The sequence below is a fragment of the Rickettsiales bacterium Ac37b genome (assembly GCA_000746585.2).
GTDB lineage: Bacteria > Pseudomonadota > Alphaproteobacteria > Rickettsiales > Arcanibacteraceae > Ac37b.
The window spans coordinates 865,071-980,413 of record CP009217.2 but is presented as its reverse complement, the minus strand read 5'-3'; the positions used below and the strand labels follow the sequence as shown (position 1 = coordinate 980,413).

At 30.7% G+C, this 115,343-nt stretch carries 132 protein-coding genes, 4 tRNA genes and 2 pseudogenes (2 of these 138 cut by a window edge); 59 read left to right on the top strand and 79 right to left on the bottom strand.

Going from position 1 to position 115,343, the window contains the following annotated elements; translation table 11 throughout:
* Together NOVO_05005 and truA are read right to left on the bottom strand one after the other, a co-directional pair.
* Positions 1-741, bottom strand: the beginning of a protein-coding gene (locus NOVO_05005) for an Ankyrin repeat protein (GenBank protein ID AIL65375.1). Its footprint begins 990 nt before the window's first position; only the first 741 of its 1,731 coding nucleotides appear in the window; it begins with the start codon at positions 739-741; the stop codon falls past the left edge of the window.
* Between the two features lie 147 nt (positions 742-888).
* On the bottom strand, positions 889-1,635 hold the full coding sequence (gene truA, locus NOVO_05000) for a tRNA pseudouridine synthase A (protein AIL65374.1): 747 nt from the start codon (positions 1,633-1,635) through the stop codon (positions 889-891).
* Between the two features lie 248 nt (positions 1,636-1,883).
* On the opposite strand from truA, the gene NOVO_04995 reads away from it, so the two are divergent.
* Positions 1,884-2,252: an HIT-like protein gene (locus tag NOVO_04995; GenBank protein AIL65373.1), complete on the top strand. Its 369-nt coding sequence runs from the start codon at positions 1,884-1,886 to the stop codon at positions 2,250-2,252.
* 61 nt (positions 2,253-2,313) lie between these two features.
* On the opposite strand, the gene NOVO_04990 is transcribed toward NOVO_04995, so the two are convergent.
* From NOVO_04990 to ppa, 6 genes are all read right to left on the bottom strand, one after another.
* Positions 2,314-3,156, bottom strand: coding sequence for an Integrase core domain protein (locus NOVO_04990; GenBank protein ID AIL65372.1), 843 nt, complete (start codon positions 3,154-3,156; stop codon positions 2,314-2,316).
* A gap of 216 nt (positions 3,157-3,372) precedes the next feature.
* Positions 3,373-3,837: a Ribosomal protein L9 gene (rplI, locus tag NOVO_04985; protein ID AIL65371.1), complete on the bottom strand. Its 465-nt coding sequence runs from the start codon at positions 3,835-3,837 to the stop codon at positions 3,373-3,375.
* Between the two features lie 28 nt (positions 3,838-3,865).
* Positions 3,866-4,144 (bottom strand): Ribosomal protein S18, encoded by a 279-nt coding sequence (rpsR, locus tag NOVO_04980; protein ID AIL65370.1) that lies wholly within the window; start codon positions 4,142-4,144, stop codon positions 3,866-3,868.
* A gap of 15 nt (positions 4,145-4,159) precedes the next feature.
* A complete protein-coding gene (gene rpsF, locus NOVO_04975) occupies positions 4,160-4,525 on the bottom strand; it encodes a Ribosomal protein S6 (protein ID AIL65369.1) in 366 nt (121 codons plus the stop codon).
* 119 nt (positions 4,526-4,644) lie between these two features.
* Positions 4,645-5,301, bottom strand: a complete 657-nt coding sequence (tal, locus tag NOVO_04970) for a Transaldolase (GenBank protein AIL65368.1) — start codon at positions 5,299-5,301, stop codon at positions 4,645-4,647.
* A gap of 218 nt (positions 5,302-5,519) precedes the next feature.
* The gene (ppa, locus tag NOVO_04965; protein AIL65367.1) at positions 5,520-6,053 is read right to left on the bottom strand and encodes an Inorganic pyrophosphatase; all 534 of its coding nucleotides are present in this window, start codon (positions 6,051-6,053) and stop codon (positions 5,520-5,522) included.
* Positions 6,054-6,150: 97 nt separating this feature from the next.
* Between ppa and NOVO_04960 the strand changes: the two genes are divergently transcribed.
* The 3 genes from NOVO_04960 to prsE all read left to right on the top strand — a co-directional run bounded on the left by NOVO_04960 (position 6,151) and on the right by prsE (position 9,723).
* A tRNA-Ser gene (locus NOVO_04960) sits at positions 6,151-6,239 on the top strand.
* Positions 6,240-6,450: 211 nt separating this feature from the next.
* Complete coding sequence (gene prsD, locus NOVO_04955) at positions 6,451-8,205, top strand: Type I secretion system ATP-binding protein PrsD (protein ID AIL65366.1); 1,755 nt, start codon at positions 6,451-6,453, stop codon at positions 8,203-8,205.
* A gap of 12 nt (positions 8,206-8,217) precedes the next feature.
* Positions 8,218-9,723, top strand: coding sequence for a Type I secretion system membrane fusion protein PrsE (prsE, locus tag NOVO_04950; GenBank protein ID AIL65365.1), 1,506 nt, complete (start codon positions 8,218-8,220; stop codon positions 9,721-9,723).
* Between the two features lie 378 nt (positions 9,724-10,101).
* Here prsE and algC read toward each other — a convergent pair whose 3' ends face one another.
* From algC to NOVO_04935, 3 genes are all read right to left on the bottom strand, one after another.
* The gene (gene algC / locus NOVO_04945) at positions 10,102-11,499 is read right to left on the bottom strand and encodes a Phosphomannomutase/phosphoglucomutase (GenBank protein ID AIL65364.1); all 1,398 of its coding nucleotides are present in this window, start codon (positions 11,497-11,499) and stop codon (positions 10,102-10,104) included.
* Positions 11,492-12,925, bottom strand: a complete 1,434-nt coding sequence (gene algA, locus NOVO_04940) for an Alginate biosynthesis protein AlgA (protein ID AIL65363.1) — start codon at positions 12,923-12,925, stop codon at positions 11,492-11,494. Before algA ends, algC begins: the two co-directional genes overlap by 8 nt.
* Positions 12,926-13,045: 120 nt before the next feature.
* Positions 13,046-13,498 (bottom strand): hypothetical protein, encoded by a 453-nt coding sequence (locus tag NOVO_04935; protein ID AIL65362.1) that lies wholly within the window; start codon positions 13,496-13,498, stop codon positions 13,046-13,048.
* Positions 13,499-13,849: 351 nt separating this feature from the next.
* Here NOVO_04935 and NOVO_04930 point away from each other — a divergent pair, with 351 nt between their 5' ends.
* The 5 genes from NOVO_04930 (at position 13,850) to NOVO_04910 (ending at position 17,691) form a co-directional block, all read left to right on the top strand.
* Positions 13,850-14,251: a hypothetical protein gene (locus NOVO_04930; GenBank protein AIL65361.1), complete on the top strand. Its 402-nt coding sequence runs from the start codon at positions 13,850-13,852 to the stop codon at positions 14,249-14,251.
* A gap of 299 nt (positions 14,252-14,550) precedes the next feature.
* On the top strand, positions 14,551-16,506 hold the full coding sequence (gene ccmF / locus NOVO_04925; protein AIL65360.1) for a Cytochrome c-type biogenesis protein CcmF: 1,956 nt from the start codon (positions 14,551-14,553) through the stop codon (positions 16,504-16,506).
* Positions 16,507-16,513: 7 nt separating this feature from the next.
* Positions 16,514-17,047: a Cytochrome c biogenesis protein CcmG gene (gene dsbE / locus NOVO_04920; protein AIL65359.1), complete on the top strand. Its 534-nt coding sequence runs from the start codon at positions 16,514-16,516 to the stop codon at positions 17,045-17,047.
* Positions 17,048-17,053: 6 nt separating this feature from the next.
* Positions 17,054-17,404 (top strand): Cytochrome c-type biogenesis protein CcmH precursor, encoded by a 351-nt coding sequence (gene ccmH, locus NOVO_04915; GenBank protein ID AIL65358.1) that lies wholly within the window; start codon positions 17,054-17,056, stop codon positions 17,402-17,404.
* Positions 17,401-17,691 carry a Ferredoxin, 2Fe-2S gene (locus NOVO_04910; protein ID AIL65357.1) on the top strand — a complete coding sequence of 97 codons (291 nt, stop codon included), beginning with the start codon at positions 17,401-17,403 and terminating at the stop codon, positions 17,689-17,691. Before ccmH ends, NOVO_04910 begins: the two co-directional genes overlap by 4 nt.
* A gap of 32 nt (positions 17,692-17,723) precedes the next feature.
* Here the strand turns inward: NOVO_04910 and NOVO_04905 are convergent, their stop codons facing one another.
* From NOVO_04905 to arnC, 10 genes are all read right to left on the bottom strand, one after another.
* A complete protein-coding gene (locus NOVO_04905; GenBank protein AIL65356.1) occupies positions 17,724-18,521 on the bottom strand; it encodes a hypothetical protein in 798 nt (265 codons plus the stop codon).
* Positions 18,518-19,246 (bottom strand): uroporphyrinogen-III synthase, encoded by a 729-nt coding sequence (locus tag NOVO_04900; GenBank protein AIL65355.1) that lies wholly within the window; start codon positions 19,244-19,246, stop codon positions 18,518-18,520. Before NOVO_04900 ends, NOVO_04905 begins: the two co-directional genes overlap by 4 nt.
* Complete coding sequence (gene ubiA / locus NOVO_04895) at positions 19,227-20,111, bottom strand: 4-hydroxybenzoate octaprenyltransferase (GenBank protein AIL65354.1); 885 nt, start codon at positions 20,109-20,111, stop codon at positions 19,227-19,229. The genes NOVO_04900 and ubiA overlap by 20 nt, the downstream gene beginning before the upstream one ends.
* Before the next feature lie 103 nt (positions 20,112-20,214).
* Positions 20,215-20,964, bottom strand: coding sequence for a hypothetical protein (locus NOVO_04890; GenBank protein ID AIL65353.1), 750 nt, complete (start codon positions 20,962-20,964; stop codon positions 20,215-20,217).
* A 187-nt stretch (positions 20,965-21,151) separates the two neighbouring features.
* Positions 21,152-21,946, bottom strand: a complete 795-nt coding sequence (gene bdbD_1 / locus NOVO_04885; GenBank protein AIL65352.1) for a Thiol-disulfide oxidoreductase D — start codon at positions 21,944-21,946, stop codon at positions 21,152-21,154.
* Positions 21,947-22,045: 99 nt separating this feature from the next.
* On the bottom strand, positions 22,046-23,836 hold the full coding sequence (locus NOVO_04880) for a hypothetical protein (protein AIL65351.1): 1,791 nt from the start codon (positions 23,834-23,836) through the stop codon (positions 22,046-22,048).
* Between the two features lie 101 nt (positions 23,837-23,937).
* A complete protein-coding gene (locus NOVO_04875; GenBank protein ID AIL65350.1) occupies positions 23,938-24,501 on the bottom strand; it encodes a Fe-S cluster assembly protein NifU in 564 nt (187 codons plus the stop codon).
* Between the two features lie 164 nt (positions 24,502-24,665).
* Complete coding sequence (gene prfB / locus NOVO_04870) at positions 24,666-25,565, bottom strand: Peptide chain release factor 2 (protein AIL65349.1); 900 nt, start codon at positions 25,563-25,565, stop codon at positions 24,666-24,668.
* 210 nt (positions 25,566-25,775) lie between these two features.
* A complete protein-coding gene (locus NOVO_04865) occupies positions 25,776-26,633 on the bottom strand; it encodes a hypothetical protein (protein ID AIL65348.1) in 858 nt (285 codons plus the stop codon).
* A 25-nt stretch (positions 26,634-26,658) separates the two neighbouring features.
* Positions 26,659-27,585, bottom strand: a complete 927-nt coding sequence (gene arnC / locus NOVO_04860) for an Undecaprenyl-phosphate 4-deoxy-4-formamido-L-arabinose transferase (GenBank protein ID AIL65347.1) — start codon at positions 27,583-27,585, stop codon at positions 26,659-26,661.
* 13 nt (positions 27,586-27,598) lie between these two features.
* Between arnC and prmA the strand changes: the two genes are divergently transcribed.
* Positions 27,599-28,564, top strand: coding sequence for a Ribosomal protein L11 methyltransferase (gene prmA / locus NOVO_04855; protein AIL65346.1), 966 nt, complete (start codon positions 27,599-27,601; stop codon positions 28,562-28,564).
* Between the two features lie 117 nt (positions 28,565-28,681).
* Here the strand turns inward: prmA and NOVO_04850 are convergent, their stop codons facing one another.
* Positions 28,682-28,990 carry a hypothetical protein gene (locus tag NOVO_04850; GenBank protein AIL65345.1) on the bottom strand — a complete coding sequence of 103 codons (309 nt, stop codon included), beginning with the start codon at positions 28,988-28,990 and terminating at the stop codon, positions 28,682-28,684.
* A gap of 152 nt (positions 28,991-29,142) precedes the next feature.
* Positions 29,143-29,535 (bottom strand): Transposase, encoded by a 393-nt coding sequence (locus tag NOVO_04845; protein AIL65344.1) that lies wholly within the window; start codon positions 29,533-29,535, stop codon positions 29,143-29,145.
* Between the two features lie 76 nt (positions 29,536-29,611).
* On the opposite strand from NOVO_04845, the gene NOVO_04840 reads away from it, so the two are divergent.
* The 5 genes and pseudogenes from NOVO_04840 to NOVO_04815 all read left to right on the top strand — a co-directional run bounded on the left by NOVO_04840 (position 29,612) and on the right by NOVO_04815 (position 34,103).
* A complete protein-coding gene (locus NOVO_04840; protein AIL65343.1) occupies positions 29,612-30,442 on the top strand; it encodes a hypothetical protein in 831 nt (276 codons plus the stop codon).
* An 86-nt stretch (positions 30,443-30,528) separates the two neighbouring features.
* Positions 30,529-31,809 carry a LysM domain protein gene (locus tag NOVO_04835; protein ID AIL65342.1) on the top strand — a complete coding sequence of 427 codons (1,281 nt, stop codon included), beginning with the start codon at positions 30,529-30,531 and terminating at the stop codon, positions 31,807-31,809.
* Between the two features lie 140 nt (positions 31,810-31,949).
* The gene (locus NOVO_04830) at positions 31,950-32,612 is read left to right on the top strand and encodes a Chlamydia protein associating with death domains (protein ID AIL65341.1); all 663 of its coding nucleotides are present in this window, start codon (positions 31,950-31,952) and stop codon (positions 32,610-32,612) included.
* A gap of 17 nt (positions 32,613-32,629) precedes the next feature.
* A pseudogene (locus NOVO_04825) lies at positions 32,630-33,610 on the top strand (Beta-lactamase superfamily domain protein; disrupted).
* Between the two features lie 25 nt (positions 33,611-33,635).
* Positions 33,636-34,103, top strand: a complete 468-nt coding sequence (locus tag NOVO_04815; GenBank protein ID AIL65340.1) for a putative monovalent cation/H+ antiporter subunit E — start codon at positions 33,636-33,638, stop codon at positions 34,101-34,103.
* Positions 34,104-34,139: 36 nt separating this feature from the next.
* On the opposite strand, the gene NOVO_04810 is transcribed toward NOVO_04815, so the two are convergent.
* Complete coding sequence (locus tag NOVO_04810) at positions 34,140-34,433, bottom strand: hypothetical protein (protein AIL65339.1); 294 nt, start codon at positions 34,431-34,433, stop codon at positions 34,140-34,142.
* A gap of 151 nt (positions 34,434-34,584) precedes the next feature.
* Between NOVO_04810 and NOVO_04805 the strand changes: the two genes are divergently transcribed.
* Together NOVO_04805 and tyrS are read left to right on the top strand one after the other, a co-directional pair.
* The gene (locus NOVO_04805; GenBank protein ID AIL65338.1) at positions 34,585-34,824 is read left to right on the top strand and encodes an Exodeoxyribonuclease VII small subunit; all 240 of its coding nucleotides are present in this window, start codon (positions 34,585-34,587) and stop codon (positions 34,822-34,824) included.
* 100 nt (positions 34,825-34,924) lie between these two features.
* Positions 34,925-36,181, top strand: coding sequence for a Tyrosine--tRNA ligase (tyrS, locus tag NOVO_04800; GenBank protein AIL65337.1), 1,257 nt, complete (start codon positions 34,925-34,927; stop codon positions 36,179-36,181).
* Between the two features lie 17 nt (positions 36,182-36,198).
* Here the strand turns inward: tyrS and NOVO_04795 are convergent, their stop codons facing one another.
* From NOVO_04795 to bdhA, 6 genes are all read right to left on the bottom strand, one after another.
* Positions 36,199-37,845 (bottom strand): Ankyrin repeat protein, encoded by a 1,647-nt coding sequence (locus NOVO_04795; GenBank protein AIL65336.1) that lies wholly within the window; start codon positions 37,843-37,845, stop codon positions 36,199-36,201.
* Positions 37,846-38,000: 155 nt separating this feature from the next.
* Entirely contained in the window at positions 38,001-38,309 is a 309-nt protein-coding gene (locus NOVO_04790) for a hypothetical protein (protein AIL65335.1), read from the bottom strand.
* 152 nt (positions 38,310-38,461) lie between these two features.
* Positions 38,462-38,854: a Transposase gene (locus NOVO_04785; protein ID AIL65334.1), complete on the bottom strand. Its 393-nt coding sequence runs from the start codon at positions 38,852-38,854 to the stop codon at positions 38,462-38,464.
* Positions 38,855-38,923: 69 nt separating this feature from the next.
* Positions 38,924-39,364 (bottom strand): hypothetical protein, encoded by a 441-nt coding sequence (locus NOVO_04780; GenBank protein AIL65333.1) that lies wholly within the window; start codon positions 39,362-39,364, stop codon positions 38,924-38,926.
* A gap of 144 nt (positions 39,365-39,508) precedes the next feature.
* Positions 39,509-40,672 carry an S-adenosylmethionine synthase gene (gene metK / locus NOVO_04775; protein ID AIL65332.1) on the bottom strand — a complete coding sequence of 388 codons (1,164 nt, stop codon included), beginning with the start codon at positions 40,670-40,672 and terminating at the stop codon, positions 39,509-39,511.
* A gap of 212 nt (positions 40,673-40,884) precedes the next feature.
* Entirely contained in the window at positions 40,885-41,667 is a 783-nt protein-coding gene (gene bdhA, locus NOVO_04770) for a D-beta-hydroxybutyrate dehydrogenase (protein ID AIL65331.1), read from the bottom strand.
* An 85-nt stretch (positions 41,668-41,752) separates the two neighbouring features.
* On the opposite strand from bdhA, the gene NOVO_04765 reads away from it, so the two are divergent.
* Complete coding sequence (locus tag NOVO_04765) at positions 41,753-41,974, top strand: putative membrane protein (protein AIL65330.1); 222 nt, start codon at positions 41,753-41,755, stop codon at positions 41,972-41,974.
* A gap of 137 nt (positions 41,975-42,111) precedes the next feature.
* Here the strand turns inward: NOVO_04765 and NOVO_04760 are convergent, their stop codons facing one another.
* On the bottom strand, positions 42,112-43,089 hold the full coding sequence (locus NOVO_04760) for a hypothetical protein (GenBank protein AIL65329.1): 978 nt from the start codon (positions 43,087-43,089) through the stop codon (positions 42,112-42,114).
* Complete coding sequence (rlmE, locus tag NOVO_04755; GenBank protein AIL65328.1) at positions 43,086-43,781, bottom strand: Ribosomal RNA large subunit methyltransferase E; 696 nt, start codon at positions 43,779-43,781, stop codon at positions 43,086-43,088. The genes NOVO_04760 and rlmE overlap by 4 nt, the downstream gene beginning before the upstream one ends.
* A 124-nt stretch (positions 43,782-43,905) precedes the next feature.
* Here rlmE and ubiD point away from each other — a divergent pair, with 124 nt between their 5' ends.
* A complete protein-coding gene (gene ubiD / locus NOVO_04750; protein AIL65327.1) occupies positions 43,906-45,390 on the top strand; it encodes a 3-octaprenyl-4-hydroxybenzoate carboxy-lyase in 1,485 nt (494 codons plus the stop codon).
* 320 nt (positions 45,391-45,710) lie between these two features.
* On the opposite strand, the gene pgi is transcribed toward ubiD, so the two are convergent.
* A complete protein-coding gene (pgi, locus tag NOVO_04745; protein ID AIL65326.1) occupies positions 45,711-46,946 on the bottom strand; it encodes a Glucose-6-phosphate isomerase in 1,236 nt (411 codons plus the stop codon).
* A gap of 9 nt (positions 46,947-46,955) precedes the next feature.
* Positions 46,956-47,966, bottom strand: a complete 1,011-nt coding sequence (rffG, locus tag NOVO_04740) for a dTDP-glucose 4,6-dehydratase 2 (GenBank protein AIL65325.1) — start codon at positions 47,964-47,966, stop codon at positions 46,956-46,958.
* Between the two features lie 327 nt (positions 47,967-48,293).
* On the opposite strand from rffG, the gene NOVO_04735 reads away from it, so the two are divergent.
* Positions 48,294-48,680, top strand: coding sequence for a hypothetical protein (locus NOVO_04735; GenBank protein AIL65324.1), 387 nt, complete (start codon positions 48,294-48,296; stop codon positions 48,678-48,680).
* A gap of 2 nt (positions 48,681-48,682) precedes the next feature.
* Here NOVO_04735 and NOVO_04730 read toward each other — a convergent pair whose 3' ends face one another.
* The 3 genes from NOVO_04730 to NOVO_04720 all read right to left on the bottom strand — a co-directional run bounded on the left by NOVO_04730 (position 48,683) and on the right by NOVO_04720 (position 49,600).
* Positions 48,683-49,087, bottom strand: coding sequence for a Peptidase family M23 (locus NOVO_04730; GenBank protein ID AIL65323.1), 405 nt, complete (start codon positions 49,085-49,087; stop codon positions 48,683-48,685).
* Positions 49,038-49,349, bottom strand: a complete 312-nt coding sequence (locus NOVO_04725) for a hypothetical protein (GenBank protein AIL65322.1) — start codon at positions 49,347-49,349, stop codon at positions 49,038-49,040. The genes NOVO_04730 and NOVO_04725 overlap by 50 nt, the downstream gene beginning before the upstream one ends.
* 175 nt (positions 49,350-49,524) lie before the next feature.
* Positions 49,525-49,600: transfer RNA gene (locus NOVO_04720), tRNA-Ala, on the bottom strand.
* A gap of 331 nt (positions 49,601-49,931) precedes the next feature.
* Between NOVO_04720 and cydA the strand changes: the two genes are divergently transcribed.
* From cydA to NOVO_04685, 7 genes are all read left to right on the top strand, one after another.
* Positions 49,932-51,473 (top strand): Cytochrome d ubiquinol oxidase subunit 1, encoded by a 1,542-nt coding sequence (cydA, locus tag NOVO_04715; protein AIL65321.1) that lies wholly within the window; start codon positions 49,932-49,934, stop codon positions 51,471-51,473.
* 13 nt (positions 51,474-51,486) lie between these two features.
* Positions 51,487-52,629, top strand: coding sequence for a Cytochrome d ubiquinol oxidase subunit 2 (gene cydB / locus NOVO_04710; GenBank protein AIL65320.1), 1,143 nt, complete (start codon positions 51,487-51,489; stop codon positions 52,627-52,629).
* 9 nt (positions 52,630-52,638) lie between these two features.
* Positions 52,639-52,770, top strand: a complete 132-nt coding sequence (locus NOVO_04705) for a putative outer membrane lipoprotein (protein AIL65319.1) — start codon at positions 52,639-52,641, stop codon at positions 52,768-52,770.
* 148 nt (positions 52,771-52,918) lie between these two features.
* Positions 52,919-53,941 carry an integral membrane protein gene (locus tag NOVO_04700; GenBank protein AIL65318.1) on the top strand — a complete coding sequence of 341 codons (1,023 nt, stop codon included), beginning with the start codon at positions 52,919-52,921 and terminating at the stop codon, positions 53,939-53,941.
* Positions 53,942-54,200: 259 nt separating this feature from the next.
* Complete coding sequence (locus tag NOVO_04695; GenBank protein ID AIL65317.1) at positions 54,201-54,593, top strand: Transposase; 393 nt, start codon at positions 54,201-54,203, stop codon at positions 54,591-54,593.
* 152 nt (positions 54,594-54,745) lie between these two features.
* Positions 54,746-55,054: a hypothetical protein gene (locus NOVO_04690; GenBank protein AIL65316.1), complete on the top strand. Its 309-nt coding sequence runs from the start codon at positions 54,746-54,748 to the stop codon at positions 55,052-55,054.
* On the top strand, positions 55,055-55,441 hold the full coding sequence (locus NOVO_04685; protein AIL65315.1) for a hypothetical protein: 387 nt from the start codon (positions 55,055-55,057) through the stop codon (positions 55,439-55,441).
* A 75-nt stretch (positions 55,442-55,516) separates the two neighbouring features.
* Here NOVO_04685 and NOVO_04680 read toward each other — a convergent pair whose 3' ends face one another.
* The 6 genes from NOVO_04680 to NOVO_04655 form a co-directional block, all read right to left on the bottom strand.
* Positions 55,517-55,825: a hypothetical protein gene (locus NOVO_04680; GenBank protein ID AIL65314.1), complete on the bottom strand. Its 309-nt coding sequence runs from the start codon at positions 55,823-55,825 to the stop codon at positions 55,517-55,519.
* Between the two features lie 387 nt (positions 55,826-56,212).
* Positions 56,213-57,334: a Queuine tRNA-ribosyltransferase gene (gene tgt, locus NOVO_04675; protein AIL65313.1), complete on the bottom strand. Its 1,122-nt coding sequence runs from the start codon at positions 57,332-57,334 to the stop codon at positions 56,213-56,215.
* 302 nt (positions 57,335-57,636) lie between these two features.
* Complete coding sequence (locus NOVO_04670) at positions 57,637-57,915, bottom strand: hypothetical protein (GenBank protein AIL65312.1); 279 nt, start codon at positions 57,913-57,915, stop codon at positions 57,637-57,639.
* Positions 57,916-58,224, bottom strand: coding sequence for a hypothetical protein (locus NOVO_04665; GenBank protein AIL65311.1), 309 nt, complete (start codon positions 58,222-58,224; stop codon positions 57,916-57,918). It lies immediately after the preceding gene.
* A 152-nt stretch (positions 58,225-58,376) separates the two neighbouring features.
* Positions 58,377-58,769, bottom strand: coding sequence for a Transposase (locus tag NOVO_04660; GenBank protein ID AIL65310.1), 393 nt, complete (start codon positions 58,767-58,769; stop codon positions 58,377-58,379).
* 69 nt (positions 58,770-58,838) lie between these two features.
* Positions 58,839-59,258, bottom strand: a complete 420-nt coding sequence (locus NOVO_04655; protein ID AIL65309.1) for a hypothetical protein — start codon at positions 59,256-59,258, stop codon at positions 58,839-58,841.
* A gap of 241 nt (positions 59,259-59,499) precedes the next feature.
* Here NOVO_04655 and trpS point away from each other — a divergent pair, with 241 nt between their 5' ends.
* The 4 genes from trpS (at position 59,500) to mlaD (ending at position 61,907) form a co-directional block, all read left to right on the top strand.
* Positions 59,500-60,486, top strand: a complete 987-nt coding sequence (trpS, locus tag NOVO_04650; GenBank protein ID AIL65308.1) for a Tryptophan--tRNA ligase — start codon at positions 59,500-59,502, stop codon at positions 60,484-60,486.
* Complete coding sequence (gene rnhA, locus NOVO_04645) at positions 60,486-60,935, top strand: Ribonuclease HI (GenBank protein ID AIL65307.1); 450 nt, start codon at positions 60,486-60,488, stop codon at positions 60,933-60,935. Before trpS ends, rnhA begins: the two co-directional genes overlap by 1 nt.
* A 147-nt stretch (positions 60,936-61,082) precedes the next feature.
* Positions 61,083-61,433, top strand: a complete 351-nt coding sequence (locus tag NOVO_04640) for an NADH dehydrogenase (protein AIL65306.1) — start codon at positions 61,083-61,085, stop codon at positions 61,431-61,433.
* A gap of 15 nt (positions 61,434-61,448) precedes the next feature.
* Positions 61,449-61,907 (top strand): putative phospholipid ABC transporter-binding protein mlaD, encoded by a 459-nt coding sequence (gene mlaD / locus NOVO_04635; protein ID AIL65305.1) that lies wholly within the window; start codon positions 61,449-61,451, stop codon positions 61,905-61,907.
* Positions 61,908-62,564: 657 nt separating this feature from the next.
* On the opposite strand, the gene rpmE is transcribed toward mlaD, so the two are convergent.
* From rpmE to hemE, 12 genes are all read right to left on the bottom strand, one after another.
* Positions 62,565-62,819 carry a Ribosomal protein L31 gene (gene rpmE, locus NOVO_04630; protein ID AIL65304.1) on the bottom strand — a complete coding sequence of 85 codons (255 nt, stop codon included), beginning with the start codon at positions 62,817-62,819 and terminating at the stop codon, positions 62,565-62,567.
* 5 nt (positions 62,820-62,824) lie between these two features.
* Entirely contained in the window at positions 62,825-63,133 is a 309-nt protein-coding gene (rpmB, locus tag NOVO_04625) for a Ribosomal protein L28 (GenBank protein AIL65303.1), read from the bottom strand.
* A gap of 79 nt (positions 63,134-63,212) precedes the next feature.
* Positions 63,213-64,619, bottom strand: coding sequence for a Dihydrolipoyl dehydrogenase 3 (gene lpd3 / locus NOVO_04620; GenBank protein ID AIL65302.1), 1,407 nt, complete (start codon positions 64,617-64,619; stop codon positions 63,213-63,215).
* 35 nt (positions 64,620-64,654) lie between these two features.
* Positions 64,655-65,836, bottom strand: a complete 1,182-nt coding sequence (gene sucB, locus NOVO_04615; protein ID AIL65301.1) for a Dihydrolipoyllysine-residue succinyltransferase component of 2-oxoglutarate dehydrogenase complex — start codon at positions 65,834-65,836, stop codon at positions 64,655-64,657.
* A 19-nt stretch (positions 65,837-65,855) separates the two neighbouring features.
* Positions 65,856-68,669: a 2-oxoglutarate dehydrogenase E1 component gene (gene sucA / locus NOVO_04610; GenBank protein ID AIL65300.1), complete on the bottom strand. Its 2,814-nt coding sequence runs from the start codon at positions 68,667-68,669 to the stop codon at positions 65,856-65,858.
* Positions 68,670-68,688: 19 nt separating this feature from the next.
* A complete protein-coding gene (gene sucD, locus NOVO_04605) occupies positions 68,689-69,561 on the bottom strand; it encodes a Succinyl-CoA ligase [ADP-forming] subunit alpha (GenBank protein AIL65299.1) in 873 nt (290 codons plus the stop codon).
* A gap of 10 nt (positions 69,562-69,571) precedes the next feature.
* Positions 69,572-70,732, bottom strand: coding sequence for a Succinyl-CoA ligase [ADP-forming] subunit beta (gene sucC, locus NOVO_04600; protein ID AIL65298.1), 1,161 nt, complete (start codon positions 70,730-70,732; stop codon positions 69,572-69,574).
* Between the two features lie 23 nt (positions 70,733-70,755).
* Complete coding sequence (gene mdh_2 / locus NOVO_04595; protein AIL65297.1) at positions 70,756-71,703, bottom strand: Malate dehydrogenase; 948 nt, start codon at positions 71,701-71,703, stop codon at positions 70,756-70,758.
* A gap of 60 nt (positions 71,704-71,763) precedes the next feature.
* Positions 71,764-73,074 carry a Transcription termination factor Rho gene (rho, locus tag NOVO_04590; GenBank protein ID AIL65296.1) on the bottom strand — a complete coding sequence of 437 codons (1,311 nt, stop codon included), beginning with the start codon at positions 73,072-73,074 and terminating at the stop codon, positions 71,764-71,766.
* Positions 73,075-73,269: 195 nt separating this feature from the next.
* Entirely contained in the window at positions 73,270-73,710 is a 441-nt protein-coding gene (locus NOVO_04585) for a putative membrane protein (GenBank protein AIL65295.1), read from the bottom strand.
* Between the two features lie 22 nt (positions 73,711-73,732).
* Entirely contained in the window at positions 73,733-74,761 is a 1,029-nt protein-coding gene (gene hemH, locus NOVO_04580; GenBank protein ID AIL65294.1) for a Ferrochelatase, read from the bottom strand.
* Positions 74,749-75,777: a Uroporphyrinogen decarboxylase gene (hemE, locus tag NOVO_04575; GenBank protein AIL65293.1), complete on the bottom strand. Its 1,029-nt coding sequence runs from the start codon at positions 75,775-75,777 to the stop codon at positions 74,749-74,751. Before hemE ends, hemH begins: the two co-directional genes overlap by 13 nt.
* A gap of 402 nt (positions 75,778-76,179) precedes the next feature.
* Here hemE and yqfL point away from each other — a divergent pair, with 402 nt between their 5' ends.
* The 4 genes from yqfL to NOVO_04555 all read left to right on the top strand — a co-directional run bounded on the left by yqfL (position 76,180) and on the right by NOVO_04555 (position 78,406).
* Positions 76,180-76,992 (top strand): Putative phosphotransferase yqfL, encoded by an 813-nt coding sequence (gene yqfL / locus NOVO_04570; protein ID AIL65292.1) that lies wholly within the window; start codon positions 76,180-76,182, stop codon positions 76,990-76,992.
* A gap of 12 nt (positions 76,993-77,004) precedes the next feature.
* On the top strand, positions 77,005-77,595 hold the full coding sequence (gene coaE, locus NOVO_04565; GenBank protein ID AIL65291.1) for a Dephospho-CoA kinase: 591 nt from the start codon (positions 77,005-77,007) through the stop codon (positions 77,593-77,595).
* Positions 77,577-78,257 (top strand): DNA polymerase III subunit epsilon, encoded by a 681-nt coding sequence (dnaQ, locus tag NOVO_04560; protein ID AIL65290.1) that lies wholly within the window; start codon positions 77,577-77,579, stop codon positions 78,255-78,257. Before coaE ends, dnaQ begins: the two co-directional genes overlap by 19 nt.
* Positions 78,258-78,330: 73 nt before the next feature.
* Positions 78,331-78,406: transfer RNA gene (locus NOVO_04555), tRNA-Ala, on the top strand.
* Between the two features lie 2 nt (positions 78,407-78,408).
* Here NOVO_04555 and NOVO_04550 read toward each other — a convergent pair.
* Positions 78,409-79,065: a Helix-turn-helix domain protein gene (locus tag NOVO_04550; GenBank protein ID AIL65289.1), complete on the bottom strand. Its 657-nt coding sequence runs from the start codon at positions 79,063-79,065 to the stop codon at positions 78,409-78,411.
* Between the two features lie 208 nt (positions 79,066-79,273).
* On the opposite strand from NOVO_04550, the gene cheY_1 reads away from it, so the two are divergent.
* The 3 genes from cheY_1 to NOVO_04535 are packed head-to-tail and all read left to right on the top strand — an operon-like array spanning position 79,274 to position 80,658.
* Positions 79,274-79,762, top strand: coding sequence for a Chemotaxis protein CheY (gene cheY_1, locus NOVO_04545; protein ID AIL65288.1), 489 nt, complete (start codon positions 79,274-79,276; stop codon positions 79,760-79,762).
* A gap of 14 nt (positions 79,763-79,776) precedes the next feature.
* A complete protein-coding gene (grxC, locus tag NOVO_04540; GenBank protein ID AIL65287.1) occupies positions 79,777-80,034 on the top strand; it encodes a Glutaredoxin-3 in 258 nt (85 codons plus the stop codon).
* A 12-nt stretch (positions 80,035-80,046) separates the two neighbouring features.
* Positions 80,047-80,658: a putative aspartyl protease gene (locus NOVO_04535; protein ID AIL65286.1), complete on the top strand. Its 612-nt coding sequence runs from the start codon at positions 80,047-80,049 to the stop codon at positions 80,656-80,658.
* A 1-nt stretch (position 80,659) separates the two neighbouring features.
* Here NOVO_04535 and mltA read toward each other — a convergent pair whose 3' ends face one another.
* A complete protein-coding gene (gene mltA, locus NOVO_04530) occupies positions 80,660-81,739 on the bottom strand; it encodes a Membrane-bound lytic murein transglycosylase A precursor (protein AIL65285.1) in 1,080 nt (359 codons plus the stop codon).
* A gap of 9 nt (positions 81,740-81,748) precedes the next feature.
* The gene (locus NOVO_04525; GenBank protein ID AIL65284.1) at positions 81,749-82,390 is read right to left on the bottom strand and encodes a Tim44-like domain protein; all 642 of its coding nucleotides are present in this window, start codon (positions 82,388-82,390) and stop codon (positions 81,749-81,751) included.
* Positions 82,391-82,463: 73 nt separating this feature from the next.
* On the opposite strand from NOVO_04525, the gene secB reads away from it, so the two are divergent.
* The gene (gene secB, locus NOVO_04520; protein AIL65283.1) at positions 82,464-82,970 is read left to right on the top strand and encodes a Protein-export protein SecB; all 507 of its coding nucleotides are present in this window, start codon (positions 82,464-82,466) and stop codon (positions 82,968-82,970) included.
* Between the two features lie 48 nt (positions 82,971-83,018).
* On the opposite strand, the gene NOVO_04515 is transcribed toward secB, so the two are convergent.
* A complete protein-coding gene (locus NOVO_04515; GenBank protein ID AIL65282.1) occupies positions 83,019-83,360 on the bottom strand; it encodes a hypothetical protein in 342 nt (113 codons plus the stop codon).
* A gap of 26 nt (positions 83,361-83,386) precedes the next feature.
* Positions 83,387-84,088 carry a hypothetical protein gene (locus NOVO_04510; protein AIL65281.1) on the bottom strand — a complete coding sequence of 234 codons (702 nt, stop codon included), beginning with the start codon at positions 84,086-84,088 and terminating at the stop codon, positions 83,387-83,389.
* Between the two features lie 280 nt (positions 84,089-84,368).
* Between NOVO_04510 and aer the strand changes: the two genes are divergently transcribed.
* The 8 genes and pseudogenes from aer (at position 84,369) to sdhB (ending at position 91,899) form a co-directional block, all read left to right on the top strand.
* Positions 84,369-86,033, top strand: a complete 1,665-nt coding sequence (gene aer / locus NOVO_04505) for a Methyl-accepting chemotaxis protein (GenBank protein ID AIL65280.1) — start codon at positions 84,369-84,371, stop codon at positions 86,031-86,033.
* A 68-nt stretch (positions 86,034-86,101) separates the two neighbouring features.
* Positions 86,102-86,560, top strand: coding sequence for a hypothetical protein (locus NOVO_04500; protein AIL65279.1), 459 nt, complete (start codon positions 86,102-86,104; stop codon positions 86,558-86,560).
* A 10-nt stretch (positions 86,561-86,570) separates the two neighbouring features.
* Positions 86,571-87,508 (top strand): annotated as a pseudogene (locus NOVO_04490) (aminoglycoside phosphotransferase; disrupted).
* 110 nt (positions 87,509-87,618) lie between these two features.
* Complete coding sequence (locus tag NOVO_04485) at positions 87,619-88,386, top strand: Nucleotidyltransferase family protein (GenBank protein ID AIL65278.1); 768 nt, start codon at positions 87,619-87,621, stop codon at positions 88,384-88,386.
* A gap of 86 nt (positions 88,387-88,472) precedes the next feature.
* Entirely contained in the window at positions 88,473-88,874 is a 402-nt protein-coding gene (gene sdhC, locus NOVO_04480) for a Succinate dehydrogenase cytochrome b556 subunit (GenBank protein AIL65277.1), read from the top strand.
* A 17-nt stretch (positions 88,875-88,891) separates the two neighbouring features.
* Positions 88,892-89,284, top strand: coding sequence for a succinate dehydrogenase, hydrophobic membrane anchor protein (locus tag NOVO_04475; GenBank protein AIL65276.1), 393 nt, complete (start codon positions 88,892-88,894; stop codon positions 89,282-89,284).
* Between the two features lie 23 nt (positions 89,285-89,307).
* Positions 89,308-91,095, top strand: coding sequence for a Succinate dehydrogenase flavoprotein subunit (gene sdhA / locus NOVO_04470; protein AIL65275.1), 1,788 nt, complete (start codon positions 89,308-89,310; stop codon positions 91,093-91,095).
* Between the two features lie 18 nt (positions 91,096-91,113).
* On the top strand, positions 91,114-91,899 hold the full coding sequence (gene sdhB / locus NOVO_04465) for a Succinate dehydrogenase iron-sulfur subunit (GenBank protein AIL65274.1): 786 nt from the start codon (positions 91,114-91,116) through the stop codon (positions 91,897-91,899).
* A 74-nt stretch (positions 91,900-91,973) separates the two neighbouring features.
* Here the strand turns inward: sdhB and argO are convergent, their stop codons facing one another.
* Positions 91,974-92,579 carry an Arginine exporter protein ArgO gene (gene argO / locus NOVO_04460; GenBank protein ID AIL65273.1) on the bottom strand — a complete coding sequence of 202 codons (606 nt, stop codon included), beginning with the start codon at positions 92,577-92,579 and terminating at the stop codon, positions 91,974-91,976.
* A gap of 101 nt (positions 92,580-92,680) precedes the next feature.
* Here argO and ampG_2 point away from each other — a divergent pair, with 101 nt between their 5' ends.
* Genes ampG_2 through fmt form a run of 3 tightly spaced genes read left to right on the top strand, consistent with a single transcriptional unit; the run spans position 92,681 to position 95,443 of the window.
* Positions 92,681-93,961 carry an AmpG gene (gene ampG_2, locus NOVO_04455; protein AIL65272.1) on the top strand — a complete coding sequence of 427 codons (1,281 nt, stop codon included), beginning with the start codon at positions 92,681-92,683 and terminating at the stop codon, positions 93,959-93,961.
* Between the two features lie 10 nt (positions 93,962-93,971).
* Positions 93,972-94,502 (top strand): Peptide deformylase, encoded by a 531-nt coding sequence (gene def, locus NOVO_04450; protein AIL65271.1) that lies wholly within the window; start codon positions 93,972-93,974, stop codon positions 94,500-94,502.
* 29 nt (positions 94,503-94,531) lie between these two features.
* Positions 94,532-95,443, top strand: a complete 912-nt coding sequence (fmt, locus tag NOVO_04445) for a Methionyl-tRNA formyltransferase (GenBank protein AIL65270.1) — start codon at positions 94,532-94,534, stop codon at positions 95,441-95,443.
* Between the two features lie 6 nt (positions 95,444-95,449).
* On the opposite strand, the gene NOVO_04440 is transcribed toward fmt, so the two are convergent.
* Both NOVO_04440 and NOVO_04435 read right to left on the bottom strand, forming a co-directional pair.
* A tRNA-Val gene (locus NOVO_04440) sits at positions 95,450-95,526 on the bottom strand.
* A gap of 147 nt (positions 95,527-95,673) precedes the next feature.
* The gene (locus tag NOVO_04435; protein AIL65269.1) at positions 95,674-96,156 is read right to left on the bottom strand and encodes a Minor outer membrane protein Omp16; all 483 of its coding nucleotides are present in this window, start codon (positions 96,154-96,156) and stop codon (positions 95,674-95,676) included.
* A gap of 12 nt (positions 96,157-96,168) precedes the next feature.
* On the opposite strand from NOVO_04435, the gene NOVO_04430 reads away from it, so the two are divergent.
* The gene (locus tag NOVO_04430) at positions 96,169-96,348 is read left to right on the top strand and encodes a hypothetical protein (protein AIL65268.1); all 180 of its coding nucleotides are present in this window, start codon (positions 96,169-96,171) and stop codon (positions 96,346-96,348) included.
* On the opposite strand, the gene tolB is transcribed toward NOVO_04430, so the two are convergent.
* The gene (gene tolB / locus NOVO_04425; protein AIL65267.1) at positions 96,279-97,598 is read right to left on the bottom strand and encodes a translocation protein TolB; all 1,320 of its coding nucleotides are present in this window, start codon (positions 97,596-97,598) and stop codon (positions 96,279-96,281) included. The two genes, NOVO_04430 and tolB, sit on opposite strands and share 70 nt — an antisense overlap.
* A gap of 376 nt (positions 97,599-97,974) precedes the next feature.
* Here tolB and tolR point away from each other — a divergent pair, with 376 nt between their 5' ends.
* From tolR to NOVO_04410, 3 genes are read left to right on the top strand one after another with little or no spacing between them, the layout of a single operon-like run.
* Positions 97,975-98,823, top strand: a complete 849-nt coding sequence (tolR, locus tag NOVO_04420) for a Tol system periplasmic component TolR (protein AIL65266.1) — start codon at positions 97,975-97,977, stop codon at positions 98,821-98,823.
* A 53-nt stretch (positions 98,824-98,876) separates the two neighbouring features.
* Positions 98,877-99,533, top strand: a complete 657-nt coding sequence (gene lipB, locus NOVO_04415) for an Octanoyltransferase (GenBank protein AIL65265.1) — start codon at positions 98,877-98,879, stop codon at positions 99,531-99,533.
* A gap of 2 nt (positions 99,534-99,535) precedes the next feature.
* Complete coding sequence (locus tag NOVO_04410) at positions 99,536-100,147, top strand: hypothetical protein (GenBank protein ID AIL65264.1); 612 nt, start codon at positions 99,536-99,538, stop codon at positions 100,145-100,147.
* Positions 100,148-100,264: 117 nt separating this feature from the next.
* Here the strand turns inward: NOVO_04410 and NOVO_04405 are convergent, their stop codons facing one another.
* The 6 genes from NOVO_04405 to NOVO_04380 all read right to left on the bottom strand — a co-directional run bounded on the left by NOVO_04405 (position 100,265) and on the right by NOVO_04380 (position 105,583).
* Positions 100,265-100,702, bottom strand: coding sequence for a chemotaxis protein CheY (locus NOVO_04405; GenBank protein ID AIL65263.1), 438 nt, complete (start codon positions 100,700-100,702; stop codon positions 100,265-100,267).
* Complete coding sequence (locus NOVO_04400) at positions 100,615-102,069, bottom strand: Sensor histidine kinase (protein AIL65262.1); 1,455 nt, start codon at positions 102,067-102,069, stop codon at positions 100,615-100,617. The genes NOVO_04405 and NOVO_04400 overlap by 88 nt, the downstream gene beginning before the upstream one ends.
* Complete coding sequence (locus NOVO_04395; GenBank protein AIL65261.1) at positions 102,054-103,037, bottom strand: hypothetical protein; 984 nt, start codon at positions 103,035-103,037, stop codon at positions 102,054-102,056. Before NOVO_04395 ends, NOVO_04400 begins: the two co-directional genes overlap by 16 nt.
* Before the next feature lie 182 nt (positions 103,038-103,219).
* Positions 103,220-104,545 (bottom strand): ATP-dependent protease ATPase subunit HslU, encoded by a 1,326-nt coding sequence (gene hslU / locus NOVO_04390; GenBank protein ID AIL65260.1) that lies wholly within the window; start codon positions 104,543-104,545, stop codon positions 103,220-103,222.
* The gene (gene hslV / locus NOVO_04385) at positions 104,535-105,104 is read right to left on the bottom strand and encodes an ATP-dependent protease subunit HslV (GenBank protein ID AIL65259.1); all 570 of its coding nucleotides are present in this window, start codon (positions 105,102-105,104) and stop codon (positions 104,535-104,537) included. The genes hslU and hslV overlap by 11 nt, the downstream gene beginning before the upstream one ends.
* Positions 105,101-105,583, bottom strand: a complete 483-nt coding sequence (locus tag NOVO_04380) for a SmpA / OmlA family protein (protein ID AIL65258.1) — start codon at positions 105,581-105,583, stop codon at positions 105,101-105,103. The genes hslV and NOVO_04380 overlap by 4 nt, the downstream gene beginning before the upstream one ends.
* Before the next feature lie 110 nt (positions 105,584-105,693).
* Here NOVO_04380 and rpmF point away from each other — a divergent pair, with 110 nt between their 5' ends.
* From rpmF to folK, 5 genes are read left to right on the top strand one after another with little or no spacing between them, the layout of a single operon-like run.
* A complete protein-coding gene (rpmF, locus tag NOVO_04375) occupies positions 105,694-105,876 on the top strand; it encodes a Ribosomal protein L32 (protein AIL65257.1) in 183 nt (60 codons plus the stop codon).
* Positions 105,877-105,889: 13 nt separating this feature from the next.
* Positions 105,890-106,930 carry a Phosphate acyltransferase gene (plsX, locus tag NOVO_04370; GenBank protein ID AIL65256.1) on the top strand — a complete coding sequence of 347 codons (1,041 nt, stop codon included), beginning with the start codon at positions 105,890-105,892 and terminating at the stop codon, positions 106,928-106,930.
* Positions 106,931-106,935: 5 nt separating this feature from the next.
* A complete protein-coding gene (gene fabH / locus NOVO_04365; GenBank protein AIL65255.1) occupies positions 106,936-107,904 on the top strand; it encodes a 3-oxoacyl-[acyl-carrier-protein] synthase 3 in 969 nt (322 codons plus the stop codon).
* Positions 107,898-108,296 carry a Dihydroneopterin aldolase gene (locus tag NOVO_04360; protein ID AIL65254.1) on the top strand — a complete coding sequence of 133 codons (399 nt, stop codon included), beginning with the start codon at positions 107,898-107,900 and terminating at the stop codon, positions 108,294-108,296. The genes fabH and NOVO_04360 overlap by 7 nt, the downstream gene beginning before the upstream one ends.
* Positions 108,289-108,834: a 2-amino-4-hydroxy-6- hydroxymethyldihydropteridine pyrophosphokinase gene (gene folK, locus NOVO_04355; protein AIL65253.1), complete on the top strand. Its 546-nt coding sequence runs from the start codon at positions 108,289-108,291 to the stop codon at positions 108,832-108,834. Before NOVO_04360 ends, folK begins: the two co-directional genes overlap by 8 nt.
* 46 nt (positions 108,835-108,880) lie before the next feature.
* On the opposite strand, the gene NOVO_04350 is transcribed toward folK, so the two are convergent.
* The 9 genes from NOVO_04350 to NOVO_04310 form a co-directional block, all read right to left on the bottom strand.
* Positions 108,881-109,282 (bottom strand): hypothetical protein, encoded by a 402-nt coding sequence (locus NOVO_04350; protein AIL65252.1) that lies wholly within the window; start codon positions 109,280-109,282, stop codon positions 108,881-108,883.
* Positions 109,283-109,614: 332 nt separating this feature from the next.
* Entirely contained in the window at positions 109,615-109,725 is a 111-nt protein-coding gene (locus NOVO_04345) for a hypothetical protein (GenBank protein AIL65251.1), read from the bottom strand.
* Positions 109,709-110,014, bottom strand: coding sequence for a hypothetical protein (locus NOVO_04340; GenBank protein ID AIL65250.1), 306 nt, complete (start codon positions 110,012-110,014; stop codon positions 109,709-109,711). Before NOVO_04340 ends, NOVO_04345 begins: the two co-directional genes overlap by 17 nt.
* Before the next feature lie 358 nt (positions 110,015-110,372).
* Positions 110,373-111,575 (bottom strand): Anhydro-N-acetylmuramic acid kinase, encoded by a 1,203-nt coding sequence (gene anmK, locus NOVO_04335; GenBank protein ID AIL65249.1) that lies wholly within the window; start codon positions 111,573-111,575, stop codon positions 110,373-110,375.
* A gap of 2 nt (positions 111,576-111,577) precedes the next feature.
* Positions 111,578-112,924 (bottom strand): Putative Zn-dependent protease with TPR repeat, encoded by a 1,347-nt coding sequence (locus tag NOVO_04330; GenBank protein ID AIL65248.1) that lies wholly within the window; start codon positions 112,922-112,924, stop codon positions 111,578-111,580.
* Between the two features lie 2 nt (positions 112,925-112,926).
* Positions 112,927-113,262: a Ferredoxin II gene (gene fdxA, locus NOVO_04325; GenBank protein ID AIL65247.1), complete on the bottom strand. Its 336-nt coding sequence runs from the start codon at positions 113,260-113,262 to the stop codon at positions 112,927-112,929.
* Between the two features lie 179 nt (positions 113,263-113,441).
* Positions 113,442-114,164: a heme exporter protein CcmC gene (ccmC, locus tag NOVO_04320; GenBank protein AIL65246.1), complete on the bottom strand. Its 723-nt coding sequence runs from the start codon at positions 114,162-114,164 to the stop codon at positions 113,442-113,444.
* Between the two features lie 15 nt (positions 114,165-114,179).
* On the bottom strand, positions 114,180-114,944 hold the full coding sequence (gene yfiH, locus NOVO_04315; protein AIL65245.1) for a Laccase domain protein yfiH: 765 nt from the start codon (positions 114,942-114,944) through the stop codon (positions 114,180-114,182).
* A gap of 1 nt (position 114,945) precedes the next feature.
* Positions 114,946-115,343, bottom strand: the 3' portion of a protein-coding gene (locus tag NOVO_04310) for an acyl-CoA esterase (GenBank protein ID AIL65244.1). It continues 385 nt past the right edge of the window; only the last 398 of its 783 coding nucleotides appear in the window; its start codon lies off the right edge, out of view — the gene reads right to left on this strand; its stop codon occupies positions 114,946-114,948.

Sequence of the window (115,343 nt, the reverse complement as noted above, 5' to 3'; positions counted from 1 at the left end):
CTCAAAACTATTATCTTGCGTAGCTTTTTCTAATAATTCTTCCTTATTCGCTTTATTATGAATAAATTCTGCACATGATTTTATTATAGCAATATTATCATGTGTGATGGTATTAGGTATAATTTTAGGAACTAAATTATCATAGGCTTCTTGAGGCAATTGGGTTATTAAATATATAGCAATCTCATTAAAACCCGATTCAAGAGCTATATCTAAAGCACTACTACCATACTCCATTTCCCCCAAAAGGGATATATGATTGTCATCAAAAAATTTAGCTCCTTGCTCTATTAAATACTTTACTATTTCTAATTTATTGTTCTTTACTGCAACTTCTAAAATATTAGAAGGCGGCATATTATGAAAATATTGTTTATCTATATCAACGCCTTTATTTAATAAATACTTTAAAAAATCACGATTATTTTCTTTAATACTTTTTTCTAAAACAACAAAAAGATTTTTATGAAAATCGTCTATATAAATAGTAGCGAGTACACCCTGATTTTTCCACAATTTCTCTGTTGGCAATTTATTTAATGCTTCTTCTATTTCTTCTATTATCCTCTTTATTTCTTCAATATTAAATTCAGCAAACATTATATTTAAATCACGACTCTTTTGCTCATGAAAGAGTCTTTGGGATTGATTCATATGAGCAATAATAGGATGCTTAGGTAAGTTACCTAACATGAAATTAGAATTAGGATAATGATGGCTATACTGTATCTCTTTAGACATAATGTTACTCTTATAATTTAAAAAGTATAATTCTTTATAGATACTAAATAAAATCTTAAGTAATATATGTCAATATGTATTGATATGATAACCGATTGTAAAATAAATAACTAATAAATAAAATAAGATTTTAGAATTCTAAATTCATTAATAAATCACTTGTGTAAAATATAAGCCACAAGCAGGAGAAGTTGGACCTGCTTTCGCACGATCTCTTGCAAGTAAAACTTCATTTAAATTCTCTGGTAACCAAGCATGCTCTCCTACTAATTTAAGACTACCAACAATGTTACGCACCATATGATGTAAAAAAGAAGGAGCTGCTATATCAAAAAATATATATTCATTGATTTGTTCAATATTTATTTTGTCTATAGTTCTAATAGGTGTAGATGCTTGACAAGCCGCTGCTCGAAAACTACTAAAATCATGTTGACCAATCAAATATTGAACAGCTTTTTGCATAGCATTCAGATCCAATGAATGCTTAATATGCCACGCTCTATTTCGTTCTAAGGATAAAGGAGCCGCTCTGTTAATGATTATATATTTATATGCCCGTTTTAAGGCACTAAATCGAGCATGGAAATGCTTATCTACAATTTCACAATTTAAAATGCTTATATTTGTGCGTTGTAAATAAAAATTCAAAGCATTTTGTATAGTAATACAGTTAAATTTTTTATATAAATCAAAATGAGCTACTTGTCCGGTTGCATGTACACCTGCATCAGTGCGTCCTGCACCATATACTACAGCCACTTCTTGAGAAAATTTGCGTATAGCTTCTTCTATTCTTTGTTGTACAGAAACAGCATTTTGTTGTTTCTGCCACCCACAATAGTTAGTGCCATCATACTCTATAATAATTTTATACCTTGTATATAAGGCCATAATATATAAATTAAGAAAATAATAAAATATAGTAATTAAAATATTAGTAACATTCAGAACATTTTATACAACATACTATGTAAATAATGCTAAACAGTTATATACTCAAATTAATAATCTATACATATAATTGATAATTTCTATATTGCTATATAAAAATTAAAATTATTTGACCTATATGCATAGCTAAGGTAAAACTAAACTCTTAACATAATTTACTATAATGATTATAAATTAGGATTAATTAAATGCATAACAATACTTATGATAACAATAACGTATTTGCACGTATTATACGTGGAGAGTTAAATACTCAGAAAATATATGAAGATGAAAATGTTTTAGCTTTCAATGATATTTCTCCTTCTGCACCAGTACATATATTAGTTGTTCCTAAAAAAATTGGCTATATTTCTTTTCATGATTTTCTTGAAAAAGCTTCCAGCAAGGAAATTAGTATTTTCTTTAAAACTATACAAAAAATAGCTTCTTTAAAGGAACTAGATAAAAATGGTTATAGACTTGTTACTAATATAGGTTCTGATGCATTACAAGAAATCTTTCATTTTCACGTACATATTTTAGCAGGTAAATCTCTTGGTCCGATTTTAACCTAATTTACATGGTTTAAAAATATCTATAAATAAATTAATATATCAAAAGTAATTTGTTTGGTAACTAGGTGTATAGTTTCGAGGGTTGATGGTTAGGATTAATTCTAAAGTTTTTAGCATTCTGTTGATAACAAGTCAAGATCATTTTCCAAGGGGTTTTTCTAGCAATAGTAGAAAGCCTTTTAGCATAATTATAAGCCATAACAAAAGCTTGCAGATGATTATCTAACTCTTCTCTACTGCTATAATGATATTGTTTAGTGGTAGCTTCTTTGATAGTCCTATTCATTCTTTCTACTTGACCATTAGTACTTGGAGTATAAGGCCTTGTTGTACGATGCCTGATACCATAATTTTTGCATTTCAGATCAAATCTATGTCTTACTTTTGGGGCTCTGTACCTGGCTAAGCTATTATAAGCAAATTGAACACCATTATCAGTCAATATGGTATGTATCTTAAATGGACAGCTGCTTACCAAGTTATCAAGAAAATTACTTGTGGTATCTCCATTGCTATTATTATGCAGTTCAACATAAGCAAATTTACTCACTCTACATATTGCCACAAATATGTAGAATTTTCCTTCTCCAATTCTTACTTCTGTGATATCAAGATGCATAAATCCTATTTCATAAGTTTTAAATTTCTTCTTCTCTTTGATATTAACTTCTTTGGGTAAGCAAGATAAACCATAGCGTTTAAGACATCGGTAAAGATTAGAACGAGTTAAATAAGGTATTTCTTTAATAAGTGCATCAAAGCAATCATCCAAAGGTAATTGCGTAGACTTACGAAAAGCAATAATCAAAGCTTCATCTTCGGGCTTCAAAATAGTAGTTGCTTTTTTAGGAGCGTTAGAGCGATCTTCTATTCCTTCTTCTTTTCTTTGACGCCATTTTATCACAGTTTTAGACGTATTAGAATTTAATTTACTATACTTATATGGATAAAATAAAAATTAGATATACACGAAGAAGTATATCGCTTACTCAATATAATAAATCACTACACTAATTGTAACTACTTAAGAATATTTTTCTTATAATTATGCTATATAAAAAAGGGATACAAAAACTATAAAATTTATATCCCACAAACCTCAATAATAAAATAAAAAGTTTTAAATATTAGACCCATTCAACTCTGGGCGTTTAACATGCACATTAACAGAAATTTCTACTTCTGGATGAAGACCAATAACAATTGCATACGTACCTATAAATTTTATTGCAGTATTTATTATAACTTGATGCTTGGTTACTTCAACACCCTTTGCTTTAAAAGCAGCAGCAATATCTTTTGCACTTACAGAACCAAAAAGTTTACCATCATCACTAGCTTGTCTTAAAATTTCTAATTCAATATTTTGAATCTGTGATGCAATGTTTTCTGCGGCCTGTTTATGGGAAAGGTTTTTTTGTTCAATCTCAATTCTCTTCTGTTCGAACAACGCTTTATTTGCATCCGTAGCACGTAAAGCCTTATTACGTGGTAGTAAAAAGTTACGTGCATAACCACCCTTAACTTTTACTGTATCTCCTACTGAACCTAATCTACCAACTTTCTCTAATAAAATAACTTCCATTGACTTTTTCCTCAACTATATAATTACATTACTTTTGTGCATAAGGAAGCAAGGCTAATGAACGAGCACGTTTTATAGCTATTTTCAATTCACGCTGCTTTTTTGCCGAAACAGAAGTAATACGACTAGGTAAAATACGCCCTCTTTCCGAAATAAAACGTGATAACAATTTTACATTTTTATAATCAACTTTTGGACTTCCTTCTTCTGATAATGGACATCTTTTCTTTCTTTTAAAAAACACCTGAGTAGGTGATACCATTTTTATTTTATCTTGATCATTAGAGCCATGTCTTGTTTTACTCATTTTTTACTCCTGCATTTACTCATCTATTATAACATTACTTACACCATCTGTATCATCATCCTGAGATGCAATAATAGAAGAAGGACCTTCGCTAACTTCTTTTACTCTTATTGTAAGGTGACGCAATATATCTGGATTAAGTTTAATACGTCTTTCCATTTCTTCAACAGCAGTATGTAACGCATCAAGAACTAACATCACGTAATAACCCTTTTTACTTTTATTAATAATATAAGCTAAATTACGCAGTCCCCAGTGCTCGGTTTTTAACACTTTACCCCCGCTCTCAGAGATAACTTTAGAAAAAGTATCTACTAATCTGTTAATCTCTTGTTTAGATATATCAGGACGCACTATAAATGTAGATTCATAAAAAGCCATGGTTACCGTTCAATTTTATATTCCTAAAATAATAATAACATGCATTACGTTACTTTTAACGCAGCAGGGTATTACCATACATTTTTTTTTTTTATTTGCAAGTAAAGTTTTACAGCTATCTATAAAATCTTTTGATTAGTTTTATGCCAATCCTCTAAAAAGGTTTGTAACCCTTTATCAGTAAGGTGATGATAAACCAGTTGTTTTATTACAGATGGAGGTATAGTCGCTACATGAACCCCTAATTTAGCACTTTTTATTATGTGCAAAGGATTACGTACAGATGCAACTAGTACTTGTGTATTAAAATCTGGATATTTATTATAAATACTACAAATATCTTCAATAAGCTTAAAGCCATCTTGACCAATATCATCTAGTCTACCAACAAACGGGGATACAAAAGTAGCACCAACTTTAGCAGCAAGAATCGCCTGCGCTGCAGAAAAACATAAAGTGATGTTCACCATAATATCTTCATTTGTTAATATCTTACATGCTTTTAATCCATCTAAAGTAAGAGGCAACTTTACTACAACATTCCTGGCAATTTTGCTAAGTTTTTTTCCTTCTGCTACCATTTGCATATACTCAGTTGCAATAACTTCTGCGCTTACAGGACCATCTACTATATGACAAATCTCTTTTATTACTTCTAAAAATTGGCGGCCAGATTTAGCTATCAAGCTTGGATTGGTTGTAACACCATCAATTAACCCTGTATTAGCTAATTCTTTTATTTCATCAATATTAGCAGTATCTATAAAAAATTTCATTACTATATACCATATAACTGAATAAATACAGTTTATACAAGAGCTTACTTGCTTTATCCTGAAAATAACCAGCTTATTGTGAAAGTCAAGTTTTTTATACTAGCATTTATAAATATTTTCTTCTCTAAAAATCATGAAGCCTTTAATAAAAATTATTTACAAATCCTATTAATGAATAGAACAAAGCTCATAACTTTATTCTATTCATTACGGTAATACTATTTTGCTGATTTATGTCTAGAAATGGCATCTGTTATAAGTTTCATAGCCATTTCTACATCTTGCCACCCTGTAATCTTTACCCATTTCCCTACTTCAAGTTTTTTATAATACTCAAAAAAGTGATTAATACGTTGAATTGTAATTTGAGGTAAATCTTGATATGAATGTACATTATCATAATAAGTAGTAAGTTTCTGAGTAGGTACAGCCAGAATTTTTTCATCTTGTCCCGATTCATCTTCCATAATCAAGACTCCTATAGGACGTGCAGGCAATATACTACCAGGAATTACTGAAAATTCACTAACAACTAATACATCTATAGGATCTCCATCATCAGATAAAGTATGTGGTATAAAACCATAATTACATGGATAAAACATTGCTGTAGGTAAAAACCTATCTACCATAATAGCATTAGAATTTTTATCAACCTCATATTTAACAGGAGGGCCTCCCATGGGTATCTCAACTATAACATTAAATTCATGTGGCGGATTTTTACCTGTCGGAATTTTATCTAGATACATAATGACTACCTTTTTAAATAAATTATATCACTAAATTGACTTTTATCATAATATTATGTAGACATACAAGAAGAGTTTAAAATTTTCTTCAGGAATAGGAAGGATGGCCGAGTGGTTTAAGGCGCATGCCTGGAAAGTATGTTCACGCACAGCGTGTCCAGGGTTCGAATCCCTGTCCTTCCGCCATTAAACATTAAATTATAGTTTTTATCCAAAAACTATAATTCGATTATTAATAAGCTACCTGAAAAAAGCAATAAATTACTATACTATAAAAAATTATTAGGTTAATATAAATTTCTAATAATATTAATTTTTTATTATATTTAATTTAATAATTTATTTATATTATAATAATATTATATAATTAACTTATAAAATAAAAAGCAAGGATTGAATGGTTAAAAGTCAGATAAATTTTCATAATCCTCTAAAAGTTGCATTACAACATTGTAGAAAAGCTTTTATTATTACCTTTATTTTTGCCTTTGCTGTAAATGTATTAATGCTTTTAACCTCAGTATACTCCTTACAGGTTTTAGATAGGGTAATTTCAAGTCGTAACTTAGAAACTCTGTTAATGCTATCTTTAATTGTGGTAGCGGCTTATGTAGCTCTTACATTATTACAAATTACACGTTCCTTTGTTTTAATCAAGATCAGTGAATGGTTAGATACTCTTTTAACTCCTATATTATTTAGCCATAGTATTTCACTGTCAGTTTTACGCTCTTCAGTTGGTGCAAACCAAGCTTTAAGAGACTTAGATACAGTCAAAAATTTCTTAACTAGCGCTGGTATCAATACTTTATTTGATGCACCTTGGGCTATTGTGTATTTAGCAGTAATTTTTATATTACATCCTTATTTAGGCTACCTAACTTTAATTGGTGGTATATTATTACTAGGTTTTGCTATTTTAAATGCATATGCTACAAGTAATAAACTCAATGAGGCAAATGAGCATTATATGAAAAGTATGTATCAATCTGATATTGCTACACGTAATGCAGAAGTTATTGAAGCAATGGGGATGCTTCCAGCTATTAATAATAATTGGGTAAAATTTAATAACAAAAAACTTGAGGCACAGTCAGTAGCTAGCTATAGGAATGGTATTATTTCTAATATATCAAAATTCTTGCGTATGCTATTGCAAATGTTGGTTACTGCTATAGGTGCATATCTAGTATTAATGGTCCCACCTATAGGATTTACTACAGGTGGAATGATTGCCGCATCTATATTAGTAGGTAGAGCTTTAGCTCCTATTGATACTGCAATTGAAACTTGGAAACAAATCACTGGTGCACGCAAAGCTTACCAAAGATTGAATGCTACCTTAGATCGCCCTAGTTTACGTCCAGAAGCTATGGCATTACCTGCCCCTATAGGGCGTTTAATAGTAGAAAATGCTTTTTTTGCGCCTCCAAGTAATACGCCTCAAGCAAATAAATATACTTTAAAGGGAGTAAATTTTGCCATCGATGCTGGAGATATCTTAGCAGTGATTGGCCCTAGCGCTGCTGGTAAATCATCTTTAGCTAAATTAATAGTAGGTGTATGGAAACCGATAAGTGGAACAGTACGACTAGACGATGCAGATGTTTACTCATGGAAAAGAGATGATTTTGGAAAACATGTAGGATACTTGCCTCAGGATGTAGAATTATTCAATGGTACTATAAAAGATAACATAGCTCGTATGCAAGCTGATGTCGATCCTGCAAAAGTGGTAGAAGCAGCTCAAATAGCTGGTGCACACGAGATGATTTTACATTTACCAAATGGATATGATACAGATATTGGTATGGGTGGTTCCTCTTTATCTGGGGGACAACGTCAACGTATTGGCTTAGCTAGAGCATTTTTTGGAGATCCTAAACTTGTAGTACTGGACGAACCTAATGCAAATTTAGATGAGATAGGAGAACAAGCTCTAATGCGAGCTTTAAGCAGTGCTAGAACTAAGAAAATTACTACTATAGTAATTTCTCATCGTCCTTCTGTCCTTGCAAACGTTGATAAAATTCTAATATTACAAGAAGGTAGTATAGTAGCATTTGGACCACGTGACGAAGTTTTGGCAAGATTTGCAAAAACACCTTCTGCTAATAATACACCCCATTTACAAAAAAGTAATCCATCTTAGGTGAATAAATTTATGTTACAGAATAAAAATCAGCAAGACACAGAACAAGATTTAAAAATTCATAACCTAAGCTTTGTTAATAAACTTATTGTTAAAGCTGGAAATATCACAAAAAATGATAAAGTTAAACATTATCTGTTTGTTATACTACGCAATATAGATAAATCTATAGATTTCATTATTAGGGAACGGCCACACAAATATGAAAGAAGCGATATATTACAAAATGCACGTTCACCTATTGTTTTTGGTATATGGGTTCTTATTTTAACGTTTGGGGTATTTGGCTTATGGGCTACTCTTGCTCCACTTGACAGTGCTGTTATCGCACCTGGAAAAATAGTTGTAGATAGCAATCGGAAAACTATCCAACATCTAGAGGGAGGCATTATTGAAAAAATCTATGTTAAAGACGGAGACCATGTAAAAGCTGGAGATCCTCTAATTTTATTAAGTGCAGCACGTGCAAAATCAGAATTAGATTCTTTAATCAGTCAAGAGCGCGCTCTTAAAGCGCAGGAAGATAGATTAATTGCTGAACGAGATCAAACTGAAACCATAAAATTCTCTCCAGAATTATTATCACACCTTAACATACCAGAAATTAAAACTAATATAGAAGGCCAAACTAATATTTTTAATACTAGAAAAAAATTTATTAATGAAAAAATTGATATTATACACAAAAAAATTGAGCAACATAAAAATGAAATTAGCAGTTATCAATCTCAAAAAGAATCAGCTATGGCTCAATTAAAAATAAACGAAGAACAATTAAGAATTTTAGATCCTTTGGTTAAAAAAGGTACATATCAAAAATTTAAATTTCAAGACCTACAATCACGTGTTGCCGCCCTACGCGGCAATATGGGAGAATATACCGGACGTATTTCCCAAGCAGAACAACAAATTAATGGTTTGCAAATTGAAATGATAAATACTACTACAACTATTTTAAATGAGGTAGCAAAAGAACTACGAGATACCCAAGTGCAGCTTTCAACCATACATGAAAAAATTAAAGCTGCTACCGATATATTAGATAGAATAATGATCATAGCTCCTCAAGATGGTGTAGTACATGATTTAAAATTCCATACTCTAGGGGGCGTTATTCCACCTGGGGGTATCATTGTAGATATAGTACCAGAAAAAGACCAATTAGTTATAGAAGCACAAGTCAGGCCTCAGGATATTAGCCATATTCATGTAGGATTTATTGCACATGTAAGACTTGGCGCATATAAAAGTCGTAATACACCTTTGGTAGATGGAAAAGTAGTATACATCTCTCCTGATATATTGGTAGATAAACAACAAATGAATCCTCAACCTCATTATGTGGCACGTATTGAAATAGATAAATCACAATTTATAGACAATCCTAGATTAAAGGATATAGAGTTATTGCCTGGTATGCCTGCAGATGTATACGTAGTCACAGGAACACGTACTTTACTTAGGTATTTACTTGATCCTCTTACAGATAGTTTAAATAAATCGTTGCGTGAAGCCTAAGTAGTAAAAAGGGTATAAAAACAATTATTGTATTTTTTTAACCTAGATTTTAAGGGGTTTGAAGTACCATATGTTAGTAAAGAGCTTAAGAATAATATTGCTCGTACACGTAATATTTATTGAGTTGGTAAATACTCTAGAAGCGATAAGCGAAGCCTACCATTGGTCCTACTCTCAGACAAAAAATTGTAAAAGAGGTTATAATATCAGATATACTCTTTTTTGTCACTACCTGCGAAAGTGGTAATAGTAATGTTCCAGATAGTCGTTTTCACGGGTATGACATCATTCTTGCTCATTATTTACATTTATTGTCCGAGAGTAGAAGAGCTTTTATGAATAACTATGTATTAAGTTTAAATATTTTTCTATAAAATTTTAAGAAACAGCTAATATATTAGATCCATAGTTTTCTATAATGCTCTCTATGATGCTTTTATAGGAGTCTATAATTACCTTATCACCGCGTGTTTCTATATTTAATCTTACTAAGGGTTCTGTATTAGATCCACGAATATTGAAACGCCAATCATCAAATTCTAAGCTTAAACCATCTGTATAATCTATTTTAGGATTAAATTTTTCAAAATACTCTAAAATTTTTGCAAATAAGAAATTTTTATTATGTACAGTATAATTCATTTCACCACTACAAGGGTAATGGTTAATTTGTTCCGCTACTAGTTGAGCTAATGATATATTACGCATACTAATAAGTTCTGAAATCAATAACCATGGTATCATACCACTATCACAATACGCAAAATCTCGAAAATAATGATGAGCACTCATTTCCCCACCATAAATTGCATTTTCATTTCTCATACTAGCTTTGATAAAGGCATGACCAGTTTTACTTTGTATAGCTTGTCCTCCAAAGTTATTAGCAATATCAACTGTATTCCAATACAATCTTGGGTCATGTATAATTTTTTCTTTAGGAAATTTTTTTAAAAATACCTCTGCAAGTAATCCAACTATATAATATCCCTCAATAAATTCTCCTTTTTCATCAAATAAAAAACAACGATCAAAATCACCATCCCAAGCTACTCCTAGATCAGCTTTATGCAACTTTATAGCTTCTGAGGTTACAAGTCTATTTTCAGGCAATAAAGGGTTAGGAACCCCATTTGGAAAGTTACCATCTGGCTCATCATGTATATATATGAATTCAAAAGGCAAATAGCGTTGTAACAACTTTATCACTACCCCCGCTGAACTATTACCAGGATTTACTACTATTTTTAAAGGCTTAAGATTATTATAGTTTATATATGTTAATAGATGTTCTATATAGCTTGTTTTATTATAATCATTATTAAGATTATATGATTTATCAATGTCATGCCACGCCATAATTTGAGGAAATTTGCGTATATAGTCCAAAATATCAAATAAACCATCGTCTCCAGAAATAGGCTTACTCTGTTCACGTACCAATTTCATACCATTATAACCTTTAGGATTATGACTAGCAGTAATCATAATTCCCCCTCCTACACCTTCTGAATAACGGTTAAATGTATGAAAATATACCTCTTCTGTACCACATAACCCTATATTAATTACATTTGTATGCGCGTGATTTAAACCTTTTATAACCGCATTAGCAAGCGCATTACTTTCTAAGCGTACATCATAACCTACTACCACTGTTCTCGGTTGAAAAACTTTACTATACGCATATCCTACATTATAAGCTAACTCTTCATTTAGCTCTTCAGGCACACGTCCCCTAATATCGTATGCTTTAAAACATTTTACATCATACATTAGCAACTCTACCATAAATATCATCAAACCGTACTATATCATCTTCTCCTAAATAGTTACCTGTCTGAATTTCGATTATTACTAACTTCTCTTTAAATGACATGTTACTAAGTCTATGTTTAGCTCCTGCAGGAATATAGGTAGATTCATTAACATTAAGAATAATTTCCTGATCTCCATTAATAACTCGTGCTTGGCCATTTACTACTACCCAATGTTCTGATCTATATTTATGCAGCTGTAAACTTAAACTGGCATTAGGATTTATTTCTATTCTCTTTATCTTAAACTTACTAGATTCTTCTAATATTGTATATGTGCCCCAAGGTCTATGTACAGTTTTATGCAATTTATGTGCTTCATGTTGATTGTATTTTAGCTGAGCGTATACACTTTTCACATCTTGCGCACTATCTTTATTTGCTATTAATAATGCATCTGGGGTATCTATAACTAATAAATTATCTATACCAACTGCCCCTACAACTCTTGTACTGCTACTAATATAACAATTTGTAACATTATGTAATACAGTCTCGCCATTTATGATATTACCTAAATTATCACTATTTTCTAGTTCACTCATGGCATTCCATGTTCCTACATCTTTCCAACCAATATTACACGAAACTACCGCAAGATTAGAAGATTTCTCCATCACAGCATAATCTATAGATTCTTCTCTAACCTTAGAAAAACTTATTGCATCTATATTCAATTGATGCACTTTCTTACCTTTAAGAGTTCGTGAATTATTAATACAATATTTTACACTTTCTAAAATATCAGGACAATGTTGTACCATCTCTTGCAGCATTATCTTAGCTGAAAAGCAAAATATACCAGAATTCCAAAGAAAATTTCCAGAATTTAAATAAATTTCTGCCTGTTCTTGTGATGGTTTTTCTACAAACCTAGAAACTTGATAAGTATTTAAACTTTCTATATAACCATATCCAGTTTCAGGTTTATTAGGCTTTATACCAAATACTACAATTTTACCTTGTTTTGTTAAGGACTCAGCCTCTAAAATTGCTGTATTAAACGCCTGTTGATCTGATATAATATGGTCAGAGGGTAGTACTAATAAGGTCGAATTTTCCCCATAAAGCTCTACAATATACAAAGTAACAGCGGCAATTGCCGCTGCTGTGTTGCGGCCAAAAGGTTCTAATAAGTAGTTAATATCAAAATCTTTTTCTTGCTCATCAATAATTTCATTATATTCATCTTTTACTTTAAACAGAAACTGACTATTTGTAACATTAGTAATACTTTTTATAGTCTGTATATTCATACAACGTATAAGTACTTTTTGCAAAAAGCTCTGATTATCAGATAACCTAATAAAAGGCTTAGGATAAAGCTCGCGCGAGACAGGCCAAAGACGGCTGCCTACTCCACCTGACAAAATAATTGCATGCATAATCCACCTTCACAAAGTTATATTAGGTTATTTTATTAATAATCTCTGTACTGTCAATAGGAAATAAAATTGACAATATATTTTAAATTTCTTAATTTTATTACTGTAATTAAGACTTGTTTACTTATTTCTTGCTACTTTATATTCTAACAATATTCCGGCCATTATAGCAAGCATTCCTATATAAGGCAATTCGTATATTATGGTTATACCTATTCCAATTAACATACCACTCAAAAATTGATCATCAAAAAACGGTATAGCTACCACTGCTGCTATCAACCCTTTCAAAGAAAAGCCATATTTATTTGATATTTCTTTCGAAGAGGTATGCGTTACTTTTGAGACAGTATTTGTCGCTCCTTCTAATACTGAATCGCCAGGTTCTATTACTTTTGTAGCTAGTTGATTTAAAGAAGACTCAAAATATAGAGGAAATGTTATCCCTATTATAATACCTAATGGAAAATATATATTTATATCAGTATTTAATCTACTATTTAAAAGTGTAAATGCAGAAGAAATTACTTTACCTATTGTTCTATTAATAATATTATTACCAAATTCTACCATTTTATTTACCTATTATTAGGTTATTAATTTATAAAAACTTTATTTCAATTACTATACGGCTTTTAAAGAAGAAAAAATTGGGCACCTATTTGGTAAATATAATAAAAAAATGAAAAAATAATCAATTACTAAAATTTTTTTTACTTAAAATCTATTTAGGTATTGATTTCTGAAATTTAAATTATTACACTAAAGTTTATCCAGAGTTAAAGTAGTTATATTAAAAAAAGCTTAATTATTAACTCTAGGAGTTTATATATTAATAAATATACCACTAAGTTAATAATGTTGAATTTGTTTAATTTAACTAACTCTGGTTAAAAATTCTTCAATAATATTTAGGAGGTTATTATGCCAAAATTTAAAGAAGTTATAAGAGACGTTACCAGTGATAAAGAAGAAAGAGCTCAAGATGGCGCTAACTATTTATCAGAAAAAGGTATTAAACTTTATAATAAAGATACTGGTAAAGAGCTAGATCAAAATAACTTACCTGAAGGTATTGGTAGATATGACGGTGGAGATCAACTAGAAAGCTATCTAAATAGATTAGCAGAAAAAGGTTTTGTCCAATTTGATGCGTTAGATACTTCGGTTAAAGCCAAAGCTACCATTCAACAGCCTATTGATGTAATTAAAGAAAAAATTGAGGGAGCAAATGATGAAGCACCTACACCACCCACTCCACCTACTGACGAAGGGCCAGGTTTAGTTGGTACTTCTGAAACTACTGAACAGCATGATGAACTCTAAATAATCCGAGGGAAAGTAAAGGTGTTTTATATCACTCTTGGCTTTCCCTCCTATTTAAAATATAAAAAATTAATAAATTAACTGAATTTATCAAAAAATCGTATATATATAAAGTGCAATATGAATTAACAGATAAATAAGATATTTTAAACTTCTAAAAATGACAATAATAGGTATTATCATAAACACTTTATTAAAATAATCATATTATGCATTAGTTTTTACTTGTTATTTTTTTTAAGTGTTATACAACTCTATCAAATATAGAATATTCAAAATTAAAATAAATTATAAAAAATATGATCGCAGAATTGGGTGCATTCTCACTAATTATTGCTTGCATCTTAGCATGGGCGAGTGCTAGTATGCTGCTTCTAATACCTTTTAAAAGGGCAGAACATATCGCCCAGGTAACAACTCAAACTATCATACTACAGTGTATGTTTAGTATACTGGCATTTATAATATTAGTTTATTCTTTTATTATTTCTGACTTTTCTATAGCTCTTGTAGCCAAGCATTCTCATACTCTTAAACCTCTACTATATAAGATAACTGGTACATGGGGTAATCATGAAGGTTCGATGATGTTATGGGTATTAGAACTTTCGATAATTACTACTTTATTTGCTCTCACAAGTAATATCCCTCCTTTAGATAAAACTATTATCTTATCTATACAGTCGTTATTAATCGGAATATTTTTATTATTTTTAATTTATACTTCTAATCCATTTACACGTGTTTTTGGCATACAAGATGGTTTAGGTTTGAACCCTTTATTACAAGATATAGGCCTTGCAATTCATCCTCCCATTTTATACTTAGGCTATACCAGCTGTTCAATACCATTTTCTCTAGCGATACTTGCTTTGCTAAAAGCAGATTTAAAAATATATATAGCTTATATAATGCGTCCTTGGATTACTTTAGCATGGTTATCCCTTGGAGCTGGCATAGGGCTAGGAAGTTGGTGGGCTTATCGTGAATTAGGCTGGGGTGGTTTCTGGTTTTGGGATCCAGTCGAAAATGCATCTTTAATGCCTTGGCTCACCTCAACCGCATTACTTCATTCAATTATAGTATCTATCAAACAAAATGCCTTAAAAAATTGGTCAATTTTTCTTGCCATTATTACCCTAACTTTAAGCATACTTGGTACTTTCTTAGTGAGATCTGGTATTTTACTCTCGGTACATAGCTTTGCTAGCGACCCTACACGAGGTATATTTATATTAATCATTTTAGCCTTTATTACTATAGGATCTCTACTCATTTTTGCAGTTAAGTCTCATAGAATATTTTCTGTACCAGTTATATTAAACTCTAAGTCAGGATATATATTATTTGCTACTTTATTTCTTGTATATGGATGTTTTGTAGTGCTATGGGGAACTTTATATCCAATATTTTATTCACTCTTTACAGATCAACAAATTAGTGTAGCAGAACATTATTTTGGTATTACTTTTATTCCATTAATACCCATAATATTATTCCTTGCCTCACTTGCTCCTTACCTAAAATGGGTAAAACATTCCATTACAAAAATTACACTATATAAATTTATCTTTTCATTATTTAGTTCAATTCTAACTATCACTATTTTATATTATTACTTTAAAATTTATACTATTATATCCATGCTACTTTTATTTAGTAGTACTATCTTAATAGTAAATATGTGTATGTTATTTCTCACACGTATTAAGCTTTTTGAAGTTTCTGTATCAAATACTATCTATAATATTGTATTATTACCTCAATCTTTTTTAGCTATGATTATAGGACATATAGCATTTGCTATTATGGTCATAGCCATTACTTTAAATGCCAATTTACGGATAGATACTGAACAAGCTTTAACTGTAGGAGAAAAAATACAATTTGCTCATTATAATAGTACCTTAAAGAAAATAGATTATGGTTCTGATAATAATTATTTTTATAAACGAGCTAAGCTTTATATATCAGATAAATTAGGTAATGAAATCACTACCTTATATCCAGAAATCAGATTTTATCCTGTAGAACAAACTAAAACTACTGAAAGCGCAATTTATATGCATGGTCACTCTGATTTATATGCCATTTTAGGAGACAGCAATCATAATGAACTTAAAATACCAATACGCATATATTATCAACCTATGATTAATTGGTTGTGGGGCAGTATAATATTAATTACAATTAGCGGTATAGTAGCTATAATTGGACAAATTGCTAAAATTAAATTTATTAAATATAATAATTAGTTAATATATGCGTATTCTTTATCATTTACCTTTATATTTTTTTGCAGCTACTAGCATATTAATAGCCATAAAATTTTTTAATACCTCTTCCTATCAATCACCCTTAATTGGAACAAAAATTAAAGATTTTTCGTTAGTATCCAATCTACATCCTGAGCGCTCATTTACTTCTGGACAACTTAAACATCAATTATGTATAATTAACTTTTTTGCATCTTGGTGTAATTATTGCCGCAGTGAACATGGCTTTCTTTTTTCACTTAACTCCCATAGTAAAATACCAATTTATGGTATAGCTGTTCGTGATAATCCCGTAAATCTAAAAAAATTTTTAGACAATTATGGTAACCCATATCAAGATATAGGTAATGATTCACTCGGACATATTGCGATAGAGTTTGGTATCAAAGGTTTTCCAGAAACTATTTTGATCAATAAAGAAGGTATAATTATATATCATACAAGAGGTGCCTTAACCAGACAACTATATGAAAAAGAAATGGCACCACTGATTGAAAAAGAATTAAAAAAGGATATATAGATATATATGCGTTTATTATATATGATATTTATTATTACAATTTACACCAATATTACCTATGCTAGTAACTATGATACTGCAAAAGAAATGTTTAAATCTATACGTTGTATAGTATGCGCAAGCCAATCTATAGACGAATCTAATGCAGAATTTGCACAAAGCTTACGTACCCTTATTATAAATAAGCTAAATCAAGGCCAATCTCAAGAAGAAATTAAGGAGTATTTAGTCTCAAGATATGGAGAATTTATACTATTTGCTACCCCTTTTAACAAATATACTATGTTATTATGGATCACGCCTATGATATTTTTAATCATAGGTTTATATACCATTTTTATAAGGTTCAAGAAATGATAGAACAAAATTACTATAAAAAACATGCTTTTATTTGCACTAATCTTAAAGAAAATGGCCAATGCTGTGGTAAGCATGCTATATCTAAGGAACTTGCTCTGAAACTAAAAAATATTACCAAAGAACGTAATATTTCTGGCCATAATGCAGTACGCATCTCATTTTCTGGATGTCTTGGTAGGTGTAAGGAAGGACCTGTTGCAGTTTTATATCCTGAAGGCAGGTGGTTTAATTTGCTTTCTGAAGAAGACGTAAATAACCTTATTAATATGGTTTTGACAGTATAACTATAATTTTTTAATTTAAATTAGAGACTTCATTAATAACTGAAAATGATATGCTCATATATTTCTTCTGCTGTTTTATTCACAATTAAAAATCTTTCTGCATTTTCTACCCAATCATGTATAGTTATAACATAATTATTAGGTAGCTGCTTTAATATCTTTAATGCCTCTTCTAAATTACCTGCCATTACTACTGCTGAAACTGTATCTAGCAATTTTGTAACATGCTCAAGATTATTAACTTGTGCAGTCTTTTGTACTATTACCATTTGCTGCAAAAATGATAGAATTTTATTAGGCTTTGTTACTTCATCTTCAGTCGCTATATCATTAATACTATGCAATATCTGCTTAGAGAGTACTTTGAATGTATTTTGCAAATGCTCTAATGTATACACCCCGCGATCCGAATATTTGGTAAGAATATTCAACTTTTCTTTTAATATTGTATCATCAACTACTACACTCTTTAATACCGCTAATTCATTATAAAACTGTCCAGTTTTTACTGCTTTTAATAATTTATAGCTATCTATTATTAACTGTAATAACTTTTCACAGCCCGTATTATAACTTACATCTTGTTCTTTTTTTGTAGGTATAGGAGCTGTTTCTTGTGCTTCTAGCTTAGGAGATATTACATTTGCAATATTATTATCTTCTATTTTAGACTCATTTATCTGAGTAGATAATTCAGATAATTTTTGCTCTAGTGGACTAATCTTCTGTGTAAGCATAGCAGAAAAATATCTTACTCCTTCTACCCCAATAAAGGCGACTACACATATTAGTAATAGCAAATAAACAAGAAGACTATATTTATTTTTCATAATTTATCCTCAAGTAATTGTAATAGAGAGTTTTCAGTAGGCCTAGAAGAAGTATATATAGACTTCCATGGTAAACTTTCTAAAATCTTAGTAATATTAGCACTTAAACTAAAAGCTGTTATAGAATTAAACATTTGCCCTATATCTGCTTGCCTTACCAGAGATATAAAAATTCTAGCAGTTTCTGCAGAAAAAAACAATGCAGATGTAATATATCGAGAATTAATCATATCAATTAAATGATTAGATAAACATTTTACCGGTAAAGTATCATATACTACTCTATCTCGCACGTCAAAGCCATCTTTCTTTAATATCGCCATTATGTCTAGAGAAATAATTTTACCATGAGGATACAGCACCATACCTTTCGAAGGAATAAAATTTCTTCTTATATAATGTAGTAGCTCGGTTGCATCTTTATTAACTGTAATTACTTGCTTAAATCCTATTGTTTTAGCTTGTCTAGCCGTTGAACTACCAACAGTCAGTACTAAGATATCTCTGATGTTGCTCAATTCTGCAAAAGCTTTAATAGCATTAATGCTAGTAAAAATTATAAACTGTAATTTATTAGTACCTAATATATTATTTAGATCATTTATATCTACATGAATATGTACCACGGTAAATAAAGACTCTATGACACTGTAAATGTTCATACTATGCAGCTTTTGTTGCAATAATTCAGCCTCTGCTTTAGGTCTAGTAATAAGCGTAACCATATATTTTTCCACAAAGAATTGTAGTAAAAACTATTAAACCAAAGCCAATATTGGAAATAAATTTTAATCTACAATCATATGCATCATTAATATCTAAAGTTGCTATCTGCCAATATAAATGATAAATGATTGGTATAAATCCTATATAATAAATATAGTGCATATTAGATAAATAACCAACACTTACTAAACCCCCTGCCACACAAGAATAAAATAATGTAAGCCATTTTTTTGTATTCTCACCAAATCTTATAGCTGTTGATTTTATTCCTACTAATATATCATCTACCTTATCTTGATGGGCATAAATTGTATCATAACCCAAAGTCCAACATATACATGTTATATATAATATAAATGTATTGAAAGTAAACTGTTGTTGTACAGCTACCCACCCTACTAATACACCCCAATTGAAGGTTATTCCTAAAAAAGCTTGGGGCCAATAGGTAACTCTTTTCATAAAAGGATAGATTATCACAGGTATAATAGAAGAAATTGCTATCAAAATAGCGTATTTATTTAACGTCAATAAAATAAGAATAAAAGATAAGATCACTAAAATAATAAATGCACCAAACGCCTGCCATATAGATATTTCACCACAAGCAAGAGGACGCTTACATGTACGTGTAACTAAAGAATCAAAATCTCTATCCGCAATATCATTAAGAATACATCCAGCTGCACGCATTATAATACTGCCAACTATAAATACTATTAATAGCTTGATATCAGGTAAATGATTTGATGCAAAAGTTATGGCCCATATACCAGGCCAGAGTAGAGGAGCTATACCTGCAGGCTGATGTAGCCTAAATAGCCTGTAATATTTATCTATTTGCGCATTAATATTATTATACATCTACACTCAACATAATTATATTTATTTGCTGAGATTCTAAACATTTTTATATATTACGCCAAGTTAAAAATTATAATACTACTATTTAGGCTTAGAATGTTATTTATATATTCCATCCAGATAAAGAATTTTCTGCTCCAGCTATTACTACAGCAGCACTACTACCATCTAAAGAAATAATATTATCTTCTACATAACAATTATCATACTGGTCAATTGTGGTCATATCATTATGTTTTGTGTGTGTAGAATGTAACTTAGAGACAATATTTTTAGTTAGTTTATAACTAGTATTACTCACATTATATATAGTTTTACAAGTAACATTTGTTACTCCTAGCATAAAATATATACTTGCTTCCACGCCATGCCCTAGCGCACTAAACACTTTACCATAACATAAGTTACTAATACTTTGTCCAGTTTTTGTACATACTAGCTCTGTATATGTTGAGTTTTCATAATCAATAAATTCTCGATGACTAGGATACACTTTATCTATCATATGCCTTTTTAAGTCTTGATTAAATTCTGTTTGAGTTTTTAATTGACCCTTTGCATTATAATGAGAAACTGGCGATAATTCTTCACTATATATGTCGTTTGTAAATTGACTAAAAGAATATTTTCCTGAAAAAATGGTACCTACTTTATTACAAACTTTTTCTACTAAGCTAAGCTGAGCATTCTTTAACAAATCTGCATGCCCATCCTCAATAATACGTAAAAATGGCTTCGCTTCTTTTCTATATTCCTCCATAGATTTCACTTTCCCATTTTTATCTAAATGAGATATTGGATCCAAATTCCAATGGGTAGCTTGAATGTCCGCAAGTATATTTAATATATTCATTTAAACCTTCACTTTAATTTCTATTAATCTATCCTAAGGAAGAATACTTAACATATATTAATTATTTTATATAGTCAAGTCTGAATTATATTAATATTTATTAAGATCTTAAGCTAAAAATTTTATAATAAGATTAATAAAAAGAGAGTAGAGATTACATTTTTTATGTCATCTCTACTATTGATATTTATTTTTGAGCCTTTTTAGCACGTATATCAGCTATTTTTTGCTTTAATACATTTAAATCTATAGCTCCAGGTATTAATTCATCTTCAATTACAAATGCTGGGGTACCACGTATACCAATTTTAGCAGCTAATTCGCGTACTTTATTTAATTCATCTGCTACAGCAGTGCTTTTCATTGTTTCTTCTAGTTTAGCAGTATCAATAGACATATTTTGAGCAAGTTGTCTAATAGACTGATCATCATTATCATTATACATTAGAGCATTGTGAAATTCTAAAAATTTATTTGGATCTATAAAATGCACAGCTAAAGCAGCTTCAGCAACAGCCTGAGACTTAGGCCCAAGTACTGGCAATTCTTTAAATACTATCTTTACATTTTTATCACTTTCTAGCAATTGTTCTAAAACCTTATTTACACTCTTACAATATTTACAATTATAGTCAAAGAATTCAACAATTGTTATATCACCACTTGCATTACCTATATAAGGTGATGTAGAAGAATTTTGTAATTCACCCTTTTTACTTTGCATAGTTTCTTTAAACTGAGCTTCCATTTCTTTCATTTTCTTTTGTTGATAGCCTTCTAAAGAACTTATAATCATTTCAGGATTTTCTTGGAGTATTTCTTTTACTACTGAAGCTAGTTCTTCTTTAGTAGATTTACCTATAGACCCTATAGATAGTGTATCAGTTTTTACTGGAGACTTATAAAAGATATACAATCCAACTACTAATATCACCGCTACCAAAATAACTGGAGATAAAATAGATTTATTACTACGCGCCATATTTATTAACCTCATAAGATTTATTACTATAAAGTACTTATAGCCTCTTTCTTATATTTTGTAAACTAGTATAATACTATGAAACGCTATTGGTATATATTATAGACTCCTTCCAGTTTCTCGATTTTCTCTAACCGATTTTGATATAATTGGTTTAACTATAGGGCTTATTTCTTCTATACTCTTTTTGTGTGCTTCACTAGTTTGATTTATATTGTCTTTCATAAAATACTTATCTTCTATTTTAGGTTCTACATCATTAGATGCACGTGCAAAAATTTTACGTATTTTAGATAAAGCATTTGCTATTATATATATAAGTTGTTTAAATGCACTAACATGCTGAGCGTGTTCAAGCGGAATATTATTTTTAACTTCTATTTGACCATAAGGTTGAGCTTGATAATATATAATAGCTTTTAAGTTATTCATTCCTGGAGGCCTATTATATCCTACCTCTGTCTTGGATTTACCTTGATCACTAAAATCAATGACCGTCTTTAAATGAGCTATATTCTCTAGAGCATTTCCATGAAAATCTTTATAGCTTATTGTATCAGTATGTTTTAAAGTCTTAATACCATTATCATCACAAATTAATTTAGTAGTACCTATAGCATAGGAGGGGTTTGCTATAGGACTTTTTGTGTGTATATCAGCACGAAATATTTCAGGTAAAACACCCGATTGAATACCTGTAAGTAACCCTTGGTGATGAATATTAATAAAATTACTTATATCTTGATCTGGTAAATTATAATCTTCCTTTAATAATTTAATAAAAGCAATCAGCTCTACTTGCTGCAATTGATACTCTTGCATTATCTCTCCTTCTACCCGGTGTCTTAATTCTGCATCACTAAGAGATAAGTAAGTCTGTAAATGTTCTATAGAATCATCAACCCTAACGCTAGATTCTTGATTTTTATAATCAACAATTTCTTGTTTCAATAATTTATATTTTTCTTCCGCTGCTTGATAATTACTCATAACTGGCAAATTATACTTCTTACAATATTCTTGTATATCAGTTTTTGCCACTTGCTCAGCAAAAATAAGTTTTCCTAATTTTAGGCTACCATCACTGGTTTCTATCTCATATTCTTTTATACCCTCATTATTAATTTGTTCATTAATCACTTTAGGCCATTTGCCTAAATTACGCATCGCTTTATCAGGAGTCTCTATATCCAAACCTGATTTCTTGCATATATAATCTCTTAATACATAAGGGAGAGTTTCTATTTCACCATTGGTAGAAATCGTACTATTATCTCCCCTATGGGCAGCTAAAGGAGAGCTCTTAAAGGTAATTTGACCATTACTATCAATTTTTTTAAAACTTAAATCATGACGAGCAATTAATGAATTTTCTTGATTTTGCTGAATGATGATATTACTACCACGTTTTAAATCTAGAGCAAATTGACTAAAATTCATAGATACCGCTTGATCAAATATACGTCTATAGTTTACATTTTTTTGGGTATCATTCATTAAATTTTTAATTAATACTGCCATGCATTGCTTTATAGGATCAGAAGCCTGAATTTTACGCTCTACAAAAGCTGTAAATTTTTTTCCTCCATCAAAATAGGGAACTGTCAATTCACTATCTATCCTCATATAATATGTAGCAAATTCTTGATCTTTTAATTCATTAGAAGCCAGTACATTATATAATTCTTTGGCATAATGCTTTCTTTCTTCTTCAGATAATTGCTGCTTAGTTTCCAGTAAGTGATATAAATCATTAAGAGGTTTTATATGTAACATATCAAAAAAATCGCTTACTCTTGCCATACTGCCTAGAGTACCTATTTTACATTTTGATAATTTTTCAGATTTGAGCTTAAATCTTGTATATAAATTAGCATTAGCTTCAGGCATAATACCTCTTTCTCTATTTTTGTTAAATTACTATTAATATACACTTCTTAGATTAAAATAATATTAAACAGCCTATTTTGTTGTGCAATATCTTATACAAACTATACAGCTTCCACCGCTACTATCTCAGGAATATAGTGTTTTAACATATTTTCTATGCCATTTTTTAACGTAATAGTTGAACTAGGACATCCAGAACATGATCCATGTAATTCTAACTTTACTATTCCATCTTCAAAACCCTTAAATATAATATCTCCACCATCCATAGCTACTGCTGGACGAACACGTGTTTCAATTAATTCTTTTAATTCTTTTATTTCTTTAACTAATTCACTATCTTCATCATTTATTATGTTTTTAGTATTTACAGCTGAATTTGCGTTAAATATAGGACGTCCTGAATTCAAATATTCCATAATAGTAAGCAATATTTGAGGTTTTAATAATTCCCAGTCGCTTCCTTCAGTCTTAGTTATAGTAATAAAATCTGAACCAAAAAATACTCCTGTTACTTCTCCAATTTCAAAAAGATTTTGAGCAAGAGGAGAAGTTATAGCATCATCTTTCTTTACAAAACTCACAGGTGCATTTTCGGTTATTTGAACCCCAGGAATAAATTTTAAAGTCAAAGGGTTAGGAGTAAATTCCGTTTGTATGAACATAATAATTCCATTTTTGATATAAAAACTAATAAACCTTAAATATATACTTTAATAACATAGTATAACCTAGAAAAATCGTACCAATAAGTAATAAATTAAAGATAATAGTTAAATTTATTATTAATAAATTTATAATATATATCGAAGAATTAGTAAATAAAAATTTAATTATTTATTTTATTAGTGACAAGTAAAGCTAAACTTTTTTCAATAAAGCCATCTATTTCTCCATCCAATACCTTTTGCGTATCACTTGTTTCATAATCATGACGTAAATCCTTCACCATTTGGTACGGATGTAATACATAAGATCTTATCTGATGGCCCCAGCTATTATCCGTTTTAGTTGCATTCATAGCATCAACTTTTTCCTGCTGTTTACGCATTTCTATCTCATATAATCTGGCTTTAAGCATTGAAAATGCTTCTGCTCTGTTACGATGCTGCGATCGATCATTTTGTGACTGTACTACAATGCCTGTAGGCAAATGCGTTATACGTACAGCACTATCGGTTTTATTCACATGCTGTCCACCAGCACCTGAAGCCCTATAGGTATCGATTCTTAGATCTTTTTCATTAATTTCAATACTAACATTATCATCTATAAGAGGATATACCCATACACTGGCAAAACTTGTTTGCCTTTTACCAGCAGCATTAAATGGAGAAATACGCACTAATCTATGCACTCCTCCTTCAGTTTTAAGCCATCCATATGCATTATGTCCCATAATTTTTAAGGTTATAGACTTAATACCAGCCTCTTCACCATTGATTTCATCAATAATTTCGCTTTTAAAATTATGCCTTTCAACAAACCTACTATACATACGGAGTAGCATTTCAGCCCAGTCATGGCTTTCTGTTCCACCAGCTCCTGCGTGTATCTCTAAAAAGCAATCATTCGAATCAACTTCTCCTGAAAATAAACATTCCACTTCCAATTGCCGCGTTTGTTTTTCTAGTTTACTTAGAGTAGCTATAACTTCATTTATAACTTCTGTATCTTCTTCTAGCTCAGCTAATTCAAGCAATGCAACATGTTCCTCAAAAGAATTCACTAATCTACTATAGCTAGATAATGAATGCTCTAAATGACTTTGTTCCTTTAGCAGTTTTTGAGCGTCTGCCTGATTATCCCAAAGTTTTGGATCTTCACTAAGTCTCTTAAGTTCTTCTAATCTTAGGCTAGATTGATCAAAATCAAAGAGACCCCCTTAGCAATTCTAACGATTGCTTAATATTAGTGATCATTAATTCTATATCTCTGTTCATATCCTCTCCTTCATATTATAATCATTCATTGCATCCAGATTATGCATAAAAACTATACCGATAGTCGATAGTAGCAAATTAATACAAAAATAAACAAAAGCAAATATTACTCCTACATCAATATTTAATCCTAAATATTCACTCCCATAAATGAAAGTAAGTTCTCGAAGGCCTGCATTTCCTACAGAAATAGGAATAATTGATACAATTGATGATACCATAAAGATAATTAAATAACTTACCATTTGTGGATCTTTATAACTTATTGACTGTAAACTTTTTAATACAAATACGGCTGATATTAAAGAAAAAACTTGCACTATTATAGAATATTTAAAAGCTTTGATGGTAATTTTTAATTTTTCTTTTAATATTTTTGCTGTTACTAACCTATATGTTGTAATTGTTACAATTAGAAATAACATACCTAATATATCGCTATATGAAAATGATTTAATATCTTCATTAAAAAATGCTAATACTATCATTAGTAATATTAAAACTAACAATCCATTTGCTCTATCACTTAATATTATTTTTAGTAAGATTAATTTTGGTACTTGATATAATTTAGAAATTTTATAAATTTTATAAGCATCACCCCCAATACCTCCAGGCAAAATATTATTATATAACATACCTACAAAATATAATGCTATATTAAAATATCTTGAACAATGTATATCATCAGCAGCCAAATATACACCAAGCCTCAAAGCACTAAATATCAAACTAAAGAATAATATTACGATTGCTACAATAACCCATAGAATGTTTATTTGCTTTAGCAATTTTAACATTAATGATATATCTGCTTTTAAATAAATTAATACTAAGATAACTATCAAAAACATTATCTTGAGGCATAATACTAACTTTTTATTCATTATTTTGATCATTTTTATATATATGCTCTATAGAATAGGGCTTCTTATTGCCAACACTATAATATGTACGCATCATAAGTTCTGCCAAAAAGCCTGTAGTAATAAACTGTATTGAAGCTATAAGGAACAATATTCCTACATAAAATAAAGGTCTTGTGCCAATATTTTCGCCTAGAAATTTCATACATAATAAATATAATTCTATTACACCCCCTATCATAAACATAATAATTCCTAGATTACCAAAAAGATGCATAGGTTTTTGTTTGTATTTTTGAAAAAAATACATAAGCAATAAATCACTAATTACTTTAATTGTTCGGTTTAAACCATATTTGGATGTACCATATATCCTAGGGTGATGCTTGACTCCAATTTCTCCAATTTTTGCCCCCTGTAATTCTGCTAGGATTGGTATAAAACGGTGTAATTCTCCATATAGATCCAAATTTTTAGCAATAGATGCTTTAAAAACCTTCAATGTACAACCATAATCTTGGATTTCAACTTTCGTGAGTTTACGAATTAAATAATTTGCTATTTTACTGGGTATATTACGTAAATAATTATCTTGTCTATTAAGTCTACGTCCAGCTACAATATCAAGCTTATTCCTTATTAAATAATCTAACATTATTAAAATATCACTAGGATCATTTTGCAAATCACCATCTAAAGTAGCAATATACTCACCTCTTGTATATTCTATACCCGCTGCTAGTGCGGATGTTTGGCCAAAATTACGTGTAAACGCTATAACTGAAATATTAAAGGCTTTAATATCTATAATTTCCTGTATGGTATTATCATTCGACCCATCATCTACAAAGATAATTTCGTAGTTGATATTATTTAAAGATTCTTGTAGCTTGTGCACAAGTAATTTTACATTCTCAGCTTCATTATATACTGGAACCACTATTGATAATAACATGTTAAACCTTTCAAATTCATACAATAATTCCAAAAATTTTAATCTAAGCTATAATAATCCCTTTAATCAATCCAAACATACTTGGCTTACAGAAATTCCTATAAACTTTGCTTACATAGAAGCATTTGCTCTTATCTTTGAAGATATTACACTGTCAATATCATATTTTGAACTAGAAGGGAATGGAAGTTTTGATAGTAAACCAGATGACCTATGGATGCTCCAATTATATTTTGATAGTGCTCCTAAAGAAGAGCTTATTTACAATAGGCTAAATGTTATTGCAACAACACTAAATATAGCAGTCCCAAAATTCAACACAAGCTTAGTTCAAGATATTGATTGGATTAAACATACTCAAGAAAATTTTCCACCTTTTGCTGTAGGAAATTTCTTTGTTCATAATTCTAGCTTTCATGAGCACAAACCTATCCATCTTTATCCACTTGAAATTGATGCTGGGCGTGCTTTTGGTACCGGAGAACATGAGACCACTAGCTGCTGTTTACTTGCTATCAGCAAATTAGCCAAAAAATATCAATTCTATAACATGCTTGATATGGGATGTGGCTCAGGTATACTTGCCATAGCTCAAGCTAAAACATGGCAACAATCTGTACATGCTGTAGATATAGACCTACAATCGGTTATTACTACAAAACGTAATATACAAATTAATAAGGTGCATAAATTAGTTACTCCTCAGCAAAGTAATGGTTATCAGTCTAAATATATAAATAATAATGCACCTTATGATCTAATAATCAGCAACATCCTTGCTAAACCTTTAGTAAAGTTTGCTCCTTATTTAGCGCGTAATTTAGCAAGAGGAGGGATTGCCATACTTTCTGGATTACTTAGCAAACAAGAAAAAATGGTACTTAATGCACACCGCCTGCAAGGACTAAGCCTAATATATAGAATTCAGCGAAATGCTTGGACAACACTAATCTTAGGTTCATAATAAAAATAATATCATTCTCAAACGTTATTAAGTAAATAATATATTGACTCTTATTAATAGCTTCAATAAGTTTGTTATATTTTATTCTTAATTCACTCTAAATCATAGTATAGTCAATTAAGTTGAGAATGGCATAGAGAAGCCATAATCAATAGCATCGCTAAGGTTATTAAAATTAGTAATGATAGGTTTGATTTTAGCTTTTAAATGAGCCCAATATTTTTCAATTGGGTTGAGATCAGGAGAGTAAAGTGGTAAGAATAAAAGTTTACAGCCTATATCTTCTATTAAATTCCTAGTTCTAGCTGACTTATGGAACGTTGCATTATCAAGTATTACAACTTGACCAAATCTTAGTTCGGGCACCAAACACTGACTAACCCACTCGTTAAAAACTTCTGTATTACATGTGCCCTTGAAACACATTGGCGCAATAATTTTCTTCCCAACCTTACCTGCAATAAAGCTTTCTCAATCATGTTTTTTACCTGAGATATCACCATAAACTTTACTTCCTCTGAGACTGTATCCCCAAGAATAGTACAAATAGCTATCAATTCCACTCTCATCAATATAAACTATATCTTCCGCTTTATAGTTTGCGATAGCTGCCAAAAATAATTGCCGTTTTGCTTCATCCCGTTCACGATAGAGTGTGGTCTTTTTTTTCGTGTGATCCCCAAAGTCTTGAATGCCAAACAGATAGCAGCTGTAGACACATTAAAAACCTTTGCAAAATCAGATAATAGCCAATTGCTGTTTTTAGACACCTCGTTTAATAATTTGATTGGATCAAGCTTCTTCCATGGCTTAGCTGCTCGTGTGGCTGCTAAATTCCCGGATTTCGATCTCGATAACCATCTATAAATTGTTCTTTCACCTATGCCAAAAATTCTTGCAGCTTCTTCTCTGGTATAACCTTTATTAACATAGTGAATTACTTTTTTACGTAAATCTAAGGAATATGCCATTGCTTCTACTGTTTTGGGTTTATGAGCTTTTTAATATATCATATATCATGTCTTTATCAACTTAATTTACTATAAAATGTATATTCAAACATTATTAAAATTTATTATTTTGGCATTCCTCAGCACTCACAATCAGGTGTTTGCTATAGAATTTAAAACAGAAAAAGAAAAAGGAGTTTGGATCAAAAACTTCTTTAAAGATCAAGAATTTGCCCCTATTGAATATCCTATGGATGCAACTAAAGCAGAAAAGGCTTTTGCAAGACAAATTTTAAAAGATTTTATTAACCAAAATAATATTGAACATCTTGAACCAATTGCAATTGGAAAATCCATAGAAGATCCTGCCATCGCTAAATTTAACACGGCTTGCCCTGATAAAAAGCCTATTGATCTTCATCGAAAGTGGATAAGTGGCTCTGCTGAGCCATCTTCTATCATCACTGAAGAAGATTTAGAAGATGCAAAGGGTGAGTTTGCATTTTCCATAAATATATACAAATGTAAAAAAAATATCAAAATTTATCACTTTAATCTTTTTAATACTAAAGATAATAAGCAAGAATATGTGCTTTACTGTGAGGATTATAGAACAATCAGAAGTATGGGAAAAGTTCGTGATATCAACAGACAAAAAGAAGCCTTTGATATTAGAGGAGCATATCTACATTTTGACCCAAACAAGTGTTTATATAGTGATGAAATATATACAACTCATCCTTTTTGGGGAGAGACCGTAACTGGTATTTTTAAATATCAGGGGAAATATTATATCTATTCTATAGAAGAAGGGAATTCCTATGAAAATATAAAAATAGAACAGGTTATGAAAATCAAACTAGCAATACAAGATAATTTATCGGGTTATAAAAATTATATTATCAAAACAAAAGCGAGGCAAAAATAATTACTGAAGAATTTTATAACACTTATGGAAATTTTGCTAAAGAGCATGAAAATGTAAAATTAAAAATCTATGATGATGGTTTTGGCGTGCCTACTATTGGCGCTGGTTTTGCTTTAATTAATAAGGTTAAAGAGGGGTGGGAAGCATGGGATAAAAATGATTTAAAAGATCTAGGAATTAATCTCACAAACGAACAGCATAAAATTATTACAGATTATGCAGATGCAAAATCCAATCATAAGAGCACAAAACATTTAAAGCAAGAACTAGATAAGCTCGATTTTTCTATAACTCCTAAAACAGCAGAAAATTTACTCCGTTCTTCTATTGAGGATAAATATAAACATATCAAAACAACTCTTGGTGAAGAACATTGGAATAAGTTAAATCTGGCGCAACAAATTGGCGTTATGGATCATTGTTTTCATAGGGGTAATGTTTTTGCTATCAAACAAGCTTTAATTAATGGAGATTACCAAAAAGCTGCTGATATCATGCGCAAAACTAATCATGATAGCCTAAAAGCTAGAGCAGAGCTCAGAGCTTCATTTGTAGAAGAAGGAAAAATGCAGTTTGATAATATACATCTTGTTAAACCGGGTGAGACTTTAAAAGCTATTGCTGATAGCCATGGTTTATCACTTGAGGCAATAAAAAAACTAAATCCTAAGTTACGTAATCCTGACAAACTTTCCATTGGAGCAAAAATTAACTTAAAAAGTAAAGAAAATGCTGAGGAAGTAACAAAAGCTAATAAAGCTGAGAAAGTATCTATGATTGATATTATGGAAAAATACGCCAATTTAAAAGAAGAAGAAAAAGCAAGGTTGCAGCAAGAATTTAATATTGAAGGAGAAAAATTGCAAGAAGCATTCCTTGCTTCTTTTAAAGAATGGAAGGAAAAGTTATTAGATATACAAGAGAAAGAAACTTCAGCTAAAGTAACTAGCTTACAAGCTGCTGCAGATAGCGAATGTACTGCTCGCGAAAATGTATTAAAAAATACCCCTTGCACGGCTGCAAATGGAGTGTTAACATCTGTACGTTGCTCTACACCTGATTTCTTTGGGAGGCAAGATTGCATTCACCATTATGAATGCACTATAAAAGTTGATTGCGATGATATTTATAATAAATACCAAAATTTACTTTCAGAACATAAAGCCTCACAAAAACTTTTAGCTGCTAAACAAATTTCAGAAAAGTTTGATCAAGAATCTGATTTTCTAGACCATAATACAGAAACTTTGAAAAACGAGTATAATGATAGGTTAGCTGCTATCATAGATGAATTAACTGCAGAAAAATACGCTGAAATCATTGCCGCCAATAGTTATTATAGGGAGAGTTATTTTGAACATGTATAATTAATTTGAAGTAAAATAAAAGGCAAGAAACAATAAAATCCATACTCACAATTAAAACACTATAAATTCTTGACTGCATATATTATATATAATATTAATGTAATAAATAATTAAGAACCTCTGAAGAAAGGGATCAGCTGATGAATAATTTTACCACTAAACTTATAGAACTTTTAAAGCCCTACCATTTATTATCACACCCTTTTTATGAAGCATGGAGCTGTGGTGCTCTAGATATTGAAATACTAAAAAGTTACGCATGTCAATATTTTCAGCATGTAAACGCTTTTCCCAGATATTTAAGTGCTATCCATACTAATTGTAAAGATATTAAAACACGCCAAGTTATTTTGGATAATTTAGTTGATGAAGAAAAAGGCGATGAAAATCACCCAGAATTATGGGCTAGATTTGCAGAAGCTTTGGGGGTAACACGTGAAGAGTTAAATACAGCTGAAGTAAGTCCTGAAACCAATAATTTAGTTAGTACCTTCTTTAAATTAAGTCAGTCTTCTGTAGCTGAAGGAATAGGAGCATTATTCACATATGAATATCAAGTACCTAGTGTAGCAAAATCAAAAATTGAAGGTTTAGCAGAATTTTATGGTATAGCTGAAGAACGGGGTACTAAATTTTTCACAGTACATATGTCTGCTGATGAATGGCATTCGGAAGAATGTGCTAACTTACTTAATCAATTAACCGCTAGTGAGCAAGAAAAAGCCCAGGAAGCTGCTCTAACTGCTGCAAAAGCTCTATGGCAATTTTTAGATGGAATGGAAAAAATCAGAGTTTTACATTAAAACCTAAGAGTAAAAAAATGGTCTATCACAATGGCCCCATATCTGATCATTTTGATGGTAAGAGATTCTTTAATAAAGAAAGAGCCAAAAAGAGCTTACTTCGATTATTACATTGGCGTTTAACTAGAAAACCAGTAAAATGGCCAAGTTTTGTCGAAAACAAGCTCTATCCGGCTCCCCAAGAAAGGGTACTTGATGAAAATTTAGTAGTTACTTTTGTAAACCATGCCACAATCTTAATACAAACACATGGATTAAACATTCTAACTGATCCTGTATGGTCCAAGCGTGTTAGCCCTTTTAAAAACTTAGGTCCTAAAAGAGTTAAAAAGCCTGGTATAGCGTTTGATCAATTACCTCCTATTGACTTAATACTTTTAAGTCATGATCATTATGATCATCTAGATCTCCACACCCTAGAGAAGCTAAATCAAAAATTTGCTCCTACTATATATGCAGGTCTTGGTATAGATAATTTACTGAAAGAATATAAATTATCTGCAAAGGTTATTACCTTAGATTAGTGGGAGTATAATACAATTCCTTTAAAAATAGGCGAAATTCATATACATTTTGTACCGGCTAAACATTGGTCTGGACGTAAACTAATCCGAAAAGTTAATACCACCTTATGGGGAGGTTTCGTTATTGAAACACCTTCATCCAATATCTTTTTTGCTGGCGATACCGCATATGATAGTCATTTTAAATTACTTAAAGATAAATTTAATGAATTTAAGCTAGCTCTACTCCCTATTGGTGCATATCAACCACAGTATTTTATGAAATCAGCACATGTTAACCCCTATGAAGCAGCTCTTGCCCATCTAGATTTAAATGCTCATTATAGTATGGCTATTCACTTTGGCACATTTAATCTTTCCGATGAAGGATATAACCAGCCCGTAGAAGATTTGCATATTGCTCTAAAACAGCTTAATATATCAACTGAAAAATTTAAGATCTTGGATGAAGGGGAAAGTTGGCAGATATTATAAGATTTATTAACCTATAGTTTTAATTATGAGAAAAACATTATTATTCATATCTTTATATCTATGCTGGTATATTTTATCCGGAAGGTATGATTTATTATTTTTACTATTAGGCACTATTTCTATCATTCTTATTTTAGTCCTCATATATAGAATGAAACTATACAGTACGAAGACCATGCCTATTAAATTAAGCTATAAATTGTTTCTGTATGCAATATGGCTGTTTAAAGAAATTATTATCTCATCTTGCTCAGTAGCAAAAATTGTTTGGACAAAACAACCCGAAAAATATATTAGACCGACAACTATATGGTTACCTTTTACTAATCTAAATGATATAAAATCTTCTATTTATGCTCATTCTATAACTTTAACTCCTGGTACAGTTTGTTTAAATATTACTCCGGATAAAATAAAAGTTCATGTATTAAATGAAAAAAACATTCCCCAACTAATTGAAAATAAGATGATGCAAAATATAATAGAACTGTAATATATATTTATAATTATCTTAAAATGAACTTATACTTTAACGTTTCATGAAATTATCAGCATAAGCTTTAGGTTTTACTTTTTTAAGTTGTGGTTCTATTAATGTGTATTGAATATTGTTGTTAGTAGCAAATCTTATAGCTTCTTCTTGATTACCAAAGCACAAGCATATTTCTTGCTGCATATCAGAGCCACTTATCCATCCCATAATTGATTCAACATACCTTATTCCTTTACTTTTATCGTATTCAAACTCTAACACCCAATTTTTAGTATTTTCAGTCCCAGATTGCATGGCAGTTTTAGTAGGTTTATATATCCTAGCTTGCATAATTTACTCCATTAATGATTGCCTAAAATATATTTTACTCTTATATTTTTACAATTACAATATTATATAACTAGGTCAGCTTATAGTTTAAGCATTCATTATATGCAAGTGTTAGACTTATTTTATCAGTATAAATTTAATAGGAGACTATATGTCTAATGATAATACGATTGAGAATCTAAGTTTCGAAGAAGCATTAACGCAGCTAGAAACCATTGTTAAAAAACTTGAAAGCGGTAAAGAAGCCTTAGAAAAATCTTTAGAATATTACGAGTTAGGCAATAAATTAAAGCAACATTGTGAAAAGAAACTCGCAGAAGCACAAATGAGAGTAGATAAAATTGTACAACAACCTGACGGTAAAATTAGTCTACAAGAGACAGAATCATAAAATATACAAAAAGTCTATTCATTGACAAATAAATTAATATGTTTTATAGCTTACAATTACTCTAGCGATGTAAAATTAACAATCATAATAACTATATAACATGACTTTAAACTTATCTCCTCTATTAAAAGCCTTCAAAGAACGAGGTTTTTTCTATCAGTGTACTAATTTAGATAACCTTAATACTCTTACTTTAAATGATAAAATAGTTGCATATTTAGGTTTTGATTGTACAGCTCCTTCTCTACACGTAGGTAGTTTAATGCAAATTATGATTCTAAGATTATTACAATCTTATGGGCATAAACCAGTTATATTGCTTGGAGGAGGAACTACTAAAATTGGCGACCCTTCTTTTAAATCAGAAGAACGTAAGTTACTTGGCAATGAAGAGATTGCTCAAAATATGCAAGGTATTAAAAATGTTTTAGAAAAATTCATTGATTTTGACGATAAGCAAAATGGTGCCATTGTGGTCAATAATGCAGATTGGTTAGATCAGTTAAATTATATGAATTTTTTACGTGATTACGGTCGATATTTTTCTGTGAATCGTATGCTAAGCTTTGACAGTGTAAAGCTACGTCTAGAGCGCGAGCAAAATCTTAGCTTTCTAGAATTTAACTATATGTTATTACAGGCTTATGATTTTGTACAATTAAATAAAACCCATAATTGTAGATTACAAATTGGTGGTAGCGATCAATGGGGCAATATAGTTAATGGTGTAGAACTAGGTAAAAAGCTTGGCCTACCAGAATTATATGGTCTCACTACTCCTTTAGTTACCACAGCTGATGGAAATAAAATGGGCAAAACAGTCAAAGGTGCGATATGGCTAAGTGCAGATTTACTATCTCCTTATGATTATTATCAATTTTGGCGTAATGTAGTTGATGAGGACATAGTACGCTTCTTATACCTATTTACAGAGCTAGACCCAAATACTATAAATCAGCTAGCCCAATTACAGGGCAGTGAAATTAATGAAGCTAAAAAAATTCTTGCTTTTGAAGCCACAAAGCTATGTCATGGTATAGGAAAGGCAGAAATTGCAAGCCAAACTGCAGAGCAGGTATTTATAGATAAACAAACAGCTCATACTTTACCATCTATTGAAATAACATCAGAGCAATTAACCCAAGGTATTCCAGCATTTGAGCTATTTTTATTAGCAAAACTCAGTAATTCTGGAGGAGAAGCTCGTAGGTTAATTAGAGGTAAAGGTGCCAAACTCAATGATCAAGTAATTGAATCTGAGCTATATACGATTACCTCAAAGGACCTACAGAAAGATAATATTATTAAACTTTCTGCAGGTAAGAAAAATCATATCTTAGTTAGAGTTGTTGATTAACCTTAATTGTGGTTATACTATTCTCTAGTAAATATACTTATTTTCTTAGTTTTATTATTAGGTACTTTATCCGGTTTTAAATTATTACTGTGTGCAGGTAAAGATAATTTACCTTTACCTTTATCTGTGGTCTGATCTTGAGAATCTAAGAAATTATTCACCCTCTCTTTCATCTCTATCTCATCAACAAATGAGGAAAATTTATCTTTAGCTTTATTCTTTTTATAAGAAGCGGATAATTTATCCCATATCTTATCTTTATTTGATAACTTGCCCTTATCTCCATTTTTACTCATATCGTAAGAATTGGAGAAGTCATTTGATCTCTCACTTAAATTAGTACTAACAGTACGTTTAGATGATTCACCCTTATCTTGTGAATCAGATAAATCGCTCGAACTCTCATCCATGTTAATACTACTAAAAGTAGTAGACAATTTCCCTTTATCCTTAAATATTTCATTACGTATCTCCTGAAACATTTCCTTCATCTGCTTAACCATTTCCTTATTCATCTCTTGACAATTTTGTGCATTATTCATAGCAGCACTTAAATTTTCAATAATTCTGTCTTTTTCATGTAATGTTTTGATTAATAATGAGTTATATTCCTTAAAACTTTGATTGTGCTTTAATGCATTAGTAAGACTCGTGCTCAACTCTTCTACATTTTTTTGAAGCTTTTCTTCTGCTTGAACAGGTATTATGCCTCCATACTTAGTAGTGGCAGGTTCAACCATAATATATGGTTGCGCACCATGCTTTTGTTCATAAACCCTATTTTGTACCTTCTCTTGCGCATCATCTAAAGGAAATTTACCCTCATTATCTTCTTCATCTAAACTCAGTCCTTTTTCACATAAATGCATTATCATTTCTACTCTATGATTAACATCCTTATGAGTGTTTGCTTCCTTTTCCTCATAAGATAATATCTTCATTTTATCATCGTTTCTTTTTGGAAGGTCTACATAAAATAACGCTGTTTTCCCGGCTTGATCTTTGTGGTGTAAATCAGCACCTTGCTCTAATAAAAAATCTACCATCTTTATATTGCAACTATGTGCAGCTATAAATAAAGGTACTTTACCTACGTTATCAGAACGATTTATATCTAAGCCGTAATTTATTATTAAATTCTGTACCATCTCTATATTACTTGAACCCACCGCCTGAAATAAAATAGTTCTACTCCGGTTATCAACTTGAAAGGGATTTGCCTTATAATTTTTAAATAAATATTCTAATAGTTTTATATTTCCTTTTGAAGCCACTATAAATAAAGGGGTTTCACCAAATTCCTTATTTTTATGGTTAATATCCGCCCCTTTATCCAATAAATGTTGGGCCATTTTTAAATGACCATGTCTAAAAGCTGCAAATATAGGTGTTTCTCCTTTAGCATTCTCCTCATTAACTTTTAACCCCTTTTTAATAAAAAAATTAACCATTGGTATATTATTATTTGAAACTGCATAGAATAAAGGCGTATTACCTTCCTTATCTTTTGCGTTCAGTAAAGGGGCTTTTAATAATACATCTTTCAGCTCTTCCAGAGGAAGGCTATCATCCTTTAGTTTTTCAAAAAAAGTTTTTTTATCCATAAACCAAATATTTTCTTTTTGCTTTTTGGGTGCATATAATTCTAATCTATCTTCTTCCATTATTATACCTCTCTTATTAATTAAGAAATCAATCTATATAAAATAATATATAATATATATTAATTTTTTATAAAATTTTTATAATAAAAATAATTAAATCATTAACTATAAGACTATCAATAAAGACTTTGTTAACAATCCCATAGTATAGTCAATTAAGTTGAGAATGGCATAGAGAAGCCATAATCAATAGCATCGCTAAGGTTATTAAAATTAGTAATGATAGGTTTGATTTTAGCTTTTAAATGAGCCCAATATTTTTCAATTGGGTTGAGATCAGGAGAGTAAAGTGGTAAGAATAAAAGTTTACAGCCTATATCTTCTATTAAATTCCTAGTTCTAGCTGACTTATGGAACGTTGCATTATCAAGTATTACAACTTGACCAAATCTTAGTTCGGGCACCAAACACTGACTAACCCACTCGTTAAAAACTTCTGTATTACATGTGCCCTTGAAACACATTGGCGCAATAATTTTCTTCCCAACCTTACCTGCAATAAAGCTTTCTCAATCATGTTTTTTACCTGAGATATCACCATAAACTTTACTTCCTCTGAGACTGTATCCCCAAGAATAGTACAAATAGCTATCAATTCCACTCTCATCAATATAAACTATATCTTCCGCTTTATAGTTTGCGATAGCTGCCAAAAATAATTGCCGTTTTGCTTCATCCCGTTCACGATAGAGTGTGGTCTTTTTTTTCGTGTGATCCCCAAAGTCTTGAATGCCAAACAGATAGCAGCTGTAGACACATTAAAAACCTTTGCAAAATCAGATAATAGCCAATTGCTGTTTTTAGACACCTCGTTTAATAATTTGATTGGATCAAGCTTCTTCCATGGCTTAGCTGCTCGTGTGGCTGCTAAATTCCCGGATTTCGATCTCGATAACCATCTATAAATTGTTCTTTCACCTATGCCAAAAATTCTTGCAGCTTCTTCTCTGGTATAACCTTTATTAACATAGTGAATTACTTTTTTACGTAAATCTAAGGAATATGCCATTGCTTCTACTGTTTTGGGTTTATGAGCTTTTTAATATATCATATATCATGTCTTTATCAACTTAATTTACTATACTACTTGGGTTATCAATTTTTCTAATGCTAAAGTCAGAGTAGTTTGTTCTGAGACTAGATAATCTTTAAGGGTTTGATTCTGAGGGTCTGGTACAGAATTAAGATGTTCTTCAATTAATTGTAAGAAAAAAGGAGGTTTATTCGGATTATAATTCTCTATAGGATTTTCTATAAACTTTAACATTTTATTTAAATCTTTTTGTAAAGCAGGTGCAGCTTTTACCGCATTTAACATTAATTTAGGAGTAAGTACTGTCCATACGATATTCCATACGGTAGGGGCTTTATTTAGAGAAATTTCAGAAGAAAATTTTACAGATTCTTTATTGAGTCGTTCTGCTAATATCGTGGTAAGTTTTAAAACCTCTCTCTTTTTTTGAATGAATTTTTGCGTTTTAAGGCTAGGGTTTTTTGTTTTATCAGATTTACTGCGCATAATAATCCTACCTACGTATCAACTTTTAATATATAAAATATATTAATATATTTATCTTAAAAAATTATTAAATGCAGTTATTGTTTTAATCAGAAAAATTAAGATATAAACAATTTTTATTAATTATTAATTTATCTTTGCTGTTTATAATAATTGTGCAAATTGTGTTTGTAATGGTGCAGATTTATTAGTTTGTTCCCAAGGAAATTTATGTTCTTCTTGCCCGAAATGACCATAAACTGCAGTTTTTCTATATATAGGATTATAAAGATTGAGAGTTTCTATAATTGCTTTAGGACGTAAATCAAAGTTATTATTAATTAGTTTTACAAGCAAATTATCGGCTATTTTGCCTGTACCGAAGGTTTCTACTTCTATTGATACAGGTTCTGCAACACCAATTGCATATGCTATTTGTATTTCACATTTGTCTGCAAAGCCTGCTGCTACAATATTTTTAGCTATATATCGAGCCGCATAAGCCGCAGAGCGATCAATTTTTGTGGGATCTTTACCAGAGAAACAACCTCCACCATGACGGGCCATACCTCCATATGAGTCAACAATAATTTTCCTTCCTGTTAATCCACAATCCCCTAGAGGGCCTCCTATAATAAATTGTCCTGTGGGATTTACTAAAAACTTTGTATCTTGATTTATAAATTCAATTGGTAACACAGGTTTGATTATTTCTTCAATTATAGCTTCTGTTAGTTCTTTATGTTTAATAGTTGGTTGATGCTGGGTTGAGAAAACTATAGTATTAATAGCATTAGGCTTGTTATTCACATATTGGAAAGTGATTTGTGCTTTAGCATCAGGACGTAACCAGGGTAATACGTTGCTCTTACGCATATAAGACTGTCTTTTCATTAATTTATGTGCATAATAAATTGGGGCAGGCATAAGAGAGGGAGTTTCATTGGTGGCATAACCGAAAACCATCCCTTGATCTCCTGCTCCTATCTCATGGTTAGTATGATGTACCCCTTGAGCAATGTCAGGAGATTGTTTGCCTATAGCTGTAATAACAGCGCAAGAATCTGCATCAAATCCCATGTCAGAACTATTATATCCTATTTCGCGAACTACATCGCGTGCTATTTGATCTATATCTACCCAGCCTTGGGTTGTAATTTCTCCTCCTACTAAGATCATACCAGTTTTAACAAAAGTTTCACAGGCTACTCGGCTGTTTTGATCAATGGTTAATAAAGCATCAAGGACAGCATCAGAAATTTGATCAGCAATTTTATCAGGATGGCCTTCAGATACAGACTCAGAAGTAAAAAATTTAATACTAGACATATTTGCTTCATACCTTTCTTAATATAAGCGAAGTAGTATCTAAGAAAATTATAAAGCAAATACCCAAAATACAAACACAACGCTTTAGTTACATTTATTAATCGCCTGACAAGTTGTTGTTTAAATATAAGCGATTTTTTATCTATATTACATCGAGTAATAATGCTTTAAAACATTAATGTCAATTGCTATAATATTTTTTATTACATACTCTATTGCGCAGTCCATCCACCATCAATAGAAACATGAGTGCCTGTAATAGAGAGACTTGCCTCGCTACATAGAAACAAAACCAATTGCCCAATATCCATATCTTTAACAAAACGTAACGAAGGCTGTTTTTCTGCCAGTAACGCACGAGTTGCTTCTTCAATAGATATGTTATGGCTTATAGCATTATTTTTAATTTGTTGTTCAACAAGTGGAGTTAATACCCAGCCAGGACAAATTGAGTTACAAGTAATATTTAGCTGCGCATTTTCGAGAGCTACTACTTTAGTTAAGCCAATTAGACCGTGTTTTGCAGCAACATAAGCAGCCTTACCAGTTGAGGCTACCAATCCATGTGCAGAAGCAATATTAATTATTCGGCCTGAGTTTTGTTTTTTCATTTGAGGTATTGCATGTTTAATAGTATAGAAACTTGAAGAAAGGTTGATACCAATAATAGCATCCCATTTATTATCGGGAAACTCTTCTATAGGTGCAACATGCTGTATACCAGCATTATTTACTAATATATCTATAGTATTAAAATGTTTTATGGTATCTTTAATCATTTGCTCTATTTCTGAAGGTTTAATCATATCAGCGCCGGAATAAAAGGTATTTACTCCAAATTTATTTTGTAAGGAGTCTTGTATATTTTTTATGGTAGCTTTATCTGTAAATCCATTTAATACTAGATTACATCCGGCTTCAGCAAGAACTGTTGCAATTGCAAGTCCTATACCACTTGTAGAGCCAGTTACTATGGCAGTTTTACCTTTTAACATAATGATATCCCTTATTAAGCTTGTAATAATTAATACTAATGATAATATAGATTTATTAATTAACAGCTAATAATTATTAAAAAATATGCTGCAATATATACCATCAATTGCTTTAGTATTCCTTGGGATCTGGGTAATAATATTTTTTATGGCCTTACCTATAGGTATTAAGATACCAGAGCGCCCTAAGGTAGGCTATGCAGATAGTGCTCCTGAGGATTCCAAATTATGGATAAAAACGATCGTCACAACGTTATTATCAGCTTTATTCACAGGAATTTTTGTATGGTGGCGTTACTTTAAGTGAATGAATAATTCAAATTTTTCTTCTAAAAATTGTTTTTATTATTATGGATTACAATGAGTATAATTATAAACATTATCTTGAAAATTAATAGAATCCTTTAAAATATTATGCATATAAATATCTAATTTGAAAGTTAATTAATAATTAAATTGTTGCTTGATAAGCTTTGCAATTCTACTCGCTTCATCTAAAGTAAATTTATTAGGGTTAGTTCTATCATATAATAAAGTATTAGTGAATATATTAATATAATGATTTTTGGCTAATTGCTCGATAAACCTAGAGTGTTTTTTGCTCATTATGTTATTAGGTGCAAAAACATACACAGGTTTACCTGTATAACATGCTTCTGAACACATAGAAACTGAATCACCTGTCACAATTATTATATCACTTAAAGCTAAAATACCATAATAAGGGTTAGCAGCGTGATCTTTAAAATCATGTAAAAAACATGGAACAGTAAAAGAATTGGTAAGCATTGTACGTAAATGGGAAGGAGTTCTTCTACTAGTGGTAATTAGTAAAGAACCTGATAGCTTATCGGCTATATTATTTATATTAGTTATAAGAGATTTAATATTATTATCAGTAAAAGCACCATGTTTACTATTGCCTCCAATAATGACTGCAATTAATGGACGATTTAAAGCTGCAAAAGTTGGTGCCCATTTTTGTGCATGTTCGGTAAGTAGAGTAGGGCTTACATTATGTATTGCTCCAATTGACTTAATAATATTAGGATGTGCAGGAGGACGATCATGTTCTGGTATAATTAATAAATCAAAATATTGATAGTTTATTTGAGGATCCATAATGTGGATAATAAAGGTTTTTGGGCTTTTGCGTTTGATATAAAGTGAAACTACTGCTGCTCTACGGCCAGATGCTATCACAATATCTGGAAAAGGGTCCGTTAGCGTATCGATAGTTTGGTTAGTTATACCTATTAAAGCATTATATTTTAAAAAATTAGGTAATTTAATCAAATTAGTGTATTGTATATTTTTAACGACATATGGGAAATTAAGAGCTTTCGCTAGACCAAGTGTTTGATTGGTATTGCCTATTCTATCATCAATTAATGTCCAAACTGTAGGTAGGTGACTATTCAAATTCTGAATCCTTGAGCTATAATATAAAATTCTGATGATTCAGCTCGGCTTGCAGGTGGTTTAAAGCGCTTTACAGATTGAAAATGCTTCTGTAACATTTTAATAAATTTTTGTTCTTCTTTACCCGCAAAAAGCTTTGTAACAAAATAGCCACCTTCAATTAAATGTGAATGTGCAAACTCTAATGCGGTTTCACATAAATTAATAATACGTATATGATCAATATCAGGATATCCCGATGCCGGAGCGGCCATATCACTTAATATGACATTAGCCTTTTGATGAAGATGTGTATTTAAAATATTTTGTGTTTCTTGTTTGGTAAAATCTCCTTCGATAGTAATTAAATTTTCAATGGGTTCTAAAGGGATGAGGTCTATAGCAATAACTAAGCCAACAGTTTGTTCTTTTTTGTGGCTTATCACTTTATCTAAAGTAACTTGCGACCAGCCTCCAGGCGCAGCTCCTAGATCTACTACAATATATCCAGGCTTGAGTATTTGAAATTTTTGATCTATTTCAAGCAATTTATAGGCTGCCCTCGATCGATATCCTTCCTGTTTTGATAAAGCCACATAGGGGTCATTTAATTGCCGCTGTAACCAGTGAGTAGATGAAATTCTTCTTCCTTTAGCAGTTTTCACTGCAGTTGTAGAACGCCTTTTATTGATATCTTTGTTTTTATATGACATTATTAAGTTTATTATCTATTTACAAATTATAAAGTTAGTAGTTATTGTATATTTTATTTCCATAAATTTTAAATTATATTATCTATATAATAGAATATTATTTTAGAAAATTACAACTATCATTATGCCATACGAATCATTAAGGGATTTTATCTCATTTTTAGAACAAGAAAAAGATTTAGTGCGTGTTAATACACAAGTATCCACAGTATTAGAAATGACAGAAATTCAAACTAGGTTATTAGCAAGTGGTGGACCCGCAGTATTATTTGAAAATGTTGTGACAGAAAATGGTATTAATAATATTCCAGTCCTAGTCAATTTATTTGGTACAGTTAAACGTGTAGCGGCTGGTATAGATAGCAGTATTGAAAAACTTAAAGAAGTAGGTGAGTTATTAGCTTTTCTTAGACAACCTGAACCGCCAGGCGGGTGGCAGGAATTAGTAAATGTACTACCTATCTTGAAAAAAGTTTTAGCTAGCAGGCCTAAGAATGTAAATAACGCTCCTTGTCAAGAGAAAGTATTACTAGGAGATGAGATAGATCTATCATTATTACCTATTCAGACTTGTTGGCCTAATGAACCTGCTCCTTTGATTACTTGGCCGCTTGTTGTAACTAAAGATTCTCCTGGGCATCAGGAAGAAAAGTATAATTTAGGCATATATCGTATGCAAGTGATAGGCAAGAATAAAACTATTATGCGCTGGCTAAAGCATAGAGGGGGTGCAGCTCATAGTAGATCTTGGGCAAAACAACATAAGAAAATGCCAGCAGCAGTAGTAATTGGTGCAGATCCAGCAACTATTATTGCAGCTGTCACCCCTATTCCAGATAATGTATCTGAGTATCAATTTGCTGGGCTACTTAGAGGAAAAAGGCTAAAGTTAGTAGATTGTAAGACGGTGCCTATTAAAGTGCCAGCTAATGCTGAAATAATATTGGAAGGGTATATAGATTTAGAAACTTATCATGATGAAGGCCCTTATGGCGATCATACTGGTTATTATAATGATGTAGAACAATTTCCAGAATTCAATATTACAGCTATTACTATGCGCAAGTCTCCGATTTATCTTAGTACTTTTACAGGGCGTCCACCAGATGAGCCATCAATCCTTGGAGAAGTATTAAATGAAGTTTTTATACCGCTGATTAAACAACAATTTTCAGAGATAGTAGATTTTTGGTTACCTCCAGAAGGATGTTCCTATCGTATTGCAGTAGTCTCAATTAAGAAAGAGTATCCTGGGCAGGCGCGTCGTGTAATGATGGGAGTGTGGGGATTTTTAAGACAATTCATGTATACTAAATGGATTATTGTCGTAGATGCAGATATTAATTGCAGAGACTGGAAAGATGTAATGTGGGCAGTTGCAACAAAAGTAGATCCAGTTAGAGATTTAAGCATTATAGATAACACTCCTATTGATTATTTAGATTTTGCTTCTGAAGAGGCATGGTTAGGTAGTAAAATAGGTATTGATGCTACTGACAAAATCTATCCAGAAACTAAGCGTAATTGGGGTAAAAAAATAAAAATGGATATAGATGTTATTGAGAAAGTGACAGCGAAATGGAAAGAATATGGTTTCCACGGAGCTTAATTTACTGATTTCTAAATTCACTCAAATTTATACGTAATAAAAAGAGAATGCTGATAAAGGGCAATTATGTATATTAGAACTTTTGTAATCAGACCTTTTTTAAGAATTTGGTTGTCAAAATTTATCTGCGTTCCTCAAATATATTTATAGTAAAAACATTTGAATTTGCGTACGGTGTCGATCAATGTTCACCTAACAAAAAGTAGGTTTTGCTCATTATTCCTATCTGTTAAGGAAGCTGAAAAAACTATATATTTTCCTAAAAATTTCTGATTGGAACAGTTCCCTGATAACGTGATATAATACAAATTCATCCTTATTTACAACAATTTAAGCACTGTAGTTTTTATCTTTTCCACACTTGGTTGGTTAAAGGGATCAACTTCCATTAAATGACCTAAAATTATAATTTCAAGTATAGAGTGCATAACTAACATACCTAAATTTTCTTCATTTAACTGTTCTAAAATAATTTTGCGCACGGGTTGAGTCTCTTCCAAAGAAGTTGCACTAGCTATAAATTGAGCATAATTAATTTGGGCAAGAGATTTATTTGTTAAATTATATGATGTGAGTATTGGTATATCTCCAATTATAATATCTCCTTTTGGAGTGCTATTTTTAGCATATATAAAGCTATAAACTTTATCAGTTGGCCCGTCTAAATATAGTTGAAACATACTATGCTGAGCCATAGGGCCTAGATTTTTTAAAGGAGTAAAACCCCGACCATTCTTTCCAAGCGATTCTGAAACAATTTGATTATACCAATTAAGATAATCAGAAAATATTTTTAGGTAACCTATGTTAATTAATAGGGGTTTATTAAATAATAATAGTGATATTGCAGCTTTTACAGGTAAACTATTCTCTCTCTCTTGCCAAAGAGAATTAATAACTGAATTAGCTCCATTAATAAAGGCTTTGATATCATAGCCAGCAATCAACCCAGGAAGTATACCAACATTCGTAAAGGTTGAAAATCTACCTCCTATATTTTCGTCATGATCTAGGATGATGGCTCCTATTTTAGTAGCAATGTTTCTAAGAGGATTATCTCCATTACCTGTAATAATACAAAAATTATTACTATATTTAGTAATTTGTTGCTTTTGAAAATCATGTAAAATTGCCCCAATGAGTGATAAAACTTCTATAGTATTTCCAGATTTGCTAATAACCAAAAAACACGTATCACGTAAATTAATATTTTCCATTACCTGGGTATAATACAATTGATCAGTAGTATCTAGATATTTTATACTGATATTATTCCTTGTATACCCTAAAGAAGTAGTCATTTTAGGATTTAGACTCGAAGCTCCCATTCCTACTATTATTATTTGTTTAAAATTATTAATAATCTTTTGAGCAATTTTTGTTAAATAATCGTATTCTTCTATTCTTATTGGATGTAATACGCTATAATTAAGACTATTTGTTGAAGTTTTAAAATATTCAGCTACAATATCTCTAGCCTTCTCTTGCCATATGTTTACTTGCTGAACATCAGAAGGATAGAGTTTTAAATAATTATCCTGATATGTATATGGCATGGTATCAACCTAAAATTTTTCTAAATAATATTTAATAGTTTTTGTTAAATTTGCATCGAAATCTTGTGATGGATGCCAATTTAACTCTCTTTTTAATTTTGAATAATCTATAGCATATCGATAGTCATGTCCTGCTCTATCTGATACAAAATGGATTTGATTTTGGTAAGACTCATTATTCTTTTTAGGATGTATTTTATCTAATAAAGTGCAGAGTAATTTAGCAAGTTGTAAATTATTTTGTTCATTATTACCTCCGATATTATACATATCCCCTTTTTTACCTTGATGAAAAATTAAATCTATAGCATGGCAATGATCATCGACATATAACCAATCTCGGATGTTCATACCGCTTCCATAGATAGGTATAGGTCTATTTTGCAAAGCATTATTTATAATAGTGGGTATTAATTTTTCATAGTGTTGTCTTGGACCATAATTATTAGAGCAATTGGAAATAGTGATGTTCATATCATAAGTATGAATATAACTTCTAGCTATCATATCACTGGCAGCTTTAGAGGCGCTATATGGAGAATTAGGTGCATAAGGAGTCTCTTCAGTAAAATAACCTGTATCTCCAAGTGTACCATATACCTCATCTGTTGAAATATGATGAAATCGGCAATCAGAAGCATTTTTAATCATTTTATCTTGCCAAAAGGTTTTGGCAATATTTAATAAAGTAAAGGTACCTAATACATTAGTTGTGATAAACTCTTTTGGGTTTTTTATCGAATTATCAACATGTGATTCTGCAGCAAAGTTAATCACAGAGTTAATGCTGTATTCAGAAAAAATTTTATTTAGTAAATCTGAGTTGCAAATATCACCTTTAATAAAAACATAATTTGCAGAAGATGGTATATTATCTAGATTTGCTAAGTTACCTGCATATGTTAATTTGTCCAGATTTATGACCTGGTAAGTAGGATATTTATTAAGAAAATAATGAATAAAATTAGAACCAATAAATCCTGCACCTCCAGTAATTAGTATTTTCTTCGTATCAGTCATGTTTTGTTAGGTCACTTTTTATAAAATTTTATATAGATATTCACTATATAAGGACTTATCTATAGATGCAATAATCATCTCAAATTGTGTAGAGGATATATAATTTTTTCTTAACCTTATTTCTTTTTAATATATTATTTTAAAATTTAGCTCCACAATTTGATACAGCATTATCTATTATTAAAGGGCTTGGGTTTAGAATTTCTATTGAACCAGATCAAGATAGAAAATTCCTCTTGACGAGTGAAAAATCCCAAACTATTAAGACTGTATGTCTATTAATTGGTAAAAATCATTTATGGTTGAATTCATATTTATGATAATTATATGTCAGATGAAACAAAAAATATAATTGATTTTTGGTCTTCAGTTGAAAAATTCACTCTTCCTAAAATTGATAATAATAAAGTTACTGAAAATTTAGTACTTATTGAAAAAGAAGTTCAAGGCAATTATAATCTCCCCTGGGCTATCGAAAATCAACAGCGTTTAAAGCTTATTGAGACTGAAGAGTATACGTTTTTTCATACTGTGTTTTTAGGCATTACTAAATGTAGAAATATTGGGCACACAATAAAAACTATACTTAATATAAAAAGCGTAGATATTATGGAATATAAAGAAGAGGATAGCAATAAAATGAGACTTGCAACTTCACAACTTATAATTACAATGATTAACTTTATTTTGGAAAAAATTGCTAATCAGATTTAAGACTATTTTACACCTTTTAATAAAGGAGTAGATAAATTATTACTACATATTATATCGGTAGAAGATAATATTTGAACTTTCTCATTAATAATTAGTCTCATATCAAAAGGTATGGATATACCAGTATAACCAGGTTCTTGTGCAATTTGTTGAATATTTTCAGGTAAATGTAAACCAAAATGTAGGTGTCGTTTTCCAGCATTTCCTGAAACACCTTCAATACCTATTTTATCTGCTATTTTAACATAAGATTTATCTTTGATAGTTATATATGAAAGATGGGCATATATAGTTAAATATCCATCTGGATGTAAGATTCTAACATGATTTCCATAACCGTTACCACATCCATCTAGATTATAAACTATTATAATCATTCTTCCGAAATTCGCATTTATCGTACACATAAGCTGTCCCTTCATGAGCAGAACGGATTATACCAGCTTCTTTATTCGGAGGGGTTAAGAAATCTATTGCATATAATATATTATCATGCGAATGGCTCCCTTCTAAATTAGCATTTCCTTGAGAACAATAAGTTTCATGCTCTGGATCTAAAGGATATTGCAAAAGAATATAGGGTTTTTTGACAGTAGGAATATGTCTTGTTTCAGATAAATTTTCTGGATTACGAGATAATATTTTTTTGTTTTTGTTAAAAGAAATCATTTCTGTTTTAGTGCATGATCCTAAGAAAAAATAAAACAAATAATAGATTCAAACATTTCATTTAGATAATCATTTTCTAGAAATAACTCTCAAAAATTTATTTGTCAATGGTCACTTATTGGTCACTTTATTTTGATTTTGCTTTAGATCCTTTCTTTATAAACCTTGCTTTTCCTGGTGGAGCCAGGGAGAATCGAACTCCCGGCCTTTTGAATGCCATTCAAACGCTCTACCAACTGAGCTATGGCCCCCTTATTTTTCATCGTATACTAAAAGCTTAATTTATCATTGTCAATTAAGTTTCAATGAATTTAACATTATATAGCCTAAATTGTAATATTAGGTATAAAAATATTGCAATTTTTTAATATGTATTGTAGCTTGTAATCACCTAATTATTAATTATTAGAATTTGCAGTGGTAATGAGTAAATTTCTAAAAGAAATATCTAGAATTATAATGTGCAAGATGATAGCGCTAATAATAATATGGTGGTGTTTTTTTATAATCAGAAAGTTATAATCTCCCCTCAAAAAGTACAAACAAAAATATTTACTTCTTATATTAATGCAGAGGCTAAGAATGATTGATAATACATTAGTTGATTTATCACGACTACAATTTGCTGTTACAGCAATTTACCATTTTCTTTTTGTGCCTTTGACAATAGGATTAGCATTTATTATAGCCATTATGGAAAGCGTATACGTAATGACTTCTAAAATTATTTGGAAAAAGATGACCAAGTTTTGGTCAAAGCTTTTTGCGATTAATTTTGCTATGGGCGTGGCAACAGGTATTACCATGGAATTTCAATTTGGTACCAATTGGGCTTATTACTCTCATTATGTAGGGGATATTTTTGGAGTACCACTTGCATTAGAGGGGTTAATGGCTTTTTTCTTAGAATCTACTTTTGTAGGCTTAATGTTATATGGATGGGATCGTCTTTCAAAATTACAACATTTGTTAGTTACATGGTTAACTGCGCTGGGAGCAAATTTATCTGCTTTATGGATTTTAGTAGCAAATGGATGGATGCAAAATCCTGTAGGAGCAGAATTTAATCCAGAAACGATAAGAATGGAATTAACCTCAATATATGAGGTATTTTTTAATATAGTAGCTCAAGCAAAATTTGTGCATACAGTAAGCGCAGGTTATGTAGTTGGTTCTATGTTTGTATTATCAATTAGTGCCTTTTATATATTAAAAAAACAAGAAGTGGAAATAGCAAGAAGATCAATTTTTGTTGCAGCAAGTTTTGGTTTATTATCCGCTTTATCTGTGATGGTGCTTGGTGATGAAAGTGGCTATACAGCAACTTTGAATCAGAAAAGTAAAATAGCGGCTTTAGAAGCAATGTGGGAAACAGAGAAGGCTCCTGCTGATTTGGTGTTGTTTGGTATTCCGGATCAAAAAAATCACACAACTCACTACACAATTAAGGTGCCTTATTTACTTGGGTTAATTGCAACTAGATCATTTAATACACAAATACCAGGTATTAATGAATTAATTATAGAAGCAGAATCTAAAATCAAAAATGGTCTCATTGCCTATAAAGCATTATCTGAGTTTAAAGAAAATAGATATGATATAAATGCTCGTGATATTTTAAATAAGCATTTTAAAGATTTAGGATATGCATTACTTCTGAAGAAACAAAGAAATGACATAGAAAATGCAAGTGTGGTTGAAATAAAGACAGCAGCACAAAGTACTATACCTAATGTGTTACCGTTATTTTGGTCTTTTAGAATAATGGTAGGACTTGGTATATATTTTATTATACTATTTGCTATAGTATTTTACTTATTCAACTTAAAGCAGGTTTCAAATTATGATACGGTCTTTATGAGAAGACTGTGTTATGTCATGTTATTTAGCTTACCTTTACCATGGATTGCTGCAGAACTTGGCTGGATCGTAGCAGAATATGGTAGACAGCCTTGGGCAATTGAAGGAATATTGCCTACATTTTTAGGTGTGTCAAGTGTGTCAAGTACTAACGTATTATTTAGTTTAATAGCTTTTATAATATTTTATAGTACTCTTGCGGTTATAGATATAATGCTAATGAAAAAATATGTAAAATTAGGTCCATCTTATATAGAAGTTTAATGAGAGGTATGTGATGTTTCCAGAAACTATGATGTTAGATTATACAACTTTAAGGGTCATTTGGTGGGTGTTACTTGGTTTATTATTAATAGGATTTATTATTATGGATGGGTTTGATATGGGTGTAGCTATATTAATGCCTATTGTTACAAAAAATGATGCTGAAAAAAGAGTCTTAATGAACAGTATTGCTGCTGTATGGGAAGGTAATCAAGTATGGCTTATAACTGGAGCTGCTTCAATATTTGCTGCTTGGCCTGCTATATATGCACTAGTGTTTTCAGGTTTTTATTATGCCATGTTATTAGTATTGTTAGCATTAATTTTACGTCCGGTAGGTTTTGATTTTCGTAATAAAATTGATAATAATACTTGGCGCAAAATTTGGGACATATGTATATTTATCTCAGGATTTGTCCCGAGTTTAGTATTTGGTGTAGCGGTTGGGAATGTTTTACTTGGTATACCATTTATGTTTGATGATAATTTACGTGTAATATATAGTGGCAAATTTCTTGATTTATTTAAGCCCTTTACCTTATTTTGTGGATGTATAAGTTTGCTTATGGTTATTATGCATGGGGCTGTATATTTGGTCTTAAAAACTGAGGCTGTAATTGCAGACCGTTGTAGAAAAATAATATATATAACAGCTGGTTTGCTTGCGATATTGTTTATTTGCGGATATTTTTGGTCTCATAATTTGCCAGGATATATATTAAAAGGATCTTATGTTGAACATGGGCCTTCTAATCCATTATATAAAATGGCTACAATGAAGACTGGAGCATGGAGTGATAATTATATGCGTTATCCTATTTTTAAAATAGTACCTATCATTGGTTTACTAGCTTTAGCTTTAACAATTTTACTTGTTAATCTTAAAAGAGAAAAATTAAGTTTTATAACTAGTGCTACGGCTCTTGCTTGTATAGTGGCAACCGTGGGACTTAGTATGTTTCCTTTTATTATACCTTCTAGTACTTCTCCATCAAGCAGCTTAACTGTATGGGATGCGTCAAGTAGTAGGGGTACTTTATATGCTATGATGCTAGCTGTAATATTTTTCTTACCAATCATTTTGCTATATACTTCTTGGGTATATAAAGTTATTAGAGGTAAAGTATTAGTGCAAAATCAAAAAAATTTATATTAGGAGAAGATTATGTGGTATTTTACGTGGGTACTTGGGCTCGGTCTTGCATGTACTTTTTCTATTCTAAATGCTATTTGGCTTGAAATGAGATTAACTGAAGAATCAGAATCTAAAACAACAAAAATTATAATAGAACCTTAGATTTTTTATTAATTTACATTTATCTTAGTAAGGGATAGTTACTTTTAAATGTTTTGCTTACTGAACTGCAATATAACTTAATATTCTTTAGTTCTAACATATCTGCTAATATTTCCAATAAAGTCGGGGTAATAAGGTAAGGATTTAGATGCATTTTTTTAGAGAACATATGATTAATACTATATTTGGGATAGTATTTGTTTCGTTATTTGCCGGCAGCGCAATCTATTTAGCAGAGCTTCCTATTATGGTTAATTTAGGTATAAGTCCCTTAGTTATTGCTATTATACTTGGAATTATATATGGCAATACTATTCATTCTAAGGTGAGTATCAAATGGATAACAGGTATTGAGTTTTCAGCTAAGCAATTACTCCGTTTAGGAATAATTTTATATGGTTTTAGGGTAAGTTTACAGCAAATAGCTTTAATTGGTGTAGAGGGATTGCTACTCGATATCTTCGTGGTAAGCTTTATTTTAGCTATAGGTGTATTAATTGGTATAAAATTATTTAAACTTGATAGGCATTTGGCTATTTTAATTGCTTCAGGCTCTGCAATCTGTGGGGCAGCTGCAGTGCTGGCAGTTGAAAGTGTACTTAAAAGTGAAACTTATAAATCAAGTGTTGCAGTAGGTACTGTAGTAATTTTTGGTACAATTGCAATGTTTTTGTTTCCTCTATTACAACATACCAGTATATTTAGTTTAACTACCTACCAATTTGGTATTTTTGCTGGCGCATCTATTCATGAAGTAGCGCAAGTAGTTGTTGCTGGAAATCAGGTTAGTCAGGATGCTGCGAATATAGCGATTATAGTTAAAATGACTAGGGTATTATTATTGATTCCTATACTAATTTTACTATCTATGTATGAAAATAAAAGTTCTAATATAACCGGAATAAAGAATCCTAAGCTAATAATTCCTTGGTTCGCTGTCACTTTTGCTATGGTAGTTTGTTTTAATTCTTTATATTTATTACCAGAAAATGTAGAAATATTAATACACAGATTTGATTTATTTTTGATGACTATGGCTATGGCAGCTATTGGCATTGAAACAAATATCAAGAAAATCAAGACTGTTGGTCTAAGGCCTCTTTACTTTGCTATAACATTATTTTTCCTGCTAGGAGTTGGTAGTTATTCCATAGTCAAAGTGATATTTTAGTTAAATTGGTTTAAGATTTATCACATCTCTCCACAATTATTCTATAACTGGCTATAGTAAATTGATTTGAATCCGGGACGCGGTTCACTCAAAGTTTGCCTACTATTTGGAGGCTTTGCTTTATTCTTAGCCTAGTGTCAGATACAGCTTAATTTACTATACTATATATCTAATTTTGTTTTATATATAGTAAATTAAGTTGATAAAGACATGATATATGATATATTAAAAAGCTCATAAACCCAAAACAGTAGAAGCAATGGCATATTCCTTAGATTTACGTAAAAAAGTAATTCACTATGTTAATAAAGGTTATACCAGAGAAGAAGCTGCAAGAATTTTTGGCATAGGTGAAAGAACAATTTATAGATGGTTATCGAGATCGAAATCCGGGAATTTAGCAGCCACACGAGCAGCTAAGCCATGGAAGAAGCTTGATCCAATCAAATTATTAAACGAGGTGTCTAAAAACAGCAATTGGCTATTATCTGATTTTGCAAAGGTTTTTAATGTGTCTACAGCTGCTATCTGTTTGGCATTCAAGACTTTGGGGATCACACGAAAAAAAAGACCACACTCTATCGTGAACGGGATGAAGCAAAACGGCAATTATTTTTGGCAGCTATCGCAAACTATAAAGCGGAAGATATAGTTTATATTGATGAGAGTGGAATTGATAGCTATTTGTACTATTCTTGGGGATACAGTCTCAGAGGAAGTAAAGTTTATGGTGATATCTCAGGTAAAAAACATGATCGAGAAAGCTTTATTGCAGGTAAGGTTGGGAAGAAAATTATTGCGCCAATGTGTTTCAAGGGCACATGTAATACAGAAGTTTTTAACGAGTGGGTTAGTCAGTGTTTGGTGCCCGAACTAAGATTTGGTCAAGTTGTAATACTTGATAATGCAACGTTCCATAAGTCAGCTAGAACTAGGAATTTAATAGAAGATATAGGCTGTAAACTTTTATTCTTACCACCTTACTCTCCTGATCTCAACCCAATTGAAAAATATTGGGCTCATTTAAAAGCTAAAATCAAACCTATCATTACTAATTTTAATAACCTTAGCGATGCTATTGATTATGGCTTCTCTATGCCATTCTCAACTTAATTGACTATACTTGGGTTAGGATTAAAAAATAATAATTTAAATTATATAGAATTTACAGCAGTAATTGAGAGAGGAAACAGTGGAGGGCCGGTTATTGATACACAAGGCAATGTTGTAGGAGTAGTAGAAGCTAAAAGAAAATATTACACAGTAACGTTAAATCAAGCAGAGCAAGAGATACCTATTTATTCAGAGCCATTTAAAACTGATGGTATGGCTATTGGCTTAGCACCGCTTGTAGATTTTTTAAAAAAAAATAATGTAGATTATAAAACTAACGTAAGCCAAAATTTAATATCTAGCTATAATCCTCATGTTAGAGCAGAAAGATTTATTGTAAATATACATTGTGTTAGGAACCAAACTGTTCTACATAATACAAGATAAACTATTAGTTGTTCATATATTATTAATATAGTAAATTAAAGAATATAACAATTATATTATAATTTAGCTATAAATTTATGCACATTCATAAATAACGCTTGATTCATTTCCTACTACCAATACGCCATCAAAATTTTCTTCTACATGTGTAGCTATAAAATTTTTAACAATATCTTTACATTGAAGAGCAGTGCCAATATACATATCGGTAGCAGATTGCCCTTTAAGTGCAGAAAATACATATATTAAGTTCTGATCTATAATTTTCTCAATGAAAGGTAAGGCATCTTCAATGTCCAATTCTGTTCTCATAGAAGAAGCTGTACCATGTAAAGATTTATATTTGGTACAATGATTAGGAAAAGTTATTAAATCTTGTAACATATTTTGTCCTTGTAGTAATTATTGTTCTTTATGTTTTAATTTATATTAATATTTTTATATTTACATCCTTTTAACATTATAATAATATTAATTTTTAAATGTTGATAAACAAAAAAATGGCAATCAAAGATATGGAATTCAAGCTGCCTATTAGATAATATTAATAGTATTAATATAAATAAATCAAAAGAAATGAGAGAAAGCGATATCGAAAATCTTAAAAGCTCAATGGATATAATGGATACAAATACCAAAGTAAAAGCAGCATATTCTTTGGACTAATTATAATGATTGTTTGCCTATTACTTAGTATAGAAAATATACTTGGTTTTGATGGAATAGATGGAAACTCTTGGTTTGAAGGAGCTGCTTTATATTATGATTAATTCAACAACCTACCATATCTTTAATTGAATAACCGAGCCACTCTTCTAAAATGCTCCAATCACCTATGTTAATTGATTCTCTAATTTTGGCCATTAGGTCCTGGTAAAAAGTTAAATTATGCCAAGTCATTAATATAGAACCCAAAATTTCTTTAGTTTTGACTAAATGATTTAAATAAGCTCTAGAATGGTTGATACATGCTGGGCATTTACATAGTTCATCAAGAGGCCTGAGATCTGTAGAGTATTTAGAATTTCGTATGTTAATAGTGCCTGATCTCACAAATGCTTGACCATTGCGTCCAGAACGTGTTGGTATAACGCAGTCAAACATATCTACACCTCTTATAACGCTACCTATTATATCGGAAGGTTTTCCAATACCCATAACATAGTGTGGCTTATCTTCGGGTAAATTTGGTATAGTATAATCTAGAACTTCATATAATGCTTGTTGAGTTTCTGTCATGCCACCTACAGCATATCCATCGAAACCTATATTGTGTAGTTCTTTAGCAGATATTAAGCGTAAATCTTTATAAACACTACCTTGTACTATTCCAAATAAACCATAACCCTTTCGCTCTTTAAATGCTAGTTTTGAACGTTCTGCCCATCTTAAAGATAGTTTCATAGAAAGTTCAGCTTCTTTATGTTCTATTGGAAACTGAGTACATTCATCAAAAATCATAGTTATATTACTATCAAGAAAATATTGTATTTCCATAGAACGTTCTGGAGAAAGCATGTGCTGCTTCCCATCTAAATAGGATTTAAATACTACTCCCTGTTCACTTATAGTGCGTAATTTAGCAAGAGACATTACTTGAAAACCACCTGAATCTGTAAGAATAGGTTTGTTCCAATTCATAAATTTATGTAATCCGCCCAGCTCATATATGCGCTCAGCAGTTGGACGTAGCATTAAATGATAAGTATTCCCTAGAATAATTTCAGCACCCGTTTGGTTAATTGCGTCTGTGGTCATAGCTTTAACAGAGCCAACTGTACCAACTGGCATAAATGCAGGCGTATGTATTTCACCATGAGCTGTAGAAATTATTCCAGTACGAGCTTTACCTAAAATATTATTGATTTGAAATCCAAATTCTCTTGTTGTCATTAATATAATTGTCCATCTAATTTTATATAAAGATCAGAATTCTTTTTGTAATTTCGCTAAGATTATATAGACCAAATGTAGCAAAATTACAACCCTTAGAATAAACTATTATCAATAAATATATAAAATATTGCTATATGTGCTACTAGGAAGAGAAGGTGTAAATATATTATCTTAATCCTATTAGATAAAGCAGTAAAATTATCTTGATTAGGTGATAGAGTTCAGTTGAACTTAATCCTCCCTTTTGTTGTTTATCTCTTTTTAATATTAAGTAGGGGTAGTATTAATGTAACCTAAGATTACCGTTGAGGTCCTCTATTAGGTTTGCTTGAAGGTAATTTTATATTTTCTTTTTGACTTTTTTCTTCTCTTCTAGAGGAAGGTTGATCTGTGATGTTTTGTTTCTTATTAAATTTAGAATCATATAATGCTTTGGCTTCTTCTGCTAAGGATTTTTGTATAAGTGGTATATTCTTATAATCTAATACTTCGCCTTTTTGATTTACTATTTTTGATGTTTTTAGAGGTCTTAACTCAATATTTTTCTGTTGCGTTGGGGTATCGCTTGTTATAGTCAATTAAGTTGAGAATGGCATAGAGAAGCCATAATCAATAGCATCGCTAAGGTTATTAAAATTAGTAATGATAGGTTTGATTTTAGCTTTTAAATGAGCCCAATATTTTTCAATTGGGTTGAGATCAGGAGAGTAAAGTGGTAAGAATAAAAGTTTACAGCCTATATCTTCTATTAAATTCCTAGTTCTAGCTGACTTATGGAACGTTGCATTATCAAGTATTACAACTTGACCAAATCTTAGTTCGGGCACCAAACACTGACTAACCCACTCGTTAAAAACTTCTGTATTACATGTGCCCTTGAAACACATTGGCGCAATAATTTTCTTCCCAACCTTACCTGCAATAAAGCTTTCTCAATCATGTTTTTTACCTGAGATATCACCATAAACTTTACTTCCTCTGAGACTGTATCCCCAAGAATAGTACAAATAGCTATCAATTCCACTCTCATCAATATAAACTATATCTTCCGCTTTATAGTTTGCGATAGCTGCCAAAAATAATTGCCGTTTTGCTTCATCCCGTTCACGATAGAGTGTGGTCTTTTTTTTCGTGTGATCCCCAAAGTCTTGAATGCCAAACAGATAGCAGCTGTAGACACATTAAAAACCTTTGCAAAATCAGATAATAGCCAATTGCTGTTTTTAGACACCTCGTTTAATAATTTGATTGGATCAAGCTTCTTCCATGGCTTAGCTGCTCGTGTGGCTGCTAAATTCCCGGATTTCGATCTCGATAACCATCTATAAATTGTTCTTTCACCTATGCCAAAAATTCTTGCAGCTTCTTCTCTGGTATAACCTTTATTAACATAGTGAATTACTTTTTTACGTAAATCTAAGGAATATGCCATTGCTTCTACTGTTTTGGGTTTATGAGCTTTTTAATATATCATATATCATGTCTTTATCAACTTAATTTACTATAATTGAGCTTGTTTTGTTAAAAGGATTCCTTCATGGGCTCTATTGTTAGGATAACCAATTATAAATAAGTTTTCCCCTACTCTTAAATCAATATTTGAACGTAAATATGCTATTTGTGGAGCAAGAGCATCTGTAGTTAACAAAGCCAAATCATTTTCTATATCTTGTGCAAGCAAAAATGCTGAAGCTGGATTAACCGCACCTCTTACACTAATAGTCAAACAATTTTCTACTACATGGGCACTAGTAACTATCTCAGAAGGAGTTATAAAGAAGCCTGTACCGCTTGAAATTTCATATAATTTACCGACTTTTAATCCTCTACTTCTTATTTTATTCCAAGTTTGATTATCAGCTAAACTTATATTAACCGATGTTATAAATATAAGAATGTAATAAAAAAAATATTTAAACATTCTATTAATATACGATAATTACATTAATTATTAGTAAAAAGAAAAAAATACAATAGTTAATTTATTAATAATATTCCTATTCTTCTATCGAGCGATATACGAAAAAGTTATCCTTATAATAAATTCAATATATCTACTAGCATATTATTTACTTATCAGCTATTAATCTTATTTAGGAATTAATATCCATGTTATTGACAGAGTCAAAATAGATAGAGCTATTTTTAAAATTTAGGTATATATGAAGCGTGTTTTATCAGGAATACAACCTACAGGTATTTTACATTTAGGTAATTATTTAGGTGCTATAAGTAATTGGGTAAATTTACAAAATAAATATGACTCTTATTTTTGTATAGTAGATTTACACGCAATTACTTTACCTCAAAACCCAATAGAATTAAAAAATGCTATTAGGTTAACAGCAGCAACCTATATAGCAAGTGGTATAGATATTACTAATTCTACTATCTTTATCCAAAGCTCAGTATCAGCCCATAGTGAACTAGCATGGATATTAAGTTGTATTACTCCCCTTGGATGGCTTAATCGGATGACTCAATTTAAAGAAAAAGCTGGAAAAGCGCGTGAACAAGCTTCCTTAGGGTTATATAGCTATCCGGTATTAATGGCTGCTGATATATTAGTGTATAAAGCACAAATAGTACCAGTAGGCGAAGATCAAACTCAACATTTAGAACTTACACGTGATGTGGCATCTGCTTTTAACCGTTATATAAAAGAAGATTATTTTCCTTTGCCTGAAGCTCTAATTACAAAAGAATCAGCACGTATAATGAGCTTACGTGATGGCACAAAAAAAATGAGTAAATCTGATAGCTCTGATTATTCACGTATAAATTTAACAGATAATGCAGATTTAATAGCAAAAAAACTCCAGAAAGCTAAATCCGATGCTTTCCCTACAATTACATATGACAAAGAAAATAGACCTGAAGCTACCAATCTAATTAATATTTATTCAATACTGAGTAGCTCTTCTATAGAAAAAGTAATTGATCAATTTAGTAACAAGGGTTTTGCTATCTTTAAAAAACAACTTACAGATTTAGTTATTGAAAAAATGAAACCTATTACCACAAGAATATTAGAATTAATTGAAGATAAAAATTATATAGATTCCATTATTAAAATAGGTAATGAAAAAGCCAATGATCTTGCTAGTAAACATTTATCAGAAATAAAATCTTTTATAGGACTAGGATAATGTCAGATGTAGAGATTTATACTGATGGTGCATGTAGTGGTAATCCGGGGCCAGGAGGATGGGGAGCTGTATTGATTTATAGGACAACAACTAAGGAAATATATGGGAGCGTAGAATATACTACAAATAATCGTATGGAATTAACTGCCCCAATTGAAGCATTAAAATTATTAAAAAAAAGATGTGAGGTAAATCTATACACAGATAGTAATTATTTACGCGAAGGTATTACTAAATGGATACATAATTGGAAACAGAATAATTGGCGTACTAGCAATAAAGCTCCCATAAAAAATATTGAATTATGGCAAAGTTTAGAATATGAAACCTTAAAACATAATGTAACATGGCATTGGATACGTGCTCATAGTGGCAATAAATGGAATGACGTAGCAGACCAATTAGCTGTTAAAGGTAGAAATGAAGCACAACTGTTATTAAATAAATAGATTTAAAAACTTTTAATTTGATTTAATAGTTGTAACATTTTTAATTCTTAGCTATTAGTAACTTTTACGAAAAACTGCTAATTATGGAATTTGCGTATAACGAAAATTGTTGTATAATAATATTAATATATAAATAGTAGGTAATTAATGGCGATTATAGGTACATTGCTTTCAGTATGGCTTTTTGCTAAAAAAGTTGGCGAAGATGAGTTTGGTAATAGATATTATTTATCAAAATGCTTAAATTCTGAAAAAAAACCAAAACGTATAATATTATATAAAGGTATTGCTGAACCTAGCAAAATTCCTCCTCTGTGGCATTCTTGGATGCATTACAAAACGGATATAATACCTAAAAATAATATTACTTATAAATGGCAAAACAAACGTACTGTAAATATGACAGGTACCGATTTAGCTTATATACCTTCTGGGCATGTAAATAAAAATGATAAACATGACCGTACCATAAATGACTATCAACCATGGCAACCTTAATATTTAAAGGATTATATGAAAGATAATTTTACTGAAACATTGATTGGAGCTTTAGTACTCATAATTGCAGGTACATTCACGTTTTTTGCTTACCAATGGGGAGATGTTAAACCTGTAAGTAATGGATATACTGTAAAGGCAAAATTTGAACGTGTAGATGGTATTACTTTGGGTAGTGATGTTTCCATTGCTGGTGTTAAGGTGGGAACTGTAACAAAACAAACTCTTGATGTTAAATCATACTTAGCTGTTGTAGAAATGTCTATAAATGGCGAAATAAAAATACCTAAAGATTCTTCTGCACAAATTGCAAGTAGTGGTTTAATAGGAGGAAAATATATTGATATTACTCCTGGATCAGCTCCACAGTTATTAAAATCAGGTGAAACTATTGAATATACTCAATCTTCTGTGAATCTTGAAACGCTTATTGGCAAAATGATTTTCAATTCAAATGACAGTAATAAAAAATAGTAAGCTTCTCATATTTATGAGATCAATAATAATATAAATGTTATTAATTACCTGTAGATTCAAATACTAAAATTAAATCTGTAAGATTAATATAATGTTTATTAAGATAAATTATCATATTATATCTCATCTTCTATAATATTATCGAATATGTTACTACCTGTTCATACAAAATTTATACTTACGACATCCGTTCATAATCATATTTATTAGGATGGGTCAAGGCCTGAAGTTCGAAGTAAATCTTCACCTATGGATACAGTTTACCCATCCTACCAACCTATCATTGATCAGATTATACTTTTTGGCAACTCTTATTGTATGAACTATGGATAAGTTAAGTTAGGTTTATTAGGTTTAATTTGGAATGCGATAAGAGCTAAGATAAGAGAAGCAAAGAAGTTAAGAGGTGATCGGTGTTTATTAGGTCTAACTTAAAGTAGCTTTAGTATCTGTCATGCGTAAATTACTTTCTTTTATGCATTTTTAGTAAAAAATAATATAGTTGATACATACTTGACTATATTATTACAGAGGCTGGGGTATTATATATAATACATCAAAGTAAAAAACTCTGCTTTACCAAAAATAATAAACTAATTTTGAAGAAAATAATAGCTTCATGATTAATTATAGAAGCAAAACTCCTAAGCTTTGTTAGGAGTTTGTATCTGATTCTTTATTCTTTTTTAATGAACTAATCGAACCAAATCTTTTATTAAATTTAGCTACAGTAGTAGCTTTTTGGTTAATTTGATTAGCGACCCCACCTGACCAAGCTGGATGATTTTGGAAATCAACATCTAAAGATAAATGATCCGCTTCACTAGCTGAATTAGTCACAAATTTAGAACCATCCATTCTTATAATGGTAAAAGGTTTATATTTAGGATGAATACCTTTTTTAGCCATAAACCTTACTCCACCACACTACTTTGTTCTTTTAATTTAGACACTTTCTTTATACGTTTTTTTATATCTAAAGCATCTACACTTAATTGCTCATCCTTAGTTTGCAGTAAATAAAAATCCAAACCGCCCTTTGCCTCTACAGTGCGTAAAGCATTGGGAGATATTCTTAATCTTACTCTACAACCTAATATATCACTTGTTAAAGTGAGCTTTTGTAAATTAGGAAGAAACCTTTTTTTACTCTTTTTATTTGAGTGAGAGACTTTATGTCCTACTAATACAGACTTACCTGTTAAACTACAACGTCTAGTCATTTTTAACTCCTACAATTATGCTACTCTTTTATTAACTTATACATACTAATAAGTCAAGATAATATATACACTTACATTTTTAGAAATTTATAGTTTTCATAGTAATTGCCATTGAAGCTTCTCTTACAGCCTCATTTAGCGTAGGATGAGCATGACAAATTCTTGCTAAATCTTCTGAAGAAGCAACATATTCCATAGCAACTACAGCTTCAGCTATTATAGTTCCTGCTTCTGGACCTATAATATGAACACCAAAAATCTTATCTGTTTTATCACAAGCAATAATTTTTACCATACCTTCAGTCTCAGCCACAGCTCTCGCTCTACTATTTGCAGCAAATGGAAATTTGCCTACTTTGTATGTAATGCCTTGCGATTTTAATTCTTCTTCTGTTTTACCAACCATTGCCACTTCTGGCCAAGTATATACAACACTAGGAATTGTAGAATAATTCACATGACCTGCTTGACCAGCTATAATTTCTGCAACTGCAACCGCTTCTTCTTCCGCCTTATGAGCAAGCATAGGTCCTTTTATAACGTCTCCTATTGCATATACGTTTTTAATATTAGTTTCAAAATGATCACTCACTTCTATTCTTCCTTGAGTATCAGTTTTTAATCCTAAATTTTCAGAAACTAATCCTGAAGTATATGGCTTACGTCCAACAGCTACCAGAACTACATCTACCTCTAATTGTTCTTTTTTTCCCTCTGAAACAGATTCTATTTCTAATTTCACTTTATTATTTATTACAACTGCCGATAAAACTTTTTTACCTAAAGCAAATTTTATACCTTGCTTTTCAAGAGATTTTTGTAAGTTTCTACCTATTTCAGAATCTATAGCTGGCACTATTTTATCTAAAAATTCAACTACTGTAACTTCACTACCTAAACGTTTCCAGACCGAACCTAATTCTAGCCCTATATATCCACCACCAATTACTACCATTTTTTCAGGAACTTTTTCTAAAGAAAGAGCTCCTGTAGAAGAAACTATATATTTTTCATCTATTGAAATTCCAGGCAACGTAGTTACTTCAGAACCTGTAGCAATTATAATATTTTTAGAAGATATAGTTTGTTTATCTTTATCATTTGTAATAGAAATCTTACCAATTTCTTCTATTTTAGCAGTCCCTATTATATAATCTACCTTGTTTTTCTTGAATAAGCCTTCAATTCCTTTACACAAAGTGCTTACTACTTCATTTTTACGTTTTAACATCGTAGCTAAATCTAATTGAATTTTATTACAAATTACCCCATGTTCTTTTGTTTCATGAAGAGTTTTTTCATAGATCTTACTCGATTCAAGCAAAGCCTTAGAAGGTATACATCCAACATTCAAACATGTTCCACCTAAAGTTCCTCTCTTTTCTATACATACAGTTTTCATTCCTAATTGAGCTGCCTTTATGGCCGCAACATAACCTGCAGGACCACCACCAATTACTACAACATCATAATTATCTTGAGTCATTTTATATCCTTTTTATTATTCTGTATAAAACTGTACTATAGTCCCAATAATAATCTATCTGGAGATTCTATATTTTCTTTAATTCTTACCAAAAATGTTACAGCCTCTTTCCCATCAATAATACGATGATCATACGATAAAGCAAGATACATCATAGGCCTGATTTCAACTTTACCAGCAATAGCTACTGGTCTTTCTTGTATATTATGCATTCCAAGAATAGCAGATTGAGGAGGATTAATAATAGGAGTTGATAATAAAGAACCATATACTCCTCCATTAGAAATAGTAAATGTTCCTCCAGATAAATCATCTAAAGTTAACTTACCTTCTCTTGCTTTCTTCCCAAGTAATACCATAGTCTTTTCTGTTTCTGCAAATGACAACTTATGTGCATTACGTATTACTGGCACAACCAATCCCTGCTCTGTACCTACAGCTACTCCCATATCATAGAAGTTTTTATATATAATTTCTTCTCCTGCTATTTCAGCATTCACAGCTGGTATTTCTTGCAAAGCAACTATTGCTGCTTTAATAAAAAATGACATAAATCCTAATTTTACGCCATGCTTCTTTTCAAAAATATCTTTATGTTTAGAACGTAATGCCATAACATTACTCATATCAACTTCATTAAAAGTTGTAAGAATAGCAGCTGTATTTTGTGACTCTTTTAGACGTTCTGCTATACGCTTACGCAGACGAGTCATTTTTACTCTTTCCACCTGTCTATCATTACTTATTCCAGAAGAATTATCCTTAGAATTCAATACTTGTAATACATCTCCCTTTATAATCCTATTATCTTTACCAGTGCCCGGTATATTGTTAGGTGATAAATTATTTTCTGTTACAAGTTTTCGAACTGATGGAGCTAGTACCTCAGATTCATGTTGTTTTTCTGGTTTTCGTTCATTAGCTTTAGTTTCAACTTTTTTTTCAGATCCTTTACTATCCGCTTTTTGTTCAGATACTTTCCCTTCAGCTATTTCACCTATTACTTGCCCAACTTCTACTGTATCCCCTTCTTGCACTTTTAAAGCCTCTAATACGCCTGAAACTGGGGCGTTAACCTCCATAGTAATTTTATCTGTTTCAAGCTCTACTAGTAATTCATCTGCTTTTACTGCATCACCCGGATTTTTATGCCATTTTGCAATAGTAGCACTAGTAACAGATTCACCAAGTTGAGGTACTTTTATATCTATAGCCATTTTATACTCCACATACTTTTTAATTTAATGCTTCTTTTATAAGTGTTTCTTGCTCTTGATCATGAGTCTTTTTATACCCAGAAGCAGGAGAAGCTGCCTCTTTTCTACCTGCATAAAGAAGTACTTTATTCGATAATTTTAACTCTTGCAATAATTCTTCAAATTTATCTTTCAAGAATCCCCATGCTCCCATATTTCTAGGCTCTTCCTGACACCATACAAACTCAGCATTTTTATATTTCTTCAACTGTTCTATTATAGCTACTTTCGGTAAAGGATAATATTGCTCTAATCTTACTAAAGCCACATCATTGATACCTAATTTATTTCTTTCTTCGAGTAAATCGTAATATACTTTTCCGCTAGAAAATACTACTTTTCTAATATCTTTATCATTAGGGTTTAACAATTCTTCAGGAATTAAAGGTCTAAATTTACTATCACCAGAAAATTCTTTAAGATTTGAAATAGCTAACTTGTGTCTAAGCAAAGATTTGGGCGACATTATGATCAAAGGTTTACGGTATTTTCTATGAATTTGCCTACGTAATATATGAAAATACGAAGCTGGTGTTGAGCAGTTAGCTATCTGTAAATTATATTCCGCACAAAGCTGTAAAAATCTTTCTAAACGTGCTGAACTATGTTCAGGGCCTTGCCCTTCATATCCATGTGGAAGTAACATCACTAAACCACTCATTCTAAGCCATTTAGTTTCTGCTGCTGCTATAAACTGATCTATAATAATTTGAGCACCATTAGCAAAATCACCAAATTGTGCTTCCCATAATACTAAACTTTTTGGCTCAACATAGCTGTAGCCATATTCAAATCCTAATACCGCATATTCGGATAAATTACTATCTATAACCTCAAAATTAGACTGCTCTTGGTTTAAATTATTTAAAGGTATATAATTAGAATTATTTTCTTGGTCTACTAAAACAGCATGTCTATGCGAAAAAGTTCCTCTACCAGAATCTTGACCACTAAGCCTTACAGCTATTTTTTCAGATAAAAGAGTTCCAAAAGCTAAAGATTCAGCTGTAGACCAATCTATTCCTTCACCAGTTTCAAGCATTTTTTTCTTAAGCTCTAATTGACGACTAATTTTAGAATTAACTGAAAATCCAGAAGGTATATTAGTTAATGCTTTCCCTATAGATTTCAATTTATCAATATCCACACCTGTATTTTCTTTATCAATAAATCCTTCATCTGATACTCTTTCAAACCCCTGCCATTTACCTGACAACCAATCAGCTTCTTTAGGTTTGTATGATTTTGCTGCTTCTAATTCTTGATCTAGATACTTGAAAAAATCTTCTTTAATTTGCTTAAACTCATCGACATTAATAATTTTTTGTTCTATAAGTTTTTCTGCATATACTTCAGCAGAAGTTTTATGTTTTCCTATGTTTTTATACATAATAGGTTGAGTAAATGCTGGTTCATCAGTTTCATTATGACCATATAATCTATAACAAGTTACATCTATAACTACATCTTTTTTAAATTTTTGTCTAAACTCTACCGCTATATGGCTTATTCTTATTAAAGCTTCTATATCATCGCCATTTACGTGAAATATAGGAGCTTCTATAATTTTTGCAAACTCGGTAGAGTATCTATTAGGCCTACCTTTTTTAGGATCTGTTGTAAAACCTATTTGATTGTTAATAACAACATGTATTGTACCTCCAGTACAATACCCTTCTAGCTCTCCAAGAACTAAAGTTTCTGCTACCACACCCTGACCTGTAAAAGCTGCATCACCATGAATAAGAATGCCCATTATCTTATTACGTTCTTTATCTCCACAGAAATCTTGTTTTGCTCTGACTTTCCCAGCTACAACTGGATTTACAGCTTCTAAATGCGAAGGATTGGGGGTAAGAGAAAGGTATATTTTTTTATTATTAACTTCTCTATCTCCAGAAGCACCTAAGTGATATTTAACATCTCCATCTACATTTAAATCTTCCGGATAAGCTTTTGTACCACTAAATTCTGCTAACATATGTTTATAAGGTTTTCCCACAATTTTAGTTAAAACATTTAACCTTCCTCTATGGGCCATACCTAAAATGGCTTCTTTAACATCAAAATCTGTAGATTTATTAATAATTTCATCTATTACACAAATAGAATTGGCACCACCTTCTACTGAAAATCTTTTTGCTCCAGGAAATCTACTATGTACAAATTGCTCAAAGCCTTCTACTTGAATAATATCTTTTAATAAAGATTTTTTCTTATCTGCAGAAAATTCCTTTTCAAAAGGCAAAGATTCTATTTTATTTTTAATCCATTCAACTTCTTCTTTATTTTCTATATGTAGAAATTCAGTTCCTATATGATTACAATATACTTTTTGTAAGAAAGATTCTAATTTTCGTAAAGTAACTAAGCCTAATCCCTCTATTTCTTCAGGAAGATTTTGATCATAATCAGATTCAGCAAAACCATAGTTAATTGCTTCCAATCCTAAATCATTAATGGAAGGTGTTTTTTCTAATTTTAATGGATCTAAATCAGCAGCAAAATGCCCTAATCTACGATAATCATTTATTAATGCTTTTACTTGCAGTTTATTATTAGATTCTACAGGAATAGCTTTGCCCTTAATCTCTGGAGTTTTTTCTGGACCTAAAATAACCTTAGTATCAATTTTAGTCCACGAAGCTTTTAATTCTTGTTCATTTGGAAAAGAAGCAAAAAAATCCTGCCACGTTTTATCTACAGATTCTTTATCTTCTAAGTATTTAGCATATAATTCTTCTATAAAAGATACATTTGCAGGATATAAATAACTATTTTTTTCTTCGTACATTTTACTACCGATTTTTACATTAACCTAGCAATTCTTTTAATGTTCTACCTATTGCAGCAGGAGATTCCGCTACTATTATACCAGAGGATTTCATTGCTTCTAATTTATGCTCAGCACTACCTCTAGTACCAGAAATAATAGCTCCTGCATGTCCCATACGTTTACCAGGAGGAGCTGTTCTACCAGCTATAAATCCTACTACAGGCTTTTTAATTTTAGACTCTTTCAAGAATACAGCTGCTTCTTCTTCCGCAGAACCACCTATCTCTCCTATCATTATAATAGATTTAGTCTCTTCATCATTTAAAAATAATTCTAAACAATCAATGAAGTTAGTACCGTTTACAGGATCACCACCTATACCAATACATGTAGATTGACCTAATCCAAGCGCAGTAGTTTGTGCTACAGCTTCATAGGTAAGAGTACCAGATCTAGAAACTATACCCACAGATCCTCTTTTATGAATATGACCTGGCATAATACCTATCTTACATTCATTAGGAGTGATTATTCCTGGACAGTTAGGCCCTATTAATCTTGTTCTAGAACCAGCTAATGCTCTTTTAACCTTTACCATATCTAATACAGGTATACCTTCTGTAATACATACTACTAACTCTAATTCAGCATCGATTGCTTCCAAAATTGAATCTGCTGCAAATGGTGGTGGAACATATATAACAGATGCGTTCGCTCCTGTAACATCCACAGCTTCTTTTACTGTATTAAATACAGGTAGTTCCAAATGGCTAGTTCCTCCTTTACCAGGAGTTACGCCTCCTACCATTTTTGTACCATATTCTATAGCTTGGGTAGAATGAAAAGTCCCTTGAGAACCCGTAAAACCCTGACATATAACTTTAGTATTTTTATTAACAAGTACAGACATATAAATCCCTTTATTTTATAGCTTTAACAATTTTATCTGCAGCATCTCCTAAATCATCAGCAGCTATAATCTTTAGCCCAGAATTACTGAGAATTTCCTTACCCAAATCAACATTAGTACCAGCTAATCTAACTACAAGTGGTACAGATAATCCTACTTCTTTAGCAGCAGCTATAACTCCTTCAGCTATAATATCACAACGCATTATGCCTCCAAATATATTAATCAAGATAGCTTTAACATTTTTATCAGATAAAATTATCTTAAATGCTTTTGTTACTCTTTGTTTATCAGCTCCACCTCCTACATCAAGGAAATTAGCTGGTTCAGCTCCATATAGTTTAATTATGTCCATTGTAGCCATTGCAAGGCCTGCTCCATTAACCATACAACCTATGTTACCTGACATCTTTACATAACTTAATTCAGCATCAGCCGCTTCTCTTTCAAGAGGATCTTCTTCATTTTCATCACGCATATCTTTTATATCTGCATGTCTAAATAAAGCATTATCATCAAAATTAATTTTTGCATCTAGAGCAATTATTTCATTAGTTTTGGTTATAACTAACGGGTTAATTTCTACTTGACTAGAATCAGTTTCTATAAAAGCCTTATATAAATTAGCTACTAATACAGTAAACTTCTTAACTAAATCACCACTTAATCCTAAAGCATAAGCCATTTTTCTACCATGAAATGGCTGTATTCCCACTGCAGGATCTATAATTTGTTTTATAAGTTTTTCAGGTGTCTTAGCTGCAACCTCTTCTATATCCATCCCACCTTCCTGAGAAACCATAAAAGTCACTGTACTAGTACTACGATCAACCACCATACCTACATAATACTCTTTTGCAATATCAGAACCTTCTTCAATATAAAGACATTTAATTTCTCTACCTTCCGGACCAGTTTGATGCGTAACTAATACCTTACCTAACAAATTCTTAGCCTGTTCATAAGCCTCTTCCGGAGACTTTACTAATTTTACACCACCAGCCTTTCCTCTTCCTCCAGCATGAATTTGTGCTTTTACTACAGTAACATTGCTTTTTAAAGATTTTGCTATAGCTTTTGCTTCTTCAGCAGTAAATGCCTCTTTTCCTCTAGGAACAGGAATTTGGTATTTAGCTAAAATTTGTTTAGCTTGATATTCATGGATATTCATATTTTCTCCAAATAATTTTAATATTATAATTTTATTTTTTCTATTAAACTACGCACAGCATCAGCTGATTTATTAAAAGCAATTTTTTCTTCTTGGTTTAATTCTATTTCTATTATTTTTTCAACACCATTTGACCCTATTACTACTGGAACTCCTACATATAAATCTTTTATCCCATATTCTCCAGTCAAATATGCAGCACATGGTAATACATGTTTTTTATCGTGTAAATAAGATTCTGCCATTTTTATAGCAGAAGAGGCAGGGGCATAGAAAGCTGAACCTGTCTTTAACAATCCTACTATTTCTGCTCCACCATCACGAGTACGCTGTACTATAGAATCTAATTTGCTTTGAGATAACCACCCCATTTTGATAAGATCTGGTAAAGGAATGCCTGCAACTGTAGAATATCTAGCTAAGGGAACCATGGTATCTCCGTGTCCCCCTAAAACAAAAGCAGTAATATCATTGATAGATACTTTTAATTCTTCAGCAAGAAAATATTTAAATCTAGTAGAATCTAGTACACCAGCCATGCCTACAACTTTATGAGCAGGAAGTTTACTGGCTTCTTTCATAACCCAAACCATAGAATCTAGAGGATTAGTTACTACTATAACAAAAGCCTCTGGAGCATATTTATTAATACCTTCACCAACAGATTGCATAACTTTAGCATTTGTAGCCACTAAATCGTCTCTACTCATACCAGGCTTTCTAGGTATACCAGCTGTAACTATTACTACATCAGCTCCTTTTATTTCTGAATAATCATTAGCGCCTTTAAAATGTATATCAAAACCTTCTACCCCTGAGCTTTGCGCTATATCTAAAGATTTTCCTTGAGGTAATCCTTCTACCACATCGAATAATATAACATCTCCAAGCTCTTTTAACCCTATTAAATGAGCTAAAGTTCCCCCTATGTTACCACCACCTATTAGAGCTATTTTTTTACGAGTTGACATAAAATCCTCCCAAATTCATTAATAAACCATATATAATAGTAACTTTAAAAAATTAATACACTATGAATTCATTAAGTCAAAAAATTCATTATTCGTTTTAGAATTTTTCATTTTATCTAATAAAAACTCTATAGCATCCACTGGACCCATTGATACTAATATTCTTCTTAATACCCATATTTTAGATAAAGTAGATTTATCATACAATAATTCTTCTTTTCTGGTACCAGATCTTGTAATGTCGATTGCTGGAAATATCCTTTTTTCAGCAATTTTTCTATCTAATACTATTTCGGAGTTACCAGTACCTTTAAATTCTTCAAAAATAACTTCATCCATACGAGAACCTGTCTCTATTAATGCAGTAGCTATAATAGTAAGCGATCCTCCATCTTCTATATTTCTTGCTGCTCCCAAAAATCTTTTAGGCCTTTGCAAAGCATTCGAATCCACACCACCTGTTAGTACTTTTCCAGAAGAAGGAACTACTGTATTATATGCTCTTGCAAGTCTTGTTATATTATCAAGTAATATAACTACATCCTTACCTTGTTCTACTAATCTTTTAGCTTTTTCAATTACCATTTCTGCTAACTGCACATGACGTACTGCTGGTTCATCAAATGTAGAACTAACAACTTCTCCTTTTACTGATCTAGCCATATCAGTTACTTCTTCAGGACGCTCATCTATAAGCAATACTATCAAATATATTTCAGGATGGTTAGCTGTAATAGCATGTGCTATATTCTGCATTAATACTGTTTTACCACTACGCGGTGGAGCTACTATTAATGCTCTTTGCCCTTTCCCAAGAGGACATACCAAATCGATTACTCTATTACTTAAATCTTTTGAACCATTTATACCAGCCATTTCTAAATGTTCTAAATTAATTCTCTGATTAGGATATAATGGTATTAAGTTATCAAAATTGATTCTATGAGTAGATAATTCAGGCGTATCAAAATTAATTTTTGTAACTTTTAGTAAAGCAAAATATCTTTCACCTTGTTTAGGAGCCCTAATTTGTCCTTCAACCGTATCTCCTGTTCTTAAACTAAATTTTTTGATTTGACTGGGAGAAACATATATATCATCAGTACCAGCAGAATAATTAGCTTCTGGTGACCTTAAGAATCCAAACCCATCAGGTAAAACTTCTAAAACCCCTTCACCAATAATCACTCCACCTTGTTCAGCTATTTTTTTTAGAATAGCAAAAATTATATCTTGCTTAAGCAATACATTAGGATTTTCTACTCCGTATTGTTCTGCTTCAGCAAGTAACTCTGCAGGAAGTTTTCTTTTAAAATTTTTTAAATAAACATTATTTTCGGTATTATTATGAGTTGCAACAATTTCATTCATGAGAATTACATATTCAGATTAAGTTAAAATTAAAGTGTTAAAATAAGCAGGAATTAAACCTTTGGAGTTTCCAGAAAAAGGAACCGTATAGAATAGCTAAACTAATACCTCTTTTCTGTCAAATAATATTTTTTAAATCATTTATAAAAACTCCTCAAATTTTATCAGTTTTGCATTTTAACTATAAATTATTAATTAATCACTAAATGGTTTTACAATTACTAAAATAACTATAGCTATCATTATCATAGTAATAGATTCATTAATTATTTTATAGAATTTACTACCATGATGATTTGTACCATTAACAAAATTTTTACGCCATTTAGAAAACATACCATGTATTGCAAACAATATTATTACTAACATCATTTTCAAATGGAACCATATTCCAAGTGTAGCAAATCCAAATATATAAGCTAGTAAAATACCTAAAATGACAGTTATTACCATAGCAGGATTGATTATATATCTTAATAATCTATTTTCCATAATTTGAAAAGTTTTATCTAATTCTGACCCTAATTTTACAGAAGCGTGATAAGCGTATAAACGTGGTAGATATAACATACCAGCCATCCATGATATAATAGCCACTACATGAAAAGATTTTATCCATAAATAATATTCTGCCATAAATATTCCTCTTAATTTATTTTTAAAATATACATTCTTTAAATTGTTCAGGACATATCCTTGAAATACGTCCAGAATTAGAATTCAACAGTTTTATACATGTCTCAGCTAAATATTCTATAAATAATTCACTATTTCTAAGCGTTTCTACTCTAAAATACCCTATACATCCATTTTGTCTAGCTATATCTTTATATATAATATCAAGCTCTACTAAAGTTTCAGAATGTTCAGAAACAAAGGTAATAGGTACAAGTATTATAGGAAAATGTTGGTGAGAAGCTTTAATAATTTCCTCTTCAGTATAAGGTGTTAACCATTTAGAATACCCTACCCGACTTTGATAAGAGATAACCCAATCTAAATTATACTCTATTTTTAATTTATCTATTATTTTTTGTACAGTATATTCTACCTGCCATTGATAAGGGTCTCCTTTTTCTATTATCCTTTTAGGTAAACTATGCGCAGAAAATATAATTTTTGGATTACCTAATAATTTAGCTTGCTCATATTTTATTTTTATTAACTGTATATAAGCATCTATAAATTTATGCGCATCTGGGTAACAACATAAATATTTAATAGAAGATTTTATATTATTTTTAAAAGAAATTTTTAAAAATTCTTCTATAAAAGAGCGTGTGGTAGTAGAAGAATATTGAGGATAAAGAGGTATAAGGAAAATTTGGTCTGGATTATAATCTTTTAACTTTTCAATTGTATCAGAAATTAATGGCTTAGAATGACGCATAGACACAAATACATTAAATTCTTTATTAGAACAGTTATATTCTATCATTTTTTTATATAAAGCTTCAGCTTGTTTATTAGTTTCTGATAAAATAGGAGATCCCCCTCCTATTTTATCATATATATCTTTAGCCTTTTTTATACGTTTTACGGTAATAAACTTAGCTAGTATCCATCTAAAGGGATTAGGAATTCTTAAAATATATTTATCATAAAATAGGCTAAATAGAAAACTTTTAATCTCTTTTTCCTCTGTAGGTCCTCCTAAATTAAAAATTACTACTGCTAATTTTTCCATTTTTTTACTAACTCAACCAAAAATTGTACATTTTCTATAGGAGTATTAGGTAAAACCCCATGTCCTAAATTAAAAATCAACTTTCCTCCTGCAAAATTGCTTAATACTTTTTCTGCTTCTTTAGCAATAACATCTTTTTTGCCTAATAAATAAATAGGGTCTAAATTACCTTGGATTACACAATTATTCATCAAATTGTTTTGTGCAAATGTACTAGATACGTTACTATCCAAACTTATTATATCTACTTTTGTTTGTTTTACATATTCTTCATAGTAAAAAGAAGCACCTTTTGGAAAACCTATAATGGGGATATTATTATTTTCTAATATTACTGATTTAACTATATCAGAAGTAGGTTTTATAACTAATTCTTGAAATTCTCCTTCAGGTAACACACCCGCCCAAGAATCAAATATCTGTATTAAATCTGCCCCTGCGTTTATTTGATTGTTAAGATGTATAATTATAGCTTCTTTTAAAATATCTATTATTTCCAGAAAGAATTTTTTATTATGATAAGCTGTAGTTTTTGCTTTATTAAAGTCTCTGGTACCTCTTCCTTCAATTATATAAGAAGCTAAAGTCCATGGAGCTCCTGCAAAACCTATTAATGGTACTGATTTATCTAATTTTGACCTCGTAAGAGAAACAGCTTCGTAAACTGGTTCTAATTTTTTAGTAATATTATTAATATTTTTTCTAATTTTATCTAAATCTTCTGGAAAAATTTCAGCAATTATAGGACCTATATTTTCTTCGAAAGTTACTTTAATTCCTAGTGCATCTACTATAGTTAATATGTCAGAGAATATAATAGCTGCATCTAACCCAAATCTCTTTATCGGTTGTAAAGTTACTTCACATGCTAATTTAGGGGTGTAACATAACTCTAAAAAATTTTTTGTACCTTTTCTTATTTCCATATATTCAGGAAGATATCTACCTGCTTGACGCATTAACCATATAGGAATTTGTTTTTTTGTAAGAGAATTATTCTCTATTAATTGACTCATTGTGCTTTTTCTCATCAAAAACTCTTTTATATTTATTTAAGGTAGTTGTTATAGTTACACCACGTTTTTTTGTGGATTAATTTTTATACACAAATTTATCCACAAAAAAAAGTAATAAATTAGTAAGGTTTTTTCTGTGGATAATATTATGTATAAAATTCATATATTGCTACATTTTTCTATATCTTGATGTATAATTATAACTGTGGATAGTTTTTTAATAATTATTTAACCTAACATAACATATATATAGAATAAAATTTTATCAACATGTTTATTATTTTATATATAAAATGTGTTTTGATTTTTGATAATTAAGGCAAAAAGTTATAAAGAGACTTATCAACAGAGTTACACATATGTTTTATACATAGATATACAATTATAAATATAGGAGATATTTTGCGGAAATTTGATTTACATTTAGTCTCAGATTCTACAGGTGAAACGGTTTGTGGAGTAGCAAGAGCTGCACTAGTTCAGTTTGATGGCATAGAAGCTGAAGAGCATATATGGTCATTGATTAGAGATAAAGAACAATTAACAAAAGTAATAAAAGCTATTTCTGATAAACCAGGAGTAGTAATGTATACCATTGTTGAAGAAGAATTAAGGAATATGTTAAGAGAACATTGTGCAAAATTATCTATACCATGCATACCAGTATTATCAAGGGCCATAGCAGATTTATCTAATTACCTAAATATACAAACTACGCCTCAACCTGGGAAACAGCATGAAATGGATAATAATTATTTTATTCGTGTTGAAGCAGTAAATTTTTCTATTGCTCATGATGATGGACAATCCGCATGGGACATAGATGAGGCGGATATAATATTAGTTGGAGTATCGAGGACATCAAAATCTCCTACTTGTATGTATTTGGCTCATAGAGGGTATAAAGCAGCTAATATTCCTTATGTACATAATTGTGAGTTACCTGCTAGTTTATTTACATCTAAGAAGCCTTTAATAGTTGCTTTAACTATCTCTCCAGATAGATTATTGCAAATTAGAAAAAGTAGATTGCTTTCTCTCAGTGAAATTACAGAAAGTGATTATATTAATGAGGATAAAATTAAGGAAGAATTAAATGAAGCGAATAAAATTTTTATAAAAAATAATTGGCCTATTATTGATGTTACTAAAAGGTCAGTAGAAGAAATAACAGCTTTAATTATACAATATTATAATGAAAATAAAATTAAATAGTAAAAATGTATAATGATTATCGTAGGATTAACAGGATCAATTGCTATGGGAAAAAGTTTCATAGCAAATCAGTTTAAATACTATCAAATAGATAGTTTTAATTGTGATTTAATGATAGATAAAATAATTCGTTCAAATGAAAACGCTTATGATAAAATAAAAAATAAATTTCCAGAAACGATAGATAAGGAAAATAAAATAGATAAAACTCAATTATCAGAAATTGTATTCGCTGATCATAAACGTTTATCTGATCTAGAAACAATATTATATCCTCTTTTAAATAAAGAAATGGATGTTTTTGTAAAAAAATCTATTTATTATAGAAGAAAAATGGTATTGATAGATATACCTTTATTATTTGAAAAATCTTATCAACATAAATTTGATTATATAATAGTAGTATCTGCCAGTAAATATATGCAGAAAAGAAGAGCTTTAAAAAGATATTTGATGACAGAAAAAAAATTAGAGAAAATTTTAAGATATCAATTGAGTGATTATAAAAAAAGGAAAAAGGCTGACTTCGTTATACATACAGGGGCAGGTAAATCTTTTAGTATGAGAGAGATAAAAAAGTTTTTATGCGTGAAATCATTTTAGATACAGAAACTACTGGTTTAGATCCTAAACAAGGACACCGTATAGTAGAAATAGGGTGTATAGAGTTAATTAATAAGGTGAAAACTGGTAATTTTTTCCACACTTATATTAACCCAGAAAGAAATATGCCTAAAGAAGCTTCTGATATACATGGAATAACAGAAGAATTTTTAGAAGATAAACCTTTATTTTCTAGCATAGCTACTGGTTTTTTAGAGTTTATTTTAGATTCAGCATTAATAATTCATAATGCTAAATTCGATTTAAAATTTTTGAATAGTGAATTTGAAAAAATAAATTTAGCCCCTATTACGAAGAATACAATAGTTGATACGCTTGCTTTAGCAAGAAAAAAATTTCCTGGATCTCCTAGCAGTCTGGATGCCTTATGTAGAAAGTTTAGCGTAGATACTTCAAAAAGAACTAAACATGGAGCATTACTTGACGCAGAATTATTAGCAGAGGTTTATATAGATTTAACTGATAGTAGGCAAAGCACTTTACTAATTGATAATCAACAAAAAATTGTACAAGAACTACAACCATATATTTCTTCTTCTTCGAGATTAAAAAGGGTATTTACACCTTCAAATGATGAAGTAGCTTTACATAAGGAATTGCTGAAGAAAATAAAATTACCTATTTGGGAGGAAGAAGCTTAAAAATACATTTTTGTGAAAAAATATCTTGATTTAATTTATAAAAAAGGATAATAAATTCGAGATGTACGTATATGGGGGTGTAGCTCAGATGGTAGAGCGCTTGCTTTGCAAGCAAGATGTCAGCGGTTCGATTCCGCTCATCTCCACCATGTTATGGTTTTACTATAGAAATAATTCTTTGTTTATCGTTTGCAAGGCTAATTTTATTAGAAGCAGATATTTGATAAATATCTCCTATGTTGGTATTGATCTTTTTAATCACGTTTCCCTTCGGGTCGAAAATAGTCAAAATATCGTTTGATTGTGCAAGAAGAATCAATTTTTCTTTATTATCATTCTGTCCTATAATATTTTTTGTTAATATCTGATCTTTAAATAAAAGTGAAGAACTATGACTTAGATCTTCTTTAAGCTTAATAGAATTGTTGGATGTATAATTAAAGATATTATATTGATTTTGTACCATATAATAAAAACTATAGCTCAATATTAAAAGTAATATGGATACTAATACAGTAAAAAAATTAGGTTTATGATCGTCTTGATAATTATTAGGAAAGCTCAAATTAGATAATTCTATTTCAGATTTAAGATGAGTTACAATTTGTTTACCGTCTAAACCTAAAAAATCAGCATATATTTTTAAATATCCTAGCATATATACAGGAGCAGGTATGTCTTCACGATTTGAATTTTCTTCAATTGCAGAAAGATAAAAAGTACGAACTTTTGTTTTTTCAGAAACTTCTTCTAAGCTAAGCCCCTTTTTTAAACGTTCTTCGCGAAGTAGATTACCGATAACACTCATATCGTATAAATATTACTATATGTTATAAAGTTAACTTATAAAGATATTATATAGAGAAATATTTTAATAGTAAATATTAATTTTGCAATAAACGGTAATTAATTTAATTATAACCTTTAAAATAAAAGGTTGTAGCATTATTAATAGATCTTTAAATTAATTTTTGTATAAATGAAGAAAGAGGTTTATAAGGTTGAGTGGTTTTAAAATGGATAAGAATATTGCGAGTAATCAAATAAAATTAGAAGAAGTTAAATATAGTCCGGCTCTTGCACAAGGGATAAAACAAAAAAAGAAAGAGAGGACAGGTGTTTGTATATTAATTGCAGAGAGTCAGATACTTTCTAGGCAATTAATGTTGGAAGCGCTAAGATTGCGCTGGAATTATGAAACTATAGCTACAAAAAATGCTATACAAACTATAAAATCTTATATAAATAATGCACCAGATATATTATTTCTGGATGCTGAATTGTCAGATTATAATGGTTATGATGTATTAACTAAAATAAAAGAAATAGATGTAAATGCTTTTGTTATTATGACGTCCACCGTAACTTTAAATAATAATGTACAATTAGCACTTAAAAATGGAGCACAAGGATTTATTGCAAAGCCTTTTACTAAATCTAAAATAGAAGAATATATTAATATTTATGTAGATAAATATAAGAAAATGACATTTAATGATAAATAAAAGAGAAGATAAAAATGACTAATAATATTGTAATTTATACTACAAAAACTTGTCCTTATTGTGTTAAGGCAAAGGAACTTTTAAAATCGAAAGGGAAATCTTTTAAAGAAGTAGATGTATCTGATAATGAAGAGCTACGTAAAGATATGATGATAAAATCAAATGGCCGTCGTTCAGTTCCACAAATTTTTATAAATGATAAGCATATAGGTGGTTGTGATGACTTATATGCATTAGAAGCCCAAAATAAACTAGATAATTTGTTAAAATAATAAAAATTATATATGTATAATATTAATAATTCTGAAGATACATTAAGGATATTATATTTAGCCTTATTAATTTCAGCCATAGGGATAGGATACGTATATTCTTTGCGTAATGAAAAAATATCGGTCATAGCAAGAAATATAGGAATTTGGCTGTTATTCTTTGTAATATCTTTAGGTTTATATAGTTATAAAGATATAATATTAAGGTCTAAAATTGTTAGTTCTTTACTTCCTATGCGAGCGGTGCAGCTTAAAGATGGTTCATTAATGTTTTCTAGGCAATTAGATGGAGCTTTTCATGTAGAAGTTATTATAAATGGAGCAAAGCTAGATTGTATAATAGATACAGGTGCAACAAATATAGTGTTAAGCCCTAACAATATTCAAAATATAGGTATAGAAATGTCTACATTAAATTTCAATATACCAGTTATGACAGCAAATGGCAGAGGGTTGGTTGCAAAAAGCTTAGTATCTTCTTTAGAAATAGGTCCTTTAAAGCTTAATAATGTTAATGTTTATATTAATCAAGCAGAAATGGATACATGTTTACTTGGTATGTCGTTTTTAAATCAATTTAGTAAAGTTAATATTGAAGGAGAAAATTTAATTATTAAGCCTTAATTTATTCTTTAGCTATAGGCAATAACACATAATATTGTCCTTTTTGTTTCATATATCCTGCTAATTCTTCAGCTTGTTTTCCTCTGCCAAAAAAGATATCTGCTCTTAAAGGTCCCTTGATTGCGCCACCTTTATCTTGAGCTATCATAAGTTTTCTTAAGGGTTTTTTTGAGCAGTTAGGTGTGTGAGGATAGTGAGTATCTATCCATATGGGCATACCATAAGGTATAAAATTAATATCAACCGCTAAAGATCTTTCGGGAGTTAAAGCTACACCTTGCCCTCCTATGGGATTATCATAAGGTGTTATCATTTCTTGGAAAAATACGTATGAAGCATTTTGATTCATGACATTTTCAGCTATATGTTGTTTATTAGTGCGTAGCCAATTTTTTATAAAAGGAGCTGATATTTTATCTATATCTATATTATAATTTTTAGATATATAGCGCCCAATAGGTGTATAAGGATGACCATTTTGGTCTTTGTATCCTATTTTTATTGTAGAACCGTCATCTAAATTAACACGTCCTGATCCTTGTATATGTAGGAAAAATAAATCTATTTTATCGTCCACATACACTATCTCTAATCCAGAATTTTTTAATGTCCCTTTTTCTATAAATTCTCTAGATATCGGTTTAGTCCCTTTAACCATATTATTTGGCACGTTGTATATAGGATATTTATAAGGTCCGTAGGGTTTTCTACTACCATTTAATATAGCTTCATAATAACCTGTAAATAAACAAATATCTTTATCATAAGTTTGTATCTTAAATGGTACAAAATTATATTCAAAAAATTCTAAAATAGATTCATTACTGGAATGTAATAAATCATTAGCTTTATTACATACTCTATACCAGGAAGCAGAATTTGAAGTGAGTTTATGCGACGAAAAAGTAAGTTTATTACAAGAATTAATGAAACTATATAATGCACTTTTATAATCATCTTGTCCCCAATCAGGCAAATCTGCAAAATCCACTTTTGCTAATTTTAAGCGATTAGAGGAAGGAATAGTAGTAGTACATGCAGATATATAAATGCATACTAATAAGAGTAAGAGCTTTTTCATAAAATTATATTATATATTAGTAGCAACTAATTTCCAATTAGGATCATTAGACCGTAAATCTCGTGCAAATGTCCATGTATCTTCAACACGATCAATATGTGAAGGATTACCTTTTAAAATTTTTCCTTCTTTATCCCTAGAAATATTAATTTGTTCTGAAATGAAATTTATTTTTATTTCAACTAATGACTTTTCAATAACAGCACTAATAATATTAGCGTTTAAAATAGATACTAAAGTGGTTTCTGGATAAGATCCATCTAATCCTCTTGAGTTAATACTACTTACGAACTCTTTTAAAACATTCTCTGCTAATAAAAATTTGAGCGTATTAATGTCACCTTTAGAAAATGATTCCAGAATCATTTCAAAAGCACGTTTAGCACCATTAATAAAAGTATCTTCTGAAAAACTTGGATCGTAAAATAAAACTTTATCTATAATGCTTTTTAAAGCAGAGTTTGTTGGTGGTTTTAAATCAAAAATGTTTTTGGAGTTGTTATTTTTTTCAGAAAGATCTTGTTTGGGTGTAACATCTATAATTTTTCTATTTTTTAACTCCATATCATGGTTATCATCTTGTCCTAGCATGGTATAAAGTTTATATAATATAAATCCAGATATTATAGCGATAATAAGTATGTCGAGCATAATTTCATTCTTTCAAAAATATAATAATTGTTAGACAATATTAGTATATATTGTTATAAGCATCTATAGTTTTATGTTATCTTATAACAAATTTTTATCACAGAAAGAAGTTTTTATGAATAATGATCCAAATTATAATACAAATGAACCTCAAATGTTTATTAATGCTCAATATATTAAAGATTTATCATTTGAGAACCCAAACCCTGTTGCTAATTTAAGTATAGATACTACTCCAAAAGTAAGTGTAAATATAGATATAGGAGTAAAAGCTATACAGGAAAATAGCTATGAAGTATCACTTACTGTTAATAGTTCTGCATCGGTAGAAGATAATACACTCTTTATAGTAGAATTGGAATATGCAGGTATATTTACTTTAGTTAATACTCCAGAAGAACAAAGGGAATTTATTTTATTGGTTAATTGCCCTAATTTATTATTTCCATTTGCTCGTAGAATAATAGCAGACGCTACCAGAGATGGTGGATATCAACCACTTATGATTAATCCTGTAGATTTTTATAGTTTGTATCACCAAAAAAAGCAATCTCAAGAAGATGAAAATACCATAAACTAGAATATGTTCTAATAAGAATAGATATGAATATCTATTCTTATTAGATAATCATCTCCCTCTTTTATCATCTGTGGTTTTAGAAGGTTTATCCTTAACACCCTGATCTCTTACAGGTTGATTATCAAAAGGTAATTTGCTATATTCTACTACATGTTGATATTTTACCCCTAGGTTTGATAATGCTTTTCCTAATTGTAATACCATCGCTAGTTCTTTTTTGCTAAACTTATTTTTTACTTCAACGATTATATTAACTAAAAAATTCCAAGATTCTTTAACAGAAATTCTTTGTATCTTAGGAGGTGGCCTAGGTACAATATCTTCAACATCATTATTTCCCTTAGGTTTATCCTCATGAGTTTTATTGCTTGAAAAAAATTTAAAAACCATTTTTATTCCAAAATTTATATAATAATTTAGTCAAGTTTTATTTTGACACTTTTAGGCTTACGTGGTAAAGATTTATTATCGCTACTAATTACATTAATACCGTGGTCAATATTCGAAGAATATGAACGTTCTTGAGATGGTTGCTTCTGCGTATTTGATTTTAAAGGAGTTTCTGGTTCCTTATTAATACCCGCATTTTGTTTAGAAGCTGATATAATGTCTTTACATCCCGAATAAATAAGTTGAAATGGTTTTTTAACTATATCGTTATTAATTAATCCTGCAATAACTATAGGTGCTAAAAACCATCCTCCAGTTCCTATAGTAAGTAAAGCTGCAGCACCTATGGAAGCTACACCTAAAGCTATTTTACCTGCGCCTAAAGCTATAGTTTTGTTTTTAGAAGCAAAATCTCTTGTTGGTATTTCAGCCTTTTTACCTGATAGGGCTTCTTTTACACCGTCATATAGCATTCTTGTAGGTTTGTTGATTATTTCTGGTACAGCAACGGCTGCTATTACTAGGGGTAAAAAAGCTATACCTCCAGTAGCCACAATGGTTCCTGCTAGAATACCTATTCCTGTTCCTCCGAGCAAAGCTTTACCTGCACCTTTAATTCTAATTAGTTTAGAATCTTCTGCATTAGATGGTGGAATTTGAGATTGAGCAGGTGAACTATCGTTATCAATTTCAGAAGTATCAAATGCTTGAGGCTTTTTTCTTTTCATAATTATCTCCTATTATTCTAAAAATTGTAGTACAAATTATTAAATAATTAGTAAACATTTGACTCGTTCTTCTATTATTATTTTACCATACTAATGAATTAACATTATAAAAGAAAGAGATTAAGCTTTTAATTTAATATAAGTGATTTTAGTGTTTTTAATAGCACTAGAGTGTAATATAGTTTATTATAATAAGTTTTAATTAAGGATTTTGAAAGAAAAATGTTATTATAATTTTTTAGAGTTCATTTATTTATAAGTAATAATAGGTTTGGGGAATATGACTATTAGAAAAAAGCTTTTTATTATAAACTTAACACGCTTGTTTATAGCCATTACAATTTTTTCGATAGTATATGTGTTAATGCTTACCTTTGCTAATACCTATAAAGAAATGGCAAAGTTATCTAAAATTCAATTTCAGCTAATGGATGCATATCTTCTCCAAACTACTATGAATGATTATATAATTGAATTGCGTATAAATTCTTTAAAAGGAAATGTACAGAGTAAGGATGAAGTTGTAAATTTTATTACCAAATCTAAAGAAAAACACGGTTATATTATACGTGAAATTTTAAAAGAAAATACTAGTGCAGATTTGGCATTAGCCATAGATAGCTTATTAGCAAAAATGGAAATTATACAAAATAGATATATTGAGATGTCTAAAGATTTTTGTTGTAATACAGTTGCTTTAGGTGTTTATAATTTGCCTGGGACTTTTAAAGAAATTGAAATATTATATGGAAGTGTATTTCAAAAAATTAAACAATTAAATGATAAATTTAATAATTTACAATATGATATTATTAACAAATCCCAAAAAGCTATAATTATAACAGTTATTTTTTATGTATTAATTATTATAATAGTTAATGGATATTTTCTTAAAGCTGTTATTGAACCTTTTTCTCAAATAATTAAAGTTACACATAAGATTGCAATAGGTGAAAATGATATTGAGATACCTTATACAGAATATAAAGATGAAATAGGAGATTTAGCCCGGGGATTAGATATATTTAAACAAAATAATTTACGTATGGAACAAATAAATCAAGAAAAAACTAGAACCCAACAAGCTTTAGAATTGCATAAAAAAAATACTATAAAGGAAATAGCCAATAAATTTGATACAACGGTTAGACACATAGCAGATATGGTTAGCTCTGCAGCAGTAGAGATGGAAATAACAGCGAAAAATATGGTTAATTCTGCTAAAGAAAATACCTCATATATTGACGAATTAGTAAGATTATCTTCTTATACTTCAGGCAATGTTAATATGGTAGCAAGCGCGGCAGAGGAGCTTTCTACTTCTGTAATAGATATTAGTAGACAAATGATTGCCTCTTCAGAAATTACAAATGAAGCTGTAAAAAAATCTTATATAGCTAATAATGCTGTGCAAGGTTTAGCAAATTCTACTAATAAAATAGGTGATATTGTAAATCTAATAAATGATATTGCTGAGCAGATTAATTTACTTGCATTGAATGCAACAATAGAAGCAGCTAGAGCGGGTGAAGCTGGTAAAGGATTTGCAGTTGTTGCGGCTGAGGTAAAAAATCTTGCTAATCAAACTGCTAAGGCAACTGAAGAGATTACGGTGCAGATTTCTTCAATTCAAACTGAGGCTAATAATACTGTAGATGTTATTAAGAAAATTGGTGAAATTATTGAAGAAATCAATAATATATCTGGTAATATTTCTAGTACAGTAAGGCAGCAAGGTAGTTCAACTCAAGAAATAGCTAATAATATACAAGAAGCTGCAAAAAGCGTACAAGATGTGTCTAAAAACGCCAAAACGGTATTGGAGACTACCTCTGAGAGTACTAGAGCTATTTCTGATATGGTTGATGCTTGTGCTGAACTTGCCCGTCAATCTAATATTCTGAATGAAGAACTAGATAAGTTCTTAGTAGTTATCAAATCATAATTACATTGTTTTTATTATTGTTAACTCAAAAGCTTATTATTGGTATATAATGTTACTTGAGAGTTTTTATGGTAATGAATATAAAATTAGATAATATGGATGATACTAAAGGATTAGCAGAGAAATTAGCTATTTTAGTGAAAGTAGGCGATATAATAGAATTGAAAGGTGATTTAGGTAGTGGAAAAACTACTTTTAGCAGATATTTTATCAATGCGTTAACAAAGGATAAATTAACTATATTAAGTCCAACTTTTAATTTATTATTTGTATATAATACTGAAAAGGGAATGGTGTGGCATTTTGATTTATACAGATTAAATAATAAAGAAGAAGTGTGGGAATTAGGGATAGAGGAGGCAATAGATAGTGGTATAACTTTGATAGAGTGGCCTGATTTAATTTCTGATATTTTACCGTTAGATAAGTTAGTGTTGAATTTTGCTTTTTCTAGTAATGATAATAAAAGATATATTGAAATAATACCTAAAGGAATATGGTGTAACAGACTAAAAGGATTATTATGAGAGATAACAAATGTCAGATCGTATATTAAGAAAACAGCAATTTTTAAATCATAATAATTTGGGTAAAGCTGTTACGCAAAAAACTATCCAAGATGCTTCAACACGGATTTATGAAAGGTTGATACATAACGAAAAAAGTTATATTTTAATGGATGTTAACTTAGATCGTAAAATGTTAGAATCTTTTGTTTTAGTAGATCAGTTATTATTGGATTTTATTTATCCGTGCCTAAAGTAATGGCTCATGATTACGATCATGGTTTTGCTCTATTAGAGGATTTTGGAGATGATAGCTATAAAAATTTTTTAGAGGTTGAAATAGATAAAGAGCGATTATTATATAAATATGCTATTGATTTGATAATAGATTTACAAAAGCAAAAAGTTACTGCTAATTTATTGCCTTCATATAACATAGAAGCATTATTAAAAGAGGTTGAGTTATTTGTATCTTGGTATGTACCTTTATTAAATGGAGAAGAAGTTCCACAAAATATGAGGGAAGAATATATAGAAATTTGGTCCAGATTGTTAACTTATATACAACCTTTAGAGAATACTATAGTACTTAGGGATTATCATGCGGATAACCTGATGTGGTTACCAGAAAGGTCTGGTATACAAAAGGTAGGAGTGCTTGATTTCCAAGATGCAGTTATAGGTTCACCTGTGTATGATGTAGTATCTTTGCTTGAAGATGCTAGGCGTACGGTAAATGAATTTTTGGTTGAAGAGATGATTTCTTATTATTTAGAGAAAAATATTAATATTACACGTAAAGAATTCTTGGCTCATTATGCAATTTTTGGTGTGCAAAGGAATTTAAAAATTATAGGTATTTTTGCTCGTAAGGCAGTAAATGACCACAATTCTTACTATTTAAGGCTTATACCAAGAGTATGGGGATATATTAATAATAGTGTAAAGTATCCACTGTTAAGGCCTATAAAAGAATACATTGAAAAGATACTACCTATACAAGTGTTTAAATCTACAAATAATTACCGTGATGTAAGTAAAATTGCGTATTAAATACTCAAATAATGTAGGAGAAATATATGACAACAATAAAGCAAGCTATGATTATGGCAGCTGGTTTAGGTACAAGGTTACGTCCTATTACTAATCATATACCCAAGCCTATGATTCAGATTGCTCATAAAACGTTTATTCAACGTATTTTGGAACAGCTATATAGAAATAATATTATTAGCGTGGTAATTAATCTACACCATAAAGCTGATTTATTAAAAGACTATGTAAATAGTTTAGAAGTAGCACAACGTTTAAACATTATTTTTTCTTACGAAGCAGAATTATTAGAAGCTGGTGGTATAGTGAAAGTATTACATTATTTTGCAGAAAAACCTTTTTATGTGATAAATAGTGACATGCTATGGATTGATAATGATAATGAACCTTCAGTATTAGAATCATTATCAAATAATTTTGATAATGATAAGATGGATAGCCTATTATTATTACAACAAACAAAGCGTATACCTTATTATCAAGGCAGAGGAGATTTGCATTTAGCAGAAGGTGGGAGTGTTTATAGAGCGGATAAAGCGTATGATCATCCTTATGTATTTTGCGGTATACAAATAATGTCTCCTAATTTATTAAAAGGACTTGAAGTAAAGAATTTTAAACTCTTTAAGGATTTTATATTTAAAGCAAAAAAAGCTGACGATGGAAAATTAGATAGAATATATGGTATAGAAACCTCGCATTTTTGGTTACATATTAGTACAGAAGAAGAATTAAATCTTGTAAGAAGATATTTACAAAATAAAGAAATGACTTTTTTAAAAAACGTTGTATAACAAAAGAAATCAAGTGATTAGTTGACTAAGACTGTATATGTGTTTATAGTTGTCGCAGATGTTAATATCATATTTAAGTAAATATAATGAGTAATATAGATTCCATACATAATAGACGTCCTTTATCCCCACATTTAAGTGTTTATAAAATACAAATTACCTCGGCTTTATCAATCCTACATCGTTTTTCAGGAATTGTACTATTCGTAGGGGCTTTATTGATAACATGGTGGATTATTTTAGGAGTATATTCCGCGTTTAATCCAACTCTAGTGAAATGGACATTTTTTTCTACTATCTTGGGGAAAATAATGTTATGTGGATGGAGTTTTGCTTTATTTTTTCATCTTTTTAATGGAATAAGGCATCTATTTTGGGATGCTGGTTTTGGTTTTCAAAAAAAGCAATTTAATTGGTCAGGAATAGTAGTGATTATAGCTAGTATTCTTTCAACAGTTTTAAGTTGGTCAATTGTATTATACAACTAAGTAATTAATGAGTTTATATGAAATATAACCGTTTTCGTTCATTGTTAGGACAAGTAAAAGGTGTGGGCTCGATACATAGTGGTGCAGATCATTGGTGGGGACAACGTTTGAGCGCTTTGGCGCTAATCCCTTTATCAATTTGGTTTGTAATTACCATTATAAAAATGATGCTTGCTGGTAATGAAGAATTATTATTACTCATTAGATCTCCTATTACAATTGTACTTACGATGTTATTTATCATAAGTATATTTTATCATGGAATGCTTGGTATGCGTGTTATTATAGAAGATTATTGTGCTGAACCTATAAGGACAGTATTAATAGTTTTGGTAAAAGCTATATCAATAGTGACAGTAATGACAAGTTTAGCTGCTATACTTGCTTTTCATTTTGCAATTTTTAATTGAATATTTAGAAAGAGAGTTAATCCATGGCTGAGAAGAGTTATGAAATAATAGACCATTATTATGATGTAGTTGTTGTTGGAGCAGGAGGATCTGGTCTACGTGCTACTCTTGGTATGGCTGAAGCAGGACTTTCTACTGCATGTGTTACTAAAGTTTTTCCTACGCGTAGTCATACTGTGGCTGCTCAAGGAGGAATAAGTGCAGCGCTTGGTAATATGGGTGAAGATGATTGGCGTTGGCATATGTATGATACAGTTAAAGGGTCAGATTGGCTTGGGGACCAAGATGCTATTGAGTATATGTGTAAGAATGCTCCTAAGGCTGTAATAGAATTAGAGCATTATGGTGTACCTTTTTCTCGTACTAAAGATGGGAAAATATATCAACGTCCTTTTGGGGGAATGACAACGTATTATGGAGAAGGTAAAGCTGCACAGAGAACATGTGCTGCTGCTGATCGTACAGGACATGCTATTTTACATAGTTTGTATCAGCAGGCATTAAAACATAAAGCAAAATTTTTCATAGAATATTTTGCTATAGACTTGCTTATGGATGAAGAAGGTGCTTGCAAAGGAATTATAGCTTGGAATTTAGATGATGGGACATTGCATAGATTTAATGCGCATATGACAGTTATTGCTACAGGTGGATATGGAAGAGCCTATTTCTCTGCTACTTCTGCACATACTTGTACCGGTGATGGTAATGGTATGTGTCTTAGAGCTGGTTTACCCCTTCAAGATATGGAGTTTGTACAGTTTCATCCTACGGGGATTTATGGAGCAGGGTGTTTAATCACAGAAGGTGCTAGAGGTGAAGGTGGCTATCTTATTAATTCTGAAGGGGAAAAATTTATGGAGCGATATGCTCCTCATGCTAAAGATTTAGCTTCTCGAGATGTAGTAAGCAGAGCTATTACTATTGAAATAAAAGAGGGAAGGGGAGTAGGGCCTAAAAAAGATCATATGTATTTATGTTTATCGCATTTAGATCCAAAAGTAGTACATGAGAGACTGCCAGGTGTTGTTGAAACAGCACGTGTTTTTGCTGGCATTGACGCAACTAAAGAACCTGTACCTATCATGCCGACAGTACATTATAATATGGGTGGTATACCTACTAATTATAATGCTGAAGTTATTAAGGGAGATAAGAATTCTGTTGTTCCAGGTTTAATGGCTATAGGAGAAGCTGCTTGTGTATCGGTACATGGTGCTAATAGACTTGGTTCTAATTCATTATTAGATTTAGTGGTATTTGGCCGTGCTGCAGCGTTACATGCAGCTGAGATAGTAAAAAAAGATATGCCTCATAAAAAATTGTCAAAGGAAATTACAGATAAAATTTTAGCACGTTTTGATAAAATACGTTACTCTACAGGCCCTTATTCTGCTGCTAAAATTAGAGAAAATATGCAACTTACTATGCAATCTCATGCAGCAGTATTTAGGACTGATGAAGTATTAAAAGAAGGTGTTAGCCTAATTCATGATGTATATAAAAGTTTTGATGATATAGGTATTTCTGATCGTAGTTTAATATGGAACAGTGATTTAGTGGAAGCGCTGGAATTACATAATTTGTTAGGGCAAGCTGTGGTTACTATGCATGGTGCTTATAATCGCAAAGAGAGTAGAGGGGCTCATGCTAGAGATGATTACCCAGAACGTGATGATGAAAATTGGCTAAAACACACTATATCATGGGTGGATGAAAATGGAGAAGTAAAACTGGATTATCGTCCTGTTCATCTTCATACACTTACTGATGAAGTTGAGTATATTAAACCTAAGAAAAGAGTATATTAAAATTTAAGGGATAAAATTATGGTAGAACTTAGATTACCTCCGAATTCTAAAGTAACACAAGGTAAAGTATTCTCTGCTCCGGCTGGGACTAAGAATGTTAGAAAGTTCAAAATATATCGTTACAATCCTGATGATACTGATAATCCAAGGCTAGATACATTTGAAGTAGATATGGATACGTGCGGGCCGATGGTTTTAGATGCTTTAATAAAAATTAAAAATGAGATAGATCCTACTCTTACTTTTAGGCGTTCTTGCAGAGAAGGTATTTGTGGTAGTTGTTCTATGAATATAGATGGAACTAATACTTTGGCTTGTACTAAGGAAATATCTGCCATAAAGGGAGATGTAAAAATTTATCCTTTACCTCACATGCAGGTGATTAAAGACTTGGTGCCAGATCTGAATATGTTTTATGCTCAGTATGAATCTATTGAGCCATGGCTTAAAACTGATACACCTAATCCCCAAGATCGTGAGAGATTACAATCACCAGAAGATAGAGCAAAATTGGACGGTCCAGCAGACTGTATTTTATGTGCTTGTTGTTCTGCTAGTTGTCCGAGCTATTGGTGGAATGGTGATAAATATTTAGGGCCTGCTATTTTATTGCAAGCTCATCGTTGGATTGAGGATAGTAGGGATGAATATACAGGTGAAAGGTTGGATGCCTTAGAAGATCCTTTTAAATTATATAGATGTCATACAATTTTGAATTGTACAAATACCTGTCCTAAAGGACTAAATCCAGCGGAAGCTATTTCGAGTATTAAGAGAAAAATTGCTGAACGTAAAGGTGTATAATTTTTGTGATAGGTACGAGAGTTGGATTATCTTTTATATAAAAGATAGGTTTTGTTATTATAGGAAATTAAACACTATATAATATCGAATAATAATTTTAGTGCTATACTCCACATGATTATTGTGGTTAGGCAATTAATTATACGCCAATATTTAGGTTGTGTAAGATAAGAAGAGATTAAGTTTGTACTAATTGCTAATGTAAAAAACCATAAAAATGAAGCAGTGATAGCTCCATAAAAAAACGCAAATTTTTCTTGATTAGACAAATATAGTGCTAGGCTTCCTATAATAATGAAAATATCTATATATACATTTGGGTTTAGTAAAGTAACTGCAAGGGTTATAAGAATATTTTTACGTAAGCTTGTAGTTTTACCTTTACAAGGGGTATTTAATGAGGAGCCTTTATAAGCGTTATATGCAGACATCCCCCCATAGATTACTAAGAAAACTATACCGCTTAAGGATAATAAAAATTTTACAGTGTTATTATAGGCAAGATAGCTAGAATTCCATATGGCTAAGCTCATTAATATAACGTCACATAAAAAACATATTATACATACAGGAATAATGTGAGTCTTGTTAATACCGCATTTTAATACATGGACATTTTGTGCGCCTATAGATGCAATAATGCTGATAGAAAGAAAAAATCCTTTAAAAAATAAAAACATATCTACCTTTTTCTTAATATATAAAAAATCCTACTGCTTGACACGAATAGAGATTAGTCTTACAACTAATTATTATAGTGTAATAATTAAGATATGATATAATGTATAGTAGAAAATTAATAGAAAATCTGAGCGTCTATTCCAGACCTAAAGTTTTGGCAATATTTTTGCTTGGAATATCTAGCGGATTACCTTTTGCTCTTGTATCTTCTACACTCAAAATATGGCTTACAGAAGTGGGAATAAGTATTCAGGCTATAGGGGTTTTTAGTGCTGTAACTTTGCCATATACGCTTAAATTTTTATGGGCACCTTTTATAGATTATTTTTCTTTACCTTATTTGTCTAAAGTATTAGGTAGAAGACGTAGTTGGTTAATAATTACCCAATTACTTTTAGCTATTGCTATAATAGCATTAGGTCATTCTAACCCCTCATTTAATATGATACGAATGGCCATTTGTGCGTTTATAGTGGTGTTTTGTTCAGCAACTCAAGATATAATAGTAGATGCCTATAGAATAGAGGTTTTATCTAAGGAAGAACAAAGTTATGGCGCAGCAATGTCAGTCTTTGGTTATAGAATAGGTATGCTTCTTACGAGTGCGGGTGCTTTGTATTTTTCTGAATATTTTGATTGGTCAGTTACATATTCTTTATCTACTCTGGGCATAATGGTAGGTATGATCGTAGTTTTATCTATGAATGAAAAACCTATGGATAAAGATTTAGTTAGAACCATAAATGATAAGAGGATAGCTTTTGTAGATAAAGTAATAATTAATCCTTTTGTAGAAATGGTAAAACGTTCAGATGGTATAATAATTATATTATTTGTCTTATGTTATAAATTAGGAGACTCTTTATTGTTTTCAATGACAGGTCCCTTTTTAGTTAATGTTGGGTTTAGTAAAGCTGAAATAGCTACTATAGCCAAATTTTGGGGATTGATAGCTACTATTTTTGGATCAATGATTGGAGGAGTACTAATATATAGCCTAGGAATTAAAAAAAGTTTATGGATAGGAGCTATTATACAAGCTTCTTCAAATTTTATGTATTGTTTACAAGCTATTATTGGCTATGATACTCATTTTTTAGCCGTCACCATAGGTATAGAAAATCTCTCTGGAGGATTAGGTACCTCTGTGTTTATTGCTTATTTAGGAAGCTTATGCAATAAAGTTCAGTATACAGCCACCCAATATGCTTTATATACAGCTTTATCTGCGGTTGGTAGAGATATATTATCAATCCCAGTCGGATACCTTATAGATCAAATAGGCTGGATTGCATTTTTTGCCCTTACGATAGCTATAAGCATACCTGGCATGGTCTTTCTTTATATTTTAACAAAAAGAAGAACACTATATGTGAGTTAAAGGTAATACTATGGCAATTTTAGCACTTGTACTAGCTCCTGATCCAAGACTTAAACAAAAATCACTACCGGTTGAGAAGGTAGATGATGATTTACGTAAGTTTATGGATGATATGTTAGAAACCATGTATTATTCAGAAGGAGCAGGTTTAGCGGCTATACAAGTGGGTATAGCAAAACGTATATTAATAGTAGATGTAAGTAACAAAGAAAATGATGAGGCTAAAAATCCTATTTTTATGGTTAATCCTGAAATAATTTATATATCTGAGGAGAAATGCATACGTCAGGAAGGCTGTCTTTCCATACCAACTCAAATATTAGACATAGAGCGTCCTAGTAATATTAAAGTTAAATATTTGGATTATAATGGGAATACACAAGAATTAGAGGCTGATGGGTGGCTAGCAACAGCTATACAACATGAAATGGATCATTTAAATGGAGTATTGCTATTAGATCATGCTTCTTTAGTAAAACGTGATACTATGATCAGAAAAGCAAAAAAAATAAAAAAAACATATCTCTCTTCAGAGCAATAAAAACATATTACTTGGGATAAGTATTGAGTATGAAAATAATATTTATGGGTACTCCGCTTTTTGCAGTTCCAGCGCTTAAACTTTTAACTTCTTCTTCCCATGAAGTAGTAGCTGTATATACACAGTCACCAAAAGCTGCTGGCCGTGGGTATAAAGAAAGATTATCTCCTATACATCAGTTTGCACTGGAAAACAATTTAGAAGTAAAATATCCTGTTAGCTTACGTGATCCTCTAGTACAAAAGGAGTTAATAGATCTTAGAAGTGATATAATTGTAGTTGCAGCATATGGCTTAATATTACCTGAAGCCATATTATCAGCACCTAAATATGGTTCTATAAATATACATCCATCTTTGTTGCCAAAATGGAGAGGAGCGGCGCCTATACAACGAACTGTTCTTGCAGGTGATAATGAAACAGGCGTTTGTATTATGAAATTAGTACAAAAATTGGATGCTGGTGCAATTTTGTCTAGTTATAAAATGCCATTAAATAAAGATATTACTTCATCTGCACTACATGATCAATTATCTAATATAGGGGCAGATTTATTGTTACAAACCTTAGATAATATAGATAATTGTGTACCAGTTGAGCAATCAGAAATTAGTGTAACTTATGCAGATAAATTAAGTAAAGAAGAAGGCCTTATTAGGTGGAATTATACTGCAGAATATATTCATAGGATGGTACGTGCATTAAATCCATGGCCTGGTGTATATTTTAATTACAATAATGAAATAATTAAAATATTAGAAACAGATTATATAGATATGGCAGTTAAAGAGGAAGTAGGAAAAGTATTAGATGATAATTTATCTATCTTCTGCAGCGGTGGTATACTAAAACCTAAGATTTTGCAGAGAACAGGACGTAAACCTATGGATACCTCTACCTTTTTAAGGGGATTTAATATACCTAAAGGAACTATTTTATAGGGTTAATGGTGGGTGATATAAGACTCGAACTTACGACCTCTACCATGTCAAGGTAGCGCTCTAACCACCTGAGCTAATCACCCATTATGCTCTCTTTTGTCCGAATGGAATTACTTTAAATTTAATTATATATAGGCAATGTAGGAAAAGTTTGCAAGTAAGAAATGTAAAAAAATGCAGATCCAGAATTGTATAGATAAGAGCCCTATTTATAGGGCTCTTAACTTATTTTAATTGTTGTTAGTAACTATAGTTACATCACGACGATTAAGTCTCCAAACTGATTCCCCAGTGCCTAAAACAGCAGGGCGTTCTTTACCATATGAAACTGTGCAAATACGAGAAGCATCAATACCAGAACGTACTAAATAACGTTTTGCAGCTTCAGCACGACGTTCACCTAAAGCTAAGTTATAATCACGAGTACCACGTTCATCACAATTTCCTTCTACTGTTACATTTACAGAAGGATTAGCTTTTAGCCATGCAACTTGACGATCAAGAGTAGCTCTTGATTCTTCATCTAGTATAGAACTATCAAAAGAAAAATAAACTACATTACCTACATTAGCTACTAAGTCTGCTTCAGTACCAGGTACAATTGTCCCAGCATCTAAACCATTAGCACCAGCGGCTCCATTATCAAGTCCTTTCTTATTACATGCAGTAGCGGTAGCTAATACAAATAATATAATCATTATTTTACGAATCATTTATTTACTCCTATGAAAATGTTTAGAATGGAATTATTTATAAATTCCGCATCATCAAATACATTACCTATAATTATAGTCAATCAAAATCCTATATTAAACTGTTATTTTTCCTTAAATTTTTATGGTAATAGTGGTGACCAAGCAGGATCTGAGGCATCAGTAGGTGTTATAATCTCTCTTTCGTTATAACCTGTTAAATCTATAGAAAAAATTCTAGATGTGCCTATTTTGCCACCATGACTGGGTTCCCCTCTAGTATACATGATAGTACGTCCGTTGGGGGACCATGTTGGTCCTTCTACTAAAAATCCTTGTGCTAATATGCGTTCACCACTACCATCAGAGTTCATAACCCCTATATAAAAAGATCCTGATTGTTTTTTAGTAAAAGCTATCATATCTCCTCGTGGAGACCATATAGGGGTAGTATAACTTCCTTCTCCAAAACTGATTCTTTGAAGATTGGTGCCATTAGAATCCATAATATATAGTTGCGGTCTTCCTCCTCTGTCTGAAGCAAAGACTATTTGGTTGCTATCAGGTGAAAATGAAGGTGAAATATCAATTGCACGATCGTCGGTAAGTTGAATAGATTGCGAAGTGGTAAGATCTAATAAATATATATCAGTATTGCCATTATATGACACAGACATAACTATTTTTTTGCCATCAGGTGAAAATCTAGGTGCTAGAGTCATACCTGGGAATTTTCCCAATAATATGCTGCGTTTACTTTTTATATCCATTAGATAGACATTAGGATTTTTATTTTCATAAGATAAATATAATAATTGTTGCCCTGAGGGAGAGAATCTAGGTGTTAATACTAAAAAATTACCTTTTGTTAAGAATTCATTATTTTCTCCATCTTGGTCCATAATAGCTAAGCGCTTTATTCTTTTAAGGCCTGGTCCTGTTTCTGAAATATACGCAATACGAGTATCAAAATAACTTGTATCTCCAGTAAGTCGTTGATATATTTCATCGGCTATTTTATGCGCTACTCTGCGCCATAAAGCTGAATTTAGAGCATATGATTTGCCTGCAATTTGTAATTCAGAATAGGTATCCCATAATTTAAATTCGACTTTAATCAATCCATCAGAACTAATTTTTATATTTCCCATTACTAAAGAAGCCGCATTAATTTGCCTCCAAGAAGCAAAGGATGGAATATTGTTAAGATGCAAAGATTGTTCTATAAAAGCCAATTTATCAATAGATCTAAATAGGCCGCTGCTTTCTAGATCGTTTTCTATTACGCTAGATATTTGGTTCCCTAATTCTTTTTCTTCATCTGAAATACCATGTAAGTCAGTTATAGCAATTGGTAAAGGTTCTCTTACCCCTCTGGTTATATCTATCCTTGAAGTAGCATGGGCATAATTAATAGTGTAAAAAGATATAATAATTATTATTAATAAATTTCTTTTAAGCATAGATGACCTTACATAAAATTTTTATATATGGGACTGTTAACAAAGTCTTTATTAGCAATCTTTTGATCTCATTTTTTCTATATTTCGGTAATTTTTTTGCTAATATTACCAATATTAGCTGCAAAAATTCACTTAATATACCCTAAAATTACCCCCAAAATCTTATCTAAAAATATTTTGTTAACAGTCCCATAGTAAACTAATATTACTTCTAGAGGAATTTACAGTATTTAACTGCTAATACAATTAAAATATATCTTTATAATTAAAAAATATTAGTAAAAGTATCATCAAATTTTAAATAGTAAGCTGACAATTTATAAAAAACTAATTATAATGCATATTTTATAATATTAATCTAAAGATATAGTTTAAAATGTTGGATTTTATTTTTTCTAAAAAGAGATTATATACTATTATTACATGTATGTTAAGTATACAAGTTATGGCATATGACTATAATGATCAACCTAATAATATGTTACTCGATAGAATAGATAAATTAGAACACGATCTTATTACTATACAAAAACACTTATATAGTAGAAGTGGTACTAAACAGGGTATGAATCCAGATGATAATATTGTAGCATCAATTGAAAATAGGATAGATATTGTAGAAGAGCAAATGAGAACTATTGTTGGACAAATGGAGCAGCTTGAACATAATATTAATACCTTAGCTAAAAAACTTGACCAATCTATAGCAAATAATAAAACTTCAGAACAAAATATTTCTATGGAAAATCAAAAAATCTCTCCTGAGGAAAATAACAGCCTGGGTATAGTTAGCACTAAATTGATAGAAGATGTAAAACGTAATAATTCTTCATTTGATGATACCATGGAAGAAGATTTTAAGAAAGCTTTTACGTTATTAAAAACAGCTAAAAAAGATGAATCAATTAGATATTTTAAACAATTTATTAAAAATTATCCTAACACTGACCTAACACCAGAAGCATATTATTGGTTAGGGGAAATCTATTTTTCTAAAAAAGATTTTGAAAATGCTTCTATCAATTTCTTACGAAATTATAAACTCTCTCCTCATGGAGAAAAAACTGTAGATAGTATGTTAAAATTATCCATTTCTCTTAAAAATTTACAAAGAGTAAAGGATGCTTGTTTAATATTAAATAAGCTGTCAAAAGATTTTCCTGATCAATCTACCGATATAAAAAATAAAACATTGCAGTTAAATAAAGAGTTAAATTGTCAATAGATATTGCCGTATAAAATGGTATACTACTACTAAATAGAAGTTTAATTACGTTAATGTTTGCTAATATGAATAATGTAATAGAATGGAATATATCGCCGGAACCTCTTTTATACGAAGAAGCGTTGCAGGTTATGGAGCACCGGGTTAGAGATATACAAGCTGACATCGCTCCAGAAATGGTATGGTTACTTGAACATTGTCCAGTTTATACAGCTGGTACTTCAGCAAATCAAAATGAATTATTAAATACCAATGTTTTACCTGTGATTAATACGGGTAGAGGAGGTAAATATACTTATCATGGTCCTGGACAAAGAATAGCTTATGTTATGATTAATTTAAAAAAAAGGGCTAAAGATAAAATCCCAGATTTAAAGGAATATATTAAAAATTTGGAACAATGGTTAATTAATAGCTTATTATGTTTTGGTATTAATGGAGAAAGAAGACCAAGTAGAATAGGTATTTGGGTTCAGACTCAAGCTGGTAAAGAGGAAAAGATTGCTGCGATAGGAGTAAGAGTTAGTAAGTGGATAACTTATCATGGAATAGCTTTAAATGTTAATCCAGAAATGAGTTATTTTAATTCAATTATACCCTGTGGAATTAAGGAATATGGAGTAACTTCAATGCAAGAACTGGGATATAACGGTGAATTGTATATTATAGATCAAGTATTAAAAAGAGAATTTCATAAGATTTTTGGTTAGATATGCTGAGATATATAAGAACTTTTTCATTTATTCTATTAATTTTAATTAGTTTTTGGTTTATTGGGTTTGTGTATTTTGTCCATACTATGTCTTTGGTTGTTCCTGATAATCATACTATGACGGATGCAATAGTAGTATTAACAGGGGGAAAAGGAAGAATTGATCAAGGTATAGCTTTGCTGGCAGCGAATAAAGCTCAAAAATTGTTAATAACAGGTGTAGGATCACAAGCTAAATTAGAAGAAATACATATATATGATTACGAACAAGCTAAATTACTTAGTGATAAAATAACTTTAGGTTATGTTGCAACTAATACGAAAGGTAATGTGCAAGAAACTATCCACTGGATGAAAGATAATAATTTTAAAACTATAAGATTAGTTACCTCAGAATACCATATGCCTAGAGCTTGTTTAGAATTTGCAATGGCTATTAGTAAGGAAGATATAATATTTAATCCTGTAGTATCAGATAATATAAAACTTAATACCATCTGGAAATCTCCTATTCATCTTAAATTGATAGGGTTAGAATATAGTAAATTTATTTGGCTATATATATATTACAATATTAAGAGTTCAACATATAAGCTTTTTAATTTGCAATAGGTACGTCGTCACTCGGTTAGCTTAGCTATGTACTTAGCGCCTCGTTTCTATCCCTATTACCAATTAATTTGCTATAGTTTTTATGTTTTTGATTCCTAAAGATTAAATTATTTAAAGCTATAAAGCTTTTTCCAATTCATACATTATATTCTGTTTTTGGTAGGGCTTTTTGATATAGGTGAAAATGCCAAGTGTGAATGCTCTTTCAATTTCAGCACTATCGGAAGAACCAGTCTGTAAAATAACTGGAATTTTAGCAAGCTCTGGGTTCTGCTTGATCTCAGCGAGTACATTTAAGCCATAAATATCTGGCATCATTAAGTCGAGCAAAATTAAATCTATTTCCTTAAAATGTTCTTTTAAATATTCAAGGCCCGCATAACCTCCCACTGCTTTATGGAGATTATAGCCACTTCCAAAAAGCAGTAATTCCATACTCATTAGGCAGGCATCTTCATCATCTATTATTAAAATGTTAGCTGATTTAGTAGTTTGAGTGGCAGGTTTTGTAGGTATTTCGACATTATTTTCGGCAATAATATGATGGCCGTCCATTTGTTTGGCCTGCGATATTGGAATAACAAAGTTAAAAGTTGCACCTTGTTCATTATTTTCTGCCCAAATTTCACCATGATGAGCTTCGATAATTTCTTTACATATGCAAGTCCAAGGCCGGTACCACCTGCTTTTGTTTTGGTCTTACTGCTTTGAACAAAGACCTCAAAGATAGTATATAATTCATTTTCAGGAATGCCTATCCCTTCATCTTTAATAGCAAAATGATAAGCTTCGCACTTATTTTCATCATCATAAGTGATTTCTGAAGAGCTAAGAGAAACAGTTAGAGTAGAATTATTTGGGCTGAATTTGATGCTATTAACAAATAAATTACGGAGGACTTGGCCTATTCTTTCTTTGTCCGCCAGGATAAAGGCGTCTTTTAAAGGAGTATAATTGATAAGAACCTCTTTTTCAGCCATATATAAAATTTTAGCTTCCTCAATCATTTTAAGGATGATGAGATTTAAGTCTATTTTTTCTAGCTTCATAATCATCTTGCCAGCCTGAAACTTAGAAAGATCAAGGAGATGGTTAAGCAGCGAAGATAATCTCTTCGCATTTGTTGCTACTTGTTTAGCCAAATCAAATTTTCTTTGATCTTCAAGAATATTCCAGTGTTCTACTAACCCTTCAGATAAATTGGTAAATCCTTGTGTCGGCGTCCTAATCTCATGACTCATATTATTTAGGAACTCTGTCTTGGCTGAAAGTGCATGTTCCAACTCTGCGGTTCTGCTTTGAACCTGAGTTTCTAAATATTCATTTACTTCATTTAGAGTTTTTTCTTTGAAATGATTAAAAATTTCCTTATTTTTTGCAAATATAGTACCAAGTATTGTAATACACAAAAACATATAAAAAAATAGATAAGTTTGATAACCTGTAGGCCAACTATCAATCTTATTGCCCAACACATAGAAAAATAATAAGCCTAAAATTATACCTATAGCCTCAACACTCAAAAAAGTAATAGAGTCTAATAGCAAAATGACAATCATCACTCCTATGTTAAAGTTGATAAGCCATTCTAATGAGAAATTATTTTTTAGTAAAAGATAAGTGGTCAAAAACGGGAGTGTAAAAATAATCACACTAAACCAATATAATGGTAAATAAAATTTTAATTTATATGGCCATTGTTTATGAAATAACAATACTAAGCATAGTATGAGTGAAATAATTCTTATTATTATCCCAGTAAGGTAAGATTTTGTGTATATTTCATATATAATAGCAATAGGAAAATTGATGAGACCAACTATAGAAAATGTATAATAAGATGCTCCATATTTTTTTACCCTATTTTCAGCAATATTTGCTAGAGCTTTAATCCAAAAGGCAAGGTTTATGGCTTTTTGCATATTATTAACCGTACTTTATTATTATAATTCAATATATCTAACACACCAAATCCTATTTTATGTAATAAATTGTTAATATCCATTAGGGTAAATTTTTGTGAGGCAGCTCCCCGAAGTTCTTGATTTTGTCTTATAGCAATAGTACCATATTTTTCCATTTCAAAAATTATATTTTCTTTTGCTACAAAAAATTTTTCTATCGTCCTACAATGTTTATGCCATAAAAATCTTATTTCAAAAAAATTTAAATAATCTTTAAAGGGAGGATGAATAATAGCAAAATATTCTAAAATACCCCTAATTAACTTATAAGAATATATATTATCATAGGCTTTAATAAGAGTTTGTTCATCTTGATTCGTATCAACTGCTAGAAGCAATTTATCTCCAATATTCATTAATTTGAATATTTGCTGTAAAGCCTGTAATTGTAGAGAGGAAGAAAAATTCCCTATTGTTCCCCCCAGCAATAATATACATTTCTTATCATCCTCTTTTTTTAATGATTTAAGATTACCAAGAGACATTAAATCAGCTTCAACACCCCTTATATCTATGTTATACGTATTTTCTTTTATAAAGGCACAGGCCTTATCTAAATAAGGTTTTGAATGGTCTATAGCATAATAACGTTTCAACGACTTCGCATAATTTAATAGAGGGATAGTTTTATTAGTTATTGTATGATTTGATCCTGGTCCAATTTCAATAATATCTTTAATATCTGATAGATGAGTAGTAAGCTTTTCAGCATTATTTTTTATTATAGCTACTTCCTCACTAAATAAATAATAATCAGGGTTATTTTTCACCATTAAGTCATAGGTAGAGCTTGATCCCATATAAGCATAAGGTAACATATCTATACCTTTTGGATCAGTAAAAAATTGATAATAATCTGCCAATATTTTCTCTTGTTCAGATAATTTAATAGTAGTATCTAATTTATTTTTTAATATACATTTCATTTCTTGCTCCAATTCCCTTATTTACATCGTTACTTATTCTTAATATAATTTTACAATTATTACAATAATAATACGATTAATAAAAAAATATTTAATTATATAGTATTATTGTTATACTAAATGCAAATATAATAAAATCGTACTATTAATTTTATACTATTTAACTCCCGGCAGATAATTAATTACAAAATAAATTTTGATAAATCTGAGTATTGTAGAATATTATCTAATTTGTTTTTCACGTATTGTTCATCTATAACTATCTTAGCTCCTGATTCTTCACTTGCATTAAAGCTTATTTCATCAAGTAATTTTTCTAAAATTGTATGTAGTCTTCTAGCGCCTATATTTTCTACATCTTGATTTACTATAGTTGCAATACGAGCTAATTCATTAATACCATCAGTTGTGAATGTTAGGTTAATATTTTCAGTTGCAAGCAAAGCTTCATATTGTTTAAGCAAACTAGTTTCAGGCTCTTTAAGAATACTAACCATATCTTCATGAGTTAGAGCTTTCAATTCAACTCTAATAGGTAATCTGCCTTGTAATTCTGGGAGTAAATCAGAAGGCTTAGCCATATGAAAGGCACCTGAAGCTATAAATAAAATATAATCAGTTTTAACAGAACCATATTTTGTGGAGACAGTAGTACCTTCTATAAGTGGTAATAGATCTCTTTGTACACCTTCTCTGCTTACTTCTCCACCTTTAGCTTCATATCTAGCAGCAATTTTATCTATTTCGTCAATAAACACTATTCCTTCATTTTCTACCATATCAATAGCTTGGCTAATGATTTTATCCTCATCGAGTAGCTTATCACTTTCTTCTGCCATTAAAACACCATAAGCGTCTAGAACGGTCATTTTCTTATTTTTAGTACGTCCTCCTAAGCCTAAGGTTTTGTTTAGCATTTCACCTACGTTTATTACTCCCATTTGTCCTCCCGGAATACCGGGTATATCAAATGTAGGCATAGATTGAGCAGATTCTTTTACCTGTATTTCTATTTCTTTATCTTGTAATTTACCTTCTTGTAGTAAAGTTTTAAATTTTTCTCTTGTTTCTAAGCTAGCTGTATCTCCTACTAACGTATCTAGAATGCGTTCTTCAGTAGCGTTTTTTGCTTTTTCATATACTTCTTTACGTAATTTTTGACGTATAATATTTATAGAAATTTCTACCAAATCTCTAATAATAGAATCAACATCTCTACCGACATATCCTACTTCTGTAAACTTAGTAGCTTCTATTTTAATAAAAGGAGCATTGGCAAGCTTTGCTAATCTTCTTGCAATTTCTGTTTTACCTACTCCTGTTGGTCCAATCATTAAAATATTTTTTGGTACAATTTCATCACGGAGAGGTTCTGGAACTTGTTTGCGACGCCAACGATTACGCAGTGCAATAGCTACAGCCTTTTTAGCCGCTAATTGGCCTATGATAAAACGATTTAGTTCTGCAACTATTGCTTGAGGAGTTAAATTTTTAGAATCAGCGCTCATCTTTTTCTTGCCCTATTGTCTCTATTGTGATGTTATTATTGGTATATACACATATTTCTGCTGCTATATTCATAGCACGATTTACAATTTTTTCTGCTGTTAGGGATTTGATGTCTATTAGTGCACGTGCAGCTGCTAGTGCATAATTACCCCCAGAGCCAATAGCTGCAATTCCACCTTCTGGTTCTAACACGTCACCATTACCAGTAAGCACTAAAGATACGTTTTGATCTACAACTATCATCATTGCTTCTAATTTACGTAAATAGCGGTCTGTACGCCAATCTTTGGCTAGTTCTACGCAGGCTCTAGTTAATTGTCCAGGATGTTTTTCCAGCTTTGCTTCTAACCTTTCAAATAAAGTTAATGCATCTGCAGTTGCGCCAGCAAATCCAGCGAGTATTGTACCATTTGCTAATTTTCTTAGTTTATTGGCTGAAGATTTTATTACCGTATGTGCAATAGAAACTTGCCCGTCTGCGGCAATTACCACTTTACCATTTTTTCGTACAGATAAAATAGTAGTGCCATACCAACTTTTATTAGAGTGTTCTATCATGGTCTTCCCTTATTACGTGGACCTTTTTTATTAAAACGTCCTATATTTTCTATAAATTGCTTGAATATTCTAGTATCATCTCCGGCTACACCAGTAGATTCATCGGAAAATACTACTAAGTCATCTTGATCTAAGACATATTCTTCTACATCTTCAAGAATATTATGATTATTAAATTTTAGTAATAAGACACGCTTTTCTATTACTTTAGGGTTTAAAAAAGCAATCCTTTCATATTTTGAAGATAGATAATACCAAGTATTATTACCAAACTCTGAGGTAGTAGTAGGAGTACCTAATATTTCTAAAACATCGTTTTGAGAGGTAACATTTTTCTGTAATTTAGCTAAATCCTGGCTCTTAAAAATAAAGCCATGCACTAATATATTTTTTGTGCAAGCAGTAGCCATTACTGCTAATACAAATATTAATAATAATTTTTGTCTAATTTGACTTAATATAAAAAATAGGTTAAACATCTTTTTCAACTAGATTATATAAACAAGATAAAATATCTTGAAGTTTATAATGTATTTCTAGTAATAAGTAAACAATTTAGTATGTATTCTTAAAAATAAGGATTTTGAACATGGCTGTTCCTAAGAAAAAAACTTCGAAATCGAAGAGTAAAATGCGTAGAGCTCATTTAGGTATAAAAAAGATAAATGTAGTAGTAGATGCTACTACCGGGGAATATAAATTACCTCACCATCTTTCATTAGAGGATGGTTATTATAATAAACGTCAAGTATTAGTTACAAAAGAAGCGTAGATTCTAAATTAAAATGGAGAATATACTCAAAAAAGATCCCGTAATTGCTTTAGATGCTATGGGAGGTGAAGGTGCGCCCTGGTCAGTACTTGCAGGGGCTAATAATATTTTATTGACCAAACCTAATGTAAAATTTGTGTTATATGGCAACCAAAAGGATCTTAATTCTGAGTTAAGTAAATTTACAAATCTAAAATCTAGATGTGAAATTATACATACTGAAGAAGTTATTTCTCCTGAAACTAGACCTTCTTTTGCAGTACGTAATAGTAAAAATACTAGTATGGGGCAGGCTGTGAACGCAGTGAAAGATGGTGTAGCTGATGCTATAGTGTCTTCTGGTAATACAGGAGCTTTAATGGCTATTTCAAAATTAGCCTTAAGGACTTTACCTCAGATTGATAGACCTGCAATAGCTACGCTTCTTCCAACTTTACGTAATAAATCTGTAATGTTAGATTTAGGTGCTAATGCTGAGTGTTCAGCTGAAAATTTATTCCAGTTTGCCTTTATGGGGGATGCTTTTGCAAAAGCTGTATTAGGATTATCTAGCCCCACGATAGGCTTACTTAACATAGGGTCAGAAGACGTTAAGGGTAATGAAATAGTAAAGGCTGCTAGCGCAATGCTGAAAGCAGAAAATATACCGATAAATTTTATTGGGTATATAGAAGGTAACGATATAGCTGAAGGTACAGCTGATGTAATCGTCACAGATGGTTTTTCTGGTAATATTGCATTAAAGACTGCTGAAGGCACAGCTCAGGCTTGTAAATATTTCTTTAAACAAGCTTTTGAAAGTTCATTTATAGCAAAACTGGGAGGATTGTTAGCTGCTCCTGCTTTAAGAAGAACTTTAAAAAAATTAGATCATAGATTATATAATGGTGCGATGTTTTTAGGATTAAATGGTATTGTTGTAAAAAGTCATGGCTCTGCTGATGAGCTTGCATTTGCTAATGCTATTTCAGTTGCAGTAGAATTAGTATACCATGATATAAATGCTAAAATTAATCGTGAAATTAGCAGTTCTCAAGAATTTATTACTATTTAAGAATTATGCAAAATAAAACAAAATCTATAATTATTGGGTCTGGTTCATATCTACCTAGTAGGTTAATAACAAATGATGAATTATCTAAAACAGTGGATACCAATGATGCTTGGATTACTGAAAGAACTGGTATAAAGCAAAGATATTTAGTAACTAAAGGTGAATTAACCTCAGATTTAGCCTTAAATGCTGCAAAGAAGGCTATCAATGCTAGTGGAGTTTCTATATTAGATATAGATTTGATTATAGTGGCTACTACTACTCCTGATACTACATTTCCTTCTACAGCAGCCAAATTGCAAGCATCTCTTGGTATGAGGAAAGGTGCATCTTTTGATATACAAGCTGTTTGTGCAGGTTTTATTTATGCTCTTTCAATAGCAGATTCTATGATCAAGACATCTCAGGCCAGAAATATATTGGTAGTGGGAGCAGAAACTATGTCCAATCTTTTAGATTGGCAGGATCGGTCTACTTGTGTATTATTTGGAGATGGAGCGGGAGCCGTTATATTATCTGCAAGTGATGTAGGGGATTCAGGCATAATAAATACTAAGCTTTATTCGGATGGGCAATATAATAATATATTATATACTGATGGAGGGGTAGCTTCTACGGGTCAAGCTGGAAAAATCAGAATGCTTGGTCGAGAAGTGTTTAAACATGCTATTACCAAGATGGCAGATTCTATTTTACAGATTTTATCTGAAGAAAAATTATCTATAGAAGATATAGATTTATTAATTCCGCACCAAGCTAATTACAGAATTATTGAGGCTTTAGCAACCAAGCTATCTTTTCCTCTAGATAAAGTAATTTCTACCGTATCAGAGCATGCTAATACTTCAGCTGCCTCTATTCCACTTGCGTTAGATCACGCATTACGTAATAATCGTATAAAGAAGGGTAATTTAGTATTATTAGTTGCGATTGGGGCTGGCTTAACTTGGGGAGCGAGTTTAATTAAATGGTAAATTCAAGTAATCTTTTTGTGAATAGTGCTATAGGTCCAATTTTATCTTTTGATAAATTATCTATTAAGGTAAATTTAGGGGTAAGTGATATAGAACGTAAAATTTCTCAAGAAATTTATTTGTCGTTAAAATTAATTTTTATAACACCGCCTAAAGGTTGTTTTAGTGATAATATAGAAGATACGATTTGCTATAATCAGTTAGCTAATGTTATAAAAGAATTTTGTGAAAATAGGGAATTTAAGCTAATAGAATATTTAACTTACCAATTATATCAGTCAATTAAAGATTTTATAAATAATTCTAATGTTAAAATTTGGTTAAAATTAGATAAATATCCAGGTGTAATAAAGGATCTTTTGGGGGCCACAAGTTTTACTTATCATGATTAATATTGCGCTAGGATTAGGTGCCAATCTTGGTAATAGATTAGAAAATTTAAGAAAGGCTGTTGACTATTTATTAAGCGCGAATGTCATATCTAATATTACTATTTCATCTTTATACGAAACAGCGCCTTTAGTACCTGAAAATGCTCCAAGTAATTGGAATAAAACTTTTTATAACATTGTAATAAAAGGTGCAACTAATTATAAGCCTCTTCAACTCTTACAAAAAATTAAAGAAATAGAGACAATTCTAGGACGCAAAAAAAGATTAAAATGGGCGCCTAGAGAAATAGATATAGATATATTAGTATATGCAGAAGAATATATCGAGATTTCTGTAGGCTCTATGTCGCTTGTTATACCTCATATAGACCTTCTTAATAGAGACTTTTTTCTAGTACCTTTAGCTGAGTTATGGCCAGATTGGAAGTATCCTATTGAAGGAATTTTTATGCATAAATCAGCATTAACTCTTATAAATAATTTTACAGGCTCTAAAAATATAATTAATATAACGCCGTTTCCTAAGATCAATACATAGCTACCGATTATTTAGGTAGCTATTTAGAATTGTTTACAAAACTCTTTTAATTACGTTCCATGAGTATGGTTATATGTGAAGGAGCCTTATGCATAGCACCAGTAGCAGCATCTACAAGAAAGCCTGGCCAAAATAGAACATTCACTATAGTTGTTCCATTAAAGCTATTACCCACACCAAAACTTTTTTGGGTGTAACCATCTTTTGTACATCTAGGCGTTATAGCACTACTTGTTCTAGTAATTACTACAGTTCCAGGATTACCATATATTGGTAAGTATGAGCCTGTACCATCGGTAATATGGCATGATACATCCTGTAAAGGTTGCTGAGTTTTAGCATCTATAGCTACTATATTTATTTTTTGTGTAGTACCAGAAAATATGGTAGCGCAAGAAGATAGTATTAAACATCCTAACACTAAAGATATTTTTAATAAATAGTTCATTTATTTACCTATATTTAATTATTAATTTGGCGTTTATAAAATATTTATTAATAAAAGTCAAATTATTTTAATAAATATGTTATAAAACTTAAGAATAGTTATTTATTTTTAGGATGTATTAATAATGTTTCCAAGACTATAGTTTTTGTAGCTTCCTTATCAGATAGGAATGATGAGCAAAATCTACTTTTTGTTAGGTTAGCGAAGAGTGACGCATATGCTGATTCAAATCAAGAAACTATAGAATAAATTATAATGATATTGAGAATATTATAAGAATTAAGCTACCAGCAGAGAATATCCTGATAGCTTAATAGGGTTGATAAAATCTTTTACTTACTTTCCATAAAGACAGTAATATGTGAAGGAGCTTTATGTACGGCACCAGTAGCAGCATCTACAATGAAACCTGGCCAAAATAGTACATTAACTAGTAACTGCATTGAAACTACTTCCTACACCAAAATTTTTCTGAGTATAGCCAACTTTCGTACATATAGGAGTTACACCATTGCTTGTTCTAGTTACTTTTACAGTACCAGGATTGGTAGGAACTGGTAAATATGTTCCTGTTCCATCAGTGACATGGCAAGAGACATCTAATAGAGGTTGCTGAGTTGTAGCATCTACAGCTACGACATTTATTTTCTGTTTAGTACCAGAAAATACAGTTGCACAAGATGATAATGCTAAACAGCCTAACACTAAAGATATTTTTAATAAATAGTTCATTTATTTTCTCCTATTTAATTATTAGTTTTGTTTTAACAAAAATTTCCTTAATAAACTTTAAGTTAGCTTAATAAATTTATTAGAATAATTCAAGACTGATTATTTATGGTTTTCAACTTAAATTAGGAAAATTGTCCTGAATTAATTACTAACTTTTATAACATATTTTAAACTTATAATTAGTATATGCGTCACTCTTCGCTAACCTAACAAAAAGTAGGATTTGCTCATCATTCCTATCTGCTAAGGAAGCTGAAAAACTATAGTATATGAGATAGATCTAGATAGGGGAGATAAGGAAGATCTAGTTATCTAAATTGATAGTATTAAATTTCCAAGTATTGATATTACAGAGATTTTATATTTTACTCACATCATGGGAAAAATCTACATGAGGTAAAAAAATATCGCCAGCTATAGTAGGGGATTTAACGTTAGTAATTTGAGGAAAACTTGAAGGTAACTGAAGCATAGTACGAGCTGCGATATATGCAAATATTTCGGCCTCCATATATTGGCTATCCCAGCCTATAGAACTTGCCTTTATTATTTTTGCTTGTTCTCCTAATTTTTCTTTTATATATTTATTTAGTTCTGTAACAATTACAGGATTATTAAATCCTCCACCACACATCACCCAAGTTAAAGGGGACGGAAAAGTAATAAATTTTGTGCATTCTGCAATTATATATGCTGTAAACGCAGCAAGGGTTCTACAAGCATCTTGGGGAGTTAAGGTAAAAATTTCTTCCGTTAAAATAAAATTACTAGAGTCAAGGGACTTAGGAGGATAGCTATTAAGATAGTTAACGTTATTTTTGACAACAGCTGAATTATATAGTGTTTTAAAGATATTATCGTGCATTTTTCCTAATTTACCATGTTTTCCATCTTTATCCATAAATTCAGTATTATTTGAAAATTTGCGTATGTATTGATCTATTAGTACGTTACCTGGTCCTGTATCAAAGCCAATCAAATTATTTGGGTTAGAGTCCCTTATAAAAGTGACATTGGCAATGCCACCACAATTTACAACCGCTATAGGCAAACGCTTATCTCGAATAGCAAGTGCTTGATGATATATGGGGGCGAATGGTGCCCCTTGTCCTCCATTTTTTACATCTCGTTCACGAAAGTTAGCAACCACAGGAATACCAGTATTATTTGCCAATAATTGGCTGTATCCAACAGATATAGTAATTTTTTCTTCTGGATTATGATATAGAGATTGTCCATGATATCCAATTACATCTATTTCTTTAGCAGTAAATAAGGATTTTTCTAACAGTTTTTTTACAATTTTCGTATGTGATATGGTAGAAGTAGCGATAATATCTGATAAATTTTGATAATTTTCTTGTGCTAATTCTAGGTTACCTTTGTACTTTCTAACTACTAATTCGGCAGCTTTTAATAATGACCTAAAAGAATTGTCATAAGATAAGGATAGACTAGATAATTGTTTTGTATAAGTTTTTCCATCTGTTTCGAGTAAAACAGCGTCTATACCATCCATAGATGTACCGCTCATTAATCCTATGCATTTTAGTATGGTCATAATTATTTAACTGAATTAAGGATATCTTTTACTTTAAACATGTAAGGATGATTTTTTGGTAATTGATTACTAGCTAATTTTGCAAATTTTATAGCCTCTTGGGCATTACCATTAAGTAAGGCTATATTAGCTAGAATGGCATTAGCGATTCCAATTTGGCCTTGACGTCCGTAAGCAATAGCAAGTGATCTTAAAGCTAATAAATTATCATCCTCTTGTTCTAAAACTTGCTTTAAGTAACTAATTGCTTGATTTAAATTAGCAGAGTTGTGTATATGGTGATTATTATCTGTAGAAGCTATTAATGCTATAGATAAGCCTAATTTTATACCTAAAGCTTTAGGTAATAATTTATGAGCATTTTCATAATATTTGATAGAATCTTGAATATGGCCATTTTCAAACAAGATTTGCCCTGTAAATTCTAGAAAATAGGGGTTATTTGGTTCACGTGTAGTTAATATTTTCATTAAATTAATGGCTTTCTTTAAATCAGGTAGTTTAAATAAAGCTATAGCACGGGCGTATATATCATTAATACTATCATTACTTGGAGTAGAATTTAAGGTTATATCAGAGGGTTCTAAAAAAGCCTTTAATTTTTTCATTGAACGCATAAAACTCTCCTTTATTGCAGGCGAAATAGAAACAGGCGAATAATTTAAATTATGAAGATAATTTCTTATAAAAGTTAGCCTCTCTCTACTAATAGGATGAGTAAGAGTATATGGATTGATAGAATCATAGCTTGCTAATTCTCTTTGTTTAAAATACTCTAGTACCTTCACTAATCCCTGTGGAGAAATATTAATTTTTTTTAGTAATGTTACTGCTATTTGATCGGCAGTTTCCTCATTTTCACGAGAATGCCTTAACATTTCACGTTCTCCTATATGGGATGAGCCTATCACGGCAGCAGCTACTCCATCGGGGTTTCCTCCAGCTACTGCAGCAGCAGTAGCCAATATTAAGCTAGTGATAGTTGCTTTTCTTACTTGAGATAATTTTTCTTGATTTCGTAATAAATGTCCTGCCTTTATATGACCTATTTCATGGGCTAGAATTCCTAAAATTGCTTCAGGAGTATCGGAAAAGGCAAGTAATAATCCTGTATTTAAAAAAATATTTTTATTATCAGCGACAAAAGCATTGGCAGATTTATCCTGAACCAGCCTTATAGAAATATTATTAGGATTTATATTAGCTGCCAGTAACAGGGGTGTAGCTAGTTTTTTAAGTGAGCTTTCAATCTCATCATCAGTAATTAACGCAATAGCGGAGGCCTTTTGCACTAAACATAATAGCAAGAAAATATAAACAAAAATTATGTAACATAATTTTTTAAGCAAAACTATCCACCTGACTTAGGACTAAAAAATTGATCAAATTTATCTTTTTTATTTTTAAATTCTTCAGCTTCTGGTAAAGGATCTTTACGATTATTAATGTTAGGCCACTTTGCAGAATATTCTTTATTTATTTCTAACCATTTTACTGACTTATCTGTATCGGTATCTGGAATAATAGCTTCAATCGGACATTCTGGTTCACATACTCCACAGTCAATACATTCATCAGGATTAATAACTAGCATATTTTCACCTTCATAAAAACAATCTACAGGACAAACCTCTACACAATCTGTATATTTGCATTTAATGCATGCCTCGGTTACAACATAAGTCATTTTATTAAACCTTCTAATATTATACCATTTTAGAATTAAGTGATAGATATTTTATATATAGTGAAAACATTTGAATTTGCAGATGTTATCTCTGGTTTTAAATAAATAAATTATCTATAATATCTTAACCTAATATTACTTATATGATTATTTAGTAAAAATTACACTACTTTTATAATTTAATACCCTTTTTGTAAACGGGTAATTTTTTTATTTAATAATAAAGTTTTAAGTCTAATAGTGCTGATTAATAAGAAAAAGCATAAATATCCTAAAAACATTAGTAGTAAAGGTATAAGCATAGAATAATGTATATGTAGGCTATCAATCCTAAAAACAGTAGCTGGTTGATGAAGTGTATGCCAAAAATTTACTGAAAATTTTATTATAGGTATATTGATACACCCAACAATAGCAAGAATTGCACAGGGCATGGCACTATTTTCTCTAACTTCAAAATTGTAATGTAATACTATATAAGAAAGATATAGAAAAAATAAAACTAATACTGAAGTTAATCTGGCATCCCATACCCACCATGTTCCCCATATAGGTTTCCCCCATAATGCTCCTGTAAGAAGGGTGATAAATGTAAAAATAGCACCTATTATTACAATTGATTTAGCAATTAAATCATAGATAGGATTACGATATATTAAATATAATATACTATTTAAGGTTAATATAGTATAAATTAACATGGATAACCAAGCAGCAGGCACATGTATATACATTATTTTTATGGCACTACCTTGCTGATAGTCATCTGGAGAATTAAAAAAAGCATAATATAACCCAATTACCGTGAATATCAAAGTTAAAGTTGATAGCCATTTTATATATATAGATGATGACTTTATGAGGTTAGCAGGCTTTAAAAAATTAGCTGTTATATTAAACATATTATTATTTAAGAATTATTTCAAAGTGATAACGGACAAAAGGCTGCCTTTATCATTAATATCATTACTTAATGTATGACGCCTATAACTGAAAAAATGTTCTGTCTCAGCAAAAGTGTTACGATTAATGTTACTAATAGCATTAATTCCTAATAATTGCAATTTATTCGTAACATAACCTGGTAAGTCAAATTTAAAATAATTTGCTTTAGGTGAGGTAATAAAAAATTGAGAATTTAGCTTAGATTCATCCATAAATAGTTGATAAAACTCTGGTCCAATTTCATAAGAATTTTGATGGATGCATGGTCCTATTACCACTTTAATATCCTCTAATTTCGCACCTAATTTTAGCATATCTTGAACGGTATGCTCAAGTATCCCTTCTTTTGCTCCACGCCACCCTGCATGTGCTGCAGCTATTATATTTTGATTATAGTCAGCAAACAGAAGAGGGCAGCAATCAGCTGTCATGATTGCAAGTAAAATATTTGGTGTTGAGGTAATAATAGCATCAGCTTCTGGCTCTGAGCCTGTTGGCCAAACATAGTTAGTAGTGATTACCTTATTTCCATGTACTTGTTTGAGAATACATAAGTTGCTTGAAGGCTGATTAAACATAGAGGCAATAATTTGCTTATTATGTTCAATTTGTGGCTTAAGCGTATTATCAGAAGTTTTGTCTATATAAATATTAGAATTACTAGGAATATTTCTTGTAAAAAAAGCATGGCTTATATGAGATAATTTAGAGAATTCTGAAGAAGTTATTTTATACATTTTATTTATTTGTAATTTTGGTTATTAATTCATTAATGGTATTATAGAGTAAATATAAATTTACTTTAGTAGACATGCCATGTCCAGCATCTTTTACTAATTTTACTGTTATATCTTGAGAGGAGATTGAATTTACTAAATCTAGCGAAAAATTATAGGGTACATCTTTATCTGCCATCCCATGTAATAAGTAAATAGGACATTTAATATCTAAAGGTTTATTTAAAATCAAATGCTCTCTTGCTTCTTCTATTAATTTTAGAGAAATTTCATATTCTCCTTCACAATAATTCGAAGACAATTTGATTATACCTTGAGTTTGAAGTTTATTTTTTTCTTCAAGACTTAAAGTATTCCAAATTAAATTTTCTGTAAAGTCTGGAGCTGCAGCAATACATA

Coding starts and splice junctions, on each gene's coding strand:
- truA (AIL65374.1), bottom strand. CDS start 1,635: ATGGCCTTATATACAAGGTATAAAATTATTATAGAGTATGATGGCACT.
- NOVO_04995 (AIL65373.1), top strand. CDS start 1,884: ATGCATAACAATACTTATGATAACAATAACGTATTTGCACGTATTATA.
- rplI (AIL65371.1), bottom strand. CDS start 3,837: ATGGAAGTTATTTTATTAGAGAAAGTTGGTAGATTAGGTTCAGTAGGA.
- rpsR (AIL65370.1), bottom strand. CDS start 4,144: ATGAGTAAAACAAGACATGGCTCTAATGATCAAGATAAAATAAAAATG.
- rpsF (AIL65369.1), bottom strand. CDS start 4,525: ATGGCTTTTTATGAATCTACATTTATAGTGCGTCCTGATATATCTAAA.
- tal (AIL65368.1), bottom strand. CDS start 5,301: ATGAAATTTTTTATAGATACTGCTAATATTGATGAAATAAAAGAATTA.
- ppa (AIL65367.1), bottom strand. CDS start 6,053: ATGTATCTAGATAAAATTCCGACAGGTAAAAATCCGCCACATGAATTT.
- prsD (AIL65366.1), top strand. CDS start 6,451: ATGGTTAAAAGTCAGATAAATTTTCATAATCCTCTAAAAGTTGCATTA.
- prsE (AIL65365.1), top strand. CDS start 8,218: ATGTTACAGAATAAAAATCAGCAAGACACAGAACAAGATTTAAAAATT.
- algC (AIL65364.1), bottom strand. CDS start 11,499: ATGTATGATGTAAAATGTTTTAAAGCATACGATATTAGGGGACGTGTG.
- algA (AIL65363.1), bottom strand. CDS start 12,925: ATGCATGCAATTATTTTGTCAGGTGGAGTAGGCAGCCGTCTTTGGCCT.
- NOVO_04935 (AIL65362.1), bottom strand. CDS start 13,498: ATGGTAGAATTTGGTAATAATATTATTAATAGAACAATAGGTAAAGTA.
- NOVO_04930 (AIL65361.1), top strand. CDS start 13,850: ATGCCAAAATTTAAAGAAGTTATAAGAGACGTTACCAGTGATAAAGAA.
- ccmF (AIL65360.1), top strand. CDS start 14,551: ATGATCGCAGAATTGGGTGCATTCTCACTAATTATTGCTTGCATCTTA.
- dsbE (AIL65359.1), top strand. CDS start 16,514: ATGCGTATTCTTTATCATTTACCTTTATATTTTTTTGCAGCTACTAGC.
- ccmH (AIL65358.1), top strand. CDS start 17,054: ATGCGTTTATTATATATGATATTTATTATTACAATTTACACCAATATT.
- NOVO_04910 (AIL65357.1), top strand. CDS start 17,401: ATGATAGAACAAAATTACTATAAAAAACATGCTTTTATTTGCACTAAT.
- NOVO_04905 (AIL65356.1), bottom strand. CDS start 18,521: ATGAAAAATAAATATAGTCTTCTTGTTTATTTGCTATTACTAATATGT.
- NOVO_04900 (AIL65355.1), bottom strand. CDS start 19,246: ATGGTTACGCTTATTACTAGACCTAAAGCAGAGGCTGAATTATTGCAA.
- ubiA (AIL65354.1), bottom strand. CDS start 20,111: ATGTATAATAATATTAATGCGCAAATAGATAAATATTACAGGCTATTT.
- NOVO_04890 (AIL65353.1), bottom strand. CDS start 20,964: ATGAATATATTAAATATACTTGCGGACATTCAAGCTACCCATTGGAAT.
- bdbD_1 (AIL65352.1), bottom strand. CDS start 21,946: ATGGCGCGTAGTAATAAATCTATTTTATCTCCAGTTATTTTGGTAGCG.
- NOVO_04880 (AIL65351.1), bottom strand. CDS start 23,836: ATGCCTGAAGCTAATGCTAATTTATATACAAGATTTAAGCTCAAATCT.
- NOVO_04875 (AIL65350.1), bottom strand. CDS start 24,501: ATGTTCATACAAACGGAATTTACTCCTAACCCTTTGACTTTAAAATTT.
- NOVO_04865 (AIL65348.1), bottom strand. CDS start 26,633: ATGTTTTTGATAGTTATCTTAGTATTAATTTATTTAAAAGCAGATATA.
- prmA (AIL65346.1), top strand. CDS start 27,599: ATGTTAAACCTTTCAAATTCATACAATAATTCCAAAAATTTTAATCTA.
- NOVO_04850 (AIL65345.1), bottom strand. CDS start 28,990: ATGTGTTTCAAGGGCACATGTAATACAGAAGTTTTTAACGAGTGGGTT.
- NOVO_04845 (AIL65344.1), bottom strand. CDS start 29,535: ATGGCATATTCCTTAGATTTACGTAAAAAAGTAATTCACTATGTTAAT.
- NOVO_04840 (AIL65343.1), top strand. CDS start 29,612: ATGTATATTCAAACATTATTAAAATTTATTATTTTGGCATTCCTCAGC.
- NOVO_04830 (AIL65341.1), top strand. CDS start 31,950: ATGAATAATTTTACCACTAAACTTATAGAACTTTTAAAGCCCTACCAT.
- NOVO_04815 (AIL65340.1), top strand. CDS start 33,636: ATGAGAAAAACATTATTATTCATATCTTTATATCTATGCTGGTATATT.
- NOVO_04810 (AIL65339.1), bottom strand. CDS start 34,433: ATGCAAGCTAGGATATATAAACCTACTAAAACTGCCATGCAATCTGGG.
- NOVO_04805 (AIL65338.1), top strand. CDS start 34,585: ATGTCTAATGATAATACGATTGAGAATCTAAGTTTCGAAGAAGCATTA.
- tyrS (AIL65337.1), top strand. CDS start 34,925: ATGACTTTAAACTTATCTCCTCTATTAAAAGCCTTCAAAGAACGAGGT.
- NOVO_04795 (AIL65336.1), bottom strand. CDS start 37,845: ATGGAAGAAGATAGATTAGAATTATATGCACCCAAAAAGCAAAAAGAA.
- NOVO_04790 (AIL65335.1), bottom strand. CDS start 38,309: ATGTGTTTCAAGGGCACATGTAATACAGAAGTTTTTAACGAGTGGGTT.
- NOVO_04785 (AIL65334.1), bottom strand. CDS start 38,854: ATGGCATATTCCTTAGATTTACGTAAAAAAGTAATTCACTATGTTAAT.
- NOVO_04780 (AIL65333.1), bottom strand. CDS start 39,364: ATGCGCAGTAAATCTGATAAAACAAAAAACCCTAGCCTTAAAACGCAA.
- metK (AIL65332.1), bottom strand. CDS start 40,672: ATGTCTAGTATTAAATTTTTTACTTCTGAGTCTGTATCTGAAGGCCAT.
- bdhA (AIL65331.1), bottom strand. CDS start 41,667: ATGTTAAAAGGTAAAACTGCCATAGTAACTGGCTCTACAAGTGGTATA.
- NOVO_04765 (AIL65330.1), top strand. CDS start 41,753: ATGCTGCAATATATACCATCAATTGCTTTAGTATTCCTTGGGATCTGG.
- rlmE (AIL65328.1), bottom strand. CDS start 43,781: ATGTCATATAAAAACAAAGATATCAATAAAAGGCGTTCTACAACTGCA.
- ubiD (AIL65327.1), top strand. CDS start 43,906: ATGCCATACGAATCATTAAGGGATTTTATCTCATTTTTAGAACAAGAA.
- pgi (AIL65326.1), bottom strand. CDS start 46,946: ATGCCATATACATATCAGGATAATTATTTAAAACTCTATCCTTCTGAT.
- rffG (AIL65325.1), bottom strand. CDS start 47,966: ATGACTGATACGAAGAAAATACTAATTACTGGAGGTGCAGGATTTATT.
- NOVO_04735 (AIL65324.1), top strand. CDS start 48,294: ATGTCAGATGAAACAAAAAATATAATTGATTTTTGGTCTTCAGTTGAA.
- NOVO_04730 (AIL65323.1), bottom strand. CDS start 49,087: ATGTGTACGATAAATGCGAATTTCGGAAGAATGATTATAATAGTTTAT.
- NOVO_04725 (AIL65322.1), bottom strand. CDS start 49,349: ATGATTTCTTTTAACAAAAACAAAAAAATATTATCTCGTAATCCAGAA.
- cydA (AIL65321.1), top strand. CDS start 49,932: ATGATTGATAATACATTAGTTGATTTATCACGACTACAATTTGCTGTT.
- cydB (AIL65320.1), top strand. CDS start 51,487: ATGTTTCCAGAAACTATGATGTTAGATTATACAACTTTAAGGGTCATT.
- NOVO_04705 (AIL65319.1), top strand. CDS start 52,639: ATGTGGTATTTTACGTGGGTACTTGGGCTCGGTCTTGCATGTACTTTT.
- NOVO_04700 (AIL65318.1), top strand. CDS start 52,919: ATGCATTTTTTTAGAGAACATATGATTAATACTATATTTGGGATAGTA.
- NOVO_04695 (AIL65317.1), top strand. CDS start 54,201: ATGGCATATTCCTTAGATTTACGTAAAAAAGTAATTCACTATGTTAAT.
- NOVO_04690 (AIL65316.1), top strand. CDS start 54,746: ATGTGTTTCAAGGGCACATGTAATACAGAAGTTTTTAACGAGTGGGTT.
- NOVO_04680 (AIL65314.1), bottom strand. CDS start 55,825: ATGTTACAAGATTTAATAACTTTTCCTAATCATTGTACCAAATATAAA.
- tgt (AIL65313.1), bottom strand. CDS start 57,334: ATGACAACAAGAGAATTTGGATTTCAAATCAATAATATTTTAGGTAAA.
- NOVO_04665 (AIL65311.1), bottom strand. CDS start 58,224: ATGTGTTTCAAGGGCACATGTAATACAGAAGTTTTTAACGAGTGGGTT.
- NOVO_04660 (AIL65310.1), bottom strand. CDS start 58,769: ATGGCATATTCCTTAGATTTACGTAAAAAAGTAATTCACTATGTTAAT.
- NOVO_04655 (AIL65309.1), bottom strand. CDS start 59,258: ATGTTTAAATATTTTTTTTATTACATTCTTATATTTATAACATCGGTT.
- trpS (AIL65308.1), top strand. CDS start 59,500: ATGAAGCGTGTTTTATCAGGAATACAACCTACAGGTATTTTACATTTA.
- rnhA (AIL65307.1), top strand. CDS start 60,486: ATGTCAGATGTAGAGATTTATACTGATGGTGCATGTAGTGGTAATCCG.
- NOVO_04640 (AIL65306.1), top strand. CDS start 61,083: ATGGCGATTATAGGTACATTGCTTTCAGTATGGCTTTTTGCTAAAAAA.
- mlaD (AIL65305.1), top strand. CDS start 61,449: ATGAAAGATAATTTTACTGAAACATTGATTGGAGCTTTAGTACTCATA.
- rpmE (AIL65304.1), bottom strand. CDS start 62,819: ATGGCTAAAAAAGGTATTCATCCTAAATATAAACCTTTTACCATTATA.
- rpmB (AIL65303.1), bottom strand. CDS start 63,133: ATGACTAGACGTTGTAGTTTAACAGGTAAGTCTGTATTAGTAGGACAT.
- lpd3 (AIL65302.1), bottom strand. CDS start 64,619: ATGACTCAAGATAATTATGATGTTGTAGTAATTGGTGGTGGTCCTGCA.
- sucB (AIL65301.1), bottom strand. CDS start 65,836: ATGGCTATAGATATAAAAGTACCTCAACTTGGTGAATCTGTTACTAGT.
- sucA (AIL65300.1), bottom strand. CDS start 68,669: ATGTACGAAGAAAAAAATAGTTATTTATATCCTGCAAATGTATCTTTT.
- sucD (AIL65299.1), bottom strand. CDS start 69,561: ATGTCTGTACTTGTTAATAAAAATACTAAAGTTATATGTCAGGGTTTT.
- sucC (AIL65298.1), bottom strand. CDS start 70,732: ATGAATATCCATGAATATCAAGCTAAACAAATTTTAGCTAAATACCAA.
- mdh_2 (AIL65297.1), bottom strand. CDS start 71,703: ATGTCAACTCGTAAAAAAATAGCTCTAATAGGTGGTGGTAACATAGGG.
- rho (AIL65296.1), bottom strand. CDS start 73,074: ATGAATGAAATTGTTGCAACTCATAATAATACCGAAAATAATGTTTAT.
- NOVO_04585 (AIL65295.1), bottom strand. CDS start 73,710: ATGGCAGAATATTATTTATGGATAAAATCTTTTCATGTAGTGGCTATT.
- hemH (AIL65294.1), bottom strand. CDS start 74,761: ATGGAAAAATTAGCAGTAGTAATTTTTAATTTAGGAGGACCTACAGAG.
- hemE (AIL65293.1), bottom strand. CDS start 75,777: ATGAGTCAATTAATAGAGAATAATTCTCTTACAAAAAAACAAATTCCT.
- coaE (AIL65291.1), top strand. CDS start 77,005: ATGATTATCGTAGGATTAACAGGATCAATTGCTATGGGAAAAAGTTTC.
- dnaQ (AIL65290.1), top strand. CDS start 77,577: ATGCGTGAAATCATTTTAGATACAGAAACTACTGGTTTAGATCCTAAA.
- NOVO_04550 (AIL65289.1), bottom strand. CDS start 79,065: ATGAGTGTTATCGGTAATCTACTTCGCGAAGAACGTTTAAAAAAGGGG.
- cheY_1 (AIL65288.1), top strand. CDS start 79,274: ATGGATAAGAATATTGCGAGTAATCAAATAAAATTAGAAGAAGTTAAA.
- grxC (AIL65287.1), top strand. CDS start 79,777: ATGACTAATAATATTGTAATTTATACTACAAAAACTTGTCCTTATTGT.
- NOVO_04535 (AIL65286.1), top strand. CDS start 80,047: ATGTATAATATTAATAATTCTGAAGATACATTAAGGATATTATATTTA.
- mltA (AIL65285.1), bottom strand. CDS start 81,739: ATGAAAAAGCTCTTACTCTTATTAGTATGCATTTATATATCTGCATGT.
- NOVO_04525 (AIL65284.1), bottom strand. CDS start 82,390: ATGCTCGACATACTTATTATCGCTATAATATCTGGATTTATATTATAT.
- secB (AIL65283.1), top strand. CDS start 82,464: ATGTTATCTTATAACAAATTTTTATCACAGAAAGAAGTTTTTATGAAT.
- NOVO_04515 (AIL65282.1), bottom strand. CDS start 83,360: ATGGTTTTTAAATTTTTTTCAAGCAATAAAACTCATGAGGATAAACCT.
- NOVO_04510 (AIL65281.1), bottom strand. CDS start 84,088: ATGAAAAGAAAAAAGCCTCAAGCATTTGATACTTCTGAAATTGATAAC.
- aer (AIL65280.1), top strand. CDS start 84,369: ATGACTATTAGAAAAAAGCTTTTTATTATAAACTTAACACGCTTGTTT.
- NOVO_04500 (AIL65279.1), top strand. CDS start 86,102: ATGGTAATGAATATAAAATTAGATAATATGGATGATACTAAAGGATTA.
- NOVO_04485 (AIL65278.1), top strand. CDS start 87,619: ATGACAACAATAAAGCAAGCTATGATTATGGCAGCTGGTTTAGGTACA.
- sdhC (AIL65277.1), top strand. CDS start 88,473: ATGAGTAATATAGATTCCATACATAATAGACGTCCTTTATCCCCACAT.
- NOVO_04475 (AIL65276.1), top strand. CDS start 88,892: ATGAAATATAACCGTTTTCGTTCATTGTTAGGACAAGTAAAAGGTGTG.
- sdhA (AIL65275.1), top strand. CDS start 89,308: ATGGCTGAGAAGAGTTATGAAATAATAGACCATTATTATGATGTAGTT.
- sdhB (AIL65274.1), top strand. CDS start 91,114: ATGGTAGAACTTAGATTACCTCCGAATTCTAAAGTAACACAAGGTAAA.
- argO (AIL65273.1), bottom strand. CDS start 92,579: ATGTTTTTATTTTTTAAAGGATTTTTTCTTTCTATCAGCATTATTGCA.
- ampG_2 (AIL65272.1), top strand. CDS start 92,681: ATGTATAGTAGAAAATTAATAGAAAATCTGAGCGTCTATTCCAGACCT.
- def (AIL65271.1), top strand. CDS start 93,972: ATGGCAATTTTAGCACTTGTACTAGCTCCTGATCCAAGACTTAAACAA.
- fmt (AIL65270.1), top strand. CDS start 94,532: ATGAAAATAATATTTATGGGTACTCCGCTTTTTGCAGTTCCAGCGCTT.
- NOVO_04435 (AIL65269.1), bottom strand. CDS start 96,156: ATGATTCGTAAAATAATGATTATATTATTTGTATTAGCTACCGCTACT.
- NOVO_04430 (AIL65268.1), top strand. CDS start 96,169: ATGAAAATGTTTAGAATGGAATTATTTATAAATTCCGCATCATCAAAT.
- tolB (AIL65267.1), bottom strand. CDS start 97,598: ATGCTTAAAAGAAATTTATTAATAATAATTATTATATCTTTTTACACT.
- tolR (AIL65266.1), top strand. CDS start 97,975: ATGTTGGATTTTATTTTTTCTAAAAAGAGATTATATACTATTATTACA.
- lipB (AIL65265.1), top strand. CDS start 98,877: ATGTTTGCTAATATGAATAATGTAATAGAATGGAATATATCGCCGGAA.
- NOVO_04410 (AIL65264.1), top strand. CDS start 99,536: ATGCTGAGATATATAAGAACTTTTTCATTTATTCTATTAATTTTAATT.
- NOVO_04405 (AIL65263.1), bottom strand. CDS start 100,702: ATGGACGGCCATCATATTATTGCCGAAAATAATGTCGAAATACCTACA.
- NOVO_04400 (AIL65262.1), bottom strand. CDS start 102,069: ATGCAAAAAGCCATAAACCTTGCCTTTTGGATTAAAGCTCTAGCAAAT.
- NOVO_04395 (AIL65261.1), bottom strand. CDS start 103,037: ATGAAATGTATATTAAAAAATAAATTAGATACTACTATTAAATTATCT.
- hslU (AIL65260.1), bottom strand. CDS start 104,545: ATGAGCGCTGATTCTAAAAATTTAACTCCTCAAGCAATAGTTGCAGAA.
- hslV (AIL65259.1), bottom strand. CDS start 105,104: ATGATAGAACACTCTAATAAAAGTTGGTATGGCACTACTATTTTATCT.
- NOVO_04380 (AIL65258.1), bottom strand. CDS start 105,583: ATGTTTAACCTATTTTTTATATTAAGTCAAATTAGACAAAAATTATTA.
- rpmF (AIL65257.1), top strand. CDS start 105,694: ATGGCTGTTCCTAAGAAAAAAACTTCGAAATCGAAGAGTAAAATGCGT.
- plsX (AIL65256.1), top strand. CDS start 105,890: ATGGAGAATATACTCAAAAAAGATCCCGTAATTGCTTTAGATGCTATG.
- fabH (AIL65255.1), top strand. CDS start 106,936: ATGCAAAATAAAACAAAATCTATAATTATTGGGTCTGGTTCATATCTA.
- NOVO_04360 (AIL65254.1), top strand. CDS start 107,898: ATGGTAAATTCAAGTAATCTTTTTGTGAATAGTGCTATAGGTCCAATT.
- folK (AIL65253.1), top strand. CDS start 108,289: ATGATTAATATTGCGCTAGGATTAGGTGCCAATCTTGGTAATAGATTA.
- NOVO_04350 (AIL65252.1), bottom strand. CDS start 109,282: ATGAACTATTTATTAAAAATATCTTTAGTGTTAGGATGTTTAATACTA.
- NOVO_04345 (AIL65251.1), bottom strand. CDS start 109,725: ATGCAGTTACTAGTTAATGTACTATTTTGGCCAGGTTTCATTGTAGAT.
- NOVO_04340 (AIL65250.1), bottom strand. CDS start 110,014: ATGAACTATTTATTAAAAATATCTTTAGTGTTAGGCTGTTTAGCATTA.
- anmK (AIL65249.1), bottom strand. CDS start 111,575: ATGACCATACTAAAATGCATAGGATTAATGAGCGGTACATCTATGGAT.
- fdxA (AIL65247.1), bottom strand. CDS start 113,262: ATGACTTATGTTGTAACCGAGGCATGCATTAAATGCAAATATACAGAT.
- ccmC (AIL65246.1), bottom strand. CDS start 114,164: ATGTTTAATATAACAGCTAATTTTTTAAAGCCTGCTAACCTCATAAAG.
- yfiH (AIL65245.1), bottom strand. CDS start 114,944: ATGTATAAAATAACTTCTTCAGAATTCTCTAAATTATCTCATATAAGC.